99 protein-coding genes (2 of these 99 only partly in view) are annotated in these 115058 nt (G+C 67.9%); 43 read left to right on the plus strand and 56 right to left on the minus strand.

The features are described from left to right. From FBZ90_RS09880 to FBZ90_RS09900, 5 genes are all read right to left on the minus strand, one after another. A protein-coding gene (locus FBZ90_RS09880; protein ID WP_211101973.1) for a glycoside hydrolase family 5 protein crosses the window boundary here: on the minus strand, positions 1 to 634 show its 5' portion. 521 nt of this gene lie to the left of the window's left edge; only the first 634 of its 1155 coding nucleotides appear in the window; its start codon is at positions 632 to 634; the stop codon falls past the left edge of the window. 290 nt (positions 635 to 924) lie between these two features. Beyond that, on the minus strand, positions 925 to 1620 hold the full coding sequence (locus tag FBZ90_RS09885) for an ABC transporter substrate-binding protein (protein WP_145731571.1): 696 nt from the start codon (positions 1618 to 1620) through the stop codon (positions 925 to 927). Further along, positions 1617 to 3527, minus strand: a complete 1911-nt coding sequence (gene dxs, locus FBZ90_RS09890; RefSeq protein ID WP_145731573.1) for a 1-deoxy-D-xylulose-5-phosphate synthase — start codon at positions 3525 to 3527, stop codon at positions 1617 to 1619. The genes FBZ90_RS09885 and dxs overlap by 4 nt, the downstream gene beginning before the upstream one ends. A 78-nt stretch (positions 3528 to 3605) precedes the next feature. After that, positions 3606 to 4547, minus strand: coding sequence for a polyprenyl synthetase family protein (locus tag FBZ90_RS09895; RefSeq protein WP_211101974.1), 942 nt, complete (start codon positions 4545 to 4547; stop codon positions 3606 to 3608). Between the two features lie 156 nt (positions 4548 to 4703). After that, positions 4704 to 4976: a hypothetical protein gene (locus FBZ90_RS09900; RefSeq protein ID WP_145731575.1), complete on the minus strand. Its 273-nt coding sequence runs from the start codon at positions 4974 to 4976 to the stop codon at positions 4704 to 4706. 343 nt (positions 4977 to 5319) lie between these two features. On the opposite strand from FBZ90_RS09900, the gene FBZ90_RS09905 reads away from it, so the two are divergent. Beyond that, positions 5320 to 6066 (plus strand): response regulator transcription factor, encoded by a 747-nt coding sequence (locus FBZ90_RS09905; protein WP_145731577.1) that lies wholly within the window; start codon positions 5320 to 5322, stop codon positions 6064 to 6066. Positions 6067 to 6193: 127 nt separating this feature from the next. Next, positions 6194 to 8263: a sensor histidine kinase gene (locus tag FBZ90_RS09910; protein WP_186455706.1), complete on the plus strand. Its 2070-nt coding sequence runs from the start codon at positions 6194 to 6196 to the stop codon at positions 8261 to 8263. 29 nt (positions 8264 to 8292) lie between these two features. Here the strand turns inward: FBZ90_RS09910 and FBZ90_RS09915 are convergent, their stop codons facing one another. The 3 genes from FBZ90_RS09915 to FBZ90_RS09925 all read right to left on the minus strand — a co-directional run bounded on the left by FBZ90_RS09915 (position 8293) and on the right by FBZ90_RS09925 (position 12842). Next, a complete protein-coding gene (locus FBZ90_RS09915; protein WP_145731580.1) occupies positions 8293 to 8625 on the minus strand; it encodes an EthD family reductase in 333 nt (110 codons plus the stop codon). A 126-nt stretch (positions 8626 to 8751) separates the two neighbouring features. Continuing rightward, positions 8752 to 10932, minus strand: a complete 2181-nt coding sequence (locus FBZ90_RS09920) for a putative bifunctional diguanylate cyclase/phosphodiesterase (RefSeq protein WP_145731582.1) — start codon at positions 10930 to 10932, stop codon at positions 8752 to 8754. A gap of 80 nt (positions 10933 to 11012) precedes the next feature. Beyond that, a complete protein-coding gene (locus FBZ90_RS09925; RefSeq protein WP_246130256.1) occupies positions 11013 to 12842 on the minus strand; it encodes a GGDEF domain-containing protein in 1830 nt (609 codons plus the stop codon). A 339-nt stretch (positions 12843 to 13181) separates the two neighbouring features. Between FBZ90_RS09925 and FBZ90_RS09930 the strand changes: the two genes are divergently transcribed. After that, complete coding sequence (locus FBZ90_RS09930) at positions 13182 to 13964, plus strand: 3-hydroxybutyrate dehydrogenase (protein WP_145731584.1); 783 nt, start codon at positions 13182 to 13184, stop codon at positions 13962 to 13964. Between the two features lie 204 nt (positions 13965 to 14168). Here the strand turns inward: FBZ90_RS09930 and FBZ90_RS09935 are convergent, their stop codons facing one another. From FBZ90_RS09935 to FBZ90_RS09960, 6 genes are all read right to left on the minus strand, one after another. Then, on the minus strand, positions 14169 to 15821 hold the full coding sequence (locus FBZ90_RS09935) for an OFA family MFS transporter (protein WP_145731585.1): 1653 nt from the start codon (positions 15819 to 15821) through the stop codon (positions 14169 to 14171). A gap of 97 nt (positions 15822 to 15918) precedes the next feature. After that, a complete protein-coding gene (locus FBZ90_RS09940; RefSeq protein ID WP_145731587.1) occupies positions 15919 to 16134 on the minus strand; it encodes a formate dehydrogenase subunit delta in 216 nt (71 codons plus the stop codon). Then, positions 16124 to 17020: a formate dehydrogenase accessory sulfurtransferase FdhD gene (gene fdhD, locus FBZ90_RS09945; protein WP_145731589.1), complete on the minus strand. Its 897-nt coding sequence runs from the start codon at positions 17018 to 17020 to the stop codon at positions 16124 to 16126. Before fdhD ends, FBZ90_RS09940 begins: the two co-directional genes overlap by 11 nt. Then, on the minus strand, positions 17017 to 19878 hold the full coding sequence (gene fdhF / locus FBZ90_RS09950; protein WP_145731591.1) for a formate dehydrogenase subunit alpha: 2862 nt from the start codon (positions 19876 to 19878) through the stop codon (positions 17017 to 17019). The genes fdhD and fdhF overlap by 4 nt, the downstream gene beginning before the upstream one ends. Positions 19879 to 19892: 14 nt before the next feature. Next, positions 19893 to 21488 carry a formate dehydrogenase beta subunit gene (locus tag FBZ90_RS09955; RefSeq protein WP_145731593.1) on the minus strand — a complete coding sequence of 532 codons (1596 nt, stop codon included), beginning with the start codon at positions 21486 to 21488 and terminating at the stop codon, positions 19893 to 19895. Further along, the gene (locus tag FBZ90_RS09960; RefSeq protein ID WP_145731956.1) at positions 21485 to 21979 is read right to left on the minus strand and encodes a formate dehydrogenase subunit gamma; all 495 of its coding nucleotides are present in this window, start codon (positions 21977 to 21979) and stop codon (positions 21485 to 21487) included. The genes FBZ90_RS09955 and FBZ90_RS09960 overlap by 4 nt, the downstream gene beginning before the upstream one ends. Positions 21980 to 22177: 198 nt before the next feature. Here FBZ90_RS09960 and FBZ90_RS09965 point away from each other — a divergent pair, with 198 nt between their 5' ends. After that, positions 22178 to 22906 carry a tetratricopeptide repeat protein gene (locus FBZ90_RS09965; RefSeq protein ID WP_145731595.1) on the plus strand — a complete coding sequence of 243 codons (729 nt, stop codon included), beginning with the start codon at positions 22178 to 22180 and terminating at the stop codon, positions 22904 to 22906. Positions 22907 to 22967: 61 nt separating this feature from the next. On the opposite strand, the gene FBZ90_RS09970 is transcribed toward FBZ90_RS09965, so the two are convergent. Beyond that, on the minus strand, positions 22968 to 23873 hold the full coding sequence (locus FBZ90_RS09970) for a LysR family transcriptional regulator (RefSeq protein WP_145731597.1): 906 nt from the start codon (positions 23871 to 23873) through the stop codon (positions 22968 to 22970). Positions 23874 to 24089: 216 nt separating this feature from the next. Between FBZ90_RS09970 and FBZ90_RS28360 the strand changes: the two genes are divergently transcribed. From FBZ90_RS28360 to FBZ90_RS09995, 5 genes are all read left to right on the plus strand, one after another. Further along, positions 24090 to 26180, plus strand: a complete 2091-nt coding sequence (locus FBZ90_RS28360; RefSeq protein ID WP_186455707.1) for a methyl-accepting chemotaxis protein — start codon at positions 24090 to 24092, stop codon at positions 26178 to 26180. A 120-nt stretch (positions 26181 to 26300) separates the two neighbouring features. Further along, the gene (locus FBZ90_RS09980; RefSeq protein ID WP_186455708.1) at positions 26301 to 27806 is read left to right on the plus strand and encodes an alpha/beta hydrolase family protein; all 1506 of its coding nucleotides are present in this window, start codon (positions 26301 to 26303) and stop codon (positions 27804 to 27806) included. Further along, complete coding sequence (locus FBZ90_RS09985; protein WP_145731603.1) at positions 27803 to 28330, plus strand: GNAT family N-acetyltransferase; 528 nt, start codon at positions 27803 to 27805, stop codon at positions 28328 to 28330. The genes FBZ90_RS09980 and FBZ90_RS09985 overlap by 4 nt, the downstream gene beginning before the upstream one ends. Positions 28331 to 28347: 17 nt before the next feature. Beyond that, a complete protein-coding gene (locus FBZ90_RS09990) occupies positions 28348 to 29397 on the plus strand; it encodes a DUF3298 domain-containing protein (protein ID WP_186455709.1) in 1050 nt (349 codons plus the stop codon). A gap of 118 nt (positions 29398 to 29515) precedes the next feature. Beyond that, positions 29516 to 30103 (plus strand): hypothetical protein, encoded by a 588-nt coding sequence (locus FBZ90_RS09995; protein WP_145731608.1) that lies wholly within the window; start codon positions 29516 to 29518, stop codon positions 30101 to 30103. 170 nt (positions 30104 to 30273) lie between these two features. On the opposite strand, the gene FBZ90_RS10000 is transcribed toward FBZ90_RS09995, so the two are convergent. From FBZ90_RS10000 to uraH, 19 genes are all read right to left on the minus strand, one after another. Continuing rightward, the gene (locus tag FBZ90_RS10000) at positions 30274 to 30861 is read right to left on the minus strand and encodes a HupE/UreJ family protein (protein WP_246130257.1); all 588 of its coding nucleotides are present in this window, start codon (positions 30859 to 30861) and stop codon (positions 30274 to 30276) included. Positions 30862 to 30920: 59 nt separating this feature from the next. Next, positions 30921 to 31550, minus strand: coding sequence for an urease accessory protein UreG (gene ureG, locus FBZ90_RS10005; protein WP_145731610.1), 630 nt, complete (start codon positions 31548 to 31550; stop codon positions 30921 to 30923). After that, entirely contained in the window at positions 31547 to 32314 is a 768-nt protein-coding gene (locus FBZ90_RS10010; protein WP_246130258.1) for an urease accessory protein UreF, read from the minus strand. Before FBZ90_RS10010 ends, ureG begins: the two co-directional genes overlap by 4 nt. Continuing rightward, positions 32232 to 32810: an urease accessory protein UreE gene (locus FBZ90_RS10015; RefSeq protein WP_186455710.1), complete on the minus strand. Its 579-nt coding sequence runs from the start codon at positions 32808 to 32810 to the stop codon at positions 32232 to 32234. Before FBZ90_RS10015 ends, FBZ90_RS10010 begins: the two co-directional genes overlap by 83 nt. Before the next feature lie 12 nt (positions 32811 to 32822). Continuing rightward, positions 32823 to 34547: an urease subunit alpha gene (gene ureC, locus FBZ90_RS10020; protein ID WP_145731613.1), complete on the minus strand. Its 1725-nt coding sequence runs from the start codon at positions 34545 to 34547 to the stop codon at positions 32823 to 32825. After that, on the minus strand, positions 34547 to 34864 hold the full coding sequence (locus FBZ90_RS10025) for an urease subunit beta (RefSeq protein ID WP_145731964.1): 318 nt from the start codon (positions 34862 to 34864) through the stop codon (positions 34547 to 34549). Before FBZ90_RS10025 ends, ureC begins: the two co-directional genes overlap by 1 nt. 15 nt (positions 34865 to 34879) lie before the next feature. Further along, the gene (locus FBZ90_RS10030) at positions 34880 to 35182 is read right to left on the minus strand and encodes an urease subunit gamma (protein WP_145731615.1); all 303 of its coding nucleotides are present in this window, start codon (positions 35180 to 35182) and stop codon (positions 34880 to 34882) included. A 15-nt stretch (positions 35183 to 35197) separates the two neighbouring features. After that, positions 35198 to 36034 (minus strand): urease accessory protein UreD, encoded by an 837-nt coding sequence (locus FBZ90_RS10035; RefSeq protein WP_145731617.1) that lies wholly within the window; start codon positions 36032 to 36034, stop codon positions 35198 to 35200. Positions 36035 to 36265: 231 nt separating this feature from the next. Then, the gene (locus FBZ90_RS10040; RefSeq protein ID WP_145731619.1) at positions 36266 to 37213 is read right to left on the minus strand and encodes a LysR family transcriptional regulator; all 948 of its coding nucleotides are present in this window, start codon (positions 37211 to 37213) and stop codon (positions 36266 to 36268) included. 95 nt (positions 37214 to 37308) lie between these two features. Beyond that, positions 37309 to 37623 carry a type II toxin-antitoxin system RelE/ParE family toxin gene (locus tag FBZ90_RS10045; protein WP_145731621.1) on the minus strand — a complete coding sequence of 105 codons (315 nt, stop codon included), beginning with the start codon at positions 37621 to 37623 and terminating at the stop codon, positions 37309 to 37311. Then, positions 37620 to 37880 (minus strand): CopG family ribbon-helix-helix protein, encoded by a 261-nt coding sequence (locus tag FBZ90_RS10050; protein WP_145731623.1) that lies wholly within the window; start codon positions 37878 to 37880, stop codon positions 37620 to 37622. Before FBZ90_RS10050 ends, FBZ90_RS10045 begins: the two co-directional genes overlap by 4 nt. A gap of 72 nt (positions 37881 to 37952) precedes the next feature. Beyond that, positions 37953 to 39275: a guanine deaminase gene (gene guaD / locus FBZ90_RS10055; protein WP_145731625.1), complete on the minus strand. Its 1323-nt coding sequence runs from the start codon at positions 39273 to 39275 to the stop codon at positions 37953 to 37955. Between the two features lie 14 nt (positions 39276 to 39289). Further along, on the minus strand, positions 39290 to 40516 hold the full coding sequence (locus tag FBZ90_RS10060; RefSeq protein ID WP_145731627.1) for a urate hydroxylase PuuD: 1227 nt from the start codon (positions 40514 to 40516) through the stop codon (positions 39290 to 39292). Positions 40517 to 40644: 128 nt separating this feature from the next. After that, positions 40645 to 41619, minus strand: coding sequence for a squalene cyclase (locus tag FBZ90_RS10065; RefSeq protein ID WP_145731629.1), 975 nt, complete (start codon positions 41617 to 41619; stop codon positions 40645 to 40647). Between the two features lie 29 nt (positions 41620 to 41648). Next, positions 41649 to 42785 carry a cysteine desulfurase family protein gene (locus FBZ90_RS10070; protein ID WP_246130259.1) on the minus strand — a complete coding sequence of 379 codons (1137 nt, stop codon included), beginning with the start codon at positions 42783 to 42785 and terminating at the stop codon, positions 41649 to 41651. Further along, on the minus strand, positions 42785 to 43678 hold the full coding sequence (xdhC, locus tag FBZ90_RS10075; RefSeq protein WP_145731631.1) for a xanthine dehydrogenase accessory protein XdhC: 894 nt from the start codon (positions 43676 to 43678) through the stop codon (positions 42785 to 42787). Before xdhC ends, FBZ90_RS10070 begins: the two co-directional genes overlap by 1 nt. Next, positions 43675 to 46038 carry a xanthine dehydrogenase molybdopterin binding subunit gene (gene xdhB / locus FBZ90_RS10080; RefSeq protein ID WP_145731633.1) on the minus strand — a complete coding sequence of 788 codons (2364 nt, stop codon included), beginning with the start codon at positions 46036 to 46038 and terminating at the stop codon, positions 43675 to 43677. The genes xdhC and xdhB overlap by 4 nt, the downstream gene beginning before the upstream one ends. Further along, a complete protein-coding gene (gene xdhA, locus FBZ90_RS10085) occupies positions 46031 to 47557 on the minus strand; it encodes a xanthine dehydrogenase small subunit (RefSeq protein WP_145731635.1) in 1527 nt (508 codons plus the stop codon). Before xdhA ends, xdhB begins: the two co-directional genes overlap by 8 nt. Before the next feature lies 1 nt (position 47558). After that, positions 47559 to 47933, minus strand: a complete 375-nt coding sequence (uraH, locus tag FBZ90_RS10090; protein ID WP_145731638.1) for a hydroxyisourate hydrolase — start codon at positions 47931 to 47933, stop codon at positions 47559 to 47561. Between the two features lie 248 nt (positions 47934 to 48181). Between uraH and puuE the strand changes: the two genes are divergently transcribed. From puuE to FBZ90_RS10110, 4 genes are read left to right on the plus strand one after another with little or no spacing between them, the layout of a single operon-like run. Further along, a complete protein-coding gene (puuE, locus tag FBZ90_RS10095; protein ID WP_420872591.1) occupies positions 48182 to 49105 on the plus strand; it encodes an allantoinase PuuE in 924 nt (307 codons plus the stop codon). Continuing rightward, complete coding sequence (uraD, locus tag FBZ90_RS10100; RefSeq protein WP_145731640.1) at positions 49102 to 49605, plus strand: 2-oxo-4-hydroxy-4-carboxy-5-ureidoimidazoline decarboxylase; 504 nt, start codon at positions 49102 to 49104, stop codon at positions 49603 to 49605. The genes puuE and uraD overlap by 4 nt, the downstream gene beginning before the upstream one ends. Continuing rightward, complete coding sequence (locus FBZ90_RS10105; protein ID WP_246130260.1) at positions 49602 to 50849, plus strand: allantoate amidohydrolase; 1248 nt, start codon at positions 49602 to 49604, stop codon at positions 50847 to 50849. The genes uraD and FBZ90_RS10105 overlap by 4 nt, the downstream gene beginning before the upstream one ends. Then, positions 50846 to 52102: a M20/M25/M40 family metallo-hydrolase gene (locus FBZ90_RS10110; protein ID WP_145731644.1), complete on the plus strand. Its 1257-nt coding sequence runs from the start codon at positions 50846 to 50848 to the stop codon at positions 52100 to 52102. Before FBZ90_RS10105 ends, FBZ90_RS10110 begins: the two co-directional genes overlap by 4 nt. Positions 52103 to 52118: 16 nt before the next feature. On the opposite strand, the gene FBZ90_RS10115 is transcribed toward FBZ90_RS10110, so the two are convergent. Beyond that, positions 52119 to 52403: a hypothetical protein gene (locus FBZ90_RS10115; RefSeq protein WP_145731646.1), complete on the minus strand. Its 285-nt coding sequence runs from the start codon at positions 52401 to 52403 to the stop codon at positions 52119 to 52121. Positions 52404 to 52535: 132 nt separating this feature from the next. Between FBZ90_RS10115 and FBZ90_RS10120 the strand changes: the two genes are divergently transcribed. Both FBZ90_RS10120 and FBZ90_RS10125 read left to right on the plus strand, forming a co-directional pair. After that, entirely contained in the window at positions 52536 to 52847 is a 312-nt protein-coding gene (locus FBZ90_RS10120) for an ArsR/SmtB family transcription factor (RefSeq protein ID WP_145731648.1), read from the plus strand. Between the two features lie 16 nt (positions 52848 to 52863). After that, positions 52864 to 53349 carry an SRPBCC family protein gene (locus tag FBZ90_RS10125; RefSeq protein ID WP_145731650.1) on the plus strand — a complete coding sequence of 162 codons (486 nt, stop codon included), beginning with the start codon at positions 52864 to 52866 and terminating at the stop codon, positions 53347 to 53349. Between the two features lie 4 nt (positions 53350 to 53353). Here FBZ90_RS10125 and FBZ90_RS10130 read toward each other — a convergent pair whose 3' ends face one another. Continuing rightward, a complete protein-coding gene (locus FBZ90_RS10130; protein ID WP_211101975.1) occupies positions 53354 to 54043 on the minus strand; it encodes an EAL domain-containing protein in 690 nt (229 codons plus the stop codon). 162 nt (positions 54044 to 54205) lie between these two features. Further along, positions 54206 to 55633 (minus strand): FAD/NAD(P)-binding protein, encoded by a 1428-nt coding sequence (locus tag FBZ90_RS10135; RefSeq protein ID WP_145731653.1) that lies wholly within the window; start codon positions 55631 to 55633, stop codon positions 54206 to 54208. A gap of 421 nt (positions 55634 to 56054) precedes the next feature. On the opposite strand from FBZ90_RS10135, the gene FBZ90_RS10140 reads away from it, so the two are divergent. Next, positions 56055 to 58562, plus strand: a complete 2508-nt coding sequence (locus tag FBZ90_RS10140) for a TonB-dependent receptor plug domain-containing protein (RefSeq protein ID WP_186455711.1) — start codon at positions 56055 to 56057, stop codon at positions 58560 to 58562. A gap of 58 nt (positions 58563 to 58620) precedes the next feature. On the opposite strand, the gene FBZ90_RS10145 is transcribed toward FBZ90_RS10140, so the two are convergent. Next, positions 58621 to 58908 (minus strand): hypothetical protein, encoded by a 288-nt coding sequence (locus FBZ90_RS10145; RefSeq protein WP_145731655.1) that lies wholly within the window; start codon positions 58906 to 58908, stop codon positions 58621 to 58623. A gap of 327 nt (positions 58909 to 59235) precedes the next feature. Here FBZ90_RS10145 and FBZ90_RS10150 point away from each other — a divergent pair, with 327 nt between their 5' ends. Together FBZ90_RS10150 and FBZ90_RS10155 are read left to right on the plus strand one after the other, a co-directional pair. Further along, positions 59236 to 60933: an adenosine deaminase family protein gene (locus FBZ90_RS10150; RefSeq protein ID WP_246130262.1), complete on the plus strand. Its 1698-nt coding sequence runs from the start codon at positions 59236 to 59238 to the stop codon at positions 60931 to 60933. A 23-nt stretch (positions 60934 to 60956) separates the two neighbouring features. Continuing rightward, positions 60957 to 61916: a nucleoside hydrolase gene (locus FBZ90_RS10155; RefSeq protein ID WP_145731657.1), complete on the plus strand. Its 960-nt coding sequence runs from the start codon at positions 60957 to 60959 to the stop codon at positions 61914 to 61916. 18 nt (positions 61917 to 61934) lie between these two features. Here the strand turns inward: FBZ90_RS10155 and FBZ90_RS10160 are convergent, their stop codons facing one another. Further along, complete coding sequence (locus FBZ90_RS10160) at positions 61935 to 62795, minus strand: protein-methionine-sulfoxide reductase heme-binding subunit MsrQ (RefSeq protein WP_145731659.1); 861 nt, start codon at positions 62793 to 62795, stop codon at positions 61935 to 61937. A gap of 246 nt (positions 62796 to 63041) precedes the next feature. Here FBZ90_RS10160 and FBZ90_RS10165 point away from each other — a divergent pair, with 246 nt between their 5' ends. The 3 genes from FBZ90_RS10165 (at position 63042) to FBZ90_RS10175 (ending at position 66192) form a co-directional block, all read left to right on the plus strand. Continuing rightward, on the plus strand, positions 63042 to 63500 hold the full coding sequence (locus FBZ90_RS10165) for a spore coat protein U domain-containing protein (RefSeq protein WP_145731662.1): 459 nt from the start codon (positions 63042 to 63044) through the stop codon (positions 63498 to 63500). Between the two features lie 383 nt (positions 63501 to 63883). Beyond that, positions 63884 to 64597, plus strand: a complete 714-nt coding sequence (locus FBZ90_RS10170; RefSeq protein WP_211101976.1) for a response regulator transcription factor — start codon at positions 63884 to 63886, stop codon at positions 64595 to 64597. Beyond that, positions 64594 to 66192: a sensor histidine kinase gene (locus FBZ90_RS10175; RefSeq protein WP_211101977.1), complete on the plus strand. Its 1599-nt coding sequence runs from the start codon at positions 64594 to 64596 to the stop codon at positions 66190 to 66192. Before FBZ90_RS10170 ends, FBZ90_RS10175 begins: the two co-directional genes overlap by 4 nt. Positions 66193 to 66196: 4 nt before the next feature. On the opposite strand, the gene FBZ90_RS10180 is transcribed toward FBZ90_RS10175, so the two are convergent. The 3 genes from FBZ90_RS10180 to FBZ90_RS10190 form a co-directional block, all read right to left on the minus strand. Beyond that, positions 66197 to 66916, minus strand: a complete 720-nt coding sequence (locus tag FBZ90_RS10180) for a glutathione binding-like protein (RefSeq protein ID WP_145731665.1) — start codon at positions 66914 to 66916, stop codon at positions 66197 to 66199. 89 nt (positions 66917 to 67005) lie between these two features. After that, positions 67006 to 68913, minus strand: a complete 1908-nt coding sequence (locus FBZ90_RS10185) for a DUF3857 domain-containing transglutaminase family protein (protein ID WP_186455712.1) — start codon at positions 68911 to 68913, stop codon at positions 67006 to 67008. Positions 68914 to 69479: 566 nt separating this feature from the next. Further along, positions 69480 to 70052, minus strand: coding sequence for a cysteine peptidase family C39 domain-containing protein (locus FBZ90_RS10190; RefSeq protein WP_145731669.1), 573 nt, complete (start codon positions 70050 to 70052; stop codon positions 69480 to 69482). A 636-nt stretch (positions 70053 to 70688) separates the two neighbouring features. On the opposite strand from FBZ90_RS10190, the gene FBZ90_RS10195 reads away from it, so the two are divergent. Continuing rightward, positions 70689 to 72413, plus strand: a complete 1725-nt coding sequence (locus FBZ90_RS10195) for a saccharopine dehydrogenase family protein (RefSeq protein ID WP_145731671.1) — start codon at positions 70689 to 70691, stop codon at positions 72411 to 72413. On the opposite strand, the gene FBZ90_RS10200 is transcribed toward FBZ90_RS10195, so the two are convergent. Further along, positions 72414 to 73265 (minus strand): LysR family transcriptional regulator, encoded by an 852-nt coding sequence (locus tag FBZ90_RS10200; RefSeq protein ID WP_145731673.1) that lies wholly within the window; start codon positions 73263 to 73265, stop codon positions 72414 to 72416. It abuts the gene before it with no gap. 154 nt (positions 73266 to 73419) lie between these two features. On the opposite strand from FBZ90_RS10200, the gene FBZ90_RS10205 reads away from it, so the two are divergent. Beyond that, on the plus strand, positions 73420 to 74475 hold the full coding sequence (locus FBZ90_RS10205; protein ID WP_420872592.1) for a bile acid:sodium symporter family protein: 1056 nt from the start codon (positions 73420 to 73422) through the stop codon (positions 74473 to 74475). A 25-nt stretch (positions 74476 to 74500) separates the two neighbouring features. On the opposite strand, the gene FBZ90_RS10210 is transcribed toward FBZ90_RS10205, so the two are convergent. The 4 genes from FBZ90_RS10210 to FBZ90_RS10225 all read right to left on the minus strand — a co-directional run bounded on the left by FBZ90_RS10210 (position 74501) and on the right by FBZ90_RS10225 (position 82175). Next, the gene (locus FBZ90_RS10210) at positions 74501 to 75049 is read right to left on the minus strand and encodes a hypothetical protein (protein WP_145731675.1); all 549 of its coding nucleotides are present in this window, start codon (positions 75047 to 75049) and stop codon (positions 74501 to 74503) included. A gap of 114 nt (positions 75050 to 75163) precedes the next feature. Next, on the minus strand, positions 75164 to 76543 hold the full coding sequence (locus FBZ90_RS10215) for an L-serine ammonia-lyase (protein ID WP_145731677.1): 1380 nt from the start codon (positions 76541 to 76543) through the stop codon (positions 75164 to 75166). Positions 76544 to 76858: 315 nt separating this feature from the next. Continuing rightward, positions 76859 to 79021, minus strand: coding sequence for a TonB-dependent receptor (locus tag FBZ90_RS10220; RefSeq protein WP_246130268.1), 2163 nt, complete (start codon positions 79019 to 79021; stop codon positions 76859 to 76861). A gap of 268 nt (positions 79022 to 79289) precedes the next feature. Continuing rightward, positions 79290 to 82175 (minus strand): hybrid sensor histidine kinase/response regulator, encoded by a 2886-nt coding sequence (locus FBZ90_RS10225; protein ID WP_186455713.1) that lies wholly within the window; start codon positions 82173 to 82175, stop codon positions 79290 to 79292. 240 nt (positions 82176 to 82415) lie between these two features. Between FBZ90_RS10225 and FBZ90_RS10230 the strand changes: the two genes are divergently transcribed. The 4 genes from FBZ90_RS10230 (at position 82416) to FBZ90_RS10245 (ending at position 85785) form a co-directional block, all read left to right on the plus strand. Beyond that, a complete protein-coding gene (locus FBZ90_RS10230; protein ID WP_145731681.1) occupies positions 82416 to 83387 on the plus strand; it encodes a phosphoribosylaminoimidazolesuccinocarboxamide synthase in 972 nt (323 codons plus the stop codon). An 18-nt stretch (positions 83388 to 83405) separates the two neighbouring features. Beyond that, a complete protein-coding gene (gene purT, locus FBZ90_RS10235; protein WP_145731683.1) occupies positions 83406 to 84581 on the plus strand; it encodes a formate-dependent phosphoribosylglycinamide formyltransferase in 1176 nt (391 codons plus the stop codon). Between the two features lie 83 nt (positions 84582 to 84664). Continuing rightward, positions 84665 to 85078, plus strand: coding sequence for an MbcA/ParS/Xre antitoxin family protein (locus FBZ90_RS10240; protein ID WP_145731685.1), 414 nt, complete (start codon positions 84665 to 84667; stop codon positions 85076 to 85078). Then, positions 85072 to 85785: an RES family NAD+ phosphorylase gene (locus tag FBZ90_RS10245; protein WP_145731688.1), complete on the plus strand. Its 714-nt coding sequence runs from the start codon at positions 85072 to 85074 to the stop codon at positions 85783 to 85785. The genes FBZ90_RS10240 and FBZ90_RS10245 overlap by 7 nt, the downstream gene beginning before the upstream one ends. Positions 85786 to 85848: 63 nt before the next feature. Here the strand turns inward: FBZ90_RS10245 and FBZ90_RS10250 are convergent, their stop codons facing one another. Further along, positions 85849 to 86622: a ferredoxin--NADP reductase gene (locus tag FBZ90_RS10250; RefSeq protein ID WP_145731689.1), complete on the minus strand. Its 774-nt coding sequence runs from the start codon at positions 86620 to 86622 to the stop codon at positions 85849 to 85851. A gap of 319 nt (positions 86623 to 86941) precedes the next feature. Here FBZ90_RS10250 and FBZ90_RS10255 point away from each other — a divergent pair, with 319 nt between their 5' ends. From FBZ90_RS10255 to FBZ90_RS10280, 6 genes are all read left to right on the plus strand, one after another. After that, positions 86942 to 88354, plus strand: a complete 1413-nt coding sequence (locus tag FBZ90_RS10255; RefSeq protein WP_145731691.1) for a methyl-accepting chemotaxis protein — start codon at positions 86942 to 86944, stop codon at positions 88352 to 88354. 189 nt (positions 88355 to 88543) lie between these two features. After that, complete coding sequence (locus tag FBZ90_RS10260) at positions 88544 to 89056, plus strand: arsenate reductase ArsC (RefSeq protein WP_145731693.1); 513 nt, start codon at positions 88544 to 88546, stop codon at positions 89054 to 89056. A 55-nt stretch (positions 89057 to 89111) separates the two neighbouring features. Beyond that, positions 89112 to 89657, plus strand: coding sequence for an arsenate-mycothiol transferase ArsC (locus FBZ90_RS10265; protein WP_186455714.1), 546 nt, complete (start codon positions 89112 to 89114; stop codon positions 89655 to 89657). 476 nt (positions 89658 to 90133) lie between these two features. Continuing rightward, positions 90134 to 91390 (plus strand): efflux RND transporter periplasmic adaptor subunit, encoded by a 1257-nt coding sequence (locus tag FBZ90_RS10270; protein ID WP_145731697.1) that lies wholly within the window; start codon positions 90134 to 90136, stop codon positions 91388 to 91390. 92 nt (positions 91391 to 91482) lie between these two features. Beyond that, on the plus strand, positions 91483 to 94557 hold the full coding sequence (locus tag FBZ90_RS10275; protein ID WP_145731699.1) for a multidrug efflux RND transporter permease subunit: 3075 nt from the start codon (positions 91483 to 91485) through the stop codon (positions 94555 to 94557). A gap of 256 nt (positions 94558 to 94813) precedes the next feature. Next, positions 94814 to 95263 carry a toll/interleukin-1 receptor domain-containing protein gene (locus FBZ90_RS10280; RefSeq protein WP_186455715.1) on the plus strand — a complete coding sequence of 150 codons (450 nt, stop codon included), beginning with the start codon at positions 94814 to 94816 and terminating at the stop codon, positions 95261 to 95263. Between the two features lie 16 nt (positions 95264 to 95279). On the opposite strand, the gene FBZ90_RS10285 is transcribed toward FBZ90_RS10280, so the two are convergent. Beyond that, positions 95280 to 95504 (minus strand): hypothetical protein, encoded by a 225-nt coding sequence (locus FBZ90_RS10285; RefSeq protein ID WP_145731703.1) that lies wholly within the window; start codon positions 95502 to 95504, stop codon positions 95280 to 95282. A gap of 183 nt (positions 95505 to 95687) precedes the next feature. Between FBZ90_RS10285 and FBZ90_RS10290 the strand changes: the two genes are divergently transcribed. Next, on the plus strand, positions 95688 to 96713 hold the full coding sequence (locus FBZ90_RS10290; RefSeq protein ID WP_145731705.1) for an NAD-dependent epimerase: 1026 nt from the start codon (positions 95688 to 95690) through the stop codon (positions 96711 to 96713). Positions 96714 to 96720: 7 nt separating this feature from the next. Here the strand turns inward: FBZ90_RS10290 and FBZ90_RS10295 are convergent, their stop codons facing one another. After that, a complete protein-coding gene (locus tag FBZ90_RS10295; protein ID WP_145731707.1) occupies positions 96721 to 97017 on the minus strand; it encodes a putative quinol monooxygenase in 297 nt (98 codons plus the stop codon). Positions 97018 to 97060: 43 nt separating this feature from the next. Continuing rightward, positions 97061 to 98971, minus strand: a complete 1911-nt coding sequence (asnB, locus tag FBZ90_RS10300) for an asparagine synthase (glutamine-hydrolyzing) (RefSeq protein ID WP_145731709.1) — start codon at positions 98969 to 98971, stop codon at positions 97061 to 97063. Between the two features lie 243 nt (positions 98972 to 99214). On the opposite strand from asnB, the gene FBZ90_RS10305 reads away from it, so the two are divergent. From FBZ90_RS10305 to FBZ90_RS10315, 3 genes are all read left to right on the plus strand, one after another. Then, positions 99215 to 100222 carry an alpha/beta hydrolase gene (locus tag FBZ90_RS10305; protein WP_145731711.1) on the plus strand — a complete coding sequence of 336 codons (1008 nt, stop codon included), beginning with the start codon at positions 99215 to 99217 and terminating at the stop codon, positions 100220 to 100222. Positions 100223 to 100256: 34 nt separating this feature from the next. Further along, positions 100257 to 100757 (plus strand): Cys-tRNA(Pro) deacylase, encoded by a 501-nt coding sequence (gene ybaK / locus FBZ90_RS10310; RefSeq protein ID WP_145731713.1) that lies wholly within the window; start codon positions 100257 to 100259, stop codon positions 100755 to 100757. 124 nt (positions 100758 to 100881) lie between these two features. Beyond that, positions 100882 to 101814: a substrate-binding periplasmic protein gene (locus FBZ90_RS10315; protein ID WP_145731715.1), complete on the plus strand. Its 933-nt coding sequence runs from the start codon at positions 100882 to 100884 to the stop codon at positions 101812 to 101814. Here FBZ90_RS10315 and cobD read toward each other — a convergent pair. Continuing rightward, positions 101787 to 102851: a threonine-phosphate decarboxylase CobD gene (gene cobD / locus FBZ90_RS10320; protein ID WP_145731717.1), complete on the minus strand. Its 1065-nt coding sequence runs from the start codon at positions 102849 to 102851 to the stop codon at positions 101787 to 101789. The genes FBZ90_RS10315 and cobD overlap by 28 nt on opposite strands. Before the next feature lie 16 nt (positions 102852 to 102867). On the opposite strand from cobD, the gene cbiB reads away from it, so the two are divergent. Beyond that, the gene (gene cbiB / locus FBZ90_RS10325) at positions 102868 to 103851 is read left to right on the plus strand and encodes an adenosylcobinamide-phosphate synthase CbiB (RefSeq protein ID WP_145731719.1); all 984 of its coding nucleotides are present in this window, start codon (positions 102868 to 102870) and stop codon (positions 103849 to 103851) included. A 5-nt stretch (positions 103852 to 103856) separates the two neighbouring features. Here the strand turns inward: cbiB and bluB are convergent, their stop codons facing one another. From bluB to cobU, 4 genes are read right to left on the minus strand one after another with little or no spacing between them, the layout of a single operon-like run. After that, on the minus strand, positions 103857 to 104510 hold the full coding sequence (bluB, locus tag FBZ90_RS10330) for a 5,6-dimethylbenzimidazole synthase (protein WP_145731721.1): 654 nt from the start codon (positions 104508 to 104510) through the stop codon (positions 103857 to 103859). Then, positions 104507 to 105997, minus strand: coding sequence for a cobyric acid synthase (locus tag FBZ90_RS10335; RefSeq protein WP_145731723.1), 1491 nt, complete (start codon positions 105995 to 105997; stop codon positions 104507 to 104509). Before FBZ90_RS10335 ends, bluB begins: the two co-directional genes overlap by 4 nt. Further along, a complete protein-coding gene (gene cobO, locus FBZ90_RS10340; RefSeq protein WP_145731725.1) occupies positions 105997 to 106626 on the minus strand; it encodes a cob(I)yrinic acid a,c-diamide adenosyltransferase in 630 nt (209 codons plus the stop codon). Before cobO ends, FBZ90_RS10335 begins: the two co-directional genes overlap by 1 nt. Positions 106627 to 106646: 20 nt before the next feature. Beyond that, a complete protein-coding gene (cobU, locus tag FBZ90_RS10345) occupies positions 106647 to 107165 on the minus strand; it encodes a bifunctional adenosylcobinamide kinase/adenosylcobinamide-phosphate guanylyltransferase (protein ID WP_211101978.1) in 519 nt (172 codons plus the stop codon). Between the two features lie 346 nt (positions 107166 to 107511). On the opposite strand from cobU, the gene FBZ90_RS10350 reads away from it, so the two are divergent. The 5 genes from FBZ90_RS10350 to FBZ90_RS10370 all read left to right on the plus strand — a co-directional run. After that, positions 107512 to 108696: a glycosyltransferase 87 family protein gene (locus FBZ90_RS10350; protein ID WP_145731727.1), complete on the plus strand. Its 1185-nt coding sequence runs from the start codon at positions 107512 to 107514 to the stop codon at positions 108694 to 108696. 229 nt (positions 108697 to 108925) lie between these two features. After that, positions 108926 to 112141 (plus strand): efflux RND transporter permease subunit, encoded by a 3216-nt coding sequence (locus FBZ90_RS10355; RefSeq protein WP_145731729.1) that lies wholly within the window; start codon positions 108926 to 108928, stop codon positions 112139 to 112141. Between the two features lie 13 nt (positions 112142 to 112154). Next, positions 112155 to 113321, plus strand: a complete 1167-nt coding sequence (locus FBZ90_RS10360; protein WP_186455716.1) for an efflux RND transporter periplasmic adaptor subunit — start codon at positions 112155 to 112157, stop codon at positions 113319 to 113321. 517 nt (positions 113322 to 113838) lie between these two features. After that, positions 113839 to 114606 carry a substrate-binding periplasmic protein gene (locus FBZ90_RS10365; protein ID WP_145731733.1) on the plus strand — a complete coding sequence of 256 codons (768 nt, stop codon included), beginning with the start codon at positions 113839 to 113841 and terminating at the stop codon, positions 114604 to 114606. A gap of 89 nt (positions 114607 to 114695) precedes the next feature. Next, positions 114696 to 115058, plus strand: the beginning of a protein-coding gene (locus tag FBZ90_RS10370; protein ID WP_145731736.1) for a helicase-related protein. It continues 1866 nt past the right edge of the window; the window shows 363 of its 2229 coding nt (coding positions 1-363); it begins with the start codon at positions 114696 to 114698; its stop codon lies off the right edge, out of view.

Raw genomic sequence — 115058 nt, forward strand, 5'->3', positions numbered from 1 at the left:
GGTCGCGGTCGGCGGCGCGGATGGCGGCAACAGCCCCCGATACGGCCCGCACGTAAGACTCGCCACTGACGTTCGGCGGCTCATTGATCAGGTTGAAGGACAGGATGCGGGAATCGATGTCGCGGTATCGTTCGGCCAGCATGCCCCATTGCCGCGCGAACCGCAGCCGGACCACGTCATTCTCCGGCCCCGGCGCCCACAGGTCGCCACCCTCCGCCGGCGGATTGACGCAGTAGCCAGGCGCCCGGTGCAGGCAGAGGGTCACATGGATATTGCGGTGCCGGGCCCAGTTGATGGCCTCGTCTATATGGCGCAAGGGCCGCTCGCGGAAGGTGCCGTCGGGTCGCGTCCAGATGCGATAGTCCAGCGGCAGGCGCACGAAGTTGAATCCCCATTCCGCGATCAGGTCGAAGTCCGCCTGCCGGAAGGGCTGATCGTGGGCCTGGGTATATTTTTCCAACAGGTTGAAGCCACGCCAGCGGGGTAGACGATCCGGCGTGGCCGGAAGCCAGTGCCCCTGCGAACAGGCGGTGAAGGCCGATATGGCGGCCAGCCCCCCGACGCCCAGGGCGACATCGCCCAGCCGTGCCAGCAGGCGCCGGCGCTCCGGATCTTCGACATAGTCGATCAGCACGCCCCCTCCCCCCTTGTCACGGTCACAGGCATGGCTTCCGTGCCTTGGGCCCAGCACGCGGATCACCGAACGCATATCACTGAATAAGTGGAAACCCCCGTCACCACCGCAGGTCCGTGGCCGCCCCCTTGCCCGCTTTGTTCATCTTGAGTGCCTTAGGGAGGGCGTCATCGTCAACATCAGATATTACAAATGTAGGCGCTGGATCGTAAGAAAAAGGCCCGCCCCCGGAACGGGGACGGGCCTTGATTTTGGTGCCTGGTTTTGGCGGAAACAGAGACCGACGAAACTCAGGCGCCGGCCAGCAGCTTGTCCGCCTGCTGCTGCAATCCCTGGATCAGCGCGTCGGCGCCCCCCTGCTGCACGGCGGCGGAAAACTCCGACCGCCGCGTCGCCAGCTGACTGATGGTGCCATTGAGGTAAACGTCGACGATACGGGCCTGATCGCCCTGGCCACGCATCAGATAGTTCAGCGCCACCGGCGGCTGGCCGGCGGGCGTCAGCTTCGTTTCGACGATCTTGTCGGCGCCCCGCGCCTTGGACGTGGGATCGACGTCGAAGACCTCGCCATTGAAGCCGTCGAACTGGTTGGCATAGGTCGCCACGGTCACCTTGGTGAAGGCGTCGATGGCACCCTGCTGCTGCTCGGGCGTGAACTTCTCCCACGCCGGGCCGACGGCGAGGCGGGTCATGGTCGCCAGGTCGAAGGTGGACTTGATCACTGGGTCCAGCTTCTCGGCCCGGCCTTTGACGCCCAATTGCTTGGCCTGCTTCATGCCGCTCAGCAGGGCATCGTAGAAGCCCTTGACCTTGGCTACCGCCGGGTCGGCGGCTTCCGCGGTAGCAGCCGGCTGCTGCGCGACCGCCGGCACGGCGCCACCCGCCAGGGCGACGGCCAGGAAAGCGGCCGCCACGGCCTTGCCCCCGAAGGCGCGTGCCCTGAAGGCGTGACTGGTGAAAGCGTTACCGGTGATCTTGGTCGTCATGCCGTCCTCACCTGCGCGTTGGCCCCCAGCGCCTTGATGACGGTATCGACGATGCCGTTGGCGTTGAGGCCGGCCTCGTCATACTGCTTGGCCGGGTTGTCGTGTTCCTGATAGTGGTCGGGCAGCACCATGGGGCGGAACTTCAGGCCGGTGTCGAACAGCCCCTCCTCCGCCAGGAACTGCATGACCTGGGCGCCGAAGCCGCCCACCGAGCCTTCTTCGATGGTCACCAGCACATCGTGCTCAACCGCCAGGCGACGCACCAGTTCCTTGTCGATCGGCTTGGCGAAGCGCGCGTCCGCCACCGTCGTCGACAGGCCCCGCACCGCCAGGTCCTCGGCGGCCTTCAAGGCCTCGCCCAGGCGGGTGCCCAGGCTGAGGATAGCCACCGTGTTGCCCTCACGCACGATGCGGCCCTTGCCGATGGGCAGAATCTCGCCCTTCTCCGGCATCTCCACGCCCACGCCCTCGCCGCGCGGATAGCGCAGCGCGATGGGGCCGGCGTCGTAGGCCACGCTGGTCGCCACCATGTGCACCAGCTCCGCCTCATCCGCCGCCGCCATCACCACCATGTTGGGCAGGCAGCACAGATAGGCCAGGTCGAACGCGCCGGCGTGCGTGGCGCCGTCCGCCCCCACCAGGCCCGCCCGGTCCATGGCGAAGCGCACGGGCAGGTTCTGGATCGACACGTCGTGCACCAGCTGGTCATAGCCGCGCTGCAGGAAGGTCGAGTAGATGGCCACGAAGGGCTTGTAGCCCTCCGTCGCCATGCCGGCGGCGAAGGTCACCGCGTGCTGCTCGGCGATGCCCACGTCGAAGGTGCGCGTGGGGAAGGCCTGGCCGAACAGGTCCAGGCCCGTGCCCGACGGCATGGCCGCCGTGATCGCCACCACCTTGTCGTCGGCCTTGGCCTCCTTCATCAGGGCTTCGGCGAAGACACGGGTGTAGGTCGGCGCGTTCGCCTTGGCCTTGGCCTGGGCGCCCGTCACCACGTCGAACCGCCCCACCGCGTGCAGCTTGTCCGCCGACGCCTCGGCCGGCGCGTAGCCCTTGCCCTTCTGCGTCACCGCGTGGATCAGCACCGGGCGGCCGTTCGGCTCATCCCGGATGTTCTCCAGGATGGGCACCAGCTGGTCCAGGTCATGACCGTCGATGGGCCCGACGTAATAGAAGCCCAGCTCCTCGAACAGCGTCCCGCCCATGACCATGCCCCGGGCGTATTCCTCCACCCGGCGCGCCGCGTTCTGCAGCGGACGGGGCAGGTGTTCCGCCACCTGGCGGCCGATGTTGCGCAGGTGGCGGTACTGGCTGCTGCTGACCAGCTTGGCTAGGTAGCCCGACACGGCCCCCACCGGCGGCGCGATCGACATGTCGTTGTCGTTCAGGATCACCACCAGGCGCGAGCCCAGGGCGCCGGCGTTGTTCATCGCCTCATAGGCCATGCCGGCGGAGATCGACCCGTCGCCGATCACGGCGATGACGTGATTGTTCCCCCCCGCCAGGTCGCGCGCCACCGCCATGCCCAGGCCGGCGGAGATGGAGGTGGAGCTGTGCGCCGCCCCGAACGGGTCGTACTCGCTCTCCGACCGACGGGTGAAGCCAGACAGCCCCCCGCCCTGCCGCAGCGTGCGGATGCGGTCGCGCCGGCCCGTCAGGATCTTGTGCGGATAGGCCTGGTGACCCACGTCCCAGATGATGCGGTCCGCCGGCGTGTCGAACACATAGTGCAGCGCCACCGTCAGTTCCACCACACCCAGGCCGGCGCCCAGGTGACCACCCGTCACCGACACCGCGTCGATGGTCTCGGAGCGCAGTTCGTCCGCAACCTGGCGCAGCTGCTCTGGACGCAGCGCGCGCAAACGGTCAGGCGTCGGACACTGGTCCAACAACGGGGTCTTCGTCGCCATTCATCGGCTCCCAAATAATTCTTACCGGCCTCTGACGGGCCGGTGCCAGAAAAACACTTTTGCACACATCGTGATAAATCACGACTCCCGGTCGATAAGCATGAAGGGCAGGCCGCGCAACGAATCTGCCGCCGGACCGAAACCATCCAGCCGGGCGGCCGCCTGCTCCGCCAGCTCCACCACCTTGGCGCGGGCGGCGTCCAAACCCAGCAGGGAAATCAGGGTCGCCTTGCCCTGGGCCTCATCCTTGCCGACGGTCTTGCCCGCCTTGCCGCTATCACCGATGGCGTCAATAAGATCGTCAGAAATCTGGAACACAAGGCCGAAATCCGCGGCGTAGTCGCGCAGCAGGGCCCGCTCGGCCTCGCTGGCGCCCCCCAGGATCGGGCCGGCCTCGCAGCAGAACTCGAACAGGGCGCCGGTCTTGAGCTTCTGCAGCGTCAGGATTTCGTCGTACCCGAAATCGGAATTGGGCGCTTCCATGTCCATCATCTGCCCGCCGATCATGCCCAGCGTGCCGCCAGCCTGGGCCAGCTTGGCGATCAGGGCGCAGCGGACGGCCGGATCGGCATGGGCCGCCGGCTGGGCCAACACCTCGAACGCCAGGGTCAGCAACGCGTCGCCGGCCAGCAGGGCCGTCGCCTCATCGAACTGGACATGGGTGGTGGGCTTGCCCCGACGCAGCGTGTCGTCATCCATGCAGGGCAGGTCGTCGTGCACCAAGCTGTAGGTGTGCACCATTTCCACCGCCGCGGCGGCCTGCAGCCAATTGTCCTCGGACACGCCGAACAGTGCCGAGGACGACTTCACCAGGAAGGGGCGCAAGCGCTTGCCGCCGGCGAACACCGCGTAACGGGCGGCCTCCTGCACGCGGCCGATGTACTGGGCGGGGACGGGCAACAGCGCCTCCATGCGCTGTTCGGTCTGGCGCGACGCCAGGCCCATGGCCTCCAGCAATTCACGACCCGAGGGGTAACGGCCCGAGGAAGAGGGTGCGGCGGAAGAAACAAGGCCGGTCACTTGAAGAAACCTCGAAGATGATGACGCGTCGTTTAAGCTGGGCACACTCTGCCAGCCATCGCCCAGTGTCAATTACTGGCGACCGCAGGGCGCCGTTGCGCCGCACGTATCAAGAGGTTCGGCAGAAATGGGCACGCGAAGGGCGATTCCGGGAAATTAATCGATCCGACCTGCGTTCGCGGTGTCCGCCGACACAGACGAAACCGCCGGAGACTCGACCACCGCGTCGGGAAGCGGATCGGGGGCGGCGGCTTGGCCCGGCCAGCGCTCAGGCCAAGGGCCGGGCAGCAATGCCGCCACGCTGTCGGCCTCCAGCATGCCGCCCCGCCGAATCCAAAGATCACGCTCAGGCCCGGATGGAATGCTGACGGCGACGCGATAGCATTGTTCCGCAGCGCGCAGCAGCGTCCATTGCTTCCTCTGGCCCATCAATGACACCCCGGCGGCCCAGCCTTCCCCGCAGCGTGTGCTGGGGGGCCGGGCTGGCTTTCATCCTATGGCGGTCCCGCGGACCAACCATGCTTTCGATAAGCGGCTGAGGGTAAACAACCATGCCGGCGGTGGCAATGGGCTTAATCCACCTGGGGATGAAATCACCGGCATGGGGCTGGGAACCGTAAAAATCGGAACCCCACGCACCGTATTGCTATAAAATTAACAGAAATTTAGAGTGCGGACTCACAAACATGCCGATGCCGCGCCCATAAGAGGGACGATCAAAGAACTTTGACACAGAACCATCGCTAAAACCTTTCAATAGAAAAGATTTTCTATGGCAGACCTGGATGCATACCCTGACACCACGGCCCCGCGCGTGGTTCTGGTGGAGGATGATGTCGACCTTCGGGAATTACTCGCCCACTGCTTGAGCAGCCAAGGCCTGACGGTGGCGACGGCGGGTTCCGGCCTGGAGCTGTACCAGCAGATCGCCAAGGAGCCGGCGGACATCGTGATCCTGGACATCGGCCTGCCCGACCAGGACGGTTACACCATCGCCAGCTTCCTGCGCGCCAACACCAACATGGGGCTGATCATCCTGACGGCCCGATCACGGGTCGATGACCGGCTGAAGGGCTTTACCAGCGGCGCCGACCTTTATTTCGTGAAGCCCGTGGACTGCCGGGAACTGGCTATCGCCACCATCAACCTGGCGCGCCGCCTCGCCACCAGCCCCGAGGCCGGAGAGGCGCAGACCCTGCAGCCAACTTCCTCCAGCGAACCCTGGATTTTGGACAGTTCACGCTGGTCCATTCACTCCCCCCGCGGCCTGCCCGTCCGCCTGACCGCCAAGGAGTTCGACCTGGTGGTGGCCCTGACGCAGGAACCGGGGCGGGCGGTCGACCGCACCGAGCTGTTGGAAAAGCTGGACTACGCCAACACGGTGCAGGGCAGTCGCGGCTTGGATGCACTGGTCAGCCGCCTGCGCCGAAAAATCGAGGCCGCGGTGGGTGAGGCCTTCCCTATCCAGACCGTCCATGCGAAGGGTTACCTGTTTTCGGCCCCCATCAAGCAGCTTTAGCCCCCCAATCATGACGGCCACCGCCCAGCCCCCGGTATTCTCAGCCCGGGCATGGCCAGCCTGGGCAGCCCCCCCCTGGCGGTGGCTCTGCGGTCGGCGCGCCCAGGTCGCCGTATATCAGGTCGCCGTGCTTCTGCTCCGACTGGCGCTGTTGGGAGTTCTGCCCTGGACGCCGTTCTCGCCGGCCCTGGCCCAGCCGGCGACGGCGGGGGGATGGACGCAGCCGCCCATGCACTTGCATCCGGACACGCGGGCGGTGCCCATCGGCGGCCATCTTGAATACCTCGTGGATCCTGATGGAACGCTGACCCTGGCCGACGTGGTGTCCGGGGAGGCCAGCCATCGGTTCCAGCCGCTGCGCGGCAATCTCAACCGTGGCTTCACCCTGACCGACACCTGGGTCCGCATGCGGGTCACGCGGCAGGAAGGCGCGGACGACACATGGTACCTGGAGCTGCAACCCAGCTTCCTGGACAAGGTCGAGAGCTATGTCGCCCTGACGCCCGCCGACGCCGGGCCGCCGCCGGTGGCGGCCTATGACAGGACGGTGCAGGGCGACAGCGAGCCCACGGCCAACCGCATGGTGCGGTTCCGCAGCTTCACCCAGCCCCTGGCGTTCGACGGCGCCGGCCAGGCCTGGATTTACGTCCATATCCACACCACCAGCGCCACCATCCTGAGCGGTCAGGTCTATCGCCTGATCCCGCTGATGAATCACATCAGCCTGCAGTCCATCTGGCTGGGCTTCGTGCTGGGCATGGCGCTTGCGGTGCTGATCTCCAACCTCATCCACAGCTACTGGCTGCTGGAGCGCATCTATTTCATCTATGCGCTCTATGTGGTCACGCTGATCGGCTTGGGGCTGGGGTCCATGGGGGCGCTGGCCCAACTGCTGCCGGGCCCGGCGCCGGAACTGGCCAACCTGATCACCGGCACCAGCGTCTGCGGCGGCATCCTGATCGGCGCCATCCTGACGGAAGAGTTCCTGAACCTGCGGCGCACACTGCCGCTGGTCAGCCTGCTGAACCGCATCCCCATCGTCCTGGGCGGCCTGGGCGTCATCGCCACCCTCGCCGGCCATTACACCATCGCCGGCGCCACGTTGGCGACGGTGACCTCCGCCTACATGCTGATCTATATCGGCAGCGGTATCCTGCTGGCCCGCCGCGGGCACCCGGGGGCGCTGATGTACAGCCTCGCCTTCGGCTCCGCCTGCATGGCCGCGCTGATGGGCTTCCTGCGCACCCTGGGCGTGATCCCCGAAATCAGCGTGACCGAGGCGGTGGCGCAAAGCGCCTCGCTGGTTCACATGATCCTGATGAACGTCGCCATCGCATCCCGCGTGCGCCTGTCCGAAAAGGAACGAAAGGAAGCCCAGGCCGCCGCCCTGTCCGCCTCCGTTCATGCCGAACAGCGGGCACTGGACATGGTGGCGCTGCGCACCCGCGAGCTGTCGGCGGCCAAGGAAAGCCTGGAACAGGCCTTGGCCGCGGAACGCCAGGCCGTGCGGGAGCAAATCCAGTTCATCGACATGGTGTCGCACGAATACCGGACGCCGGTGTCTATCATCCGCACCGGCATCGACATCCTGCAGATCAAGGGTGCCGACGGCCTGGCGGATGGGCCGAAGGGCCATGACCTGTTGAAACGCATGGCTCGCGCCGTGGACCGGCTGGTGGAAATCATCGAGGTGGGCCTGCGGCGCGAAACCGACCGTTCCCCCGGCCTGGATCTGGAAACCCGCCCCCTGCGCCTGGATGGGGTGGTGGCGGAGGCCATCAGGTCCCTGCGCGCCTCGCACCCCGACCAGGAGGTGCGGGTGGAGGGACGCGTCCCCGACAGGGTCTTGGGCGACCCGGCCTTGCTGAAGACCTCGATCCTGAACCTGCTGGAAAACGCCGCCAAGTACGGGCCGCCCGACCAGCCCATCCGCGTAGCGATGGAACAGACGGCGACACGCAGCACGGTACGCGTCATCGACGCCGGTGCCGGCGTGGTCCCGGCGGATCGGGAGCGTATTTTCGGCAAGTTCGTGCGGCTTTCCTCAGCGGAACGCATCCCCGGCATCGGCGTCGGCCTCTACCTGGTCCGCCGCATCGCGGAACTGCATGACGGCCGGGCCTACTACGACGACACCTGCACGGATGGATGCTGCCTGGTGCTGGAAATCGCCAATGCGCCGGGGGGCGGCCGCTGAGGATGGCGCGGGGAGGATGGCCGGGCGGGTCAGCCCCGGCCGGGCCCGGCCCCCACCACCACCTCGCTGACCTGGATGGTCGGCGACAGGGTGGTGTAATTGGCGATGTCAGCCACGATCTCCTCCGCCACCGGCCCGAACGCGGCCCAGAAGCTGTCGGCGGACTCGGCGAAGATGTGGCACATGGCGACATAGGCCGGCGGCTCGGTGGGCGGGGCGCCCGACAGCCCCTTGTCCACCGTGTAAAACAGGCAGGCGGCGCCCAGCTTTTCCTGGACCAGCGGCATGTGCCGGTCGCGGTAGTAATCGTGGTCGAAGCGGGCGCCGGGCTCGTTGGCGTACAGCACGCTGACTTTGATCATGGCGTCGTCCTGTTCAGGCTGTGAGGAACTGGTGCCGGCGAGCCCCAAGGACGGCCGGCGGCAGTCTTGTTGTACCCCCGGGCCGGCGCCTCCGCGTATTGTCCTATGGTTGTAGGGGATGCGGCGTCATCCCTTCAGGAAGTCGCGCTCCAGCAGGTCGACGGGCATGGGACGGGCGAAGAGGAAGCCCTGGACCTCGTCACAGCCCTGCTGGCCCAGCCAATGCCATTGCTCTTCCGTCTCAACACCTTCCGCCACGGTCTTGAGACCAAAGCTGCGCGACAGGTTCAGAACCGCCGTGGCGATGGCGGTTTCGGCGGGAATGTCGTTGACGAAGGATCGGTCCAGCTTCAGCGCGGTCACCGGCAGGCGCCGCAAATAGGCGAGGGAGGAATAGCCGGTGCCGAAATCGTCGACGCTGATCCCCACGCCCAGGCAGCGCAGCCGTTCCAGCAGCGCCTCGCTGTGGTCCAGGTCGCGCATCATGCTGGTCTCGGTGATCTCGATGTTCAGCAGTTCCGGCGGCAGGTTGGATTGGGCCAGGCAATCGGCCACCAGATCCACCAGGCCCGCCTCCTGCAGCTGACGGGCGGAGACGTTGACCGATACGGGAACGGAATGACCCATGGCCAGCCAGCGCGCCGCCTGCGCGCACGCGGTGCGCAGCACCCAGGCGCCGATGGGCACGATCAGCCCGGTTTCTTCCGCGAGCGGAATGAAATCCCCCGGCATGACCAGGCGGTCGGCCTTCTGCCAGCGCAGCAGCGCCTCCACCCCGCTGAGCTTGCGGGTCAGCGTCTCCAGCTTGGGCTGGTAATAGAGGACGAACTGGCTTTCCTCGATGGCACGGCGCAACGCGGTTTCGTTGTGCAGGCGGGCCACCGCCCTATCCATCATCTCGCGGGCGAAAAAGCGGTACCGCCCGCCCCCCGCCGCCTTCGCGGTGCACATGGCGACATCGGCGCCGCGCAGCAGCGGCTCCGGGTCGCGGCCATCGCCAGGGTAGAGCGCCACGCCGACGCTGGCGGTCAGCGATACGGAATGGCCATCGATGGCATAGGGGACCGCCAGGGTTTCCAGGATGCGCTCCGCCAGACGGGCCGCCATCTCCGGCTGGGCGATATCCTCGGCGACCACGGCGAACTCATCGGCGCCCAGGCGGGCCACGCTGTCGCCGGCGCGCAGAACGCTGGTCAGCCGGTCGCCGACCTCGCGCAGGACGCGGTCCCCCACGTCCAGGCCGTAGCTTTCGTTGACGGTCTTGAAGCGGTCCAGATCCAGGTGGAAGACGGCGACGTTATAGCCTGCGCGTTCCGCCTTGGGCAGGGAGCGGCCCAGTTCCTCGGTCAGCAGCACCCGGTTGGGCAGGCCGGTCAGCAAGTCGCGCGTGGCCATGCGCCGCTGCGCCTCCTGGCTGGAGGCCAAGCGGGCCAGCAACTCATTGGTGCGGGCGGCGATGTAGCCCAGCTCATCCCGCTCATGGCCCGACGGCAGGGGCATCGCCGTTTCCAGGGGCCGGTCGGGATCGATGCGGGCGATGGAGCGGCCCAGGCTGAACAGCGGTCGGGTAACATAGCGATGCAGCACGGCCACCAGCGCCAGGCCCAGCAACAGGTTGCGCAGCACGCCGCTGAGCAGGCCGGTGCCGGCCAGGATCAGCAGGTCACGGGCCAGCACCACCGGGTCCAGGTCCAGCCGCAGCTCGCCAATGATCTCGCCGTTGGGGCTGTTGGGCTGGCGCAGGGGCCGGCGGATGGTGGAGAGGTCGCCGAACACCAGGCGTGACAGCGGCCCCGTCAGCCAGCCGTCCTGCGCCGGCTTGCGCCGCACGCCGGCCAGGCGCTCATTGTCCTTGAGCAGGATCTCCACGCCCGACACGGCATGGAGCTTCAGGTTGTCCATGATGACCTGGTTGGCCAACTGGGAATCCAGGTTCCAGGCGGCGATGGCGGCGCTGCCCTCCACCTGGGCGGCGATGTCATCGACGATGGTGAGGACCTTCTCACGCTCCCGGCTGGCGGCCCAGCCGATCTCTACCGCCGAAAAGGCGAAACCGATCAGCAAGGCGGCGATTGCTCCGCGCACCCCCTCCTTGAAGGACAAGGAGGACCAGAACGACCAATGGAAGCGGGAGCCTGCGACGCGGGGGCCGCCGTCGATTCCCGGCATCCCGTCGGACGGCGAATCGTCATGGGCTTCGGTGCCGCTCGCCGCCGCACCGCCCATGCCCGCGCTGGACGCGCCGGAACCGGACGTGATCGGGCCGGCTGGATCACCAGCCGCCTGGTGGAAAGAGAACCTGGCCAAGGAGAATAGCGCCCCAAATCTCTTATGTTCAGGCCGACGCCCCCCGACCTTCCGGGACCGTCGACGGACGACGGCATCCGTCATCCCGCCACCAGGAACAGGTTGTCAGGCGCCGCCTTAGCCGCAGTCTTATGGACGGCGATCAGTTCCACAAGTGTTTCCAGCCCCGGCCGGGCCGCGCCGGCCAATAGCGGCACCATCACCGCGCTGACCCGCAACAGGGGATAGCGGCGCAGCCGCCCCTCGCGGTCCTTGGCTTCGAACCAGCCGCGTTCCCGCGTCTCGACGTCGTAAAGGCTTTCGGCGTCGGAACGGAAGCGGTTCAGGAAGGCCACCAGCCTTTCGCGCACCCGATCCGGGGTCAGACCGCTGCACGACAGGAAGAAGTCGTCCCCGCCGATATGGCCGGCAAAGCCGCCCAGGGCGGCGGCCTGGACCTTCAGCTGCTCACTGAACATCAGGATGGCCCGGTCCCCCTGGCGGAAGCCGAAATAATCGTTGAATGGCTTGAAGTTGTCGAAATCCAGATAGATCAGCACGTGGTCGCGCTCAGCATCCGCGACCAGCGTCTCCACCTGGGCGGTGATGGCGTTGTTGCCGGGCAGCCGGGTCAAAGGGTTCTGGTCCACCGCCGTGGCCAGGCGGTGCTCATGCAGCAGACGCACCAGCGACTGGCTGCTGAGGAAACCGACATATTCCCCGCCCTCCACGATAATGACGCCGTCGCTGTCCGCCGCCTCGGCGAACAGCTCGATCACGCGCTCCAAGGGGGTGCCGATGTCGCACACCGGACAGGGGATGACGAAGTCCTTCAGCGTGTTGCCGAAAGACCGGTTGCGCAGGATCTCGGTCCCATACCGGGAATAGACGAAGGGCTTGAGGTGGCGTTCGCGGATGAGGCCGCGCGGCACGCCGGCCCGGTCCACCACCGGCACCACCGGCGGCGCGGCCAGGTTGCCGAAATACTCCAGCAGCTTGGCCTTGGGCGCCTCAAGCGGCAGGGGGGCGATGCGCTCGATCAGCTCGAACAGGCGTTGCCGCGCCGGTGCCGGACGGCGCCGATCGTTGCGGCTCAGGGACTCGGCGATCTCGCTGGCTTCGGCCAGGGGGCCGGCGGCCGGCCGGCCCAGCAGGAAGCCCTGCACATGGTCACACCCCAGGTCGCGGCAGACGTAAAACTCACGCGAGGTTTCAACGCCCACGGCGATGGTGGCCAGGCCCAGGGCATGGGCACTGCCCACCAGTTGGCCCAGCAGCGCGCGCTTGGCCTGGTCACCATCCACGCCGCTGATGAAGGCGCGGTCTATCTTCACGTAGCTGGGGGGGCTGGCCAGCAGGCGCTGAAAGTCGGCCACACCCACGCCGAAACGGTCGAAGGCGATGTCGACCCGCCCCCGCCGGTCACCACCATCACGGCCGGCGCGGGTGGTGATCAGGCCGGCGCCCGTCGCCTCATACACCAGATGCAGCTGGTCGGCCTGCGGCGGCGGGGGAACCTGGCCCTGGGCCTGGGGATGGATGTTGAGGAACAGGCGGACGTCGGCCGTCCCGCCGGCGCCCAGGAACGCGGCCACGGCCAAGGCCTGGACATGCGCTTCCAACAGCGGCAGCACGCCGTCATCCACCGCCGCCTGGAACAGAGCCGCCACGCCGGAAAATCCCGCCGCCTCCACCCCGCGCAGCAGGGCCTCATGCCCATGGACGCGGCCCGTTCGCACCTGGACGATGGGCTGGAAAGCGAATCCCAGGTGCGCCACAACGTCGCGCCAGCGGGGGGGCAGCGTAGGGCTGCCTGCCGCCGGGCCCCCTGCTGGCGCGGGTGGGGTGACGGCAGGGGCCGCCACAGGCGCCGACGCCGGCTGTCCCTGTTTGCCCTGCCGGGGAATGCCGGCCTGACTCTCTTCAGGCATCAAGATCAAGGAGGGATCGGACCTTCAGGCCGCAATAAAGAGTGTGTCCATCAGTAATATCCGTAGACGGTGACAGTTATGTGATGACCGGGCAATCGTTCGTGCGCGTCAGCCCCCGGCTGGGCCCGGCGGCACGAGGTACCCGGCCGCCGCGGTTTGTCGATTCAGACGGCAATCGGCCTATGACAACGGTTTAGGCCATGGGCGGGGCTTTCGGCGGCGCACACATGGCCTTATATCAAAGGCGCCATCAGGGGTATGGGGCGGCCATCGCCACCGGCCGCGTGATGCCAACGGTAACGAGATTCACACGCACATCCTCAACATATAGGGGTAGTCATGCTGAAGGGTAAATCCGCCGTCGTCACCGGTTCCACCAGTGGGATCGGCCTGGGCATCGCCCGCGTCCTGGCCTCGAAAGGCGCCAACATCATGCTGAACGGCTTCGGCGACGCGGCGGAGATCGAAAAGATCCGCAGCGGCCTGGAAAGCGAGTTCGGCATCCGCGCCCTTTACAACGCGGCCGACATCTCCAAGCCGTCCGCCATCAAGGAAATGATCGACACCACGGTGGACTCCTTCGGGTCCATCGACATCCTGGTGAGCAACGCCGGCATCCAGTACACGGCGGCCATTGAGGATTTCCCCGAGGAAAAGTGGAACGCGATCATCGCCATCAATCTGTCGGGCGTGTTCTGGGGCATGCACTATGCCCTGCCCCACATGAAGAAGCAGGGCTGGGGCCGGCTGATCAACATCGCTTCCGCCCATGGCCTGGTGGCCAGCCCGTTCAAGTCGGCCTATGTCGCGGCCAAGCACGGCGTGGTCGGCCTGACCAAGGTGGCCGCCTTGGAAACGGCGGAGATCAACATCACCGCCAACGCCATCTGCCCCGGCTGGGTGCTGACCCCGCTGGTGGAAAAGCAGATCAAGGACATGGCGGCCAAAGACGGCATCAGCGAAAAGGACGCCGAGCTGAAGCTGCTGTCGGAAAAGCAGCCGTCCAAGAAGTTCACCACGCCGGAAGAGCTGGGCGAACTGGCCGCCTTCCTCTGCACCGACGCCGCCGCCCAGATGACGGGCGTGCCCCTGCCCATGGATGGCGGCTGGACGGCGCAGTAGTTTTCAGGATGCCCTGCGGGCGGAAGTTTGCTTTGCCCTTGCGGGCGGGCCCATCCGGGCCCTTGCCGTCCTCGCTTTCCAGTCCGCTACCGCTCCCCGGAAAGCTCCAGCGGACGCCGACGCGTCCTAGGAAAAGGGAAGAAGTTTAAAAACGACTTGGGGCGCGCCTGAATGTCAGGGGCGCCCCTTGTCGTTAGACCGCGTTCAATTGAACAGCGGCGCCGCCTTCTGCAGAGTGGTCCACACGCCCCACAGGATGGGCAGGCCCACCGCCAGCCAGGCCAGGATGGCCGGGCCGTCCACGCCCCCCCGGCCGATGCCGAAGGAACCGCCGACCGCCTTGGCACTGGCGGTCTTCGCCTGCAAGGCGGCGACGTCGGCGTCGCTCATGAACCACTTTACCGCCAGTTGCTTGATGGCCAGGTTGCACAGCAGCCCCAGCACCAGGAACACGGCCAGGACATAGAAGGTGACGTCGTAGACGTGATCCTTCGGCACCTTCAACGCCAGTTCCGCCTCGCGGATGTAACCGACGACGGTGGGGCCGGCGATGCCCGCCACCGACCAGGCGGTCAGCAGCCGGCCATGGATGGCGCCCACGAACTGGGTGCCGAAAATATCCGCCAGATAGGCCGGCACCGTGGCGAAGCCGCCGCCGTACATAGACAGGATGACGCCGACGGCCAGCACGAACAGGGCGACGCTGCCGGCGCGGGCCAAGCTGGGGGCCGCCGCGTACAGCAGCAGGCCCAGGACGAAGAAGACACAGTAGGTCATCTTGCGCCCCATCCTGTCCGACAGGGAGGCCCAGAAGAAGCGGCCGCCGATGTTGAACAGGGAGATCAGGCCGGCGAAGGCGGCGCCGATGGTGGCGATGGTCGTTTTTTGGCTGGGGTCCAATTGGTCGAAGCCCAGTTCGGGATGGCCTAAGAGGGTACCCGCGAAGATTTCCTGCAACATGGGCGAGGCCATGCCGATGACACCAATGCCGGCACTGACGTTCAGGCACAACACCGCCCAGATCAGCCAGAACTGCGGCGTCTTGTGCGCGTCGCCCAGGTGGACGTGGCGGTGGGTGATCATGGCCCGCCGCGCCGCCGCGGGCGGTGTCCAGCCGTCAGGCAGCCAACCCGCCGGCGGAATACGGTAGCCGAAGGAGCCGGCCAGCATGAAGACGAAGTAGATCGCGGCCATGACCAGGAAGGTCTGCCACACGCCCGGCCCCTGCGGGCCCTTGAAGTGATTGATCAGGATGTTGGCCAGGGGCGAGCCGATCATGGCACCGCCGCCGAAACCCATGATGGCCATGCCCGTGGCCATGCCGCGCCGATCGGGAAACCATTTGATGAGGGTGGAAACAGGCGAAATATAGCCCAAGCCCAGACCCACGCCCCCAACGATACCGCCCAGCCACACCAGCCAGAGCTGGTGGATCATAATGCCCACCGCCGAGACCACCATGCCGCCGCACCAGCAGAAGGTGGCGACGACGCCCGCGCGCCGCGGGCCGGCCCGTTCCAGCCAGCCGCCCCACAGCGCGGCCGCCGAGCCCAGGACGACGAAGAACAGGGTGTACATGATCTGGATATCGGCCACCCGCCAGTTGCAGGTGGTGGTGGTCAAGGCCGCCAGCAGGGAAATATCCTTGCACGCCGCCTCATCCGTGCCCGTCAACGCCTTGGACAACGGCAGCCAGAACACGCTGAAGCCATAGGCCATGCCGATACACAAATGCACGGCGAGCGCCGCCGGCGGCACCAGCCACCGATTGAATCCCGCCTTCGCGACGATCCGGTCGCGATCCAGAATCGAGCCGGATGGGCCCCCCGTCGGGGGGGCCGAGGTCACCGTATCCATTGGGCGTCACCCGCTTTGTTCAGCCGACAAAAAAAGACGGCCGCCCTTGCGGAGCGCCAACCGCCACCTGCCGTGGCGGGTATTACACGATTTCCGGTTAATTTACCTTAGGTAAACTTTCCACCGCCTTCAGCACATCGGGGTCCAGTCCGGCGCCACCTTGGGCGACATGGGTCTGGATCGCCTGACGCATGCGCGGCTCCCAGAACTTGGTGATGTGGTTGGCGATGCCGGCGGCGGCCTGGTCGCCCGGCTGGCTGGTGAAGAACTTGCCGATTTGGTTGGCCATGTAGACCAGCTTGTCAGGCGACATGCCGTGCTTTCCCTTGCTGAACGCTGTCATCATTCCTGGCCGGCACGATCCGGCCGGGATGGGTGAACACCTCGAACCCGTCGCGCCGCGCCACCGCCACCAGGGTGATACCCGCGGCCTCGGCCGTGCGGATGGCGAGGGCGGAGGGGGCGGAGACGGCCACCAGCACGGGCACGCCCATGGCCGCGGCCTTCTGCACCAGTTCCACGGACACCCGGCTGCTCATCACCACCATGCCGGCGGTGGCGTCCACCCCGCCCCGGATCAGGGCTCCGGCCAGCTTATCCAGCGCGTTGTGGCGGCCCACATCCTCACGCACCGCCACCATGCGGCCCGACTGTCCGTCATGCTCCGCCAGCCAGAACCCGGCGGCGTGAACGGCGCGGGTTTCCTCAAACAGCGGCTGATGGCTGGCCAGGTCATCGCGCGCGGCGGCGACCTGGTCGGCATCGACGGTGAAGCCAGGCGGCACCACCGGCAGGGAGCGCGTCGCCTCCGCCAGGCTTTCCAGGCCGCACAGGCCGCAGCCCATGGGTCCGGCCAAGCGGCGGCGGCGGCGTTCCAGCGCGGCCCCCGGCGTCTTGGCCAGCCACAGGCGGACGTTCACCCCCTCCGGCACCACCACCAGTTCCAGGTCCGCGATGTCATCGCGGCTGGCGATGATGCCCTCGGTCACGCTGAACCCCAGGGCGAAGTCCTCCAGGTCGCGCGGGGTCGCCATCAGCACGGCGTAAGCGGCGCTGTCATAGCTGATGGCGACCGCCGTTTCCTCCGCCACCACACGCATCCCTTCCACCGGGATGCCATCCCGCCAGGCGACACGGGTCGCCGGGCGGCTGGCGTCAGGCGGGGGGGATTGAGGAAGCGGCGTCACGCGGTCCGTCATTCGGCGGCATCCGTGCCGACGATGCGGCGGCTGAGGTCGCTGTGGGTCTTGTACCTCTCCTGCCAGTCGGACGGGCCGTTGCTGGGGCTGACCTGCACCGCCGTCACCTTGTATTCGGGGCAGTTGGTGGCCCAGTCGGAATAGTCGGTGGTGATCACGTTGGCCTGGGTCATGGGGTGGTGGAAGGTGGTGTAGACCACACCGGGCGACACCCGGTCGGTGATCAGGGCGCGCAGGGTGGTCTCCCCCGCCCGGCTTTGCAGCTTTACCCAGTCGCCGTCGCGCACGCCACGGTTCTCGGCGTCATGCGGATGGATCTCCAGCCTGTCCTCCTTATGCCATTCGCTGTTGGCGGTCCGCCGGGTCTGGGCGCCGACATTGTACTGGCTAAGGATGCGGCCGGTGGTCAGCAGTAGGGGGAAGCGGGCGCCCGTGCGTTCATCCGTGGGGATGTATTCCGTCAGCACGAACTTGCCCTTGCCGCGGGCGAAGCCGTTGATGTGCATGATGGGGGTACCGTCCGGCGCCTCGTCATTGCAGGGCCACTGGACGGAGCCGCGTTCGTCCAGCATCTGGTACGTCACGTTGCGGAAGCCCGGCGTGGTGGCCGCGATCTCCGCCATGATCTCCGCCGGGTGGCCGTAGGTCATGGGATAGCCCAGGGCGTTGGACAGCAACTGGGTGATCTCCCAGTCGGCGTAGCCGTTGCGCGGCGGCATGACCCGGCGCACGCGGTTGATGCGCCGTTCCGCGTTGGTGAAGGTGCCATCCTTTTCCAGGAAGGTGGAGCCCGGCAGGAAGACGTGGGCGTAGTTCGCCGTCTCGTTCAGGAACAGGTCCTGCACCACCACGCATTCCATGGATTCAAGGCCATGGGTGACATGGTGGGTGTCGGGGTCGGACTGCACGATGTCCTCGCCCTGGACGTACAGGCCCTTGAAGGTGCCCTCGACCGCCGCGTCCAGCATGTTGGGGATGCGCAGGCCCGGCTCCCTCTCCAGGGTCACGCCCCACATGTCCTCGAATATGGCGCGGGTGGCGTCGTCATGGACATGGCGGTAGCCCGGCAGCTCGTGGGGGAAGGACCCCATGTCGCAGCTGCCCTGGACGTTGTTCTGGCCGCGCAGCGGATTCACGCCCACGCCCCGCCGGCCCAGATTGCCGGTGGCCATGGCCAGGTTGGCGATGGCCATGACGGTGGTGGAGCCCTGGCTGTGTTCCGTCACGCCCAGGCCGTAGTAGATGGCGGCGTTGCCGCCGGTGGCATAGAGGCGGGCGGCCGCCCGCAGCTCCGCCGCCGGGACGCCGGTATACTCGGCGATGGCCTCGGGGCTATGCCGCTCCTCGGCGACGAAGGCCGCCCAGTCCTGGAACTCGTCCCAATCGCAGCGCTCACGCACGAAGGCCTCGTTCACCAGGCCCTCGGTGACGATGACGTGGGCCATGGCCGTGACCACGGCGACGTTGGTGCCGGGCAGCAGCGGCAGGTGGTGGGCCGCCTCGACATGCGCCGTCTTGACGATGTCGATGCGGCGCGGGTCCACGACGATGAGCTTGGCGCCCTGGCGCAGCCGCTTCTTCAGGCGGGAGCCGAACACCGGGTGGCCGTCGGTGGGGTTGGCGCCGATGACCATGACGACGTCGGTATCCTCGACACTGTCAAAGTCCTGGGTCCCAGCGGAGGTGCCGTAGGCCGTGCCCAGGCCATAGCCCGTGGGGGAGTGGCAGACGCGGGCGCAGGTGTCGACGTTGTTGTTGCCGAAGCCGGCGCGCACCAGCTTCTGCACCAGGTAGGTTTCCTCGTTGGTGCAGCGCGAGGAGGTGATGCCGCCGACGGAGCCGCGGCCGTACTTGGCCTGGATGCGCTTAAATTCGCTGGCGGTATGGCTGATCGCCTCCTCCCACGACACCTCGCGCCACGGGTCGGTGATCTTGGCCCGGATCATGGGCTTCAGGATGCGTTCGCGGTGGGTGGCGTAGCCCCAGGCGAAGCGGCCCTTCACGCAGGAATGGCCCCGGTTGGCGGCACCATCCTTATAGGGAACCATGCGCACCAGCTCGGTCCCGCGCATCTCCGCCTTGAAGGTGCAGCCCACGCCGCAATAGGCGCAGGTGGTGACGACGGAATGCTCCGGCTGGCCGATCTCGATGACCGATTTTTCCATCAGGGTGGCGGTGGGACAGGCCTGGACGCAGGCGCCGCAGCTGACGCACTCGCTGTCCATGAAGTCCTCATCCATGCCGGCCGAAACCTTGCTGGCGAAGCCCCGGTCCTGGATGGTCAGCGCGAAGGTGCCCTGCACCTCCTGGCAAGCCCGCACGCAGCGGGAACAAACGATGCACTTCGACGGGTCGAAGGTGAAATAGGGGTTGGACGTGTCCTTGGCCTGGACCAGGTGGTTGGCCCCCTCCATGCCATAGCGGACCTCGCGCAGGCCCACGGCGCCGGCCATGTCCTGCAGCTCACAGTCGCCATTGGCGGCGCAGGTCAGGCAGTCCAGCGGATGGTCGGAGATGTAAAGCTCCATCACCCCCTTGCGCAGGCGCTTCAGCCGTTCGGTCTGGGTCGACACCACCATGCCCGGGGCCACCGGCGTGGTGCAGGAGGCTGGCGTGCCGGGCCGGCCCTGGATTTCCACCAGGCACAGCCGGCAGGAGCCGAAGGCATCCAGCATGTCGGTGGCGCACAGCTTGGGGATGGTGACGCCGCTGTCCATGGCGGCGCGCATGATGGAGGTGCCCTCCGCCACCGTCACCGTCTCGCCATCAATGGTCAGGGTGACCATCTTGGCGTCGGTGTCGCCCTTGAGGCCCCGGGGATGCGGGGTGCCGTAGTCGATCTCAGGAACCAAGCCCATGGCCGGACCCTCCTTCATTCAGCCGCGGCGGGCAGGCGCCCGCGGTGGAAATCTTCGGGGAAGTGGCGGATGGCGCTCAGCACCGGATAGGGGGTGAAGCCCCCCAGAGCGCACAGCGACCCGAACTTCATGGTATTGCAGAGGTCTTCCAGGAGCTCGATGTTGGCCGCCACGTCCCGGCCCGCCAGGATGCGGTCCACCACCTCCGCCCCGCGCGTGGAACCGATGCGGCAGGGCGTGCATTTGCCGCAGGATTCCTCGGCGCAGAACTCCATGGCGAAGCGGGCCATGTGGGCCATGTCCACCGTGTCGTCGAACACCACCAGGCCGCCATGGCCGATCAGGGCGTCGCGCGCGGCGAAGGCCTCATAGTCATAGGGCGTGTCGAACTGGCTGGGCGGCAGATAGGCGCCCAGGGGCCCGCCCGCCTGCACCGCCCGCACCGGCCGGCGGCTGGCGGTGCCGCCGCCCACCTCCATCACGATCTCACCCAGGGTCATGCCGAAGGCCGTCTCGAACAGGCCGCCATGCAGGACGTTGCCAGCCAGTTGGATGGGCATGGTGCCGCGCGAGCGGCCCATGCCGAAGTCGGCGTAATACTGCGCGCCCAGATCCAGGATGACGGGGATGGTCGCCAGCGACAGCAGGTTGTTGACCACGGTGGGACGGCCGAACAGGCCCTTCAGCGCCGGCAGGGGCGGCTTGGCCCGCACCACGCCGCGCTTGCCCTCCAAGCTTTCCAGCAGCGCCGTCTCCTCCCCACAGACATAGGCGCCAGCACCCACCCGCAGTTCCAGGTGGAACTCCAGGTCGGAGCCCAGGATATTACGGCCCAGCAGCCCGGCCGCCCGCGCGATGTCCAGCGCGGCCCGCATGGTGGCGTTGGCGTGCGGGTATTCGGAACGGGAATAGATGTATCCCCGCGTGGCGCCCACCGCCAAGCCGGCGATGGTCATGCCCTCGATCAGGCAGAAGGGGTCGCCCTCCAGGATCATGCGGTCGGCGAAGGTGCCGCTGTCGCCCTCGTCCGCGTTGCAGACGATGTACTTCTGGTCAGAGACGGCATCGCGCACCGTCTTCCACTTGATGCCGGTGGGGAAGCCGGCGCCGCCGCGACCGCGCAGGCCGGACTTGGTCACCGCCTCCACCGTCGCCGCGCCGCCGATCTCGATGGCCTTGGCCAGGCCGCGATAGCCGCCGGCGGCCTTGTAGTCGTCCACCGACAGCGGGTCGACGATGCCGCAGCGGGCGAAGGTCAGGCGCGTCTGGCGCACCAGGAAGGGATGGTCCTCGGGCCGGCCGATGCGCAGCGGGTGGCTTCCCCCGGTCAACCAGCCGGCGGCGAACAGGGCGGGCACATCGCGAGCCTGCACCGGGCCATAGGCGACACGGCCCTCGGCCGTTTCCACCTCGACCATCGGTTCCAGCCAGAACAGGCCGCGCGATCCGGTGCGCACGATGGTGATGGCGGCGCCAAGGGCGGCGGCCTGAGCCGTGATGGCGCCGGCGACCTCATCGGCGCCGACCGCCAGGGCCGCGACGTCACGGGGGACGAAGATGCGGATGCCAGAGGGAGTGGAAGCGGCGGATATGGGGGGGACGGCGTTCATGGGCGTGACCAATCGTTGCGGGCCTCGTTCACGGCGGCGTCCAGCCGCTCCTGGTCCAGACGGCCCAGGGGGCGGCCGTCGATCAGCGCCGCCGGGGCGCAGGCGCACAGGCCCAGGCAATAGACGGGCTCAATGGTTAATTGGCCGTCACCGGTCGTGCCGCCCCAATCCAGACCCAGCCGGTGAAGCAGCCTTTCCGCCAATGCATGGCCACCCATGGACTGGCACGCCTCCGCCCGGCAGAGCTTCATGACATGCCGGCCGGCCGGCGCATCCCGGAAATCATGATAAAAGCTCACGATTCCATGGACATCCGCGCGGGAGAGGTTCAGCGCCTCCGCCAACAGGGGTACCGCTTGCTGTGGTACATGACCGAAGGTTTCCTGCAAGGCATGCAGTATTGGCAAAGCAGGCCCTTCTAGATCTTGGTGTGCGGCAATGACTTCCGCAGCTTTCTCAGGGTCCCAAGGGGTGGTTGTTGTGGCAGACATCACAGCCGTGGCCTCACTTATCCGGCATTCTCCCTGTCGTAAGAAGTTGGCTATTGCCGGAACGTAATCAAGGAAGCCGTTCCATGTTGCGATAGAAAACTTCTATCGTGCCGCCCGGCTGTCACCGACAGCTCCGCGGCCCCCTTGTAACCCTTTAGGACGCCCGAGTTAGGACGCCCGTCTTTTGGGACGTGGATCATGCGTGCGCGTATTTTCATTGCGACTTCGACAGTGCTGAGCCTGATGTTGACCGCGCCGATCGCGGTGCGGGCCGCCTCGGTCGACAGCCCGGCGGCGGTGACGGCGGCGGCATCGGCCAGCCTTCCCGCCAACCCGGCCGTGGCGCAGGACGTGACGCAGCTGCTGCGCGACTGGTCGGTCATCAAGTACCAGATGCAGGACGACAAGGCGCAGGCGCAGAAGATGCGGGACCTGCTGGTCCGCGCCACCGACCTGCAGACCCGGTATCCCGGCCGGGCGGAGCCGATGATCGCCACCGGCCTGATCCTGGGGAGCATCGCCGGCTATGAGCAGAACGCCGGCTCGCTGGAGTTGGTGCGCAAGGCGCGCGACCTGTTCGAACAGGCCGACAAGACCGACCCCACCGCCCTGGACGGCGCCGCGGCCGTGAACCTGGGCTCGCTTTACTATCTGATGCCGGGCTTCCCCATCGGCTTCGGCAGCGACAGCAAGGCGCGCAAGTACCTGGAGCGCGGCATCGCCATCAGCCCCAACGGCCTGGAATCCAATTACTTCTATGGTGAGTTCCTGTCGCAGCAGGGCGAATACGAGCGGTCGGCCAAGGTGCTGGCCCACGCCCTTGAGGCGCCGGTGTCGGTGACCCAGCCGGTATGGGACGCCGGCCGCCGGGCCGAGGCCCGCGCCCTGCTGGCCGACGTGCGGCAGAAGCTGGTGGCGTCGAACTGAGCCCGCCTCATCCTATGGGATGAGAACACCCCCGGTGGCCCCCGCTACCGGGGGTGTTCGCTTATGGCGCCATCGGTTCGCCAAAGGTGCGCGACACCTTCTTCGCCTCCGCCACCAGGGCAGCGGTCAGGGGGGTCATGGGGTCGCGGTAGGGCACCACCAGGCCGATGTCATGCACGGCGGCCGGCTCGACGATGGGAATGGCGCGGATTTCCTCCGGAAAGCTGAACGCGGTCGTCAGCACCTCCGGCATCACGCTGGCCCATTTGCCGGTGCGCACGTGCGAAAACAGCACGATCATGGAATTGGATTCCAGGGTGGGGGCCGAGGTCACGCCGGCGATGGCCAACAGCCGGTCGATGATGCGCCGGTTCTGCATGTCCGGCGTCAGCAGGCACAGGGGTATCTCCCCCACTTCCGCCCAGCTGACCTGGGCGCGATCGCCCAGCGGACCATCGCGGGAGATCAGCAGGCGGTACTGCTCCCGGTACAACGGCACGGTGCGCACGCGGCCCAGCGGCTCGTTATCCAGATAGGTCAGGCCGGCGTCGATCTCCAGCCCTTCCAGCAGGTGCAGAATCTCCACCGAGGTGCGCGACAGTACGGTGAAACGCACGCCCGGATGCCGCTCGCGGTAGGGCGTGGTCAGGATGGGCACCATGGCCAAGGCGGTGGGAATGACGGCGATGCGCAGATGGCCGCTGAGGCCATGGCGCAAGGTCCGCACCTCCTGCCGCATGGCGCGGGCGTCGCCCACGATGCGGCGGGCCCAGTCCAGCACCCGCTCCCCCTCCTGCGTCAGGCCCAGATAGCGGGCGCCACGGTTGACCAGCAGCACGCCCAATTGATCTTCCAGTTGCTTCAGGCCCGCCGACAGGGTCGGCTGCGTGACGCCGCAGGCCTCCGCCGCGCGGCCGAAATGCTGTTCCCGGGCCAGCGCGATGAAGAATTCCAACTTGTCGATCATGGGCCTGCCTGTCGCCTTTCCGCCAGCGGCCGATGGTAGGGGGCGACGCCGGCCAGCGCCACCGCTGATTCCACAGGCGCGGGCCCGCAACACCAGAACACTATACTGAGGGTCAGGCCAAACAATTCATTAAGCACAATGTCGTCATGGTGGCCGGAACCCAAGTCCAATACTTGGCTTCCCCGTCATCACCAGACGACTTCAGGAGCGTTCATTATGCCTTGGCTTCCGTTCATCACCGATCCCGTGCTGAAGGCCCTGGACCAGTCGCAGGCCATGATCGAGTTTGGGTTGGATGGAAAAATCCTGAAGGCCAATCAAAATTTCCTGCGGGCCACCGGCTACAGCCTGGCTGAAATCCGCGGCCGGCATCACAGCCTGTTCGTGGACGCGCAGGAGCGGGATGGCGCCGCCTACCGGACGTTCTGGCGCGACCTGGCACAAGGGATGTTCAAGCAGGCCGAGTTCAAGCGGATGGGCAAGGACGGCCGCGAGGTCTGGTTCCAGGCGACCTACAACCCCATCCGCGGCCTGGGCGGCCGGGTGGTCAAGGTCCTGAAGATCGCCGCCGACATCACCGATGAGAAGCGGAAGGCCATCGACCTCGCCGGGCAGGTAGCGGCCATCCACAAATCCCAGGCGGTCATCGAGTTCGCCCTGGACGGCACCATCCTGGACGCCAACGCCAATTTCCTGACGGTCATGGGCTATACCCTGGCCGACATCCAGGGACGGCATCACAGCCTGTTCGTCGATGCCGCTTACCGCGACAGCCCCGCGTACAAGAGCTTCTGGGAAGAGCTGGCGAGAGGCCGCTATCAGGCTGGGCAGTTCAAGCGCCTGGGGAAAGACGGGCGCGAGGTTTGGATCGAAGCCAGCTACAACCCCATCCTGGATCCCAGCGGCAAGCCGTTGAAGGTGGTCAAGTATGCGGCCGACGTGACGGAGCGCACGCTGCGCGCCGCCGACAGCGAGGGCCAGGTGCGGGCCATCGGCAAGGCCATGGCGGTCATCGAGTTCGCGCTGGATGGCACCATCCTGGACGCCAACGACAATTTCCTGACGGTGATGGGCTATAGCCTAGCGGACATCAAAGGAAAGCGGCACGAGCTGTTTGTCGAGCCGGAGTACAGGAAAAGCGTCGAGTACAAGGACTTCTGGGCCAGCCTCGCGCGGGGCGAATACCAGGCCGGCCGGTTCAAGCGCATCGGCAAGGGGGACCGCGAAGTTTGGATCGAGGCCAGCTACAACCCCATCCTGGATCTCAGCGGCAAACCGCTGAAGGTGGTGAAATACGCGACCGACATCACTCAAGAGATCCGTAGGCAGGAACAGTTCAACATCCTGTCGCTGGTCGCCGACGGCACCGACAACAGCGTGCTGATCACCGGCGCCGACGGGCTGATCGAGTACGTCAATCCCGGCTTCACCCGCATGAGCGGCTATACCCTGGACGAGGTGAAGGGCAAAAAGCCGGGCCATATTCTGCAAGGCCCGCACACCGACCCGGCGACGGTGGCCCGCATCCGGGAGAAGCTGACCCGCCGCGAACCGTTCTATGAGGAGATCCTGAACTATACCAAGGCGGGAGAGCCACATTGGATCTCCCTATCCATCAATCCCATCCTGTCCAAGACCGGCATGCTGGAGCGCTTCGTCTCCGTTCAGGCCAACATCAACGCCACCAAGCTACAGGCGCTGGAGTCCAGCAGCCGGATCGATGCTATCGAGCAATCGACCGTCGTCATCGAATGGGACGGGGACAAGCGCCTGGCGCACCTCAATGCCCGGGCGCTGGCGCTGCTGGGCGTCGCCGACATGGGGCAGGCGGCCGACTATCTGCGCTACGACACTATTTTTTCCAGCGACGAACGCCAGCGCCTACAGGCCGGCGCGGCGGTGAGTCCGGATATAACCCTCACGGGCGGGAGCGGCGACATCCACCTCACCACCACGGTGCAGCCCCTGCGCGACGTGGCCGGCCAACTGCGGCGCACCGTCATGTACGCCACGGACGTCACCTCCCGCCGCCGGGCGGCCCAGGAAACCGAGGCCATGATGGAAAATGTCCTGACGCAGATCAGCCAGATCGCGCGGTCCATCTCCGGCGTGTCGGGCCAAACCAACCTGCTGGCGCTGAACGCGACCATTGAGGCCGCACGGGCGGGCGATGCCGGCAAGGGCTTCGCCGTCGTGGCCGGCGAGGTCAAGTCGCTGGCCCAGCGCTCCGCCTCACTGTCGACGGGCATCGCCACCCTGGTCGGCGACACCCAGACGCGGATCGAGCAGTTTCGGCTCCAGGCCTGACGCCGGCCACCTTGGGAAGGGAGGCGCCTTGACCTCTTGCCCCCTGGACAGATGCCGCCGCCGACGCCACGCTTGGACACCGGGTGGATGAAGGAGCTGGCAAGGTTAAGGGGAGGGGCGGTGCGGCGACGGAAGGTGCGGCGGCGGGCGGTGTTCCGGATGATGGCGCTGTGGGTGGCCGGGGGCATTGCCGCCCTCTGGGTCGGGACCCCGCAGGCCCACCCGGACGCCCCCACCCTGACCCAACCCGGCAGGCCGGTGCCCCCGGCGCTTCTCACCGGGGATTGGCAGGGCACGCTGGATACCGGGGCGACCCGGTTGCGCCTGATGTTCCATGTGGCTGCCGCCGGCCAGGGCGTGGGCCAGGGCTCCACATCCCTGTCGGCGACGCTGGACAGCGTCGACCAGCAGGTCATGGGCGTTCCCATCCCCAGCGTGACCAGCGACGGCGACCAGGTGAGTTTCACCATTCCCAGCATTCTGGGCGGCTACACCGGCGCCCTGACGGCGGACGGGCAGAGCCTGCGTGGCACCTGGACCCAGGCGGGCCAGGCGCGGCCCCTGACCCTGGCGCGGGTGACCACGGCGCAGTTATGGGCGGAGCAGGCGCGGCCACAGACCCCCCGCCCGCCCTTCCCCTATCGCGCGGTCGACGTCGCCTATGACAATCCCCGGGCCCCGGGCGTGCGGCTGGCCGGCACGCTGACCCTGCCCCTGGGCAAGGGGCCGTTTCCGGCGGCCCTGCTGATCACCGGGTCGGGACCGCAGGACCGGGACGAGACCATCGACGGGCACAAGCCCTTCCTCGTGCTGGCCGACGCGCTGGCCCGGCGCGGCATCGCCGTGCTGCGGGTGGACGACCGGGGCGTGGGCCGCTCCACCGGCGATTTCGATGCCGCCACCACGCCCGACTTCGCCACCGACGCCGCGGCCGGCGTCGCCTATCTCCGCACCCGCGCCGACATCGACCCGGCGCGCATCGGCCTGATCGGCCACAGCGAGGGCGGCCTGATCGCCCCCATGGTGGCCGACCGCGACCCGGCCATCGCCTGGCTGGTCCTGATGGCGGGGCCGGGCGTGGATGGGGAACACATCCTGCTGTCCCAGAAGCGCCTGATCGCCGGCGCCACCGGCGTCGGCCCCAGCGGGGCGGAGCGCCTGGTGGATATGGATCGCCGCGAATACGCCATCGTGAAGGAGGAAACGGACGCGGAGCGCGCCCGCGCCCGCCTGCGCATCCTGCTGCAGGGCGGTATCATCGGCGGCGACAACCACGTCGCCACCTCCGAAGCGTTGATCGAGGCGATCACCAAGCCGTGGTACCGCTGGTTCCTGACCCACGATCCCGCCCCCACCCTCCGCACTCTGCGCCTACCCGTTCTGGCCCTGGTCGGGTCCAAGGATCTGCAGGTGTCGGCGGCGGAGAACCTGCCCGCCCTGCGCGCCGCCCTGGCCGGCGATCCCCAGGCCGAAGTCCGTGAGGTGCCCGGCCTGAACCACATGTTCCAGGCCGCCGACACCGGCGCCCCCACCGAATACGCCCGCATCCCCCAGACCATCGCCCCCATGGCCCTGGACCTGATCACCGACTGGGTGGCGGCGCACAGCGGGCCGCCTAAGCCGTGAGCGTGACGCTGCGACGGGCGCTGCCGGAGGAAGGAGCAACCCTGCGAACGCTGGAAAAGGCGGCGCGCGGCCGCTACCGCGACTGGCCTCCGCTGGCCTTCATCGCCGACCGTCCGCCCATCGCGCTGGAACGGCTGGCATCCGGTACCGTTTGGGTGGCGGATGGCGCCGGACGCCCCACCGGCTTCATCCTGCTGCAGCCGCAAGATGATCAGCTTTACATCGCCAATATTTCGGTGGCGCCTGAAGCCGCCGGCCAGGGCATCGGGGCCGCCCTGCTGGGGCAGGCCCTGGCCGACGCCCGGACCTTGGGGTTGGAGGCGCTGACCCTGACGACCTTCATGGCCCCACCTTGGAACGGCCCCTGGTTCCGCCGCCACGGCTACACGCCGATGCCGGCTGAGCGCATTGGACCAATCTTGCGCGCGACACCGGAGCGGCAGGCCATCACCGTGGATCCGGCGACACGAGAGGTGTTGTGGCGAAGGGTTGGCGACTTATTTCACTTGCCGACCGACCCTTAAGCGAAGGACGTTTTCCAGTGCGCTTTTCCCGTGCCCTTGTTTGCGCCGCCGGCCTGCTTCTTCTCAGGGACCAAGCCAACGCCGCCAGTTTCGACTGCGCCAAAGCGGAAACGGCGGTGGAAAAGGCGATCTGCGCCGACCCGTCCCTGTCGGCGGCGGATGAAAAGCTGGCCGCCGTCTATCGCCAGACCTTGGCGGCGGCCCCGGCCGACATCAGGCCAGAACTGGTACAGAACCAGCGCAACTGGCTGGTTTACGTCCACCGATATTGCAAACCAGTGAAAGGCGCGCCCCCGGGCGGCGTTTCGAGCTGCCTGGGTGACAAGTACAAAGAGCGACTGGGCAGCCTGCCCCAGTCGCTACGCACTGTGGGCACCGCGACCGTCTATCAGGTGCAGCGCTTCGACGTCGCCACCGAGGCCGGAACCGACGGGGCCGACGATACCGGCACGATGGAATTCACCATGGACCAGGTGGCAGGCACGCGGCCGCAGGACAAACAGGTGAACGCCTATATCCGCATCCTGGCCAAATTCCCCACCATCGAAACGCAAGCGGCCAAGCCGGGCCGCCTGGCGGAACCGAGTGAGGAGATCGTCAACACCTACCGCCTGATCGCTTACACCGACCATGTGGCCGAAATCCAGGTCGACACCTGGGATTACGGCCACGGCGCCGCCCATGGCATGAGCGACAACGCCAATCGCTTTTTCCTGGCCCAGGAGGGCAAGGAGTTGACGGCGGATCGCGTCTTCGCCGCCGCCAAGCCATGGCGGGCCTTTCTGGCCAAGCGCTGCTACGACGGGCTGGTGGAACAGGGGATCATTGGCCCAGACAATAAAGTGTTCACCGGCACCGCGGCGGATCTGGAGCCAATGGTGGCCCAGCCTACCCATTGGGAGTTCGACAGCGACGGCCTGAGCGTGGCCTTCGCAACCTATGAGGTGGCACCCTATTCCGCAGGCGAGCCGGCAGTGACCATCCCGTGGAATGACCTGCGCCCCTATTTGATCAAGGACACGCCCATCCTGGAACTGGCGCGGGTCCCGCCGCAGACCCCGCCCTGACGTCCGCCTGCACAAGTTCTGCACGATAAGTGCCCGGTCCTGCTGGGCAAATGCGGACCCGGTGGTAAGGCGTCACGGCTAGGGTAAGGCAACCTCATCGCCCTACCCGAGCTGCCTCATGGCCATCGCGGCCCTCATCCCCGACCGTCCCGCTATTTGGCCCGTCCCGGCCGCCGCCGTCCTCTTCGCCGGCCTGGTGCTGGTCGACACGGCGCTGGAATGGGAACCGCCGTTCGACGCCCTGGCGCTGCTGGCGCTCCTCGCCCTTTGGTGTGGTGTGGCGATGGTGGCGGCAAGCCGGGCGGTGCGGGCCCGCCGTGACGGACGGCCTCGGCGCGCCCTATCCCTGGCGCTGCTGCCCCTGGCCTTCCTGGTGACGGTGGTGCAACCCGGCCTGGTCATGGGCGGCGCGCAGTCCCTGGGGGACCGTCTGCACTTCGCCAAGGGACGCGCCTCCTACCTGGCCCAGGTCGGCGCCCTGCCGAATACCGGCGAGCCCAAGCTGTTGGTCTGGGGCTGGGGTGGATTCATCGTCGCCTCGACCAGCCTGGTCTATGACGAGAGCGATGAGGTCACCCTGCCGCCCGAGCGGCAATCCGCCTCCTGGAAGGCCCGCGCCGAGCACACCGACCTCGCCTGCCCCTATGGCTATCGCGTGCGCACGGCGCTGGGCGGGCATTTCTATGCCGTGGGCGTGGGGTGTTGACATGGACGCCGGAACTATAGAGTAACCAGTCCCATCGCCGGAACGCTGCTGATCTTGCTATTCGGAAAAGCACTGCTGGTGACGGAATCGGAATGGTTGATCCTGATCCGGTTGGCGCGGTTCGCCGTATGGTCGGTTGTCAGCTTGTTAACTATCTCTCCTGCTGACCCTCACACCGCCAGCAACAGCGGCGCCATGGCGGCCAGGCCCAGGCCGGCCAGACGGGGGGCCAAGGCCAAGCCGGCGCGCTCCGCCAGGCGGGACAGGGCGACGCCGGCCAGGTGCAAGGTGGCGGAGGCGGTGACGAAGCCAAGGCCATAGGCCAGGCCATCGGCATCCGCCGGCATCTCCGCCCCATGGGCGGCGCCGTGGCAGAGGGCGAAGGCGCCGATCAGGGCAGCGCCCGCGGCCAGGGGCAAGCGGGCGCCGAAGGCGGTCAGCCAGCCCAGGGCGGCCACCGACAGGACGATGCCCCATTCCACCCCGGGCAGGGCCAAACCGTTGGCCCCGGCGATGGCGCCGGCCACCAGCAGCGCCAGGAAGGCCAGGGGCCACAGCCAGACGGCCCGGCCGCCTTGCTGCCCCGCCCAAAGGCCCACGGCGGTCATGGCGGCCAGGTGGTCCAGCCCGCCGAAGGGGTGGGCGAAGCCATCGGTAAAGCCATGGGTGTGGCCGGGCATGCCGGGGTGGGCCATCGCCACGGCGGGGGCGAAAGCGGCGGCGGCGCTCAGGGCGATCAACAGGCGGCGGTGCATCATGGTCGGGTTTCCCTGTTCGATGTCTATGAAGCTCAGGCGGCCAGGCCGCCCCTTATCCATTAGGCGGCCAAGCCGCCGGCGCGTTCGATGAAGCGGGTGACGACGTCCAGGCCCTGCGCCGTCTTCAGGTTGGTGAAGACGTAGGGGCGGTCGCCCCGCATGCGCTTGGTGTCGCTGTCCATCACCTCCAGGCTGGCGCCCACCAGGGGGGCCAGGTCGATCTTGTTGATGACCAGCAGGTCGGACCGGGTGATGCCGGGGCCGCCCTTGCGCGGGATCTTCTCCCCCGCCGCCACGTCGATGACGTAGATGGTGATGTCGGCCAGTTCCGGGCTGAAGGTGGCGGCCAGGTTGTCGCCGCCGGATTCGATCAGGATGATGTCCAGGCCCGGGAACTTGGCGTTCATCTGGTCCACGGCCGCCAGGTTGATGGACGCGTCCTCACGGATGGCGGTGTGGGGGCAGCCGCCCGTCTCCACCCCCAGGATGCGGTCGGGCTCCAGGGCGCCGACGCGCGTCAGGATCAGGGCGTCTTCCTTGGTATAGATGTCGTTGGTGATGGCGACGATGTTGTAGATGTCGCGGAACCGCTTGCACAGCGCCTCCATCAACGCGGTCTTGCCGGAGCCGACGGGGCCGCCGATGCCCACCCGCAGGGGCCCATGGGGTGAAGACGTGGACGTGCTCATGAGCGGAACAACCTCGTGTATTGCGTCTCGTGGTTCATGGAGGCGATGTCGGCCACCCAGGCCGCCCCGCCCAGATCATCCAGGGTGCTGAGGGCCGCACGGGCCGCGGTGGCCAGCACCCGCGGTTCCAGCCGCGCCAGCGCCCGCTGGCCATCCGTCTGGCCCAAGGGCACCAGGCGCAGGGCCGCCGACACCAGGTTGCCGACGAAGCCGTGCAGATAGCCCAGCAGGGTGGCGGGCAGGCTGAGGCCATGGCCGGCCGCCACCGCACCCACCGCCACGGGGTAGGCCAGGTCGCCGCCGATCGCCTTCAGCCGGTCCACGGCCTCACACGGCCAGGCCGAGGCGATGGCGGCGGCGAAGGCGCGGCCCTGGGACAGGCTTTCCAGCCGCCGCTCCGCCGTGGGCGTCAGGGCGGCCGCCAGTTCAGCCACCTCGGCCAGGCCCGTCCAATCGCCCGCCGCCGAGGCGCGCCAGGCCGCCGCCGCCAGCACAGCGTCGTTCCAGCCGGAGCCCAGGGCCAACAGGTCGTCCACCCATGCCACCAGCGCATCCACGGTGCGGATGGTGCCGTCCTCCACCCCCCATTCCAGGCCATGGCTGTAGGAAAAGGCGCCCACGGGAAAGGACGCCGTCAGCCAAGTCATGAGGCGGTAGACGCCGGCGGCGTCGGCGACGGCTTCAGCCATGGCCGTGCCCATGCCCATGGTGGTGGTGGTGGTGGTGATGGCCGTGATCGTGATCATGATGGTGGTCGTGGTCATGGGAACGGCCATGACCGTGCCCACCACCGGCCGGGCTGTCACCATAGGCGCCGCCCTCGGGATCGAAGGGGGCGGAGACGGGCGTGACGATGGCGCCCAGGCCGGTCAGCATGTCGGCGAGCACATGGTCGGCGCGGATGCGCAGGCGGTCACCGCGCAGTTCGGCCGGGATGTGGCGGTTGCCGATGTGCCAGGCCATGCGCAGCAGGTCGGCGATGGCCTCGCACCGCACCTCCATCAGATCCTCCGGCGCCGCCTTGACGGCGACGATGCCACCGCCGGTCAGCACCAGGCCGTCGCCGTCGCGGATGTGGCGGGGGCTGGGCAGGTCCAGCAGGAGGGCGCCGCCCCCCTTCCCATCTGGCCCGCCGTCCCGCTCCAGCCTTAGGCGACGGCGGCAGCGGTGGTCGAAATCCAGCGTCACGGTGCCCACCGCCTTGGCGGCATCCCAATAGCCGGCGGGCAAGACGGTGTGCGCTTTGGGTAAATCAGTCACGGGATGACACCCTCAGAACAGGAAATAGCGTTGCGCCATCGGCAGCACGTCGGCGGGCTCGCAGGTGACGATCTGGCCATCCACCCGCACCTCATAGGTTTCCGGATCGACCTCGACATGGGGCGTGGCGTTGTTGTGGACCATGGCGGCCTTGCCGATGCCGCCCCGGGTGTTGCTGACGGCCAGCAGGGTCTTTTCCAGGCCCAGGCGCTGGCCCAAGCCGTCGTCCAGCGCCGCCTGCGAGACGAAGGTGACGGCCGACCGCCGCACCGCCCGGCCATAGGCGCCGAACATGGGGCGGTAGTGCACGGGCTGCGGCGTGGGGATACTGGCGTTAGGGTCGCCCATGGGGGCGGCCACGATGGTGCCCATCTTCAGCACCAGGTCCGGCTTCACCCCGAAGAAGGCGGGCGACCACAGCACCAAATCGGCCAGCTTGCCCGCGGCGATGGAGCCGACATGCGCGCTCATGCCGTGGGCGATGGCGGGGTTGATGGTGATCTTGGCGATATAGCGCTTCACCCGCGCGTTGTCGTTCTCCCCCGTCTCCTCCGCCAGGCGGCCGCGCTGCACCTTCATCTTATGCGCCGTCTGCCAGGTGCGGATCAGCACCTCGCCCACCCTGCCCATGGCCTGGCTGTCGGAGGAGATGATGGACAGGGCGCCCAAATCGTGCAGCACATCCTCCGCCGCGATGGTCTCGCGCCGGATGCGGCTTTCGGCGAAGGCCACGTCCTCGGGAATGTTGGGGTCGAGGTGATGGCAGACCATGAGCATGTCCAGATGCTCATCCACCGTGTTGCGGGTGTAGGGCCGCGTCGGGTTGGTCGAGGACGGGATGACGTTGGAAAGACCACAGACCTTGATGATGTCCGGCGCGTGGCCGCCCCCCGCGCCTTCGGTATGGTAGGCGTGGATGGTGCGGCCCTTGAAGGCGGCGATCGTGTCCTCGACGAAGCCGGACTCGTTCAGCGTGTCGGAGTGGATCATCACCTGCACGTCGAAACGGTCGCCCACATCCAGGCAGGTGTCGATGGCGGCCGGGGTGGTGCCCCAGTCCTCATGCAGCTTAAGGGCCGCCGCCCCGGCGCGCACCTGTTCCTCCAGCGCCGCCGGCAACGCCGCGTTGCCCTTGCCGGCGAAGGCCAGGTTCATGGGGAAGGCCTCCGCCGCCTCCAGCATGCGCGCCAGGTGCCAGGGGCCGGGCGTGCAGGTGGTGGCGTTGGTGCCTGTGGCGGGGCCGGTGCCACCGCCCAGCATGGTGGTGACGCCGGACATCAGCGCCTCTTCGATCTGCTGCGGGCAGATGAAGTGGATGTGGGTGTCGATGCCGCCGGCGGTCAGGATCTTGCCCTCGCCCGCGATGACCTCCGTCCCCGGCCCGACGATGATGTCCACCCCCGGCTGCACGTCGGGATTGCCAGCCTTGCCGATATGGTGGATACGGCCGTCGCGCAGACCGACGTCGGCCTTGACGATGCCCCAGTGGTCGACGATCAGGGCGTTGGTGATGACGGTGTCGACGGCGCCCCCCATTGGCCCCTGGGCGCGCGTCGCCTGCGACTGGCCCATGCCGTCGCGGATGACCTTGCCGCCGCCGAACTTCACCTCCTCCCCATAAATCGTCAGGTCCTTCTCCACCTCCACGATCAGGTCGGTGTCGGCCAGGCGCACCCTGTCGCCCACGGTGGGGCCGAACATGTCCGCGTACGCGGCGCGGCTGATCTTGATGGCCATCAGTTGCCCCCCTTAAGTGCACCTGAGACCTGGGCGTTGAAGCCGTACACCGTCCGGGCACCGCGATAGGGCACCAGGGTGACGGTGCGGGTCTGCCCCGGCTCGAACCGCACTGCCGTGCCGGCGGGGATGTCCAGCCGATGGCCGTAGGCCTGGCCACGGTCGAAGCTCAGGCCGGCGTTGGTTTCGAAGAAATGGAAATGGCTGCCCACCTGGATGGGCCGGTCGCCGGTGTTGGCCACGTCCAGCGTCACCGTGGGCAGGCCGGCGTTCAGCTCGATCTCCCCCTCGGCGGTGAAGACTTGTCCCGGGATCATCGTCATCACGGCACCTCAGCGGATGGGGTTATGGACGGTGACCAGCTTCACCCCATCGGGGAATGTCGCCTCCACCTGCACATCGGGGATCATCTCGGCGATGCCTTCCATCACCTGGTGGCGGCCCACCACATGGGCGCCCTGGTCCATCAGCTCCGCCACCGGGCGGCCGTCGCGGGCGCCCTCGACCACGAAGTCGGTGATGAGGGCGATGGCCTCGGGATGGTTCAGCTTCACGCCCCGCTCCAGGCGGCGGCGCGCCACGATGGCGGCCATGGCGATCAGCAGCTTGTCCTTCTCACGCGGGGTCAGGTTCACGGGCTTGATACTCCCTCAGCAGCGCCAGACGCGCGGAACCGGCATCCCGCGCAGGAATTCGATCAGGGGCGCCAGCGCCCGCAGCAGGGTTTGACCATCGGGTGCCACCAGGCGCAGGGCCAGCAGGCCGTTCCAGGCGCTGGCCCCGGCCTTGACGCCCCCGGCGCACAGCAGGTCCCGCGCCGCCTCCACCCGGGCCTCGGCATCCGCCGCCATATAAAGGCAGGACGCCACCGCCCGGCCGCCGCCAGCCACCGTCGCGCAGGCCAGCTGGGCGTCAATGTCGCCCTCAAGGCGCACGGCATCAGCATAGACCAGGCGCCCGCCCCGGCGGATGCGCCAGTCATCGCGGAACAGGCCGTGCGTCACCCGCTCGCCCCGGGCGGTGCGGCCGAACACCGTGGCCTCCACCGCCAGCAGGGTGGCGTCCGGCGCCATCTCCACCTCCAGCCGGCGGCACAGCCGGGCGCCATCGAACAGGATGGTTTCCTGCGGCAGCCAGTCCAGCCGGCCGGCCACAGCCAGGCGGTTCAGCACCAGCGCCTCACCCGCGCTGGCGCGGTAGACCTTCTCGGCCGCTTGCGTGGTGACGGTGGCGCGGGCGCCGGCAGCCACGACCACCTCCGTCTCCATCAGGTCACCCCCGGTCAGGCCGCCGCCGGTGTTGATCAGCACACCCTCCAGCCCAGGCCCCTTGGGCAGACGCAGGCGGGCGGAGCCGGATTGGTAGAGACGGTCCAGGCGCGTGACCCCATCGGCGTCCGCCTTCACACCCAGGACGACACGGCCTTCCAGGCGCTGCAGACGGCTGGCCGGCGGCAGGACCGCGAGATGGGACGCGGCGTCAGGCATGACAGCCCCCGTTCCCCGCCGGCGCCTTCCCATCCCGCGTCATTCCCAGGCCATCCCACTGTTTCCCCGCCGGCGGTTCGCAACGGCTGTGCCAGCAGGTGACCATAGGGTCAACCTGGCACGACCGCCCCTGCGGATCATGATCATCGCCCATAAATTGGGCGCCTGTCGATGTGCGCTTAAAAGATGGGCAGGCCCCATACGTCATTTGACGTACCGGCCAGCTCCCCCTCACAACACGGCGTCCGGGTGGCTGGCGGCCAGCAGGCCACGCACGCGGGGCACCAGGAAATCGGACAGGGACTGCACCTTGGCCGGCAGCAGGGCGCGATGCGGATAGACGATGGCCAGTTGCACCGGCTCGGGCGGATGGTCGGGCATGACGATTTCCAGCGCGCCGGATTTCACCTCCTCCGCCACCTCCCACAGGGGTTTCAGGGCGATGCCGTGGCCATCCACGGCCCAGCGGGTCAGCACGTCGCCGTCATCGGCGTCCATGGGGCCGGCGATGGACAGCTTGGTGGACTTGGCCTCGCCCTTGGCCCCATCCCCCTTGGCCGGAGTGGTCAAGGTCCAGCGATATTGCTGCGTGCCGGGAAAGCGCAGCAGCAGGCAGTCATGCTCCAGCAGATCGGACGGCGCCTGCGGCCGGCCACGGGCCGCCAGATACTCCGGCGCCGCCACCAGCACCCGGCGCAGGTCGGCGATCTTGCGCACGACGAAGCTGCTGTCCTTCAGCGTGGCCATGCGGATGGCCATGTCCACGGACTCGCGCAGCAGGTCCAGCAGATGGTCCGATAGGCGCAGGCGCACATCCACCATGGGGTTGGCGGCGCGAAATTCCGGCACCAGGGGCCCCAGCACGCGCCGGCCGAAGCCCAGGGGCGCCGTCACCCGCACGCTGCCGGACGGCGCGCCGCCCTCAGCAGCAATGCTGCTGTGCGCCCGCTCCACCGCCTCCAGCACCTCCAGGCAATGCTGGTAGAAGATCTGGCCGGTTTCGGTGGCCTGCAGCTGTCGCGTGGTGCGGTTCAGCAGGCGGGCGCCCAGATGCGCCTCGAGCTGCTGGATGCGATGGCTGACCAGGGCCGGCGACATGCGCAGGTTCCGGCCGGCCGCCGACAGGCTTCCCAGGTCCACCACGCGCACGAAGACCTGCATGTTCTCCAGCAGGGCCATCACCCCATCCCCCAAATGCCATGCTCATGCCAGGAACGGCCCGGATTCCGTTGCCCGGACTTTGTCGCAAAGCCTGGGCCTAATCTAAGACGCTCTCAGTTCGACGGCCACGTCTCCGGTGACCAGTCGCGGGCCATATGCACGATCCGCAAGATCACCAGGGCTTCGCCCCCCGTTGGCCGGGTAATGAACGTGTAGGCAATAATGTACGGAAGGTCCGCCACCACCTTCTCGTAGGTGCCGGAGACCCGCCCTTTCCGTCCTAGGGCACGCTGGCCCAAGGCGGCCCCCGTCGCGCGAATGACCGCAGCCACTTTGCGGGCCGCATCGGGATTGTCCTTGGCGATATGCCGCGCGATACCGATCAACTCATCCAACGCATCGCGCGACCAGATGACGGAGCGCTTCACACCCGGCCCCGCGCCACATCCTCAATGGCGGCATCCAGTTCATTCATCGCCTCATCATGCGGCACCAGACGGCCCGCCTCGATATCGGCAAGGCCGCGCTGGATACCTTCCACCAAAGCGATTTCCCGCTCGACGTAGCCGGCAATGGCCTCCGCCGCCAAATAGGATCGCGTCCGGTTGGTCTGGGCCGACAACAGGGCCAGTTGATCCTTGACCTCTGGTTTCAGCCTGACAGTCAACGTCGTGCTGTTGGACATGGCCTTTTCCTTAAAACAGCGGCTTGTATTCAGATGTACACATCCTCGCACAGTTGGATGCCCGGCACCACGCTAATCCCGCACATGCACCCGCTGGCCCTGGATATAGGTCGCGCGCACGGCGCGGTCGTCGCCCAGGGTCATCAGCAGGAACAGCTCCTCTTCCAGGTCGCCCTGGATGGCCTCGCGCCGGTAGGCCATGGCGGGGGTTGATGAGGGGTCCAGCACCACCAGGTCGGCATAGCGGCCGGGGGCGATCTGGCCGATCTCCCCGGTCAGGCCCAATGCGGCAGCGTTGCCCCGGGTCATGAGGTCGAAGGCGGCCAGGGCCGGCCAGCTTTGCCCGCGCAACTGCAACACCTTGTACCCCTCCCCCGCCGTGCGCAGCAGGGAATAGCTGGTGCCGCCGCCCACGTCGGTGGCCAGGCCCAGGCGCACCGGCCGGGCCGGGTTCTCCAGGGCGGCGCGGTCGAACAGGCCGCTGCCGATGAACAGGTTGCTAGTGGGGCAGAAGACGGCGATGGACGCCGTCTCATGCATCCGCGCCATTTCCCGCTCGCTCAGATGGATGCAGTGGCCGAAGAGGGAGCGGTCGCCCAGCAGGCCGAAACGGTCGTAGACGTCCAGGTAGTCCGTGGCCTCCGGATACAAGCCCGCCACCTGGCGGATTTCCTCATGGTTCTCCGACAAGTGGGTCTGCAGGTAGACGCCGGGATGCTCACGCAGCAGGGCGCCCGCCGCCTCCAGCTGTGCCGGCGTGGAGGTGATGGCGAAGCGCGGGGTGACGGCGTAGCGCTGGCGGCCCACGCCATGCCAGGCGCCGATCAGCGCCTTGGAATGCTCATAGCTGGTCTGGGCGGTGTCGGTCAGGGCGGTGGGGGCGTGGCGGTCCATCATGACCTTGCCCGCCACCAGGCCCACGCCGCGCGCCTCCGCCTCGGTGAACAGGGCCTTGACCGAGCCGGGGTGGACGCTGCCGTAGACCACGGCCGAGGTCGTGCCGTTGCGCGCCAGCTCATCCAGGAAAAAGCGGGCGTTGCGGCTGGCGTGCGCGTGGTCGGCGTACCGCTGTTCCTCGATGAAGGTGTACTTCTCCAGCCACTCCATCAACTGCGCCCCGTAGGAGGCGATGACCTGGGTCTGGGGAAAGTGGATGTGGGTGTCGATGAAGCCCGGCAGGATCAGGCCGTCGGGGTAATGGTCCACCCCCATTCCGGCCGGCAGGGTGGGCAGCAAGTCCGCCGCCGCCCCCACTGCGGCGATGCGGCCATCCTTCACCAGCACCAGCCCGTCGGCGATGTATTGATAGCTGTCGCGGTCGCCCGGCCCCTGGGGCGCGCGCAGGAAGGTCAGAAGCCGGCCGCGCAGGGCGGTGGTGCCGGGGGTGAACGCCATGACGAATATCCAGGTTACGGGACGCTTGCGGATGCCATGTGAGGCGATGCCGCACCGGCGGACCAGGCAGCCAGGATGGCCCGTTCCTCCGGCGTGATCAGGGTGACATTGCCGGGCGGCATGGCGCTGCTGAGCGCGGCCTGGCGCCGGATGTCGTCGGCATGGCGCAGGATATCGCCCGGATTGTCAAGGATGACGCCATGCGGCGGGGCGCTGATGCCGTCCCAGGCCGGGGCCGCCGTGTGGCACATGCTGCACCGGTTCATCACCACCTCCTGCGCCTGGGCGAAGGTGACGGGCGTGGCGGAGGCCGCCCCCACCGCCGGGCCGCCATCGGCGGAGCCCTGGGCGCTGAGCCACGCGGCCGCGACGATGCCGGCGGCGGCCACGCCCCAGGCCCACCACGGCGCCGGCTTGCCCGTGTGCTTGATGTTGAAGAAGTGGCGGACGCTGGCGCCCACCACCAGGATCAGGGCGAAGATCACCCAGTTGTAGCGGGTGGCGTAGGTCAGCGGATAATGGTTGCCGATCATGAGGAAGACGACCGGCAGGGTCAGGTAGTTGTTGTGCATGGACCGCTGCTTCGCGGCCTTGCCCAGGGACGGGTCCGGCGTGCCGCCGGCCAGCAAGGTGGCGACCACCTTGCGCTGGTTGGGGATGATCAGCAGGAAGACATTGGCCACCATCATGGTGCCGATCAGCGCCCCCATCTGCAGCAGGGCGCCGCGCGGGCTGAAAACGTGCGTTGTGCCCCAGCAAGCCGCCACCAGGAAGACGAAGCCCACCGCCGCCAGCGCGCCGTTGTGCTTGCCCAAGGGCGACCGGCACAGCAGGTCATAGACGATCCAGCCGGCGGCCAGCAGGGCGACGCTGAGGCCTATGGCCTGCCCTTGCGTCAGGGCCATGACTGACTGGTCGATCAGCAGCAGGTCGGCGCCCCGGTAATAAAGGACGCACAGCAGGAAAAAGCCGCTGAGCCAGGTGGTGTACGCCTCCCACTTGAACCAGGTCAGCTCGGCCGGCATCTGGCCGGGCGCCACCAGGTACTTCACCATGTTGTAGAAGCCGCCGCCGTGGACCTGCCAAGCCTCTCCCTGCACGCCCTCGGGCAGGTGGGCCCGCTTGCGCAGGCTGGCGTCCAAGGCCATGAAGTAGAAGGAGGATCCGATCCAGGCCACCGCCGCCACGACGTGCAGCCAGCGCGCCATCCCGTTGATCCATTCCCAGAAAATGAACGCCATCGCCCCGCCGCCCGCTTTTTGTCTCGCAACCGCACAACGCTACGGGTGCCGGCGGCGGCGCGCCAGGGTCCGCGTATCGGCAACAGCTTCAAAAATCATGGGAAAGCCAAACGGGGCGTCGCGCCCGGTCAGGCGGAATTGCCGCCCCACCATTTCAGCACCCGCAGCGCCCGCAGGGTAATCCAGGGCGATGGCTGGCCGGGCCCGTCATTGACCTTGAACCACACCCGTCCGCGCAAGTCCCAGTCCAGCCGCCAGGTGCCGTCCGGCTGGCGGCGGGACCGCAGGTGGGCGATGGCCTCAGCCAGGCGCCGGTCGGGCCGGGCGCCGGTGAGTTGGCCGGCGGCGCGGAAATAGTCCAGGGCGCGCAGGATGTCATAGCGCCAGCGGTTGGGGTGCAGCAGGTCCAGGAACTGCGGGTCGGCCGGTTCCCCCGTCGTCAGGCGGCGGAACAGGTGGCGGGTCAGCAGGTAGTCCTCCCCCGTCCGTCGCGCGTCGCGGGAGCGGTCGGTGCCGCCGGTGGCGCGCTCATACTCCAGCAGGCCTTCCAGCACATTGAGGGTGCTGGCGAAAGAGGAACAGGGGGAGCCGGCGGCGCGCTCACAGTTCCAGCCGCCGTCCGGCTGGCGGTCGTCCACCAGGCGGTCGACCAGGGCGGCGACATCAGCGCCGAAATAGGCGCCGTTGGCCACGGTGCGGCCATTGATGCACTCCTCCACCTCCCCCTGCCAGTAGGGCTGGCCGCCCTCGTCCCAACGGGAATGGGCACCGACCAAGGCCACGGTGCGCCGGGCCCGGTCGGACCTGGGGTCCAGGCCGAACTCGCGCAACTGGTCTAGGGCGAAGGCGGTGGCAGTCCACGGCTGGCCGCTGCGGTGCCATTCGTCGGGGGTGAAGTCGGCGGGGAAGAAGGCGCCGCCGGCCCACTGCCCATCCGGGTCCTGGCAGGCCAGCAAGCGGGCGCCCCAGCCGTCGGTTTCCACCCTGGCCCGCTCCCGCCCCCAATCCGCCTCCGGCAGATCCAGCAGGTCGCGCATCACCTGCCAGCGGATGGCCGGGTCCACGCCCAGAAGCCAGGTGATGACGGCATCGTGTTCAGTCATGGACGCCTCCCGTTCCGCGCCCGTCGATCTTAGCGCGTCCGCAGTGCCGCGGCGATACGGGCCACCGCCTGGTCGACATCCGCCCCGGTGGTCCCCCGGCCCAAGCCAAAGCGCAGGCTGCCGAAGGCGGCGGTCGCGTCCAGGCCCAGGGCGGTCAAGACGTGCGAGGGCTGGCCGCTGGCTGACCGGCAGGCGGAGCCGGTGGACAGCGCCAGGTCGGGCAGGTCCAGCAGCAGGTCGGCGGCGTCCACGCCTGGCAGGGTAACGTTGAGGCAGCCGGGCAGGCCATCGGCGGGCCCATTGCGCCGAATACCGGGGAGGACGGCGCTCAACCCCGCCCACAGCCGCGCCGTCAGCGCCGACAGATGGGCGCGGTCATCATCGCGCCGGCGCAGGGCCAGCCGCGCCGCCTCGGCAAAGCCCACGATCAAGGCGGTGGGCGGCGTGCCCCAGGGCCAGGGCCGGGCCGGCGCCAGGCCCGCCCGCGCCACCAGGGCGCCCACGCCCTGGGGCCCATAGAGCTTGTGCGCCGACAGGGTGATCATATCGGGTCCGGAACGATCCCTGCCGCCCAATGGCAAGGGGCCGGTCGCCACCCGCTGCACCCCGTCGCAGTGCCACAGGGCGCCATGGCGACGGCACAGGTCCCCCACCGCCGCCAGGGGCTGCAGGCTGCCGACCTCATTGTTGGCGGCCATGAGCGACAGCAGGGCCGGGCGGCCCGCCCCGATCAAGGCGGCCTCCAGCGCGTCCAGGCGAAGGACGCCCTGACCATCCACCGGCAGCAGGGTGACCGTGTGCCCGGCGGCCCGCAGCCCCTCCACCCGCCGCAGCACGCTGTCATGCTCGATGGCCGAGATCAGTACCGGCATGCCGGCCGGCGCCAGGCCCTGGAGGGCCAACCGGTTGGCCTCGCTGGCGCTGGGGGTGAAGGTCACGGTGGCATCGGCGGGAGCGTCCACCAGCGCGGCCACGGCGCGGGCGGACTGGGTGATGGCGCGGGCGGCGGCCCGGCCCGGGGCATGGTGGGCGGACTGGGCGTTGCCGGCGTGGTCGGGCTGGAACCAGGGCAACATGGCGGCCAGCACGTCCGCATCCAGGGGCGTGCTGGCCAGGTGGTCCAGGTAGAGCGGGCCACCGCCGGCGGCCGTGGGAAGGCCCGCCACTAGATGGCCCCGTAGATATCGCCCATCATCACCGTGGTCTGCGGCGGCCGGCGCAGCAGGGTGGTCAGCACCTCCGCCACGGTGAGGGCCGCGATGACCTCCGGCCGCTTGTCCCCCGACAGGCCGGCACCGATGGGGCAGATCAGGCGGCGCAGGTGGACCGGATCATAGCCCTGCGCCTGATACCAGCGGGAGAAGCGCTGCCGCTTGGTATGCGAGCCGATCAGGCCGACATAGGCGGCGTCGGTGCGCTGTATCGCCTCCGCCGTGATGGCGAAGTCCAGGTCATGATTATGGGTCATGATCAGATAGCCCGCACCAGGCGGCGCCAGCGCCACCTGGCTGGGCAGTTCCGTCGCCACGCGGATATCGGCATCAACCGGCGGATCGGGCGGGAATTCCGACGCCCGGCTGTCCACCCACACCAGGCGCAGCGGCAGGGGCGCCATGGCGCGGGCCACCGCCTTGCCGACATGGCCGGCGCCGAACAGCATCAGCCAGGGCTGGCCGGCCAGGGCCGTGGCCTCCGCCGCGCGCAGACGGTACAGCACCGTCTCATCGACCCGCTCCACCGTCAGCACAACATGGCCGCCGCAGCACTGGCCCACCGCCGGGCCCAGGGGCACGTCCAGGCGCACGGGCTCCCCATCCTCGACCAACATGCGCCGGGCGGTTTCCAGGCCCAGCTGTTCCAGCCGGCCACCGCCCACGGTGCCAATCTGCCAGTCCGCCCCCATCGCCATGCAGGCGCCAGCCTCGCGCGGGGTGGAGCCGCGCGCCTCCGCCACGGTGATCAGGACCACCGCCTCGCCCCGGGCCAACGGACCGGCCAGGATGGCGGACAGGGGGCCGGGGGCCGACAGCGGAATGCGGGGCGACGGAACCGTGCTCATGCCATCCCCTCACCCGTCGCCGCCTGGGCGCGCAGACGCTCTATGGTGGTCAGCACCCGTTCCGGGGTGGCCGGCGCGTCCAGCCGGGGGCAGATCCTGTGGTCGGCCACGCTGGCCACCGCGTCGGACAGGGCGTGCAGGACGCTGATGCCCAGCATCAAGGGCGGCTCCCCCACCGCCTTGGAGCGGTGGATGGTGTCCTCCACATTCGGACTGTTCTGCACCAGCCGGACATTGAAGCGGCGCGGGCGGTCGCCGCAGGCCGGGATCTTGTAGGTGCTGGGCGCGTGGGTGCGCAGGCGGCCCTGGGCGTCCCACCACAGCTCCTCCGTCGTCAGCCAGCCCATGCCCTGGATGAAGCCGCCCTCCACCTGCCCCTTGTCCAGGGCCGGGTTCAGGCTGTCGCCACAGTCATGCAGGATGTCCACCTGGTCAACCACATACTCGCCCGTCAAGGTATCCACCGTCACCTCCGCCACCGCCGCGCCATAAGCGTAGTAGAGGAAGGGGCGGCCCTGGCCCTTGGCCCGGTCCCAATGAATCTTGGGTGTCTTGTAATAGCCGGTGGCCGACAGGGAAATGCGGCCCATGTACGCGGCCTTCACCACCTCCTTGAAGGTCAGCACCTGCTCACCCACCCGTACGCCCTCGGCGGTGAAAGCCACGGCGTCCTCGGGAACGTTCCAGTGGCCGGCGGCGAACTCCACCAGCCGGGCCTTCAGCGTGCGGGCGGCGTTCTGCGCCGCCTTGCCGTTGATGTCGGAGCCGGAGGACGCGGCGGTGGCGGAGGTATTGGGCACCTTGCCCGTGGTGGTGGCGGTGATGCGGATGCGGCCGATATCCACCTGGAACTCATCGGCCACCACCTGGGCGACCTTCGTGTTCAGGCCCTGCCCCATCTCCGTCCCGCCATGGTTCAGGTGGATGGAACCATCGGTGTAGATGTGGATCAGCGCCCCGCCCTGGTTATAGGGCGTGAAGGTGAAGGAGATGCCGAACTTCACCGGCGTCAGGGCCAGTCCCTTCTTCAGGTAGGGGTTGGCGGCGTTGAAGGCGCGGATGGCCTGGCGCCGCGCGCGATAGTCCGACCATTCCTCCAGCTCATCGACCAGGGGGCCGATGATGTTGTCCTCAACGGTCTGGTGATAGGGCGTCACGTTGCGGTCGGTGGTGCCGTAGAAGTTCACCTTCCGCACATCCAGCGGGTCCAGGCCGGTGGCGAACGCCACCTCCTCCACCACCCGTTCGGCGGCCACCATGCCCTGCGGCCCGCCGAAGCCCCGGAAGGCGGTGTTGGACACGGTGTTGGTCTTCAGCGGCAGCGACGCCATGCGGGCATTGCCATAGAAATAGCAATTGTCGGCATGGAACAGGGCGCGGTCGGTCACCGGGCCCGACAGGTCCGCCGCGAAGCCGCAGCGCGCGGCGAACAGCATGTCGGCGGCCAGGATGCGGCCCTGGTCGTCAAAGCCGACCTGATAGTCCACCTCGAAATCATGGCGCTTGCCGGTGATGCGGATGTCGTCATCACGGTCGGGGCGCAGCTTGGCGGCGCGGCCGGTCTTCTTGGCCACCAGGGCGACGCAGGCGGCGAACAGGTTGGCCTGGGTCTCCTTGCCACCGAAGCCGCCACCCATGCGCCGCACCTCCACCGTCACCGCCCCATCGGGGATGTCCAGGACATGGGCGACGATGTGCTGCACCTCGCTGGGGTGCTGGGTGGAGACGTGGACCAGCACGTCCTCATCCTCCCCCGGGATGGCCATGGCGATCTGGCTTTCCAGGTAGAAATGCTCCTGCCCGCCGATCTTGATGCGACCGGACAGCGTGCGCGGGGCCGCCTTCAGCGCCGCCTCCGCATCGCCCAGGCGCAGGGTCATGGGCGCGGTGACCAGGGTGCCGGTGACGCGTGCCGCCGCGATGTCCAGCACCGCCGGCAGGTCCTCATAGTCCACCTTGGCCAGTTGCGCCGCGCGGCGGGCCTGGTCGCGCGTCTCCGCCGCCACGGCGAACAGGGGGTGGCCGTGGTACTGCACCACATCCTCGGCGAACAGCGGTTCGTCATGGCGCAGGCCGGCGCCGATGTCGTTGTCACCCGGGATGTCAGCGGCGGTGACCACCGCCACCACGCCGGGGGCCCGGCGCACGGCCTCCAGGTCCATCGACCGGATGCGGGCGTGGGCGCGGCTGGCCAGGCCCAACTGCACATGCAGCAGGCCGGCAGGTTCCGCGATGTCGTCGACGTACAGCGCCTCCCCGCTCACATGCTTGTGCGCGCTTTCGTGGCGGCGGCTGTCATGCACGGCGCCGTCGATACGGCGGCTGGCGGCGGGGATGTCGATGGGGGTCTTGTCAGGCATTGCACACCCCCCGGCTTGCGATATCGCAACCCGCCTTAAACGCCTGGGCCCGCTGGACCAGCACGCGGGTGGCGGGGGCGCCGGGCGCGCTTTCCGCCTGGAACTTCAGCAACAGGTTCCCCGCCACGGCCAGGCGATAGGCGGCGCTGGCCCGCCAATCGCTGAGGGGGGTGAAATCCTGGGCCAGGGCCGCCTTCGCGTCCCGCGCCGCCGTCGCGTCCCAGGGCCGGCCCAGCAGCGCCGCCTCCGCCGCCGCCGCCCGCTTGGGCGTGCCCGCCATGCCGCCATAGGCCAGGCGGGCGCGGGTGATCAGGCCGTCGTCGCCCAGCGTCACCAGGAAACAGGCGCAGAGGGCGGAGATGTCCTGGTCGAAGCGCTTGGAGATCTTGTAGGCGGCGAACAAATCACCCTGGCCCAGCTTGGGCACCGTCACGCTTTCCACGAACTCGCCCGATTGGCGGTCCTGCTTCCCGTAAGCCAGGAAATAATCCTGCAGCGGCAGCGTCCGCCGCTGCGTCCCCCGGCGCAAGGTCAGGCTGGCGCCCAGGGCGATCAGGGCGGGCGGCGTGTCCCCGATGGGGGAGCCGTTGGCGATGTTGCCGCCGATGGTGCCGGCGTTGCGCACCTGCTCCGCCCCCACGCGGCGCAGCAGTTCATCCAGGTCGGGGTGCAGCCCGCCCAAGGCCGCCTTGGCGGCGGTGAAGGTGACGCCGGCCCCCAGTTCCAGGGCGTCGCCCCGGTTCGTGATACGCGCCAGGCCGGCCACCCGGCCGGTGTAGATCACGGTGGGCAGCACCTTCTGGTGCTTGGTCACCCACAGGCCCACGTCGGTGGCGCCGGAAACGATGGTGGCCTCGGGGTTGGCCAGTACCAGATCGGCCAATTGGTCCACCGTGGCCGGCGCCAGGAAGCGGCGACCATCGCGGCCCGTCTCCACCACCGCGTCGTCGGCCAGGGCGGCCAGCGCCCGGGTCACGGTGGGCAGAGCCTCATCGATATGGTCCGTCGTCCGGTCGCGCAGTTGTTGGGCCGCCGCCACAATAGGGGCGTAGCCGGTGCAGCGGCACAGGTTGCCGGCCAGGGCATCGTCGATGCGCTGCTCATCCGGCACGCCCCCCGGGGAGGCAACCTCCGCCCGGTACAGGGCGTACAGCGACATGACGAAGCCGGGGGTGCAGAAGCCGCATTGCGAGCCGTGGCAATCCACCATGGCCTGCTGCACCGGGTGCAGGGTGCCGTCCGGCCGCTTCAGGTGTTCCACCGTCAGCAGTTGGCAGCCGTCCAGGGTGGCCAGGAAGCGGATGCAGGCGTTGATGGCCTCATACCTGACCACCCCATCGACCAGCCGCCCCACAACCACGGTGCAAGCGCCGCAGTCCCCCTCGGCGCAGCCCTCCTTGGTGCCCAGGCGGCGCTCCGCCCCTCGCAGCCAATCCAGCACCGTGAGCGTCGGGTCCAGATCGGTCAGCTCACGCAGTTCATTGCCCAGCAGGAAGCGGATGGTTCGGCGGTGCTGCATCTCAACTGCCCCGATACGTGGAATAGGCGTAGGGGCTGATCAGCAGCGGCACATGGTAGTGCTGGCCGGCATCCGCGATGGCGAAGCGGATGGGCACCTCATCCAGGAAGGGCGGATCGGTCAGGGCAACGCCACACGCCTTGAAATAGGCGCCGACCGCGAAGGTCAGCTCATAGCGGCCGACCGTCAAGTCGGCACCCGCCAAAAGGGGCGCGTCGCAGCGGCCATCGGCGTTGGTGCGGGCCTGTGCCACGCGGGTGCGGGCGCCGTCGTCGCCCAGACGGTCCAGTGCCAGGGATATGCCCGCCCCGGGCTTGCCCGCCATCGTGTCCAGCACGTGGGTTGTCAGGCGTCCCTCGCCCCGGCCCGCGCTCATATGGCCTGCACTCATCTTCGCCGCCCGTCTGTCGCCCTGTTCTCGCTTGTGCACAAAAGGTACATGGGGTGGCATCGCCCCGTCAGCCAGCCACCCCAGGAAAGTCTTTCAAAACAATCAGGAAGGCGCCCGTGCCCGGGCGCACGATATGCTGGCGTCGCCATGCTGGACCTTTCGGGGTCGCGGCGGCAACCCTATCGGGCGATAATGCGCCTTAAGGGCTGGGAAAACAGGGGGCGAGCAGCGGCATGATGACGGTGGATTACCCGCGCGACCTGATCGGCTATGGCGCCCATCCGCCCCAGGCGGACTGGCCGAACGCCGCCCGCATCGCGGTTCAGCTGGTGCTGAACTATGAGGAGGGCGGGGAGAACTGCGTGCTGCACGGCGACGCCGCGTCGGAAGCCTTCCTGTCGGAGATGGTGGCGGCCCAGGCCCTGCCCGGCGTGCGCCACATGTCCATGGAATCGCTGTACGAATACGGATCGCGCGTCGGCGTCTGGCGCCTGCTGAAGCTGTTCGAAAAAAAGAAAATACCGCTCACGATCTTCGCCGTGGCCATGGCCGCCGAGCGTCATCCGGACGTCATCCGCGCCATGGTCGACCAGGGTCATGAGATCGCCAGCCACGGCTATCGCTGGATCAATTACCAGTACATGGACCCGGCGGAGGAAGCCGCGCACATGGCCAAGGCCATGACCATCCTGGAACAGGTCAGCGGCACCCGACCCGTGGGCTGGTACACCGGGCGCACCAGCCCCAACACCCGCCGCCTGGTAGCCGAGCATGGTGGCTTCCTTTACGACGCCGACGCCTATGATGACGACCTGCCTTACTGGCAATTGGTAGGCGGCACGCCGCAGCTGATCGTGCCCTATACCCTGGACTGCAACGACATGCGGTTCGTCCAGGTCCAGGGCTTCCATTCCGGCGACCAGTTCTTCACCTACCTCAAGGACAGCTTCGACGCCCTGTATGCCGAGGGGGCGGAGACGCCGCGCATGATGTCGGTCGGCCTGCACTGTCGCCTGGTGGGCAAGCCCGGCCGCATCCAGGCGCTGGAACGCTTCCTGGATTATGCCGCGGCCCACGAAGGCGTGTGGTTCGCCCGCCGGGCCGACATCGCCCGCCACTGGCACACCCGCCACCCCTACAAGGGGGCCGGCGTATGACCGGCTTCTTTGAGACGCGCGACGCCTTCATCGCCCGCTTCGGCGGCGTGTTCGAGCATTCGCCCTGGATCGCGGAGGCGGCCTGGGACGCCGGCCTGCCCACCAACGCGGGCACGGCCGATGGCCTGCACGCCGCGCTGGTGACGCAGTTCCGGGCAGCCAGCCGGGAGAAGCGCCTGGGCGTGCTGCTGGCGCATCCCGACTTGGCCGGTCGCCTGGCCGTGGGGGGGGAACTGACGGCGGATTCCACCGCCGAGCAGGCGTCCGCCGGCCTGGACAAGTGCACGCCCCAGGAATACGCGCGCTTCCAGGAATTGAACGACGCCTACAAGGCGCGGTTCGGCTTCCCCTTCATCCTGGCGGTGCGCGGCCTGACCCGCGCCGCCATATTGGCGAATTTCGAGGCCCGGGTGGGCAATGACACGGAGACGGAGTTCACCACCGCGACGGCGCAGGTGGAGCGCATCGCCCTGCTGCGCCTGAAGGAAATGCTGCCGTGACCGTCGGCCCCGCCCTGATGGCGCGCCTGGACGACTTCGCCCGGCACAGTGCCGACTGGCCGGCCCTGACCCGCCTGTACCTGACGCGGGAGCATCGCGCCGCCGCCGACCAGTTGCTGGCCTGGATGCGCGAGGCGGGCATGGCGGCGCACCTGGATGCCGCCGGCACCGTCGTCGGCCGGTATGAGGGGACGACGCCGGGCCTGCCCGCCCTGCTGCTGGGCTCGCACATCGACACGGTGCGCAACGCCGGCAAGTACGACGGCAACCTAGGTGTGCTGGCCGCCGTCGCCGCCGTCGCCGAGCTGAACCGCCGGGGGGAGCGCCTGCCCTATGCCATCGAAGTGTTGGGCTTCGGCGATGAGGAGGGCGTGCGCTTTCCCGTCACCCTGACGGGTAGCCGCGCCGTGGCCGGCACCATCGCCCCCGACGCCGTGGCCGCGCGCGACCGCGACGGCATCGCCCTTGGCGACGCGCTGGCGGAATTCGGCGGCGACCCCGACGGCCTCGGCACCGTGGCCCGCGACCCGGCGGCGGTTCTGGGCTTCGTCGAGGTGCATATCGAACAGGGCCCGGTGCTGGAATCCCGGCGCCTGCCTCTGGGCATCGTCACCGCCATCAACGGCGCCAGCCGCTACGCCGTCACCGTCACCGGCCAGGCAGGCCACGCCGGCACCGTGCCCATGGCCCTGCGCCACGACCCCCTGGCGGCGGCGGCGGAAATGGTGCTGGCGGTGGAGACGGCCGGCGGGGCGGAACCCGACCTGGTCGCCACCGTGGGCCGTATCGAGGCCAAGCCGGGCGCCGTCAACGTCGTTCCCGGCCAGGCCACCTTCACCATCGACCTGCGCAGCCCGCGTGACGACAGCCGCAAAGCGGCCGCCGCCGGCCTGCTGGACACCCTGGCCGCCATCGCGGCGCGCCGGGGCGTGGCGCTGGACATACAGCCCACGCACGACGCCCCCGCCGCCCACTGCCACCCCGGCCTGATGCGGCAGCTGGGCCAGGCGGTGGCGCGGGCCGGCATCATCCCCCACCATTTGCCCAGCGGCGCCGGCCACGACGCCATGGCCTTGGCGGCATTGTGCCCCATGGCCATGCTGTTCGTGCGCTGCGCCGGCGGCGTCAGCCACAACCCGGCCGAAAGCATCACGGTGGAGGATGCCGACCTGGCCGTCACCGTGCTGCTGGACTTCCTGCGCCACTTCGAACCCGTTCCCCTTGCCGAAGGACCCCGCCCATGACCACCGACAGCGCCACTGCCATCCAGGGGGCCGTCCACACCTTCCTGGCGGCCAAGCGGGAGGAGCAGGTGCGCTTCCTGGCGGAGCTGATCAAGGTGCCCTCTGACAACCCGCCGGGCGATTGCGCGCCCCATGCCACCCGCGCCGCCGAGCTGCTGGAGGGACTTGGCTACGCCGTGGAGCGCCATGTCGTGCCCGACGCGTTGGTCAAGGCCAACGGCATGATCAGCGCCACCAACCTGATCGTGCGTCGCAGCTTCGGCACCGGCGGGCCCACCGTCGCTCTGAACGCCCATGGCGACGTGGTGGCGCCGGGCGAGGGCTGGACCGTCGATCCCTATGCCGCCAGCGTCAAGGACGGCTGGATGTACGGGCGCGGCGTCGCCGTCTCCAAATCCGACTTCGCCTCCTACACCTACGCCCTGATGGCGCTGGATGAACTGGCGCGCCAGGGCGTGGCGCTGAACGGCACGGTGGAACTGCACCTGACTTATGATGAGGAGGCGGGCGGGGAGATCGGCCCGCGCTGGCTGTTGGACCAGGGGCTGACCAAGCCCGACTATGCCGTGTCCGCCGGCTTCAGCTACGGCATCGTCACCGCCCACAACGGCTGCCTGCATCTGGAGGTGGAGGTGCGCGGCAAGTCCGCCCACGCCGCCTTGCCCGCCACCGGCATCGATGCGCTGGAGGCCGCGACCGTCATCCTCAGCTGGCTGTACCAGCACCGCGCCGGCTACGCCGCCACCGTTTCCGCCGTGCCCGGCATCGGCAGCCCGCAGTTGACCGTCGGCCTGATTTCCGGCGGCATCAACACCAATGTCGTGCCCGACCGCATCACCTTCCGCCTGGACCGGCGGATGATCCCGGAGGAACAGGGGGCCACGGTGGAGGCCACCCTGTGCCAGGTCATCGCCGCGGCGGCGGCCGAACGGCCGGAGGCGACAGTGACCGTGCGCCGCATCCTGCTGGCCGAACCGCTGAAGCCCATCGCCGGCACCGACCGCCTGACCGACGCGATCAGCCGCCACGCCACCCGCATCCTGGGGGAACCGGTCGCCGCCAAGGGCGTGCCCATCTACACCGATGCCCGCCACTACGCCGCCGCCGGGATCCCCACCGTGCTCTACGGCGCCGGCCCCCATACCATTGAGGAAGCCAACGCCCACCGCGCGGATGAGCGCCTGCCGCTGAGCGACCTCTACAAGGCGACCGAGGTCATGGCCCTGACGCTGGTGGATTTTCTGACCGCCTGACGCGCCAGCCCCTGCCTCACCGCCCGGGCCGGCGGGGGTTCCACGGCCTGCCGCTGACGATCTGCGCCAGGACCAGGGCGCCGTTGATCAGGCCCATCACGCCCAGGATCACGGCGCCGAAGCGCGCGCCGTGCACCAAGCCGACAGCCACCACATTATCCGCCACCAGCACACCGATGGCCACCAGGGTCACGGCGGTCATGAGCAGGAAGCCCATGCGCTTCCGGGGCGTGCGCATGCCGTGGACGCAGATGGCAAGGATGGCCAGCAGGCCCAGGGCGGCGATGATGTCGAGGATCATAGGGACGGATCACGCTCAAAACAGGACTAGGGTTGTCTTACGGGATGGCCGGCGGCCTTGGCTATGGTTTTGCGGATGAATACCGCGCCATGGCCCCTTGACTCATCCGTTCGCCATGACTTACCGTAAGTCATGTCTTACGAACAAGCGCTGACCGCCCTGGCCGATCCCACCCGGCGGGCGGTGTTTGAGCGGTTGCGGGCGGGGCCGCAGCCGGTGGGGGAGTTGGCGCGGCATCTGCCCATCAGCCGGCCGGCGGTGTCGCAGCACCTGAAGGTGCTGAAGGACGCCGGGCTGGTGATCGACCGGGCGGAGGGGACGCGCCGCATCTATCACATCGATCCGCACGGCCTGGGCGCCCTGCGCCGCTGGCTGGACCAGTTCTGGGAGACCGCGCTCGACGCCTTTGTCGCCGAAGCGGAGAGGACCACCGATCAACCATAAGAGGGAGGCCACCGCCATGACGCTTGCCGAACGCACCATCGCCATCGCCCCCGTGGTGAAGACCGTGACGGTGAAGGCCAGCCAGGCGCACGCCTTCCAAATCTTCACCACCCGCTTCGCCACCTGGTGGCCGGCCACCCATCACATCGGCAAGGCGCCCCTGGCCAACGCCGTCATCGAGCCCAAGGTTGACGGCCGCTGGTACGAGGTGGGTGATGATGGGTCGGAGTGCGACTGGGGCCGCGTGCTGGCGTGGGAGCCACCGGCCCGCCTGGTGCTGAGCTGGCATCTGGACGGCGATTTCCAGGTCCGCGCCGATACCTTTTCCGAGGTGGAGGTGACCTTTACCCCACTGGGCGACCGACTGACCCGGGTGACGCTGGAACATCGCGGGCTGGAGCGCTTCGGTGCCAAGAATGGCGAGCGCCTGCGCGGCAAAGTGGGCAGCGAGGGCGGCTGGGGCGGCATCCTGGACCTGTACGCCCGCGCCGCCAGCGACTGAGGCGTTACAGCCCCACAGGCTTGTCCAACGCCTGGAAAGCCGGGCGGCCGAAAAGGTAGCCCTGGAACAGGGTGATGCCCATGGCGCGCAGGGTGGCCAGTTCATCCTCCGTCTCCACCCCTTCCGCCACCACGGTGACGCCCAGAGTCTGACAGACCTGGACGATGGCGGCGACGATGGTGCGGCTGACGGGACGGTTGGCCACGTCGCGTGTCAGTTCCATGTCGATCTTCAAGATGTCCGGCTGAAACTTGGCCAACAAGGTGAGGCCGGCATAGCCGGCGCCGAAATCGTCGATGGCGGCGAGGAAGCCCCGGCGGCGGTATTCGTGGAATATGCCCAACAGGTGGGCCGGGTCGTTGACGGGTTCGTTCTCCGTCACCTCGAACATCAGGCGATCCAAAGGCATGCCCACGGCGTTGCTGGTCTGCACAGTGGTGCGCAGGCAATTTTCCGGGCGGTAGACCGCCGCCGGCATGAAGTTGATGGACAGGCGGGCCCCCGTGGCCGGCAGGCCCAACGCGGCCGCCAGCTCAATAGCCTTGACCCGGCAGGCCTGGTCGAACGCATAGCGGTTGTCCGCGTCCACGGCGGCCAGCACCGTGCCCGCCCCCTCGCCATTCACGCCGCGCACCAGGGCCTCATAGGCGAAGACGGTGCGGGCGGCGATATCGACGATGGGCTGAAAGGCCATCGTGAAATCAAAGGGAAGCTCCGCACCCTCGCGGCAGGCCTGGCAACCCATGGATGGACTCTTTCATGACGGAAGGGCGGGCGGGGTCCGTCAGAACTCCCAACCATTGCATCATATAATTATATCTTTTCCGCGTTCGACAAGGGCCCGTCGCAATCTCCGTCACGCCTCCACGGCAACCCGGGCGCCGCGACCGATGTAGGCGCCGATGTGCTGGGCCAGGGTGGCGGCCTGCATGCGGATATCGGGCACGGCCGTCATTTCCCAGAAGGTGCCCCGCGTCACGGGGCCGATGGCGTAGAGGCCGGCCACCGGACGGCCGCCGGCGTCGAGCACCCGCGCCTCACCATCCACATCCAGGCCCAGATGCAGGGGATCGGGGCGGATGGTGCCTTGGGCCAGCAGGTCGCGCACCAGCGGGTCGGTCACCCGCAGGATGTCGCAGGCCGGACCGGAACAGTTGATGACCTGGTCCACCGGGAAGGTGATGTCGTTGTTCTCGTTCCGCGGCCGATAGGTCACCCGCACCCGGCCCTGCACCGCCTCCGGCACCTCCTCTATGGTTTGGAGGCGCCCGGCGGTGACGATCAGCGCGCCCGTGGCCTGCAGCGCGGTCAACTGCGTCGCCACGGCGGGCGCCAAGCGATGGCGATGCACATCCCACCAGGGCCGCAGGTGGCGCAGGAAGCGCTTCCGCTCCGCCAGCGGCAGGGCCTGCCAATAGGCCACGGTGCGGGGCCGCAGGCTGTCAATCACCGGCTGCCAGGCGCGGCCGGCCGCCTGTTCCTGCCGTACCAGGCGGCGCACATGCGCCAGGGCGCGGGACAGCGAGGTCGGCAGGTCGGGCGGCGGCGGCATGACGTGGGGCACCGCGTCGGTATGCCGCCGGGGCAGCAGGCCGCGCCGCGACAGCGCCACGATCTGGCCCTGGTGCCCGCGCGCGCGCAGCGACAGCACCGTGTCGACCATGGTGAGGCCCGTGCCCACCACCAGCACGCTGTCGCGCACGCCGATGTCCCGCGCCACGCTGGGCGCCCAGGGATCGGGATGGAAGCGGGGGGAGCGGAAGAAGCTGGTGTCGAACAGATGGGGCGGCTGCGGCGGGAAGTTGCCGATGGCCAGCACGGCGGCATCCAGCTTGTACTCCCGGCCCACGTCCAGGCGCACCACCATCTTGTCGCCCTCATGCCGCAGGGCGACGGCCGTATCAGGCACCAGGATGAGTCGGCCGGCGGACCGCGACTGCTTGGCCGCGTCCGACACCAGTTTCTGCAAATAATGGCCGTAGGTCTGGCGCGCCACGAAACTGGCCGGGCCCGCCCCGGCCGCCCCCGGGACCGTGTCGCCCTGGGCGCGCAGCCACGCCAGGAAGTGTTCCGGCTGGTCGGGAAAGGCGCTCATGTTCCCGGCACGGACATTCAGCAGGTGCGCCGGATTGCCCGTGGCGTACGCCAAGCCCCGGCCGAAGTCCGATGCGCGTTCGATCAGCAGGATGCGGGGACAATCGGCCCCGCGGGAGAGAAGGTGCAGGGCCAGCAAAGAACCGCTGAAGCCCGCGCCGATGATGGCGATGGTCGGCCGTGTGGTCATGAATGTTCCTGCCCGGCGCCCGCTGGCTACGCTCAAAGGGTTCCGCCCAATGGTGTCCGCCCGCTTGGGCCCGCACGTTGATCCCCATGCTCAAATGCGGCCACCCCCGCTGTCAAGCGACGTTTGGCTTACATACCACATTAGTCACTTCGTGAAATGGCGCGGCGTATGAATTCGGAGAACTGCTCGCGATCCATACGTTCCTGGCATGGCACCCCCGCCCACCACCCCACATAGCGGATACTTGCAGGATTGCGGCGGCCTGGTCCATGCTCATACCGTGTGTTGAATCAAATTATGCACATAAAAAAAGTGTTGTTGCTTCAGGCATTCCTCACGGAGTTGCCGGACGGTGACGGCACCCCGCCCGGAACACCCACCAGGGGACACCGGACGGCGATAACCCGTGGGAGCTTCATCCATGTCCATTACCCTGACGTCCCTCTTCCCGGCGGGCGACTTACCGAGCCGCCGCCGCCAGGCGGCCACCGCCCTGGCGCTGATCCTGGGCGCGTCCTTCCCCATCGCGGCCGCCCGTGCCGCCGACCCGGCCCCTCAGCAAGCGAACGCCACCAGCGCCAACGGCACCTTGAGCGACCTGGACGAGGTTGTGGTGACCGGCACGCGGCGCAGTGACCGCACCGTCGCCTCCTCCCCCGTGCCCATCGACGTGCTGCCGGTGGAGGAGTTGGAGAAGACGGGCCTGGTGCAGACGACGCAGATGCTGCGGGCCCTGGTGCCCAGCTTCAACTTCCCGCAGCCGGCCAACACCGACGGCACCGACCATGTCCGCCCCGCCACCCTGCGCGGCCTGAGCCCCGACCAGACGCTGGTGCTGGTCAACGGCAAGCGCCGGCACGTCAGCGCGGTGCTGAACCTGAACGGCAGCGTGGGCCGCGGGTCCGACGCCGTGGACCTGAACACCATCCCGTCCATCGCCATCGAAAAGATCGAGGTGCTGCGCGACGGCGCCGCCGCCCAGTATGGCTCCGACGCCATCGCCGGCGTCATCAACATCCGCCTGAAGGGCCAGGACAGCGGCGGCAGCGCGGCCGTGGAATATGGCGAGTACGGCGCCGGCGACGGCCAGACCGGCCGGGTGGAGGCCAATGTCGGCCTGCCCCTGCCGCGCAACGGCTATGTCACCCTGTCGGCGGAGGCGCACCGGTCCCGCCCCACCGATCGGTCGGGCGACGACCCGCGCCAGCAATACCTGACGGCCGGCGACCCGCGCGAAGCCACCTTCAACCGCCACGACAGCCGCTTCGGCGACCCGCTGGACAAGGAATACAACCTGTTCCTGAACGCCAGCCTGCCGGTGAACGACAAGGCGGAGATCTACGCCTTCGCCAGCCTGGGCCAGCGCGACGGCCAGAGCGCCGGCTTCTTCCGCCGCCCGCTGGACGCGCGCACGGTGCGCGCCCTGACGCCCGACGGCTACCTGCCCTATATCACGTCCAAGCAGCTGGACCTGTCCACCACCGTGGGCGCGCGCGGCGACCTGCCCGACGACTGGAGCTATGACCTGAGCGTCAATTACGGCCGCAACCGGTTCGATTATGGCGTGGAAAACTCCGTCAACGTGTCGCTGGGCACGGCCAGCCCGCGCAATTTCTACGCCGGCGAACTGGTTTCGGACGAGCTGGTGGGCAATCTGGACGTCCGCAAACTGGCCCATGTCGGCTTCCTGCCCGACACGCTGTCCATCGCCGTGGGCACCGAGGTGCGGCGCGAGGACTACACCATCAAGGCCGGCGAGCCCGCCAGCTACATCAACGGCGGCGTGCCGGTGCTGGACGGCCCGTCCAAGGGCACAGTGGCCGCCCCCGGCGCCCAGGTCTTCCCGGGATTCCAACCGGCGGACGCCGGCACCAACAGCCGGGGCAGCGTCGGGACCTATGCCGAGCTGGAAACCAAACTGACGCCCGATTTCCTGGTGAACCTGGCCGGCCGCTATGAACACTACAGCGACTTCGGCGACACCACGAACGGGGAGCTGTCGGCCAAGTACGACCTGATCTCCGCCCTGTCGGTGCGCGGGGCCATCAGCACCGGCTTCCGCGCGCCGTCCCTGGCGCAGTCGCACTATTCCGCCACCAGCACAGTGTTCATCAACAGCGTGCCCTACGACGTCCGCACCTTCCCGGTGACCGATCCGGCGGCCAAAGCGCTGGGGGCGGAGCCGCTGAAGCCGGAGAAGTCCACCAATTACAGCGCCGGCCTGGTGTTCCGTCCGGCGGACAACTTCTACGCCACTGTGGATTTCTACCAAATTGATATCAACGACCGCATCGTTCTGTCGGAGAACCTGACCGGAGCGGCGGTGGTGCGGCTACTGGCGGCCAATGGCGTGACCGGCGTCGGCGGCGGCCGTTTCTTCACCAACGCCGTCGACACCCGCACTCGCGGTGTGGATATCGTCGGCCGCTACGCCATCGACCTGGGCGCGGTGGGCAGCCTGTCACTGACCGCCGGCCTGAACCTGAACGACACGGAAGTGACGCGGGTGGAGGGCAATCCGTCGCAGCTGGCCAGCCTGGGAAGCACCGTCTTCCGCTTCGGCCGGTCGGAAAAGGGCCGCATCGAGAAGGGCCAACCCAAGAACAAGCTGAACCTGGCGGCCACCTACGACTGGGACAAGCTGTCGACCACGGTGCGCACCACCCGGTACGGCAGCACCACGTCGCTGGACAGCAGCAACCCGGCGCTGGACCAGACCTATGGCGCCAAGTGGATCACCGATATCGCCATCAGCTATCAGGTGACCGATGCCATCGGCGTCACCGTCGGGGCGGACAACGTGTTCGACGTCTATCCCGACAAGGTCATCGCCGCCAACAGCACCAGCGGCATCTATCCCTACAGCAACTACTCGCCCTTCGGTTTCAACGGGGCGTTCTACTACGGCCGCGTCAGCTACAAGTTCTGAGGCGGGCGCCGTGAAAGCGGCCGCCCTGGGAAGTCCCCGGGGCGGCCGTCTCATTTGATCAGCCCTTGGGCGCCGGCTTGGGTTTGTGCGCGTCCAGGAAGGCGCGGAACTGCTCCTGGTCCAGGAAGTACAGTTCCAGGCACTTTTCATAGTCGGCCTTGTCCTTGATGACGCGGCAGAGGCTCTCCGCGTCCTCATTCTCCTTCTGCTGCTGGATCACCGCCTTCTTATCGGTATCGGAGGGCGGAGCGCCGGATTGGGGCGCACCCTGGGCCGCCGCCGGCAAGGGCAGCAGCGCGGCGAAGGCCACGGGAAGGACGAGGGCGAGAGGGGAGAGGGCGCGCACCGGAAGATCTCCTGACGGCTGAAGGGCGGACCGGATGGGGCATCCGGGACAGCCAGAAGTTTAGCGGCCAATGGTGACGGTTCAATATTGCGTTTCCATAGCCGGCGGCTATGGCGGAACACCCATGCCCCGCTTGAAAGTCTTCCCGGATTTGGCCTGTGGCACCGCTGGCCGTCCCCCGCCATAATGCCCTGGACTGGCAACGGCATACCCAACCCGTGGCCCCTGCCCCTGGATTATGTGTCGACGGCCTGACCCTGACCCATCCGGCGGACAGGTGCCCTGTGCCGTAAGCCCGGGAATGACGAGGGGCAAGGGGAATTGAGCATGGGGGCATTGCGCACCCGGGTGGCGAACACCCGCACGATGCTGGCGGCGGGCGGCCTGTTGCTGTTGGCCGCCTGCGCCACGATCGGTGACCACCCGGCATCGGCGCCGGCGACAGTCCCGGCCGTAACCACTCCCGCCACCCCCAAGGCCACACCCGAGGCCCCCCCCGAGGCCAAGGCCGCCGACCTTTTCCGGCATCTGCGCACCGACCCGGTCCGCCTGGCCATGTTCCTGCGCCGCATGCCCAAGGGCGCGGACCTGCACAACCACCTGACCGGCGGCATCTATGCCGAGAACATGGTGGACTGGGCGGCCGCCAAGGGCGCCTGCGTCGATCCCAAGGCCCTGGTGCTGAAGCCCGCACCCTGCGCCAAGGATCTGATCCCAGCGGCGGATGCGCGGCGCGATGTCGGCCTGTACAACCGCCTGATCAACGCGCTGTCCATGCGCGGCTTCGTGGCCGGCCCGGAAACCGGGCACGACCACTTCTTCGACAGTTTCGCCAAGTTCGAGCCGGCGGTGAACGCCCAGGTGCCGGAGATGCTGGCGGAGGCGGCGAACCGCGCCGCCGCCAGCCACGTGCTGTACCTGGAACTGATGTGGTCCAACGGCATGTCCAAAGCGGCCGCGCTGGCCAAGCCGCTGGGCAATCCCCCGCCCGGCGGCATACCCGGCGACACGGCCACGTTCGACGCCTGGCGCACCGCCATCGAGCCGGGCCTGCCGGCCGTCATCGCCGCCGCCAAGGCCGACACCGACACGGCGGAGGCCCGCATGCGCCAGATCCTGCGCTGCGGCACGGCGGAGGCGCAGCCGGGCTGCGGCGTCCAGGTCCGCTACCTGGCCCAGGTCATCCGCGTGCTGCCCGGCCCGCAGGTGTTCGCGCAGAGCCTCTATGGCTATGCCCTGACCGCCGCCGACCCGCGCTTCGTCGGCGTCAATCTGGTGGCGCCGGAGGACAACCCGGTGACGCTGAAGGACTATGGCCTGCAGATGCGCCTGCTGGGCTATCTGGGCCGCCGCATGCCGGCGGCCAACCTGTCGCTGCACGCCGGCGAACTGGCCCTGGGCCTGGTACCGCCGGAGGATCTGCGCGACCACATCCGCCTGGCGGTGGAGGTGGCGGGCGCCAAGCGCATCGGCCACGGCGTGGACATCGGGCAGGAGACGGACGCCCAGCAGGTGCTGAAGACCATGGCCGACCGGGGTGTGCTGGTGGAGATCAACCTGACCAGCAACGACGTCATCCTGGGCGTGACCGGCCGCGACCATCCCATCACCACCTATCGCGCCTTCGGCGTGCCGCTGGCCCTGTCCACCGATGACGAGGGCGTGTCGCGCATCGACCTGACGCATGAATATGTGCGGGCGGCGGAAACCTATGGCCTGGATTACGCCACGCTGAAGACCTTCTCCCGCAATGGGCTGGAGCATGCCTTCCTGCCCGGCGCCAGCTTGTGGGCGGCGCCGGGCCAAGTGGCGGCCGCCTGCGCCGCCGACCATCCGGGCACGGCCCCGTCCGCCGGGTGCCAGGCCTTGCTGGACCAGAGCCCCAAGGCCGCCCTGCAATGGCGGCTGGAGGCGGACTTCCATGATTTCGAGGCGGCCGTCGCCGCCGAGGCTGAAAGCGGCTTGTGGGGTCAGGGCCAGGGCCCTAAAACCACCGCCGCATCCCTTGGCCTATCCCCCACCTGAGCAGCGAAGCGAGACCGCGCCCCATGCGCCTTCTGATCGACACCGACACCGCCGGCGATGACGCCTTTTCCCTGCTGCTGGCCCTGCGCAATCCCAAGGTCACGCTGGACGCCATCACCATCTGCCACGGCAACGTGACCTTCGACCAGTGCGTGGAGAACGCGCTCTATACCGTCGAGGCCGCCGGCCGCGGCGGTGAGGTGCCGGTCTACCCGGGCGCCCGCCTGCCCATGATGCGCAAGCCGCTGGACGCGGCCTACGTCTTCGGCAAGGACGGCATGAGCGACGCCAACTTCCCGCCGGCCAAGCAGCGGCCGGAAGCCAAGCACGCCGTCGACGCCATCATCGACACCGTCCTGGCCCACCCGGGCGAGGTCACCATCATCGCCCAGGCGCCCCTGACCAATCTGGCGCTGGCGGTGATGACGGAACCGGCCATCGTTCAGGCCACCAAGCATTTGTGGATCATGGGCGGCACGGACAACGCGGTGGGCAATGTCACCAGTGCGGCCGAGTTCAACTTCTACGTCGATCCCGAGGCCGCCAAGATCGTGGTCAACGCCGGCTTCAAGGCCAGCCTGCTGACCTGGACACGGTCCATGGTCGAGGGCGTCATCACCAGCGCCGAGCTGGATGCCATCGCGGCGTTGGACACGCCCGTCTCGCGCTTCTTCACCCGCGTGAACCGCGACAGCCTGGCCTTCTCGCGTGAGCGGCAGCGCATCGACGGCAGCATCCATCCCGATGCCCTGACCTGCGCCTGCGCCCTGAATGAGGTCCTGGTGCTGGAAGCGGAGGACTGTGTGGTGGACGTGGAGACAGCCGGCACGCTCACGCGCGGCTATTCCAGCGTCTCCTCCGCCATCCTGCCGGACGCGGCGGACGCCGACCCCGACCTGGTGCCCCAAGCGCCTAATATGCGCGTCATCAAGCGCGCCGACCGCGACGGCTTCGTCCGCATGATGACGGACGCCGTACGCTGATCCGCTCCATCGGGCGGGTCAGGCTCGCGCCAGCCGCCGGGCCCGCTGCCGGACATCGCCGGCGACCGATGCCACGGCCAAGATAAGGCCCCCCGCCAGCACATACCAGGCGGGCCGGATGCCGACGTCGAGGTCGAAACTGAGGTTCGCCTCCAGGATCAGATCGGGCGGCAAATGGCGCACGGCCCAGAAGCCCAGCGCCTCCGCCCCCGCCGTGGCCAGCGCCACCAGCAGGCTGAAGCCCAGGAGCACGGGCAGGGCGCGTGCCTGCCCGTCGGGCAGCACGCGGTTCAACAGGCGGTAGCCCAACAGCCACGTGAGCCAGCCGGCCATCAGCGTCGGCTCGGTCACATCGGCCTTTTCCTGCATGAAGTAATGGACCACCGCCAGGATGGCGATGGGATAGGCCAGGGCGTGCAGGCGGCGCCAGCGCGGACCGCCCAGCCGCTTGATCATGCCGTCGGTGGAGGTGACGCCCAGCGCCACCAGGCCCAGCAGCGCCACGAAGCCGATGGTGAGGTAGACACGGCGCGCGATCTCGGACGCGATGTGCACCAGGTCCAGCGACTGGTCCGCCGCGTAGCCGCCGAGATGCACCACTGCATAGAGGCAGGCGGCGACACCGATGCGGCGGCGTACCGTCATCAGCGCCGGCCACCGGGCGATGCGCGCCAGCGGCGTCACCAACAGCGACAGCAGCAGGAAGCGGAATGCCCACAGGCCCACCTGGTGGATGAAGGCGCTGTAGGGCCGTGGCCCCAATTGGCCCATGACGGCATCGGCGGCCGTCAGCGCCAAAGGCAGGCACAAGCCCACCAGCACCGTGGTCAGCAACCAGGAAAAGCGCCCCGCGCGGTCCTGCCAAAGGCGCCAGTTCATACCCGACCCCCGGCGGCAATGTGGCGATATGCAATACTGTTTGCAAATCTGCGGGCAAAAGTTTGGCCCACAGCCGTTGCACAACGCATTCTTAATGCCTTTCCACGGGAGGGAGAGCGGAACGCCATTTTTAATTAATTCCTTATTTACCTTACCGAACGCGACCATCCGCCGCACCTGGCCCGGTCCTTGCTTAACCCATCGGCAAAAGGGCTTTAAGCCCCCTGAACCGAAGGACGCCTGACCATGACCCGCCTGTTGACGGCCCTGATTCTGGGCTGCCTGGCGCTGACCGCCGCAGCGCCAGCCCGCGCCGCCACCGCCAACCGCACCATCGCCCTGAAGGCGACCGTCGCGACCGCCTGCACCGTGGACGTCACCGACCTGGGCGTGGCCCTGGATGTGGTGACCGGCGAAACCAAACGCCAGGTGGGCAGCGTGGTTGAGAACTGCAATGACGGCAAGGGCTACACCATCAGCGTCAACTCGACCAACAACGGCAAGCTGAAGTCCGGCACCAACACCGTCGCCTTCACCCCCTTCTACGACGGCACCACCGGCAATGGCAGCGGCAGCGTCTCCGTCACCCGGTCCAAGGCCACCTTCGCCAAGACCGCCAGCCTGGCCGTGACCATCCCCGCCAACGCCAAGACCATCGCCGGCAGTTACAGCGACACCCTGACCATCACCATCAAGGCGAAGTGAGATCGGCGCCTTGACGCCTCGGACTATCCCCGCCTGCACAAAATCTGCACGAATTCTCTGCGACATCTGCTGACCCGCGCCCCCAGGGCTGCACGGTCGCATCGCATAACGGCGCCATGACACCCGCCGGAACCCCACCCCTGAGCCCATCCGCCAGCACTGTGCCGCCCTGCGTCCTGCGCGACGGCTGGTGGCTGGTGACGCGCCCGCCTGGCAAAGGCCCGACGGCTGTCATCCTGCCCTTCAAGCCCAGGAAGATCCCGGCGCCATGACCGACACCACCCCGTCACGTCGGCCGACCCACCGCGCGACCAGCGCCTGAAGGACTATCTGGCGGCCCATCCGGATGGTATCGATCAGACGGGCCAACCATGATGGGCATCATGCACCGCATCCTTGTCGTCGATGACGACCCTCATATCCGTGACGTCCTGTGCTTCGCCCTGGAAAAGGCGGGCATGGTGGCGGAATGGGCCGGCAACGGCGTGGATGCACTGGACCTGGCCACCCGCAACCCGCCCAGCCTGGTGGTGCTGGACGTGGGCATGCCGGAGATGGACGGTCTGGAAGTCTGCCGCCGGCTGCGCCGCGCCTCCGACGTGCCCATCCTGTTCCTGTCCGCCCGGGATGAGGAGATCGACCGGGTGCTGGGGCTGGAGATGGGCGGCGACGATTACGTCACCAAGCCGTTCAGCCCGCGGGAGCTGGTGGCCCGCGTCAACGTCATTCTGCGCCGCGCCCGCGGCCCCGCGCCGGCACCAACCGCGCAGGAGGGGGAGCCACCGCTGACCCGGGGCGCCCTGGTGCTGGACAGCGCCGGTCATCGCGCCACGGTGGCCGGACGGGAACTGGGCCTGACGGCGCGGGAGTTCATGATGGTGAAGACCCTGGCCACGCGGCCTGCCGTGGTGTTCACCCGCAACCAGTTGATGGACGCCGCCTATCCCGACAACATCCATGTGTCCGACCGCACCATCGACAGCCATGTGCGCAACATCCGCGCCAAATTCCAGGCGGCGGGCTGCGAGGACGCGGTGGAGACGGTGCACGGCGTCGGCTTCCGCCTGGGCGGGTGCACGGTGGGCACCGCGTCGTGACGTCCCCGCGCGTCCGCGCCAAATGGCGGCCGTCGCTGGGCATGATCGTGGTCGCGGTGCTGCTGGCGGTCGCGGCCCTGCCGCTGGCCGGCCTGTTCTTCTTCCGCCTTTATGAGAACCAGCTGGTCCGGCAGACGGAGGCGGAACTGATCGCCCAGGCCAGCGTGCTGGCAGCCAGCTACGCCGACGCGGTGGAGCGGCTGGATCCGCCGCTCCCCTTGTCGCCGGCGGCAATGACGCCGCAGCCGGTGGACGATCGCTTCCACCCTATTGAGCCGGCCCTGGATCTCACGGGCGACGATGTGCTCGGGCCCCGTCCGCCGGCCGTGCCCCCGACCACGGCGGTGGACCCCGCCCTTCAGGCCATCGGCGCCCAGGTCTACGCCATCGCCCGGCGGGCCCAGGACCAGATGCTGGCGGGCGTGCGGGTGCTGGACTTCAACGGCGTCATCCTGGCCGGCGCCGAGGAGGTCGGCCAATCGCTGGCGGACGTGCCAGAGGTGGCGGACGCGCTGGCCGGCCATTACCACGCCAGCCTGCGCATCCGCCGGTCCCAGCATGAACCGCCGCCGCTGTATTCCATCAGCCGGGGGACGGGCGTGCGGGTGTTCGTGGCCCTGCCCATCATCGCCCACACCCAGGGCGGGGACAGGGTGGCCGGCGTCATCTATGCCTCCCGCACGCCCAACAACATCTTCCGCCACCTGTATGGCGAGCGGCGCAAGGTGGCCCTGGCCGGCGGCTGCATCCTGGCGGTCATCCTGGTCATCGCCTTCGTCTTTTCCCGCACCATCACCCGCCCCATCCACCAGCTGGTGCGCCAGACGCGGGAGCTGGGCACCCGGACGCTGGACCAGGGGCCGGCCGACGCACCCCACTATGGCACGCGGGAAATCGCCCTGTTGTCACAGAGCTTCCACGACATGGCGCAACGCCTGTCCGACCGGTCGCGCTACATCACCACCTTCGCCGCCCATGTCAGCCACGAGCTGAAATCCCCCCTGACCGGCATCCAGGGCGCGGCGGAGCTGCTGCACGACGACCTGGAAGGCGACCAGGCCATGGCCCCCGAACAGCGCCGCCGCTTCCTGGGCAACATCCTGGCCGACACCCGCCGCCTGACCGCCCTGGTGCAGCGGCTGCGCGACCTGGCCCAGGCCGACAACCCGGTGCGGGGCGGGCGGGCGGACCTGGCCGCCCTGTGGCCCGATCTGGCGGCGCAGTTCCCCGGCCTGGCCCTGAGCGCGCACGGCGACAACGCCGCCGTCGCTATGTCGGCGGAGAACGCCCTGATCCTGTTCAGCCACCTGGCGGACAACGCCGGCCGCCACGGCGCCACCACGCTGACCTTGGATGTGGCGGTGCGGGATTGGGCGGTGGTCGTGACCGTGGCCGACAACGGCCACGGCATCTCCCCCGCCAACCGCGACCGGGTGTTCGACGCCTTCTTCACCACGCGGCGGGACAGCGGCGGCACCGGCATGGGGCTGCACATCGTGCAGTCCCTGCTGCGCGCCCACGGCGGCGACATCCGTCTGGCGGAAACGTCACCAGAGGGCGGCGCGGTGTTCGAGGTGACGCTGCCCCGCGCCTGAACGGTCAGGACGCCGGCTTGGCCGCGGCGTCCAGGCTGGCGGCGGTCTGGCCGAACAGGATCTTCTTGCCCGCCTCCGTCACCGTGGGGCGGGTGCGCAGCGGCTCCCCCTTGGCATAGGCGCGGATGGTGGCGGGCCGGGCGGCCACCGCCTCGAACCAGCGCTTGAGGTCGGGGAAGTCATCCAGAGTCTGCTGCTGGCGCTGCCAGGGCACGATCCAGGGATAGATCGCCATGTCGGCGATGGAATAGTCATCACCGGCCACGAAGGCGCGGCCCGCCAGGCGGCGATTCAACACGCCGTACAGGCGGTTGGTCTCATTGACATAGCGGGTCATGGCATAGGGGATGCGCTCCGGCGCGTACTGCACGAAGTGATGGTTCTGCCCGGCCATGGGACCCAGGCCGCCCATCTGCCAAAACAGCCATTCCGTCACCGTCTTGCGGCCCCGCACGTCGGCGGGGATGAAACGGCCGGTCTTTTCCGCCAGGTACAGCAGGATGGCGCCGCTTTCGAACACCGTGATGGCTTCGCCCCCATCAGACGGCGCGGTATCGATGATGGCCGGCATGCGGTTGTTGGGGGAGAAGGCCAGGAACTCCGGCTTGAACTGGTCGCCGGCGCTGATGTCCACCGGGTGGAGGGTGTAGTCCAGCCCCGCCTCTTCCAGGAACAGGGTGATCTTGTGGCCATTGGGGGTGGGCCAGTAGTAAAGCTCGATCATGGGCAGCCTCGCATCGGGAACGTCACACGGGATGGGGGCCGATCCTACCATCGGCCCCGCCCACCGCCCGCCCCTAGTGTGCGCGCCTCTTAATGCGTCGATGCCGCATCGGCCGCCAAGGTCAGCGTGGCGCGATGGTCCGCCGCGATGGCCAGCAAGGCTTTGGCCGCCGCCTTGCGGACGTCACCGGTGCACAGGGCCTGGTCGATGTGGGCATCGAAATCCCGACGCAGGCGCACCACCTGGCCCTCCTGCGCCCAATGGGCGGTGTATTTCAGGGTGTCGGTGGTGATGGTCGCGTCCTTGGGCAGGGCCGTCAGGTGATAGCCGGCGGGCAGTTCCAGCGACAGGTCCTCCGCCGTGTGCCCGGTATAGCAGGGTGTGGGTTCCGTATCCTTCATGCGTGGCAGGGCCAGGATACCCATCAGGAAATTGCCGACGGGATTGAACAGCCGCAGCCCACCGGGCATGGCGAAGCCGGCGCCGGTCAGCCGCTCCGGCATGGGATCGGCGGCGAAGCTGCCGCTTACGCTGTAGCTGGGGGCGAGGTCCGTGGGCGCGGTGGCCAGCGTGAACTTGCCCGTGCCCGGCGTTCCCAGGGACTGCAGCTGCGCCGAGGCCGCCTGTTCCGGTCCCTGGGCCTGGATACCCTGGGCCATCTGGCGGAGGATGACGGCGAACGGCCCCGTGGCCGTGGTCACCGTTTGCCCGGTCAGCGCGCCGTCGGCACCCAATTTCGCGGTGGCGGAAACCTGGGTGCCGCTGCCGGCGGCCAGCACCGGCACCTGCCGCAGGGCATGGCCGGCGGTGGTTGCATGCACCACCGGCTTGCCATATTCCGGAAAGGGCAGGACGCCGAACGGCGCCACGCCGGCGGTGGTGTCGGCGTACAGCTTGAACTCCGGCAGCCAAGTGATGGCGTGGTTGAGCGGCAGCAGCGACGGATGCTTGGGCAGGGTGTAGCCGTTGCTGCCGTTGATCAGCACCACCTCGCTGGCGATGCCCTTGGCCTTCAGCAGCGCGCCGAACAGGACGGCGTGGTCCTTGCAATCGCCGTAGCCGTTGGCCAGCACGGCGTCGGCGGCATGGGGAATGACGCTGCCCTGGCCCAGCTCCAGGCCGACATACCGGATATGGCTGGACACCCAGGCATAAATCCGTTCCGCCTGCTGGCGCCGGTCGGTGACGCCGGCGGTGATGCTGTCCGCCTGTTCCTGGATTTTGGGCGTCACCTGCTCCGCCGGGGCGGACAGCTTGGCGTAGGCGGCGGCGAAGCTGTCGTAATCCTTGAAGGTGGTGGCGAAGTAGCGAGGGTTGCGGTCCGTCGGCGCCAGCAGGGCGATGTCCTCGGTCAGGGGCGTCAGGTTGGCATAGCGCCACCGGTACAGGACGCGGTCGCCCTGCTCCTCCTGGCTGAGGGTCATGCCCTCGGTATCCATGTACAAGGGCATGCCCTTGGGCAGCGACAGGCTGCCATGGGCGTCCCGGATGGTCACCGTAGTGCTGAAGAAGGATCCGTGCAGGACCTCCCCCGGAAAGAAGGGCTTCTTCAACTGACGGCGCACCGTGGCGACGATGGTGTCGCCAGCCGCCAGGTCGGGGAAAATCAGGACCTTCTGCCGCTGGTCGTTGTACATGGGGATGTTAGGCGACCCGTGGGGCAGTTGCGCCTGGATGGCCGTCACGTCGATGGGCAGCTTACGGCCGTCCGGCTTCAGAGTGTACGCCTCGTCAATGTCCAGGCCCTCCATCGCCTCGCTGAACGACAGCGGGAACTGGCCGATGGCATGGGCGGCGGCGTCCGTCTTGGCCAGGATTTCGAAATGATCGGTGGCGACCGAGGTGCCATCCTTCTGCACCACGATGTCCTCGGTGGATAGCACCGTCTCGATGGGCAGGTCCGCCGCCCTGGCCGCCGACCAGCAGGGCGCGAGGACCGTGGCGGCCAGAAGGGCGCGCGAAAAAGAAAAGGCGCGACGGGCTTTGAAAGCGGTCAAGAATAGTCCGCCATCGAGCAACCGAGGACCGCAAGTCATAGGGCAAATTTCCTTTCTGAAGCCTCGTCGGAGGCTGTCCCCCACAGCAAGATCGGGTTAAATGAAATACCTGGAATAGCGTGAAATTCCGTTGATATAATTGTATGACTCACAACCATAGGAAATTTCCCGAGCGATATCAAAGCACTCCACAGTAGACTTCTGATCCCGAATCCACGCAAGAGGCGCAAATCTTGACACAATAGAAAAACCAAGATCAACGACGCAAAAACGATAAATTCATGAATTATTTAAAATTGAGCGCATATGTTATTTATTAATAAATAACATATAAATAATACCGGATAAGGTTAGAGATGCTAATAAAACTTTCCATTTAATGCTTTTTAATACAAAGATAAAACGGCCACCATAAGAAAAAATATTACATATATTATATAAGTATATTTCATTTTTACACAACTAAAAGAGAGTTTCCACCAAACAATATATTATTAGTTTGATGGAAGCTAAAATTTTTTTCTTGCGTCAATGCTTTATTTTATTCGAATCTCAGGACAAACAACCTAAGATGTGGGTGAATTAGACGGGCAAAAAAATCCGCCTATAAATCCCCCGGCAATTAACCCCACCGACGCCCCGGCATAAGCCCCAGCAGGGCCGCCAAAAGCACCAAAAGCGCCCCCAATAATACCACCGCCCAAAGCGCTCAGACCAACACACCGAGTCGGAGTCATAGTTAGCACGCCGGTGAAATGCTTGGACACCTCGGCATGGGTCAGGCGGCGCAGGCCGCTGGCGGGGTCGTGCACCTCCACCCAGCGCGGCGTCACCCGGCTCAGCACCACGTAATGCGCCAGGTCCCAATGCAGCACGCAGGGGCGCTTCAGTTTGGGCAGGTCGTCCAGCTCCAGCCGCAAGGGCCGGCTGGTGAAACCCAGGGCGTCGGCGATGGCGATCAGCGTCTTGAGCGTCGTGCCCTTCAGCGACACCGCATGCCGCCGCCGCAGCTCCGACAACGTCACCCGGTGCCCGTGGTACCCCGCCACCATGGCCAGGCAGGCCAAGCCGCATTCCGCCGCCTCTGACTGCAGCACAGGCTCGACCCGGGAACGGCGATGGAAGAGAAGCGTGGGCACGGTTGACCGCCAGTTGACAGGACCACAGCGCCATCAGCGGCAACAATGTTTCTCATTTGCCGCAATGGATGAACTATTTGGAGAAATATGACGCAAATCTGTCAACGATGTTTTGCAATTAACGCGTTTATATTTAGCGGGTCCGTACATACGGAATAGCGCTATCATCGAGCCAATTTCCTAGTGATTTCAACATTTTGCGGCGGCACATCACCCACCGCGAATGCCATCACCATACATACTCAAGACCAGGCGGCATTCTGTCGCATTCCATCAAAACAAAAGAAACAGACAAAGCCCCACCGATACGGAAGTAGTCAGGCAACGAGAGATGATGGAGACACATTCAGTCGAATCGGATTACTTTATAGTGGTATATGGGCCAACACACCCCTCGCGCTCATGACCCGGCATTGGGATTCCCCCCATCTCAACCCCCACAATTACTGTACACTTGTACCGGGCCGATGACCGCCAGCCCCTCGGAGTTGGTCACGGTCACCGACAAACACTACGCCAAGCCTGGGCAAGGCGCGGCTCCGCCCTCAAGACGCGCTCCGGTCCCTTTGTCTTGGGCGGCGAACTATGCCTACATGGCGCCGGCGCGCCACTGGGCCGCGTGGAGAGGGTGCACGGATGTCCAAGAGTGGCCTGCGGGTCCTGATCATCGGCGGGTACGGCACCTTTGGTGGCCGGATCGCGCGGCTGCTGGCTAATGAGCCGGGGCTAACCCTGGTCATCGCCGGGCGCTCGGCGGCCAAGGCGGCGGCCTTCTGCGCCGCGCTGGCGCAGCGGGGTGGAGCCACGGTCCTGTCGCCGCTGGCATTCGACCGCGATGGCGACCTGACGGCCCAGCTGACAGCCCTGGTGGCGACCGCGCGCCCCAACGTGGTGATCGACGCCACCGGCCCCTTCCAGGTCTATGGCGACGCCCCCTATCGCGTGGTTCAGGCCTGCCTGGAGTTGAGGCTGCCCTATCTGGACCTGGCGGACGGCGCCGATTTCGTCACCGGCATCGCCGCGTTCGATGCCGCCGCCCGCGCCCGGGGCGTTGCGCTGCTGTCGGGGGCCAGCACCTTCCCCGCCCTGACGGCCGCGGCGGTGCGGCACCTGACGCAGGGTTGGACGGCGGTGACGGGCGTCAGCATCGGCGTGGCGCCCACCCCGCGCGCCGTGGTGGGCGCCAACGTATTGCGCGCCATCGCCAGCTATGCCGGCAAGCCGGTGACGCTGCGGCGTGACGGCGCCTGGACGCGGGCCCACGCCCTGACGGAGACGCGGCGCCGCACCATCGCCCCGCCCGGCGCCCTGCCCCTGCGCAACACCCGCTTCGCCCTGGTCGAGGTGCCCGACCTGCAGGTCATGCCCCGGCTGTGGCCGGACCTGCGCGATATCTGGGTGGGGGCGGGCACGCGGCCGGAAAGCATCCACCGCATCATGACCGCGCTGGCCTGGCTGGTGCGCCTGCGGCTGGTGCCCAGCCTGCTGCCCCTGGCGCCCCTGTTCCATTGGGGCGCCGGAGTTTTCCGCTGGGGCGAGCATCGCGGCGGCCTGGTGGTGGAGGTCACGGGCCGCGACCCCGATGACCAGCCGGCCACCCGGTCATGGCACCTGGTGGCGGAGGGGGACGACGGCCCCGAAATCCCCGCCCTACCGGCCGCCGCCCTGGTGCGCCGCTGGCTGGCAGGCCATCCCCCTGCCCCGGGCGCCCGCGCGGCCACGGACCTGGAGCTGGCGGATTTCGACGCCCTGTTCGCCGGCCGCGCCATCCGCGCCGGGGTGCGGGACGCCGCCGAGGCGGCGGGGCCGGTGTTCCGCCAGGTCATCGGCGCCGAGGCATGGTCACGCCAGCCCGCCGTCTGGCGCGCGCTGCATGGGGTCGAGGCCGGGACGCCGGCGGTTTGGCGCGGCCGCGCCACGGTGACCCGGGGCCGCAGCCTGCTGGCCCGCCTGGCGGCGCTGCTGGTGGGTTTCCCCGCCACGGGCGCGGACGTGCCCGTCAGCGTCACGCTGACCCGCGCGCCCGAGGGCGGCGAGCGCTGGATGCGGGATTTCGGCGGCCGCCGCTTCGCCAGCCGCCTGGACGCCGGCCAGGGGCGGAACGCCCATATGGTGTTGGAACGCTTCGGCCCCGCCGCCTATGCGCAGGCCCTGGTGAGCGAGGACGGGGCGGTGCGCCTGGTCCTGCGCCGATGGACGCTGCTGGGCCTGCCCCTGCCCCTGTGGCTGGCGCCCCGCAGCGACGCCACCGAGACGGCGGAGCCCACACCAGACGGCGCGCGCTTCCGCTTCGACGTCCGCATCAGCCATCCGCTGGGGGGACTGATCGTGCATTACCGGGGATGGCTGGCGCCCTGCTGATCACGCCGCCCCCTGCAACCTCACCGCGCTGTCCATGATGGCCTGGGCCAGGGCCGCCGCCGGACCACGGCCGGTGGCGCCGGGGCCGGCCAAGACGAACTCCACATCCACCAGGGGCGGCAGGTGGGGCACCTCCGCCATGCCGCTGGGCAGCATGGCGCGGGGCTGGACGGTGACGCCCAGCCCGGCCAGGGCGGCGGCACGCAGTCCGCTGAGGCTGCCGCTGACGCAGGCGATGCGCCAAGCGCGGCCATGGCGCTCCAGCGCCTCCAGCGCCACCGACCGGCTGATGCTGGGCGGGGTGTAGAGCACCAGGGGCACGGGCTTGGCAGGGTCCAGCGCCTCCCCCTCCCGCCCTGCCCAGACGAAGCGGTCGCGCCACAGCGGGCGGCCAAGCGTGTCGCCCGGCCGCCGCTTGGCCAGCACCAGATCCAGGTCGCCAGCGTCCAGCTTCTGGTACAGGAAGCCGCTGAGCCCCACCGTCAGCTCCAGATCCACCGCCGGATGACGGCGTACGAAGGCGGCCAGCACGTCCGACAGGTGGGAGATGACGAAATCCTCCCCCGCGCCGAACCGCACCCGGCCGCGCAGGTCGGCGCCGGCGAAGTGCTGGCGCGCCCGTTCCTCCAGCTCCAGCATGGCGCGGGCGTATTCCACCAGGGCCTCGCCGTCCGCGGTCAGGCGCACGGTATGGGTGTCGCGCACGAACAGGCGGCGGCCCACCGCCTCCTCCAACCGGCCGATCTGCTGGCTGACGGTGGATTGGCGCAGGCCCAGCCGCCGCCCCGCCTCGGTAAACCCTTGGGCGCGCGCCACCTCCATGAACGTGCGCAGCAGTGTCGTGTCCAGCATACCCCATCCCCAACCACGATACGGTCATTCACAAACGTGATTTCAGTAACAATTGTAAGCAGTCTTCACGATGAGCCGTCCAGCACTTTATGATGGTGCGTCATCTTGTTCCGCCCCTTGCCCTCATCCCACCATCCGTCCAAGGTTGGCCGCCATGTCCGTTCCCGCCACAACCGCCCCCGCCCCGTCCATGCCGCCGTCCCACAAGTCCTCCACGGTCCTGCTGTGGCTGGCGCGCCTGAAGCCTGACACCTTCACCCTGCTGCTGGTGGGAACCGTGGCCTTGGCCTCCGTCCTGCCGGCCAAGGGCGGCATGATCGGCGTGGCCAACGGGGCGACGGACGTCGCCGTCTTCCTGCTGTTCTTCCTTTATGGCGCCCGGCTGTCGCGGGAGGCGGTGATCGGCGGGCTGACGCAGTGGCGGCTGCACCTGCTGGTGACCCTGTGCACCTTCGTGCTGTTCCCCCTGGTGGGGCTGGCGCTGAAGCCGCTGGTGAACCTGTATATCCTGACGCCGGATCTGTACCTGGGCGTGCTGTTCCTCTGCACCCTGCCCTCCACGGTGCAGTCGTCCATCGCCTTCACCTCCATCGCCGGCGGCAACGTGGCGGCGGCCATCTGCAGCGCCTCGGCCAGCAACCTGCTGGGCATGGTGGTGACGCCGGTGCTGGTGGGCCTGCTGCTCAGCAAAGCCGGGGCGGGCTTCTCGGCTGACGCCCTGACCTCCGTCTTCGTGCAGTTGCTCTTGCCCTTCGTGCTGGGCCAGTTGCTGCGCGGCCGCATCGGCGGCTGGGTGGCGCGCAACAAGAAGGTGCTGGGCCCCGTCGACCGCGCCAGCATCCTGCTGGTTGTCTACGGCGCCTTCAGCCACGCGGTGAACGAGGGCATCTGGCACCAGCTGGACGCGGCCAGCCTGCTGAAGGTGGTGCTGGTCGACGGCGCCCTGCTGGCCCTGATCCTGGTCATCACCACCCTGGTCAGCCGCCGCCTGCACCTGTCGCGCCCCGATGAGATCGCCGTGGTGTTCTGCGGATCGAAGAAGAGCCTGGTCAGCGGCATCCCCATGGCCAACGTGCTGTTCGCCGGCCACGCCGTGGGCATGATCGTCCTGCCCCTGATGCTGTTCCACCAGATCCAGCTGATGGTCTGCGCCGTCCTGGCCCGGCGCTACGCCGCCAGCCATCCTCCGGGGTATGTGGCGGCGGAGTAAATCCGGAAGACCACACTAGATATAATTAAGTATTGAAAACTATATAATCTGAAATAGCCAGCCTTAATGAATTGAGAGCCTGTTCAAAACCCGTCGTCACGATGTAATTCATTTCCCTCTGCCTTCTATAATACTCATCACCTCCGCCATTGAATAAATCTCTTTCTATGCTTTTAAAGCCTATAACTTTATCAGCCATACCTTTTATGTCGGTCAATATTTCATAAATGCCAGATTTTTTAGGGAATAAGAAAAATGCCTCCTGATGAGCCCGAAGAAATTTAGCACGAACAAGGTGTTGGTCGGGAGAATTTGACCAGCCTATAACTATTTCGTACAGATCGAATATAGATACAAATATAGAGAATCGCCTTTCATATAAATCTAGCCTCAATTTCTCCGACGATATTGTGACATCCCGCTCTGCATTCAATGCAGAGCGTCTGTTGAATGAAACATTCACAACAATGGCCACAAACGCCGTCAGAAATGTTATTGCTGTTGGAGCAAAGTCTTTCAAGAACTGATACCAGGTCGGGACTCTCTCTATTATAGTAGGCACATCACTTTGCATGATCACCTCTCAATATTTTCATATAAACGCAGGGAGCTTAATCAGCTCAGCTCTTAATAACATAAAGCGACTATCGGTTTAGGCAGGAAATCCACTGCCTAGAATTTTCCGTTTTCAACACTCCGGCAGGTTCACCGCCAGGCCACCCAGGGACGTTTCCTTGTACAGGTCCTTCATGTCGGCGCCGGTGCGCCGCATGGTTTCGATCACGCGGTCCAGGCTGACCTTGTGGGTGCCGTCGCCCATCAGGGCCAGGCGGGCGGCGTCGATGGCCTTGATGGCGCCCATGGCGTTGCGCTCGATGCAGGGGATCTGCACCAGGCCTTTGATGGGATCGCAAGTCAGGCCGAGGTTGTGCTCCATGCCGATCTCGGCCGCGTTCTCGATCTGGGCGTTGGTGCCGCCCATGGCGGCGGTCAAGCCGGCGGCGGCCATGGAGCAGGCCACGCCCACCTCGCCCTGGCAGCCGACCTCGGCCGCGGAGATGCTGGCGTTGCGCTTGTACAGGCCACCGATGGCGGCGGCGGTCAGCAGGAAGATGTGCAGGCGGCGGCGGTCGGGATCGTGGAAGCGCTCGTAATAGCGCAGCACCGCCGGGATGATGCCGGCCGCCCCGTTGGTGGGGGAGGTCACGACCTTGCCGCCGGCCGCGTTCTCCTCATTCACCGCCAGGGCCCACAGGTTCACCCAGTCCATGACCGACAGCGGGTCGCGCAGCATGCGTTCCTGCCGCTGCAGCAGTTGGGCGTGAATCTTGGCGGCGCGGCGCGGCACGTCCAGCCCGCCGGGCAGGATGCCGGTTTCGCGCATGCCGCGGTCGATACAGGCGTCCATGGTGGCCAAGATGCGGTCCAGACCCTGGTCGATCTCCGCATCCGTGCGGCCGGCGCGCTCATTCTCGCGCATCAGTTCGGCGATGGTCAGGCCACCCTTGGCCGCCATGTCCAGCAACTGGTCGGCGTTGGCGAAGTCGTAGGGCACGGCGGGGCCGGGATTGGCCGGGGCGTTGGCCCGGGCCTCATCCTCATCCAGCACGAAGCCGCCGCCGACGGAGTAATAGGTGCCGCGCGCCAGCTCGGCGCCGGTGGCGTCGAACACCACGAAGGTGATGGCATTGGGGTGGAAGGGCAGCTGGCTGCCGCCTTCCCAGCGGATGTCACGCTCGGCATCGAAGTCGATCTCGTGGCCTGCCCCGTTCAGCGGCAGGCGGCGACTGGTCAGCACGCGGGCGACCAGCGCGGCGCAGGCGTCGGGATCGGCGTCGGCCGGCATCTGGCCGGTCAGGCCGATGATGGCGGCGGTATCGGTGGCATGGCCCCGGCCAGTCAGGGCCAGGGAGCCATAAAGCTGCACCTCGACCCGCGCCACGGCGTCCAAGCGCCCGCCTTCGGCCAGCCGCCGCACGAAGCGGCAGGCGGCCGTCATCGGCCCCATGGTGTGCGAGCTGGAGGGGCCGACGCCCACCTTGAACAGTTCGAAGACGCTGATGCTCATGCCCGTTGCCCTATTCCCACGCGGCCGCGTCCCGCCGCGGCGGCGCACCGTTCAGGCGGCGAACCTCGCGGGCGGCCAACCGCCAGGCGCCTTGATACAGCGTTCCAGGGGCGCCCGCCACTGGCATCCGGGCGTCGAATATTTTGATGGTGTTTAAAATGAAGCGGGCCCGGGAGAACCATGCCCCCCGGGCCCACCATCAGGGATCAGGCAACACTTCGTCAAACCAGGAGTCCCAAGGCAGTGAGGGGGCCTTGGGAAACCGATCCAGGGGCCAGCGCCAGGGTCGGGGACGACCCCGGCGGCGGCCTTGGATCAGAACATCTTGGTCAGGCCGAAGTAGAAGCCGCGGCGCGGGCCATATTGCGGGGCGCCCACGCCGACCCCCGTTCCGTCGCGGATCTCGTACTTCTCATCGAACAGGTTGATGACGTCGAACCGCACGTCCATCAGCCCGACGGTGGGCAGGTTCAGGGTCTGCACCACGCCCAGGTTGACCTGGACATAGCCCGCCAGGGCGGCGCCGTTGGGCGTGGCCCCATCGGCGCGCAGGCCGGAACCGTAGATCAGGTCGGTGGTCAGCAGCGTCTTGTCGATGCGGTAGCTGGCGCCGGCCGAGGCGGTGAAGCGCTGGTCGTGATCCACCGGGATGAAGTGGTTGGAGATGTAATCCAGGTCATCCTGGCTGAAGCTGAACTGGCTGGAGACGATCTTCTTGCCCTCCGCCTTCGACACCGCGAAGTTGGCGTAGGACTGGAAGTTGTCGACGGCGTAGGTCAGCGACAGCTCGACACCCTTCTGGGTGCCTTCGTCATAGTTGAAGGGCGTCAGGATGATGGGGGCGCCGAACTGGCCCTCATCCAGCATGTTCTTGGACTTCTTGTAATAGCCGTCCAATCCCACGGTCAGCGCGTCGGTCAGCTTCTGTTCGATACCGACGTCGAAGTAATGGGCGCGCTCCGCCTTGGGCGCGTCGTTGACGCTGCTGGCGGCGGCGGCACTGGTGCCGGCGTACTTGGAGACGGCGGTGTTGGACACCAACTCGAACGGCGGCGGCGTGAAGTACCGGGAATAGCCCGCGTGCAGCGTGGTCTTCTGCGTCGGCTGCCACACCAGATTCACGCGCGGGCTGAACTGGCTTTCGCTGTCGAACTGCTGGAAGCTGTCGAACCGGCCACCGACATTCAGCGTCCAGTTGGGGGCGAACTTCCATTCGTCCTGGATGTAGACGCTTTCGCTGTAGCCGGTCTTGCCGAAATCATCGCGCACGGTGGTGGGCGTGCTGCCGATCTGGGCGCCGCTGTCATCCACCGGGAACACCTGCGACGTGGTCTTGCCGGAGGACCGTTCGACCTGCAGCAGCAGGCCGGCGCGCAGGGTGTGCTGATCGTTCACCACCCAGCTGCCGTCCGTCTGCCAGCCGCCCGCGATGGAGCGGCGGTAGGCTTCCTGCGAGATACCGTTGTACAGCAGGTCCGGCACCGGGTCGGGCTTGAACCACAGGCTGGAATAGCGGCCGTAAATCGAGGACTGCACCGTCACCGCGTCCAGCGCCTTCAGATAGGTGGCGGCGGCGTAATGGGTGATTTCCCGCTGGTCCTCGTCGATCTTCTCGCTGGGATAGTCGGTCTGGCCGTTGAAGCTGTAGCCCAGGCTGGGCGACTGGCCGGACCGGGTGGGAATCTGGAACTGCCCGCGTTCCGTCCCCGCCATCAGGCTGACCTGGGTGTCGGGGTCCAGGATGTCCTGGACGAAAACGAAACCGCGGCCGTTCTCGGTGCGGTCATGGTTGGGCTTGCCGCTGCCGTCGGGGGATTCGATGCCCACGCCGCTGGTCTTGAAATCGCCCGACGCGAAATAGTTCAGCGTGCCGGAAGAGCCCGAGATGTCGAAGCTGGTCTGCAGCGTGTTGTAGCTGCCGCCATAGACGCTGATGTCGCCGCCATTGTCGAAGGCGCCCGACTTGGTCTGGATGTCGATGATGCCGGCGGTGCGCAGGCCGTACTGCGCCGGCAGCGCGCCGGTCACCAGGCTGACGCTGTGCGCGAAGCGGGGGCTGAGCGTCTGGCCAAAGCCGCTGATGCCTTCCGGCAGGATGACGCCGTTGATGCGGTACTGAAGGTTGGCGTGCTCGCCCCGGATGTGCAGCTGGCCGAAGCTGTCCTGCGCCACGCCCGGCGCCTGCAGCATCACCTGGTTCAGGCCGTTGTTCAGGCCGCCCGGCTGCGCCTCCAGCGCGGCCTCGTCCAGCTTGTAGGAGGACGCGCCCAATTCGGGCTGAATGCTGTTGCGGGCATCCAGCAGGCGCTTGGCGGTGATGACGATTTCCGGAATGGGACCGCTGGCGGAATTGTTGCCGAGCTGGCCGCTGGCGCCCGCCGGCTCCGCCGCCGGATCATCGGCGGCAAGCGCCACCGTGCTGACCGAACCCAACAGAATGACGCCCAGGATCCCGGCGCGCCCCACCTTGAAAGCCATACCTTCCCACCTTTCCTGCAAGCCGCCCACTTTTAAGGACGACCCTTTTCCCTTCAAGCCGCCTCCGTTGACCCCAAGCCAGCCGTCACCACGGTCCGGACACGGGCGGCACGGACGTCGGCGACGGCTGGATAGGGTGGAGACAGGCCCCAACTGCTGGTTTTCGTTATGTTATAGTATAACGTAACATGTTTTTAACGCGGCGCAACATGGGCGTCAACGGGAAAGCGCGATGCGGCAAAAGACAGAAAGTCGCAGCGGCGGCGGATCAAAGCGCCGGGGTTTCCGGCCCGTCCGCCCGCCCCTGGGCCGGGAGCAAATCATCCAGGCGCCGCCAGTCGTCGGTCCCCACGGCGGCGATGGTGCCGGCGACCCGGCGGGCGCGGTCGACATCGCCAGCGGCGCAGGCACTGTCCAGGGTCCGGGCCAGCGCCTGCAGGCGGCCCAGCCCCGCGCTGCCGGCGGTGGAGATCAGGTTGTGCGCCTCGCGCTTCAGCGCCGCCACATCCCCAGCGCCCGCCTGGGCGGCGATGCGGTCCACGCGGGCCAGGCCGTTGGTCACCATCTCGCGGATCACGGTGCGGAAATGGTCCGGCGGCACCAGGGCCGACAGCCGGCCCAGCACAGCCGGATCGAAGATGGGGGCATCCCCTTGTGCGTCCTTGGGCGGTGGCTCCCCGGCCTTGACCTCCATCCCGTCACCCCGGGCACGGCCCAGCCAGAAGGCGACACGATCCAGCAACCGGTCATGGTCGAACGGCTTCACCAGATGGTCGTCCATGCCGGCGGCCAAATGGTCGTCGACGCGGTCCGACAGGCTGTGGGCGGTCAGCGCGATGACCGGAACATGGCGCCCCGTCCCGGCCTCCATCGCCCGCAGCCGGCGCGTGGCCTCCAGGCCGGTCAGTACGGGCATCTGCATATCCATCAACACGAGGTCGAACGTCTCGGCGGCGAGGATATCCAGCGCCTGCTGGCCATCCTCGGCCAGGTGCACGGTATAGCCGGCGCGGCGCAACAGCAGCAGGGCGACATGCTGGTTCACCGCGTCATCCTCCACCAGCAGGATACGGCCGCCCACCACGGATGCGGCGGGTGGCGGCACCGGAACCTCCGTGGTAGTTTGGGCCAGCGGCGCGACATCCTCCGCGGCCGCGGGTACCAGGGGTAGGGTGAACCAGAAGCGGCTGCCGGCCCCCTCGCGGCTGTCGACGCCGATCGTCCCCCCCATCAGATCCACCAAGTCCCGGCAGATGGCCAGGCCCAGTCCCGTACCACCATACCGGCGGGCGATGGTCTCGTCCGCCTGGGCATAGCGTTCGAACAGGCGGGCCGCCTGGGTGGGCGACAGACCCACGCCCGTATCAGTGACGGAGAACAGGAGGGGGGCGGCGCCGGCGACGGCGTCATCAGCACCGCCGCCCGCCACCGCGACGGCAATGGTGACACCGCCGCTGTCGGTGAAGCGCACGGCGTTGCTGACCAGGTTCAGCAGGATCTGGCGCAGGCGCGCCGGGTCGCCCCGGTAGGCCGGGGTCAGCGCCGGGTCCAGCGCCATGGTCAACGACAGGCCCTTTTGCTGGGCGCTGGGCAGCATCAAGCAGCGCACCCCGTCGACCAGTTCCTCCAGGCTGAAGGCCAAATCCTCCAGCACCAGCTTGCCCGCCTCGATCTTGGAGACGTCCAGGAGATCGTTGACGATGGTCAGCAACGACTGGCCGCTCTGCTGCAGGGTCCGCACCTGCGGGCGCACCTCCGCCGGCAGGGGGCCGGCCAGCAGCAGCTGGGCGATACCCAGGATGCCGTTCAGGGGCGTGCGCACCTCATGGCTCATGGCCGCCAGGAAATTCGACTTGGCCTCATCGGCGGCCTGGGCCGCGGCGCGGGCGCGGTCCCGCTCCGCCGCCAGCGCGGCCAGGGCGGCGGCCTGTCCCTCCAACCGGATCTGGTCGTCCATCAGCCGGATGTTGGCGGCGGCCAGGGCGGCCGTGCGCTCCTCCACCCGCCTTTCCAAGCGGACGTTGGTCTGCGCCAGTTCGCCCGCCTGCGCGCGGATGGTGGCGAAGGCCATGCGCAAGCTGCCGGCCAGGGACACGATTTCACGGTCCCCTGCCACGGCCGGCAAGGCATCCAGAGGGTCCTCCGACCCCTCCGCCTGGGGCAGCGGGTGCAGACGCAGCCGTTCCGCGGCAACCGTCAGGCGCTCGATGGGGGCCGCCAGGCGGCCGGCGGCGAACCAGCCGATCAGCAGGGCCAGCAGGGTGATGCCGCCGCCGGCGACGGCCACCAGGCGTTGCAACTGCTGCACCGGGGCCAGCGCCACGGCCGCCGGCTGGCGGGCGATAATCCACCAGCCCAGGCCCGGATAGTCGCGATAGCCCTGGCTCTGGCTGATGCCGATCAGGAAGTCGTCCGGCCCGCCATCGGGCCACTGGATCATGGGGCGGTCGCCCGCGTCACGGGCCACGGCCAGGTCGTGCCCCACGAAGGGTTCAGGCCCCAGCAGCACGGTTCCGCTCTGCGACAGCACCAGCACCTGGACGCCCGAGCGTTCGGCCGCCGCCCCCAGGACCGACTGCGTCACCTCGGTCGCCCAGCTCCAGCTGAGATGGGCGCCCAGCACGCCCTGCACGCCGCCATTCTCGTCATGCACGGCGGCGGCGACATCGACAAAGCGCAGGGGCTCCCCGTCCGGCGACCCCATCACCTTCTGCAACAGCTTGGCCTCATGCACATCGCCGGCGAAGGAGCCATGGTCGCGGGCGGCGGTGAACCAGGGGCGCTGCGACACATCCGCCCCCTGCAGCAGGCCGTCGGCGGAAACCATGACTCGGCCGTAGGGGTCGGCAAAGCCGATCCAGGCGTAAGAGGGGAAGGTCTGCTTCAGCCGGTCCAGCCACCGGCGCTGCCGGTCCTCGTCGGCCCCCACCTTGAACACGCTGGTCAGTGACGCCGCGACCTGCACATCGCGCCAGCGTTCGAACATGCCGCGGTCCAGCTTGTCCCCTGTCTGGAAGGCGATGTCCGCCATCTGGCGGGCGATGTCGGTGCGCACCCGGCGGGCCGCCAGGCCGCCGATGACCAGCGTCGCCGCCAGCGTGGCCACGGCCACCAGGATACCGAAGGTCAGGGCGAGGCGGAGACGGAGCGGCATCAACCGGGCATTGGCTGGTCCAGGGGCCGTCACCATAACCCGGCGAGCCCTCCGGATATAGAGATCCGGGGGGAGGTGTCGGGCCACGGGGCACAACGTCCTGACCAGGCGGCGATGGGTAGGCCCCCCGCCCTCCGCGCAGTGGTCAAACGGACGCGACCGCACTAGGATCGCGCGCGATTCCAACCCCGCGCCCCGATCCGACAATGACGGGGCGCGCCGCAACCCCTCAGGTGCCCGGTGGACCTCACCCCTTCCGATCTCGCCCCCGCCAACGTCCTCGACGACGCCACCATCCCGGAACTGCCCAGGCATTACCGGGGCAAGGTGCGCGACAACTATGATCTGGCCGACGGGCGGCGCATCATCATCGCGTCCGATCGCCTCAGCGCCTTCGACCGCATCCTGACGGCGGTGCCGCACAAGGGGGCCGTGCTGACCCAGACGGCGCGCTATTGGTTCGAGGCCACCCGCGACCTGTGCCCCAACCACGTCATCGACTATCCCGATCCCAACGTGGTGGTGGCCAAGCGCCTGGACATCCTGCCGGTCGAGGTGGTGGTGCGCGACTACCTGGCCGGCACCACCAGCACCTCCATCCTGTCCATGTACAAGAAGGGGGAGCGCACGATGTACGGCGTGACCCTGCCGGACGGGCTGCGCCCCAATCAGAAACTGCCCCAGACCATCATCACCCCCACGACCAAGGCCTTCGACGGCGGCCATGACGAGCCCCTGTCGCCGGCCGAGATCGTGGAGCGCAAGCTGCTGACCGCCGCCCAGTGGGACGAGCTGTCGGCCAAGGCGCTGGCCCTGTTCGCCCGCGGCCGCGAACTGGCGGCCCGGCGCGGCCTGATCCTCGTGGACACGAAGTATGAGTTCGGCCTGGACGAAGCCGGCAACATCATCCTGGCCGACGAGATCCACACGCCGGACAGCAGCCGCTACTGGTTCGCCGAAACCTACCCCGCCAAGTTCGAGGCGGGGGAGCGGCCGGAGAGCTTCGACAAGGATTTCGTGCGCAGCTGGGTGGTGGCGCGCTGCGACCCCTATACCGACGATGTGCCGGAGATCCCGGGCGACGTGGTGCTGCAGGCGGCGGCCATCTACATCCAGGCCTATGAGATGATCACGGGCGAGACCTATGTGCCCGCCCGCGACCCGGACGGGGTTCTGGCCCGCATCCGCCGCAACCTTTCCCAATATTTCTAAGCCGGGACCGCCATCATCATGACCGCGACCGCCAAAATCCTGCTGCTGGGCTCGGGCGAACTGGGCCGGGAATTCGTCATCTCCGCCAAGCGCTACGGCGCCCATGTCGTGGCCTGCGACGCCTATGCCGGCGCGCCGGCCATGCAGGTGGCCGACGAGTTCGAAGTGTTCTCCATGCTGGACGGGGAGGCGCTGAAGGCAGCCATCCTGCGCCACAAGCCGGACTATATCGTGCCGGAGGTGGAGGCCATCCGCACCGAGGTGCTGCAGGAGATGGAGGCCGCCGGCCACACCGTGGTCCCCAGCGCCCGCGCCACCTACATGACCATGAACCGCGACCGCATCCGTGAGGTCGCGGCCACGGAGCTGGGCCTGCGCACCTCGCGCTACCGCTACGCCGAAAGCCTGGAAGAGGTGCAGGCGGCGGCGGCGCATACCGGCCTGCCCTGCGTGATCAAGCCGGTGATGTCCTCCTCCGGCAAGGGGCAGAGCACGGTGCGCACGGCGGAGGAACTGGAAGCCGCCTGGACCTACGCCGTGGCCAACATGCGCGGCGACCGCCGCAAGGTGATCGTCGAGGAGTTCATCGCCTTCGACTATGAGATCACGCTGCTGACCGTGCGCACGCGCGACGGCGTGGTGTTCTGCGAGCCCATCGGCCACCGGCAGGAGCGCGGCGACTACCAGGAATCCTGGCAGCCCGTGCCCATGGACGCCCAAGCGCTGGAAACCGCCCGCGACATGGCGCGCAAGGTGGTGGACAATCTGGGCGGCTATGGCCTGTTCGGGGTGGAGTTCTTCGTGGCCGGCGACGACGTCGTGTTCAGCGAGCTGTCGCCCCGCCCGCACGACACCGGCATGGTGACGCTGATGTCGCAGAACCTGTCGGAGTTCGACCTGCACGCCCGCGCCATCCTGGGCCTGCCCATCCCGCGCATCACCCTGCGCGGGCCCACGGCCAGCGCCGTCATCCTGGCCAGCCAGGACTCCAGCCATTTCGGCGTGGAAGGCCTGGCCGACGCCCTGGCGCTGGGCACGGCCGAGCATGACGTGGAGGTGCGCATCTTCAACAAGCCCACCACCCGGCCCTATCGCCGCATGGGCGTGGCCCTGGCCGAAGGCGCCACCGCCGACGAGGCGCGGGCGCTGGCTAAGCGGGCGGCCGACACGGTGTGGCTGAGCTACCGCGACTGAAGAAACGGGCTCGAGGGACTGGCGCTTGTGCCAATTGGCAGTCAGGACTATATTGACTGCCAATTGGCATGAAGGAGATCGCCATGGCCCAGGCCCTGCCGGCCAGTGCGCCCGATACCGCAATCCCCGGCGCCGTCACCCAGGCGGAGGGGGCAGCCATGCTGCGGGCCGTCTTCAACCTGTTCCGCCTGTGGGGGGTGGATGACGGCCAGGCCCGCGTGCTGTTGGGCCAGCCCAGCCCCTCCACCTTCTATCGCTGGAAACGGGGTGACATCGGCAGCCTGCCGCCCGACCTGCTGTGGCGCCTGGGCGACCTGATGGGCATCCATAAGGCCCTGCGCTATCTGTTCATGGAGCCGGAGCGCGCCTATGCCTGGGTGGCCAAGCCCAACGCCGCCTTCAACGGCCAATCGGCGCTGCAGCGCATGCTGGCCGGCGCGCCGGCGGACCTGACCGCCGTTCGCAATTATCTGGACGCGGAGCGCGGCGGGTGGTGACGGCGGCCCTGCCCCCCACCACCGCCCTGGATTGGCGTCCAGCCTACCGCATCGTCCGCACCATCTACCCGCCCGTCTGGCTGTTCGAGGACATCGCCGACCCGGCGGACTGGGACCTGATCGCCAGCGCGGAGGCCAAGACCAATCCGCGCGTCCGGGATGAGGTGGGCGACCTGTCGCTGGTGCCCCGGGACCGCCGCCTGTCGGGCCCTGGCGCCAGCCTGGCCATGGGCGCCTTCACCCACACCTCCACCGACCGGCCCAGCCGCTTTTCCGACGGCGCCTTTGGCGTATGGTATTGTGGGGACCGGTTCGAGGTGGCGCTGATGGAAACCGTCCATCACTACGGCCGCTTCATGCGCATGACGAACGAGCCGGCCGCCGATGCCCAGTTCCGCGAGCTGACGGGCCGGGTGGCCGGCACCTTCCATGATGTGCGCGGCGAGGCCTTCCGGGACTGCCTGGCGCCGGACGACTGGTCGGCGGGCCAGGCGCTGGGCAAGCGGCTGAAGGCCCAAGGCAGCGACGGCGTGCTGTACCCCAGCGTGCGCTGGCCCCAGGGCCTGGCCGCGGCCCTTTATTACCCCGACCTGATCACCCCGCCCATCCTGCAGGCCCGCACCTTGCGCTATCACTGGGATGGCCGGGCCGTGACCCGCTACATCGTCATCGGCGAGGATGAGTGGCGGGCGATGCCGGAGCCCTGAAAAGCAACGACCGCGCCCCGGGTGGGAGCGCGGCCGTGAAGCATACCGACGGGGATCGCTGGATCAGCGCTCCACGAAGGCCTTTTCGATGACGTAGTGGCCAGGCTCGTTGGAGCTGCCTTCGCGCATGCCGGCTTCCTCGCACAGGTCCTGCAGGTCCTTCAGCACGCCGGGGCCACCGCAGATCATGACGCGGTCCTGGGCCGGATCGAACGGCTTCTCGCCGATGTCGGCGAAGAACTTGCCGTTTTTGATCAGGTCGGTCAGGCGGCCTTCGGTGCGGAAGGGTTCCCGCGTCACCGTGGGGTAGTAGACCAGCTTGTCGCGCAGCATCTCGCCAATGAACTCGTCATTCGGCAGGTGCTTGGTGATGTCGTCGTAATAGGCCAGCTCGGCCACGCGGCGCACGGTGTGGGTGACCACCACCTTCTCGAAGCGCTCGTAGACGTCTGGGTCCTTCATCAGGCTCATGAACGGGGCGAGGCCCGTGCCGGAGCCCAGCATGTACAGGGTGCGGCCGGGCAGCAGATTGTCCAGCAGCAGGGTGCCGGTGGCCTTGCGGCCGTACAGCACCTCATCCCCCTCCTGGATGTGTTGCAGGCGGGAGGTCAGCGGACCGTTCGGCACCTTGATGCTGAAGAATTCCAGATGCTCTTCATAGTTGGTGCTGGCCATGGAATAGGCGCGCATCAGCGGACGGCCGTCCACCTGCAGGCCCACCATGGTGAATTCGCCGTTGCGAAAGCGGAAGGACGGGTCGCGGGTCAGCCGGAAGCTGAACAGGTTGTCCGTCCAATGATGGACATGCGTGACCTTGCCGGACAGAAACGCGCTCATCCTCGCTATACCCTCTTCCTGACTCAACGGAAACATCGCTTCAAGCCGGGGAGAATGGCGGTTCTCCGCCCTTCCGCAAATGCGAAAATACACTGCCCTGGATCGCTGCGACTGCATATCTGGTCGAATGGCGCGGTATTACAAGGCGATTCTGGAAAAATATCTCTTTCCCCACCACATTGTGTGATCAACCAAAGGATGAGAGTAATTTCCGTTAAATTGCCTATCCTTTCGGGCCACCTCCTTCGTTTGGGGGCTGTTTGCTTTTTGTTTACGGACTGGTGCGCAGAATGACCGCCTTGATCCGTGGGGAGAGGACATGGCCGTGGATACCCTTCACTTCACCCAGGCGCGCGTGGACGCGGGCCCGCTGATCGCCGATATCGCGACGGAAGTCGGCCGGTTGAGTGTGGACATCGCCGACGTTGTCGGCAGCATCCATCAGGTGGAAAAGGCGATTGATAGCCAAACCAACGAGTTGGCGGGCATTCAGGCGGCATCACGCGACATCGTCAGCAGCAACCGTAGCATCGCCGGCATGGCGCAGGCGACGCAGGGGGTCGCCGCCGGCGCACGGCGGGATGTCGACGCCTCGACGGAGGAAATCCGCCAATCGCTGGCCGCCATCGGCGACCTGGTCACGGCGGTGAACGCCAGCGCCGATGAGTTGAGCGGCCTGGAAAAGGCCATGAGCCGGGTGGCCCGCGTCTCCAGCGACATCAACCGCATCGCCGCGCAGACCAACCTGCTGGCCCTGAACGCCACCATCGAGGCCGCCCGCGCGGGCGAGGCCGGTCGCGGCTTCTCCGTCGTCGCCACCGAGGTGAAGGCGCTGGCCCGCCAGACGGCGGACGCCACGGCGGAGATCGACGCCACCCTGAAGGCCCTGACCGACCAGGTGCGGCGCCTGACCGCCCGCATGGCGACAGGCTCGGAACAGGCGGAGCGTGTGGGCCGCAGTACCGCCACCATCGGCCGCGCGGTGGAAACGGTGGGCGCCGCCGTCGCCCAGGTGGAGGAGAACGCCACCGCCATCGCCGGTGCCACCGGCGACATCGCCGAGCGCGCCGGCGGCTTCCAGGAGACAGTGGACGCCCTGCACCGCGACGCGGAACTGTCCAGCAAGGCGCTGAAGGAGGGAACCACCCACCTGGACCGCACCCTGAGCCGGGCGGAAGCCATCATGATGCTGACCGCCACCTCCGGCTACGCGACCGAGGATACGCCCTTCATCGACAAGGCACGCGAGGTCGCGACGAAGATTTCCGAGCGCATGGAGCAGGCCCTGGCAAACGGCGAACTGACCCTGGACGACCTGTTCGACAAAGACCTGAAGCCCATCGCGGGGACCAACCCGCAGCAGTACATGACCCGTTACATCCCCTTCCTGGACAAGGCGGTGACGCCGCTGCACGATCCCGTCATGTCCATGGACCCACGCATGATCTTCTGCGCGCCCACGGACCATAACCGCCTGATCCCCTGCCACAATCCGGAATTCAGCAAGCCCCATGGCCCCGATCCGGTATGGAACGCCACCTATGGGCGCAACCGCCGTATCTACCCCGACAAGAGCGCCGCGGCGGCCAGCAGCAACACGGCCCCCTTCCTGCTGCAGACCTATCGCCGCGACATGGGTGGCGGTGTCTATGCCCTGATGAAGGACGCCTCCGCCCCCATCTGGGTGCGCGGCCGCCTGTGGGGGGGACTGCGGGTCTGTTACCGCGCTTGATTGAGGCGATCTCGTCCCTTTTCGTCGGGCTGCAACACCAGCGTCACAAGACTGGCATACGCTGGGGTTAGCATCCGGTTAAATGTGCCGCCCCAGGGGGCGGGCGGCACAGGGCCGCGGTTCCTGACCCTGGGGCGATGGGGGCCCCCGGCGCGGGAAAGCCGTTGGCCAGAGGGGGAATGAAGCGACATGGCGACAGTCTATCGGGTTCTGTTTTTGTGCCAGTTCAACTCCGCCCGCAGCATCATGGCCGAGGCGCTCATGCGTCATTGGGGCGGTGATCGGTTCGTGGTGTTCAGCGCCGGCTCGGACCCGCTGCCGGAATGCAATCCCATCGCCCTGGACCTGTTGACCAAGGCCCGCATTTCCACCGACGGCCTGCACCCCAAGTCCTGGAACCAGTTCGCCGGCCCGGATGTGGCGCCCATGGACTTCATCTTCCACACCTGTGACGCCAGCGCCGGCGCCACGGCACCCGCCTGGCCGGGCCATCCGATGATCGCCCACTGGGGGTTCCCGGACCCGCAGGGCTTCAAGGGGTCGGAGGTTGAACAGCGCGCCCTGTTCAACCTGCTGTTCGGCATGATCGAGCGGCGGGTGCGCATCTTCTGTTCCCTGCCGGAACAGCGCCTGGCCCGGCTGACGGCCGAGACGCTGGCCGCGATGCATAATAGTGAGGAAGGCTGGGCCGCGGCGGGCTGATTCCCGCCCGGCCAAGCCGCAACCCCTGGATCCGATGATGCCGCCTGACAGCCCGATGCGGGATGAACCCGCGCCCGAGCCAAGCCGCGCCGGCACGGAACGCCGCCTGAGCGTCCTGTTCGTAGGCCGGGTGAACGCCGGCCGCAGCCTGATGGCGGAGGCGCTGCTGCGCCATCATGCCGGCCACCGTTTCGACGCCCACAGCGCCGGCCTGACCCCCGTCGACCGTATGAACCCCTTCGTCCTGGACCGCCTGCGGGCGGAGGGCGTGGCCACCGACGACCTAAGCCCCAAGCCGCTGGACATATATATGGCGCCCGAGGCGCCGCCGGTGGACATCGTCATCACCGTCAGCGAACTGGCGGCCACCGGCATGGCCGGCGCTTGGCCGGGCCAGCCGGTGACCGCCCATTGGGCCCTGCCGGATCCCGATCCCAGCCTGGACCCCGGCGTCGCCGCCGATCCCGAGGCGGTGGTGGACGCGGTTTTCCAAGACCTGCGTCGGCGTATCGACCTGCTGGCCATCCTGCCGTCCCATTGCCTGCTGGCGCTCAGCCACTGGAACGAGGAATCCGACGAAAGCCTGCGGAGCGCGGGCTGACGGTTGTTCAGCGCGGGCTGGATAATTGGATCGCGGCGGGACAAAAGCCCACGGCAGGCCGGATCATTCGGCCAGCCGGAGCAATCCTTGCATTTTTTCCGGATTCCATAAAAAGCACCCGGCCGGTTGTGACACCGCTCACTGGCAGTATCCACAGCGCTGCCCATAGTCCGCGCAATAATGAGGGCCCATGGGATCGGAAGGATCGGGTGCGGGGGCATCGGATCGCCGGGGACAGGCCATCGTTTACGAAAGCGCACCGCTGCCGGCTGTCGCCGCCCGCCCCTGGGTTTACGGGGTTTGGTGGTCTGGAAGGACCTTAAAGGAATGGTCCTTCGCATCCGGCGGCCGACCATCGCCCGGGCCACCCGCGGCGACGTGTTGACGCGTGCGGCTTCGACACCGACACCAACGCCCAGCCGGCGGCAGCATGCCCGCCGGCGACGGGAATATTTGCGCCGAGCGAGACCGAGACCATGGAATCCCAATCGACCGTGACCACCGTGCCGAAACCGGACGCGCCGCTGACCGGCCTGTCCCGCCCGGAATACCGGGGCCAGGGCGGGCAGCAGCGGCCGCCGCGCATCGCCCTGTTCATGATCCTGACGGTGATTGTCCTGGCCATCATCGGCGGCCTGTTCGTGTACTTTGACCGCAGCGTCAAGCCCGCGATGATCGGCCAAATCCTGAAAAAGATGACGCCGCCGCCGCCGCCGGTCGCCACCGCCTTGGCCAAGGCGGAGGATGTGCCGCAGTTGCTGCCCGCCGTTGGCACGCTGCAAGCCGTCCACCAGGTCACCGTGACGCCCGAGGTGGGTGGGTCGGTGACCAAGATCCTGTTCCAGTCGGGCGCCACGGTGGCCGCCGGCACGCCCCTGCTGCAGCTGAACGACAAGCCGCAGCAGGGCGACCTGGCCAACTACAAGGCCCAGGCCAAGGTGGCGGAGCTGGACCTCGCCCGCTATCGTGCCCTGGTGGCCAAGCAGGCGACCTCGCAGCAGACGGTGGACCAGCAGGTGGCCGTGCTGGACCAGGCCAACGCCAACATCGCCAAGACCAACGCCCTGATCGCCCAGTTGCTGGTGCGGGCGCCGTTCGACGGCGTGCTGGGCGTGCGTCAAGTGGACGTGGGCCAGTACGTCAAGGCCGGCGACGCCGTCGTCACCTTGACCGACCTGGATGAGCTGTACGCCAACTTCACCCTGGCGGAGGGCGAGCGCGGCCGCGTGGCGGTGGGCCAGACGGTGCGCGTCACCGTGGACGCCTACCCCGGCCGCGTGTTCCAGGGCACCCTCACCGCCATCGACCCGCAGATCAGCAGCGACACGCGCACCGTGAAGCTGCAGGCCACCATCCCCAACAAGGACCACGCCCTGCAGCCCGGCATGTTCGGCAACGTCACCGTCGTGTTGCCGGTCACGCCCAACCAGGTCACCCTGCCGGAAACGGCGGTGGACTATTCACTGTACGGCAACAGCGTCTATGTGGTCCGCCCCACGGTGGACAAGGACGGCAAGCCGGTGAACGGCGAGGATGGCAAGCCAGCCCTGCACGTCGACCGCGTCTTCGTGAAGACCGGCGACCGCGCCGACGGCAAGGTCGTGGTGCTGAGCGGTGTCAAGCCGGGCGACCGCGTCGTGGCCGTGGGCCAGAACAAGCTGCAGAACGGCGCCCCGGTGACCCTGTCGGACCAGGGGGCCCCGCCGGCCCCGGCCGAGACGCCGCGCCCCTGATACCCCGCCCCTGACACACCGCCGTTGACCTGTAAATCGGGACCGGCCGCGCCCCAACTGACGCGCGGCCGGTTCCAGGGGACACCCCGACCATGAAATTCACCGATCTTTTCATCAAACGGCCGGTGCTGGCCCTGGTGGTCAGCCTGCTGATCCTGCTGGTGGGTCTGCGGTCGATGTCGACCCTGCCCATCCGGCAGTATCCCAAGCTGTCGTCCACCACCATCGCCATCACCACCGTCTATCCAGGCGCCACGGCCGACCTGATGCAGGGGTTCATCACCACCCCCATCGAGCAGGCGGTGGCCAGCGCCGACGGCATCGACTACATGACCAGCAGTTCCGTGCAGGGACAGAGCACGGTCACGGTCTACGTCAAGCTGAACTACGACCCCAGCCAGGCCATGACCGACGTCATCGCCAAGGTGCAGCAGGTCAAGTACCTGATCCCGAAAGAGGCGAACGACCCGGTCATCACCAAGTCCACGGGCGACACCACGGCGGTGATGTACCTGAGCTTCGCGTCCAAGGAACTGCAGGGCTCCGCCATCTCCGACTACCTCACCCGCGTGGTGCAGCCACTGATCGCCACGGTCGATGGCGTCGCGTCGGCCGACATCCTGGGCGGCCAGACCTTCGCCATGCGCCTGTGGCTGGACCCCAACCGCATGGCGGCGCGCGGCGTTTCCGCCGACGACGTGGCCAACGCCCTGCGCAACAACAACGTGCAGTCGGCGCCGGGCCAGGTGAAGGGCCTGTTCACCGTGTCCAACGTCACCGCCGACACCGACCTGACCAGCGTGGAGGATTTCCGCCGCATGGTGGTGAAGGCCTCGGGCGGGGCCGTGGTGCGGCTGGAGGACGTGGCCTCCATCTCGCTGGGCGCGCAGAACACCAACAGCGCCGTCATGTTCAGCGGCCTGAACGCCGTATTCATCGGCGTGCAGGTGACGCCGACGGGCAACCCGCTGCAGATGGTGCAGAACGTGCGCGAGAAGATCCTGCCGGAGATTCAGCGCAACCTGCCGCCCGCCATCGAGATGAAAGTGGCCTATGACGCCACCAACTTCATCAACGCCTCGATCAGCGAGGTGGAACACACGCTGATCGAGGCCATCGGCATCGTCATCGTCATCATCTTCCTGTTCTTAGGCTCGTTGCGGTCGGTGCTGATCCCCGTGGTCACCATCCCGCTGTCGCTGATCGGCGCCTTCAGCCTGATGCTGGCGGCGGGGTTCAGCCTGAACCTGCTGACCCTGCTGGCCATGGTGCTGGCCATCGGCCTGGTGGTGGACGACGCCATCGTGGTGGTGGAGAACGTTTACCGCCACCTCGAGGAGGGCAAGACACCGGTGCAGGCGGCCCTGGTCGGCGCCCGCGAGATCGCGGGTCCCGTCATCGCCATGACCATCACCCTGGCGGCGGTCTATGCCCCCATCGGCCTGCTGGGCGGCGTCACCGGCGCCCTGTTCCGCGAATTCGCCTTCACCCTGGCGGGGGCCGTGATCATTTCCGGCGTGGTGGCGCTGACCCTGTCGCCCATGATGGCGTCGGTGCTGCTGCCCAAGGGCGGCGACCACACCGCCTTCTCACGCTTCGTCGACCGCGCCTTCAACGGGCTGGCCAACTTCTACGAACGCCGCCTGACCCGGGCGCTGGACTATCGCCCCGTCATCCTGCTGTTCGCCGTGGTCGTGCTGGCCAGCATCCCCTACCTCTACCTGCACGGCCGGTCGGAACTGGCCCCGGAAGAGGACCAGGGCATCCTGTTCAGCATGTTCAAGGGCCCGCAATACGCCAACATCGACTATACCCAGCACTACGCCCAGCAGCTGGACGCCGCCGGCGGCACCCTGCCCGAGGGGCGGGAACGCTTCCTGATCAGCGGCACCTCCGGCACCAGCCAGGGCATCGCCGGCGTGCTGCTGAAACCGTGGGGGGAGCGTGACCGGCCCATCCAGGAATCGCTGGCGGCGCTGCAAGCGGCCTTCAACCAGGTGCCGGGCGAAAAGGCCCTGGTGTTCAACCTGCCGCCCCTGCCCGGCACCACCGGCGGCCTGCCGGTGCAGATGGTGCTGAACGGCACCCAGGGCTTCCCCGCCATCTATGAGGCGATGGAGAAGATCAAGGCCGCCGCCGTCGCCAGCCACAAGTTCCTGGTGGTGGACAGCGACCTTGACTACAACACGCCGGTGGTGCGCATCCACATCGACCGGGCCAAGGCCAACGAGATGGGCGTCACCATGGCCAGCATCGGCGACACCCTGGCCCTGATGGTGGGTGAGAACTACGTCAACCGCTTCAACCTGCAGGGCCGGTCGTACGAAGTCATCCCCCAGGTGCCGCGCATCGACCGCCTGACGCCGGACAAGCTGACGCGCTTCTACGTCACCTCCGTCACCGGCGACCAGGTGCCGCTGTCCACCTTCCTGCGCCTGGAAGAGGGCACGGACCCCAACGCCCTGACCCACTACAACCAGATGAACTCCGCCACCTTCCAGGCCGTGCCCATGCCGGGCGTGTCCATGGGCGAGGCGGTCGCCTTCCTGGAAGACCAGGTGAAGCAGCTGCCGGCGGGCTTCAGCCACAGCTACCTCAGCCAAACCCGCCAGTTCGTGGAGGAAGGCAACCAGCTGGCCATGACCTTCGGCTTCGCGCTGATCGTCATCTTCCTCGTGCTGGCCGCGCAGTTCGAAAGCCTGCGCGACCCGCTGGTCATCCTGGTCAGCGTGCCCATGTCCATCTGCGGCGCCCTGATCCCGCTGTTCATCGGCATCACCTCGATCAACATCTATACCCAGGTGGGTCTGGTGACGCTGATCGGCCTGATCTCCAAGCACGGCATCCTGCTGGTGGAATTCGCCAACGAGATGCAGGTGAAGGAAGGACTGGCCCGGCGGGAGGCCATCCTGCACGCCGCCCGCGTGCGCCTGCGTCCCATCCTGATGACCACCGCCGCCATGGTGGTGGGCCTGCTGCCCCTGCTGATCGCGTCCGGCGCCGGAGCGGCCAGCCGCTTCTCCATCGGCCTGGTGGTGGTGACCGGCATGTCCATCGGCACGCTGTTCACCCTGTTCGTCCTGCCGGCGGTCTACACCCTGCTGGCCAAGGACCACAAGGCGGCCGCCAGCTCACGGCGCCTGCAGGAGATCGCCGAGGTCGCCTGACAGGGCGTCAGCGGTACGGCGTGAGGAAACGGCCGGGGCTTTCCCCGGCCGTTTTCTTTTGGCGCCGCCCCACCTCCTGGCCAAACGGCCAACCCCTTTCGCGCCGGGGCCATCGCGTTGACACGAGAACAAAAGAGGAACAATATCGGCCATGGGGGACCGGCGCGCCGTGCTGGCCGGCGGCCCCGTCGCGGGAGCCACCCGCACGCGCCAGCACTCGGAAAATCCTTAAGTGTGGTATCGGCGGAGGGCTGCCGTGGTGCGCGTGTTCATATCCTATTCCCATGTCGACGAGGCATTGCGCGACCGGCTGGAGGTGCATCTGGCGCCGCTGAAGCGCCAGGGCGTGGCGGTCTGGCATGACCGGCGCCTGCTGGCCGGCGACGCGCTGGAGGACGGCATCGGCGCCGCGCTGGCCGAGGCCGACGTGGTGCTGCTGCTGGTCAGTCCGGACTTCCTGGCATCCCCCGCCTGCCATGACGGGGAGATGCAGCACGCGGTCGACCGCCACCGGGCGGGACGGGCGCGCGTGATCCCCGTCATCCTGCGGGCCTGCGACTGGCTGTCCACGCCCTTGCGTCACCTGCTGGCGGTGCCGCGCGACGGGCGGCCCGTCACGCTGTGGCCGGACCAGGACCAGGCCCTGCACGAGGTCGCGCTGGCCATCCGCCGGGCCGTGCTGGAACGCACCCCCCTGGCCAGTTGAGACGGTGACGGCACGCTCAGTCGCGACCGGCGGCCCCCCCCATCACCACCACCGGCGTCCAGCCCCGCGGGCGGTCGCCGGCCAGGCGCATGGAGGGCACACCGTCGCCGGCGCGATCCAAATCGACAATTTCTCGCAATCTGCGAGCCAAAATGGGATCGCCCGCGGCGTCCAGCTCATCGGCCGCGCGCTCCAGTTTGCGGCGGATTTCCTCGGCATCATAGTGGATGATGTTTTCCATGGCGGCACCTGCGACAATCATACACATGCCATTAACGCAAGGCGCATGCCATCCCGGCCACGTCACAAATGCGACATCAAGCGACTGTCGCGCCGCGCGGGCCGACGTGGTAGGCAAAGGCCTTCACGCGTCATCACGGCCCAAGTCTTTCAAGGGCCAGTTCTTTCAGGAAAATCCGCAACGATGTCCCCTGTCCTGGTTACCGGCAGCGCCGGTTTCATCGGCAACCATGTGGCATTGGCCCTGCTGCGGCTGGGCGTGCCGGTGGTGGGGCTGGACAACCTGACCCCCTACTATGACGTGGCCCTGAAAGAGGCGCGGCTGGATCGCCTGCGGCCCTTTCCCGGTTTTACCGAGGCGCGCATCGACCTGGCGGACCGCGCCGCGGTGGCGGCCCTGTTCCACACCCACCGCTTCGCCCGGGTGGTACACTTGGCGGCCCAGGCGGGTGTGCGCTACAGCCTGGATCATCCGGCGGCCTATGTGGACAGCAATCTGGTGGGCTTCGCCAACATCCTGGAAGGCTGCCGTGCCGGAGCCGTGGGCCATCTGGTCTACGCATCCACCAGTTCAGCCTACGGGGCCAGCACCGCCATGCCCTTCAGCCCGCATGGCGGGGCCGACCATCCCATGACGCTCTATGCCGCCACCAAGCGCGCCAATGAGTTGATGGCCCATTCCTACAGCCACCTGTTCCACATCCCCGTGACCGGCCTCAGGCTTTTCACGGTCTACGGTCCCTGGGGCCGGCCCGACATGGCGCTGTATAAATTCGCCCAGGCCATCGTGGAGGGTCGGCCCATCGAGGTGTATGGCGAGGGGCGCATGCGGCGCGACTTCACCTACATCGACGATGTGGTGTCCGCCATCCTGGCCCTGCTGGACCGCACGCCCACGGTCGACACCGCCTGGGACGCCGCCAAGCCCGACCCGGCCAGCAGCGGCGTGGCGCCCTATCGCCTCTATAATGTCGGCAGCGACCGGCCGGTGGACCTGATGCGCTATGTCCGCCTGCTGGAGGAGAAGCTGGGCATGACGGCGGACATCCGCCTGCTACCCATCCAGCCGGGCGACGTGCCCGCCACCTGGGCCGACATCGACGACCTGGCGCGCGATATCGGCTACGCCCCCGCCACATCGGTCGAGGAGGGCGTGGGCCGGTTCGTGGAGTGGTTCCGCGCCTATCACGCGGCCCAACAGCCAGTGTGACGGGCCGTCAGGCGACCTCGACCGGGTCCAGCACCATGGCCGTGCGCTCGGCCACGTCGTTGATCTTGGACAGGTAATTCTGGAAGTGGGTCGTGGCGCGGTGCGCGGCGATGGCGGCGTTGTCCACGTACAGTTCGTCCAGCACGAAACGGTTGGGGTCGGCCTGATCCTGCCAGATGTCCCAGCGCAGGTTGCCGGGCTCGCCCCGCGAGGGCGCCACCATGCCGGCCAGCAGGGCCTTCAGCTCATCCAGCTTCCCCGGTCGGGCGATGAGGACGGCCGTTATCTTCACGGGATGGGTCATGGACTCTTTCCTTTCCAGAGGTGCGGGGGATGGGGGGGGATGTTCAGTCGACATGGGCCACCGTCGCCTTCCACGACAGATAGGACAGGATGGTCCATAGCCGCCCCGCGTGATCATGCCGGCCGGACAGATGCTGCCGCCAGAGGGCCGAGGCCACCGGGCCCTGGATCAGGCCGTCGCCGGCAGCGCCCTCGATCAGCCCGGCCGCCCAGTCGCGCAAGGGGCCGCGCAGCCAGGTGCCCAGCGGGGCGCCGAAGCCGGTCTTGGGCGCGGCGACGACGCCCTGGGGTAAACGATCCGCCAGCAGGCGGCGCAGCATCCATTTGCCCCGCCCATCGCGCAGGCGCTGGTTCAGCGGCAGGCGCAGGCCCCACTCCACCACCCGCGGGTCCAGCAGGGGGGCCCGCGCCTCCAATCCCGCGGCCATGCTGGCGCGGTCCACCTTGACCAGCACGCCATCGGGAAGGTAGCGAGCCAGGTCGCGCAATTGCAGGCGCAGGGCAGGGTCGCCCCCGTCAGGCAGGACCAAGGTTGGGTTGGAAGATGCGACGCCTGGGCGCAACAGGATTTCGGCCTTCATGCCCAACATGGCGATATAGGCCGCCTCCTCGTCCACCGCCGCCACGGCGGCCAGGAACTTGCCCACCTTGTCGGCCGGCTGGCGCAAGTGCGGCCTCAGCAGATGGGCGGCGCCGTCGATCCAGGCGTCGGGCAACGCCGCATCCAGGCGCGCCAGCCCCTGGCGCAGCCAGCGCGGCCGCTGGCGCCAGCGGGCGACGGCCCCCGCCCACAAATGCCGGGAATAGCCGCCAAAAGCCTCGTCCCCACCGTCACCCGACAGCGCCACCGTCACCTGCCGGCGCGCCAGGCGGCACAGCAGGGCGGTGGGAATGGCGGAGATGTCGGCGAACGGCTCGTCATACATGCCGGCCAGGTGGGGCACCAGGTCCACCGCGTCGGCGGCGGTCACGCGCAGGGTGGTGTGATCGGTGCCCAGGGCCCGGGCCGTGGCCTCGGCGGCGGCGGACTCGTCGAAAGCCGCCTCCTCGAACCCGATGGTGAAGCTGCGGATGGGCGTGGCGCTCTGTTCCTGCATCAGGGCCGCTACCAGGGCGCTGTCGATACCACCGGACAGGAAGACACCCAGCGGCACGTCCGAGACCATGCGCCGGCGCACGGCGTCGGCCAGAAGGTCGCCCGTCCGGCGCAGGGCTTCGGAATCCGGCAGCGCCAACGGCTCGGCCAAGGCCTGACGGCCAGCCTCCGCCACGGACCAATAGGCGCGCGTCTCGGACGCGCCCTCCGCCGACAGGGTCATGCAGGTGCCGGGGGGCAGTTGCCGGATGCCAGTGAAGGCGGTTCGCGGCGCGGGAATGAAGCCATGGCGGAAATAACCAGCCAGCGCCGCCTCGTCCGGCACGGCGCGATAGCCCAGTTCGGCGCGGATGGCCTTGAGTTCGGAGGCGAACAGCAACACGCCGTTGGCCAGCGACCAGTATAGCGGCTTTTCCCCCAGGCGGTCGCGCACCAGCATCAGCCGGCGCTCCGCCGCCAGCCAGATGGCCAGGCCGAACATGCCATTGCAGGCGGCCAGTGCCCGGTCGGCGCCCCAGCGGGCGATCGCCTCCACCAGCACCTCGGTGTCGGAATGGCCGCGGAAGAGCACGCCCTCGCCCAGCAATTGCCGGCGCAAATCCTGGTAGTTATAGATTTCGCCGTTGAAGGCGATGGTGACGCGCCCATCGGCGGAGGTCATGGGCTGGTGGCCCTGCGGGGACAGGTCGATGATGGCCAGGCGGCGGTTGGCCAGCGCCACACCGGCGGCGTCATCCTGCCACACCCCCCGGTCGTCGGGCCCGCGATGGGCCAGGCGGTCGATCATCGCCCCGGCCTGGCGCGCCAGCCGGTCGCCAGCCGCGCCGCCGAATACCCAAAGCCCCGCAATGCCGCACATCGTCCCGCCCCGTGGTTCCGGTTCCCCCGCCCGGGGGATGTTCAGGAATACAGGGCCTTACCGGTGACCCGCCAGCGAATTGCGCCGATGGCGGGCCTTAAGGCGTTATCCAGGCGCCTGGATCGAAGGCGGTGTCACTCCATGAATAGAACATTTTATAGATGTGATATTATCAATATCACATGTTGACTGGGTGTTTATGAGATAACATACTGCTCCATGTCGTGATTTTGTGAGGGTGCCATGGCCGCCAGTTCCGCCCCGACGCCGACTGAGGATGACGCCGCCTTTTTCGTGCCGAACGATGTGCCGCCGGCGCTGGCCGAGTTGTTGCGCGACATGGGACCGCCCCGCTTTCGCGACGTGCCCTTGGACGCCTTGCGTACCGGCTATGTCGAAAGCCGCCGTCCGCTGGCGCCGGAGCCGCCGGCCCTGGCCTCGGTCATGGACCAGATCATCGGCGGGCCGGGCGGCCCGCTGCGGGTGCGGGTGTACCGCGCCAGCTTCGGATGGCGGCCGGTGCCGGCGCTGCTGTTCCTGCACGGCGGCGGCTGGACCATCGGCAACCTGGAAAGCCACGACATCCTGTGCCGCCAATTGGCGGCCGCCTCCGGCCATACCGTGGTGGCGGTGGATTATCGCCTGGCGCCGGAACACCCTTATCCTGCGGCGCTGGATGACGCCTGGGCCGCCCTGACCTGGCTGGCTGCCAGTGCCGAGCGGCTGGCCATAGACCCGCTGGCCATCGGCGTGGCCGGCGACAGCGCGGGCGGCAACCTGGCGGCTGTGCTGGCCCTGAAGGCCCGGGACGAGGGCGGGCCGCACCTGAAGACCCAGGTCCTGATCTACCCCTGCACCGACCTCACCGCCGACCGCCCGTCGCACCACCGCCGCGCCACCGGCTATCTCATGAGCCGGGAGCAGTACCTGTGGTACGTGGACAATTACACCGCCGGCGCTGACCGCCGTGACTGGCGCCTGTCCCCCCTGCTGGCCGACAGCCTGGCCGGGCTGCCCCCCGCCGTCATCCTCACCGCCGGCCTGGACGTGCTGCAGGATGAGGGGCGGGAGTATGCCGCCCGCCTGGCCGGCAGCGGCGTGCCGGTGCTGCACACCGTTTATCCCGACATGGTGCATGGCTTCATCACCCTGGGCGGCCGCCTGCCCCAGGCGCACAAGGCCGTGACCGACATCGCCAAGGGACTGGCATCCTTCGACATTTACAATTTCATCGACGGCGCCGGCATCTGATACGCTGCCCCTGGAGAAAGGGGCACGAGGTATCATGGCAACCAAGGGAACACCGGCGGTGCGCGCGGTGGAGGCGGCGGGTGTCGCCTATCGTCTGTTGGAATATGACTACGACCCCAACGCCGCCGCCATCGGACTGGCGGCGGCGGAAGCGTTGGGCCTGGACCCCGCCCTGGTCTACAAGACGCTGGTCTGCCAGTTGGAGGGCGGCCCGGCCCCGGGCTTGGCCTGCGCCATCATTCCGGCGGCCGCCCGGCTGGACCTGAAGGCTCTGGCCGCCGCCGCCAAGGCCAAGAAGTCCGACCTGGCGCCCCAGGCGGTGGCGGAACGCAGCAGCGGCTACGTCGTGGGGGGCATCAGCCCCTTGGGCCAGCGCCGCAAGCTGCCCACCTTCCTCGATCGCTCGGCGGAAGCGCTGGCTGAAATTATCGTGAACGGCGGCCGGCGGGGCCTGCAACTGGCGCTGGCCCCGGCCGACCTGATCAAGGCCGCCGACGCCCAGTGGGCCGATATCACGGTGCGTCAGGGGCCATAGTCATTCGGCGCCGCTAGTAAACCCACCCGCAAGAACTTTTCATGCCCCGTTGCCAAAGGCGGCGACCGGATTGAACATGAGGCCATCCTGACGGTGCGGGTCAACGCCGTCGGAGGGAGAGTCCATGCGCGAAACCAGCCGCCTCGCCCCGGTGCTGCGTGCGGTCGGGATGATCTGCATCCTGGTTCTGGCCGCCCTGTTCACTGCCGGGCGCGCCCAGGCCGTTGACGCGCCGGCCGGTGCGGAAGCGCCCCTGGTCATCGTCTACCCCCGCTACAGCGACGATGGGGAGGACACACGCAGCCTCTATCCCCTGGGACTGCTGCGGCTGGCCCTGGACAAGGTGGGCGTGCGCTATGAACTGCGCCCCAGCGAACGGGTAATGGGCCATTCCCGCGCCATCGCCGCGCTGCGCGCCGGCGCGGAAATCAACCTGATCTGGACGGGCACCACGGCGGAAATGGAGCGGGATCTGAACCCCATCCGCATGCCGTTGACGCGGGGCCTGCTGGGCCATCGGCTGTTCATCATCCGCAAGGCGGACCAGGACCGGTTCTCCGCCGTCCACACGCTGGAGGATTTGCGCCGGCTGACCGCCGTCCAGGGGATGGGCTGGCCGGACGTGGACATCATGCGCGCCGCCGGCCTGCCGGTGGAGGCGTTGCGGTACGACCTGCTGTATTCGGTTTTGCAGCATGGGCGCGTGGATTACCTGCCGCGTAGCGCTTTCGAAATCTATGAGGAGCTGGCGTCACGCCAGGCGGCCTTCCCCGACCTGGCGGTGGAGAAATCCCTGGTCCTGGTCTATCCCTTCGACATGTATTTCTTCACCCGCAAGGAAGACACAGCCCTGGCACAGATTGTGGAGCGGGGGTTGTTGCAAGCCTATCAGGACGGTTCCTTCCTGAAATACTTCAACAATGCCCCCTTTGTCCGCCAGTTGATGGTCAACGCGGACTTGGAAGGGCGGCGACGCATCGTCATTCCCAACCCCTTGCAGTCGCCGGAAACGGCGGCCCTGCCCAGCAACTATTGGCTGGGAGGCCAGCCGCCCTGACACTTGGCAAAGGACGCCAGCGCCCTGGCGAGACGGTCCACCGCATCCCGGTCCGGCGGCAGGCCCAGCCGCAGCCAGCCTTCACGGCCCCGATGCTCCGGGAATGACCGGGTCCATAGGCCGGACTGGGCCAGATGCCGCCAAAGATGCCGGGCGTCGCCCGCGTCCAGCAGCCGATAAAGGGCCGTGCCGCCCACCACCGGCAAGCCCACCCCGCGCACCATGCCATCCAGGGCATCGGCCGCCGCGGCCAGCCGGCGCCGGGTCTCCGCCTGCCAGTCCAGGTCCGCCAGCGCCACGGCACCCACAGCCAAGGCCGGGCCGCTGACCGCCCAGGCGCCGAGTTCCGCCCGCACGGCGTCCAGCAGCGGCGCCGGCGCCAGCATGAAGCCCAGGCGCAAGCCGCCCAGGCCGAAGAACTTACCGAAGGACCGCAGAAGGATGAGCCCCGGCCGGCCGGCATGGCCGCACAGGCTACGGCCGGGATCGAGATCGGCGTAAGCCTCGTCCACCACCAGCCAGCCGCCCCGCGCGGCGAGATCGGCCGCCCTGTCGAGCAGCTCCGCCGGGCCCCATGTCCGGCCATCGGGATTGTTGGGGTTGCACACCACCAGGACGTCGGCGGTGTCCGGCGCCCCTTCCGGCGCGGGCACCAGCCGCACCCGGTGGCCACCGGCGGACCAGGCGCGGGTATGGTCGCCATAGGTAGGACCGACGATGGCGACTTCCCCCCGGGGCCGCAGCCGCGGCAGGGTCTGGATCAGCAGTTCCGAACCGGGCGCCGCGATCAGGCTGTCCGGCCCTGGCGCGCCATATGCCCCGGCCGCCGCCGCCAGCAGGGCATCCATGGCGCCCCGGGTGGGCAGGGCGGCCCAGGCCGATGGCGGCAAGGTCGGCAGGGGATAGGGCCAGGGGTTGATGCCGGTGCTGAGGTCGATCCAGGGCGCCGGCGCGTCCGGGAACAGGCGGGCGGCCTGGGTCAGGTCACCGCCATGCCGGATGCCGTCACGCCCCTGCGGCGCGGCGGCGTCGTTCATGCTAAACCCCTGGTCCATGACGCTCTTTCCCGCCCTGTATCCCGCACTGCCCTGGCTGACCCTGGCCGCCCTGGCGCTGGAGGCCCTGCTGGGCTATCCCGACGCGCTGTACGCCCGCATCCGCCATCCGGTGGTATGGCTGGGCGCCCTGATCGGCCGGCTGGATCGCGCCTGGAACCGGACCAGCCGGTCGGCGACGGCGCGCAAGGCGGCCGGCGTGGTGGCCGAGCTGGTGCTGGTGGCGGTGGCGCTGGCCGTCGGCGTCGCGGCGCAGGCCCTGCTGTCCCGGCTGGGTGGATTTTGGGGCACCTTGGCCACCGGCCTGGCCGCCAGCAGCCTGCTGGCGCAGCGCAGCCTGCACCGCTTCGTCGCCGCCGTGCCGAACGCCCTGCGCCAGCGCGGGCTGGAGGGTGGGCGGGAGGCGGTGTCCCATATCGTGGGCCGCAACCCCGCCAGCCTGGACGAGGCCGGCGTGGCCCGCGCCGCGATCGAAAGCCTGGCGGAGAACTTCTCCGACGGGGTGGTGGCGCCGGTCTTCTGGCTGGCGGTGGGGGGGCTGCCGGGCCTGCTGGCCTACAAGGCCATCAACACCGCCGACAGCATGGTGGGCCACCGCACGCCGAGGCACGAGGCCTATGGCTGGGCCGCCGCCCGGCTGGACGACCTGGTGAACCTGCCCGCCTCCCGCCTGACCGCCCTGCTGCTGATCCTGGCGGCCTGGACGCGGGGTGGAGCCGGCGCAAAGGCGGCCCTGGCCGCCGTGCGGCGGGACGCGGGGCGGCACCGTAGCCCCAACGCCGGCTGGCCGGAAGCGGCCATGGCCGGCGCCCTGGGCCTGCGGCTGGCGGGGCCGCGCACCTATGGCGACGTGCGGGTGGAGGATCATTGGATGGGCGACGGCCGGGCCGACGCCACCGCCGCGGACATCGACGCCGGGCTCAGCCTCTACCGCCGCAGCCTGGCCCTGCTGTGGGGCCTGGCGCTGGTGTTGGCGCTCTAAAACCCTCATCTTTGGAACAGCACTTCGGATAGCGGGTGCCGGTGTTCCCAGTGGGCGCGTTCCAGTTCAGGCACATCGTCGGGCTCGGCGGGATAGCCGATGCAGAGGTAGCCCACCAGCCGCCATCCCTCCGGCACCTCCAGCAGACCGTTCATCACCTCTGGCCGCAGGATCGAGACCCACCCCAGGCCCACCCCCTCCGTCCGTGCCGCCAGCCACAGGGTCTGGATGGCCGCGACGGCGGAATAGGCCAGGGTCTCCGGCATGGTGCGGCGCCCGAGGCCCGCGCCCTGTCCCGGGTCCGGGTCGACGAACACCGCCAGGTGGCACGGCGCCTCGCGCAGGCCGGCCAGCTTGAGGCTGGCGTACAGGTGGGCGCGGTCCTGCGACTGGGCGGCCAGCGCCTCGGCGTTGCAGCGCTCGAACTCTGCCCGCACGGCGTCACGGCGGGCGGGGTCATCCACCCGGACGAAGCGCCAGGGTTGGCTGAGCCCCACGGACGGGGCCAGACAGGCCAGGTCCAGCAGGCGTTCCAGCAAGCCATCGGGCAGCGGATCGGTGCGGAAGCGCCGCACGTCGCGCCGCCAAACCAGCAGGTCGCGGAAATGCCCCCGGAAATCGGCATCGAAGTCGGGGCAAGGCTTGTCGGGTGCGTTCATCGGCTGATGGCCCATAGCGCGTCGAGATCCAGGTGGCGTTCCGCGGCCTCGGCCAGCTCATCCAACGCCGCCTCCACCGTACCATCATAACTGTCCAGGCCGGGGGCCGCGTTCCGTCGCCGCAGCCAGGCGGCCCGCTGGTCGTCATGCCCGAACAGGCCGTGGACATAGGTGCCGGCGATGCGCCCGTTCAGGCTGACCGCCCCCTCCGCCACCCGATCACCCCCATCAGCATCCAGGTGCAACAGCGGCCGCGCCCGGTCCGGGCCCTCGGTCACGCCCAGGTGCATTTCATAGCCGGTCAGCGCCGCGCCGGTGGCGACGTCCCGCCCCGTCACGGCGCGCAACGTCTTGGCCGGCGCCAGCACCGTTTCCACCTCCAGGTAGCCCAGGCCGGGGGCGGTGCCCGGCGGCCCCTCGATGCCATCGGGGTCGGCCACAATACGGCCCAGCATCTGATAGCCGCCGCACAGGCCCAGCACCCAGCCGCCGCGCCGCACATGGCCGGCCAGGTCGATATCCCACCCCTGGGCGCGGAAAAAGGCCAGGTCGGCCAGCGTGGCCTTGGAGCCGGGCAGGATGACGCCGTGGGCGTCGCCCGGCAAGGGCCGGCCGGGCGGCACCATCTCCACCGTCACCCCCGGTTCCAGCCGCAGGGGGTCGAGGTCGTCGAAGTTGGCGATGCGCGACAGCATGGGAACGGCGATGCGCAACGCCCCGCCGGACAGCCGCCGGGCCCAGCGCGCAAGGTCCATGCCGTCCTCGGCCGGCAGGCGGGCCGCCGCCGGCTGGTGCGGCATGACGCCGAAGCAGGGCCAGTGGGTGCGCGCCTCGATCTCCGTCACGCCCTTGTCGAACAGGCGCACGTCCCCCCGGAACTTGTTGATCAGGAAGCCCCGGATCTGGGCACGGTCGTCGGCATCCAGGACACGATGGGTGCCCACCAGGCTGGCGATGACGCCGCCGCGATCGATGTCGCCGGCCAGCACCACCGGCACGCCGGCGGCACGGGCGAAGCCCATGTTGGCGATGTCGCCGGCGCGCAGGTTGGTTTCAGCGGGGCTGCCCGCCCCCTCCACCACCACCAGGTCGCACTGGCCGCGCAGGCGCTGGAAACTCTCCAGGACGGCGGGGAGCAGCTCCCCCTTGCGGCGCTGATAGCTGGCGGCGCCGGCAGTGCCGATCACCCGGCCCCGCAGCACCAGTTGCGCGCCCACGTCCGTCTGGGGCTTCAGCAGCACCGGGTTCATGTCGACCGACGGCGGCACGCCGCAGGCGCGGGCCTGCAGCGCCTGTGCCCGCCCGATCTCCCCCCCGTCCGGAGTGACGGCGGCGTTGTTGGACATGTTCTGCGGCTTGAAGGGTCGCACGCGCAGGCCGCGCCGGGTGTACGCCCGGGCCAGCGCCGCCACCAGCAGCGACTTGCCGACGTCCGAGCCGGTTCCCTGGATCATCAGCGCGCGGGCGCCCGATGCTGCGTCCCCCATCAGAAGTCGATCCCGCGCTGTGCCTTGATGCCGGCCTGGAAGGGGTGCTTCACGGCCTGGAACTCCGTCACCAGGTCGGCGGCCTCGATGATTTCCGGCTTGGCGTTGCGGCCGGTGAGCAGGACGTGGGTGTCGGGCAGACGGGCGTTCAACCCCGCGAGAACCTCGGCCACGTCCAGATAGCCATAGCGCAGGACGATGTTGATCTCATCCAGCACCACCAGATGGTACTGGGGATCGGCCAGCATGCGCCGGCCCAGGTCCCAGGCGCGGGACGCGGCGGCGATGTCGCGCGCCTTGTCCTGGGTGTCCCAGGTGAAGCCCTCCCCCATCACATGGTGGTCGATCAGGTCGGCGAAGCGCGCCAGCGCCGCCTGCTCCCCCGTCGCCCAATTGCCCTTCACGAACTGGATGAAGCCAACGCGCAAGCCATACCCGGCGGTGCGGAGCATCATGCCCAGCGCCGCCGTGGTCTTGCCCTTGCCGGGGCCGGTATGGACCATCAGCAGGCCCTTTTCCTGCGTCGCCTGGGCCACGCGCGCATCCTGCACCGCCTTGCGCTTGACCATCTTCTCGCGATGGCGCGCGGCGTCCTCATCGGATAGGGGCTGTTCAGGCGTCTCGGTCATGCTGTCCTCCCTCTGCGAACTTATTTCACTTTCAGTGGCAGCCCCGCCACCGTCAGAAAGACCTGCGATGCCAGGACCGCCAATCGCTGATGCAGGCGGCCGGCATGGTCGCGGAAGGCCCGAGCCAGGGCGTTGTCGGGCACGATGCCCAGGCCCACCTCGTTGCCCACCAGCACGATGGGCCCGGTGCAGGCGGCCAGCGCGTCCTCCAGCGCCGCGAACGCCGCCGGCACATCGCGGTCGGCCAGCATGACGTTGGTCAGCCATAGGGTCAGGCAATCCACCAGCAGCGGTCCGTGGCCATGGCGCGACAGGGCGTCAGCCAGGTCCAGCGGCGCCTCCACCGTCGTCCAACCGGGCGCGCGGTCGGCCCGGTGCTGGCGGATGCGGTCCCGCATCTCATCATCCCAGGCCTGGGCGGTGGCGATATAGATCCAGGGACCGGGCAGGCGGGTGACCAGCCCCTCGGCAAAGCGGCTTTTGCCGGAGCGGGCGCCCCCCAGAACCAGGGTCACGCCCGGTATGGCCTCGTACTCCACGTTTCCACCTCTTCCCGCCAAGCGGCACCCACGACCGTCGAGACGGGCAAAAGAGCGCGAACGCGCGCGTCTGTCGAGTGTTGAAGGAAGACCGGGGCGTTGGCCTGGAGTCGCGGGTCGCGAAACGCCCGGCGCGGACGTTCCCCTCCCCCGGATCGCGATATGGGCCCGTCAAGGCGCCGATCACCGCAACCTTACGGCGACCCGCCGCCACCCAGCATGGCGAGGAATTGCGACATTTTATCACAAATATGTAAGCGGCCGGGTTTGGCCTTGAACTTGGGCGCTAAGGTGGTACCTGTTAGGCCATACTGCCTATTACCTATGAAATAGGTCTAGCCTGACCATGTCCCGCCCGCCCGCTTCCCCCCTTGCCCGCCCGCTGGCGATTGGCCTCGCCTTGTGGGCCATCGCCCTGGTGGCGATCGAAGCGCAGGTCATAAGCGGACGCTTCGTTTCGGAATTCCACATCTATGCCGAGGCCACCTGGGCCTGGTGGCGCGGGGCGGAAATTTACGAGGACGGCATCAACGGCTTCCTCTACCTGCCGTCCAGCGCCGTCCTGTTCACGCCCTGGGCCTACCTGCCGCCACTGCTGGGCGACGCGCTGTGGCGGCTGAGCCTGCTGGCCGCCTGTTGGTGGGGCGTCGCGCGGCTGTGTCGCCTGCTGGCGCCGGCGGATTGGCAGCGGGTGTTCGGTGTCGCGCTGCTGGCCGCGCTGCCCATCGGGGTGGTCGACCTGCGCGGCGCCCAGACGGAATTCCTGATGTTGGGCCTGATGCTGGGGGGGCTGGCCGATATCGCTGAAGGCCGTTGGCGCCGCGCCGCCTTCCTGCTGGTGCTGGCCGGCGCCTTCAAGCCCCAGGCCCTGGCGTTGGTCCTGCTGGCCTTCGCCCTGTGGCCGGCGCTGCGCCTTCATCTGGCGCTATGGCTGGCGGCGGCGCTGGTTCTGTCGCTGGTGCACTGGAACCCCGGGTACGCCCTGGGCGAATATGGCCAACTGGTGCGCAAGACCATGAGCAGCGCCAACCCCGGCGGCGGCGTCTGGCATGATTTCGCCAACGGCCTGGCCACCCTGGGCCTGCCGCTGGACCTGACCGTGCAGACCGCCATCCGCGCCCTGGCCGGTGTGGCCGTCCTGGTGCTGGCGCGCGGTACGGTCAGCCGCCTGCCCGCGCCGCGCGCCGGTGCCACGGTGGCGGCCCTGATCGTGACGTATCTGCTGCTGTTCAATCCCCGCACCGTGCTGGGCCATTTCGGCGACATGGCGCTGGTCGCCGGGGCCTTCGCCGGTTGGGAATTCCATATCCGGCGCAACCGCGCCCTGGGCTGGATGCTGGTACTGCTGTGCTTCGCCCTGACCACCCATGTGTGGACGCGGGACCTGCACCTGGCCACGACCACCTGGTTCAAGCCGCTGCTGGCCTGCGGATTTGGTTTGTATGTGGTTGTCCGCTGGGTGCCGTCGCTGACCGACCTGACGCCCACCGACAGCGATACCGCTGGGGAGACACTGGCGCCCCAAAGCTGACCCGCCGTACACCCTCTTCCGAAAAATTGCAGTGACGCCGGCCACAGTGGGCATGGGAGAGTGGCAATTTTTATAGGCATGCCTAAATTCGAACCGCTGCGTATCGAAGTAGGTTCCCCTGATCCTTTAAGCGCGTTAATTATTCCGGGCTGTGCCGGGCGGGGGGCGACCCCGGCCCCTGGGCGTGGCGTTGCACTTTTTCGCATCGCGTTGCCGGAGCCCCCTCCCCATGTGGATTGTCGCCTACGCCCTGAGGCGCCCCTACAGTTTCGCCGTGCTGGCCGGCCTGATCACGCTGCTGGGCGTGCTGAGCCTGTTCAAGATGCCCACGGACATCTTCCCGGAGGTGGAAATCCCCACGGTCACCGTGGTGTGGAGCTATTCGGGCCTGGACGCGCAGGAGATGACCGGCAAGATCACCGCCTTTGGTGAACTGGCCATCATCAACACCGCCGACAACGTGGCGGAGGTGGAATCCGAAACCTCCAACGGCGTGGGCATCATCCGCACCACGTTCCAGCCGGGCGTGAACATCGACCTGGCCATCTCCCAGATCTCGGCCATCTCGCAGACCATCCTGAAGCGCATGCCGACCGGCACGCAGCCGCCGCTGATCGTGCAGTACAGCCGCTCTTCCGTGCCCATCCTGCAGCTGGCGCTGTCCTCCGACACCATGTCGGAGGCGCAGTTGTACGATTATGGCCGCATCACCATCCGGTCGCAGATCAGCGACATCCCCGGCCTGCGCCTGCCGCTGCCCTATGGCGGCAACGCGCGCCAGATCATGGTCGACATCAACCCGGACAAGCTGCGCAGCTATGGTCTGACACCCAACGACGTCAACAAGGCCATCTCCGCCCAGAACCTGAACCTGCCCTCCGGCACCGCCAAGATCGGGGACACCGAGTACCAGGTGGGCCTGAACAGCTCGCCCATCGCCGTCGACACCTTCAACGACATCCCCCTGCGTGACGTGAACGGCCGCACGGTGTTCATGCGCGACGTGGCCAACGTGCGCGACGGCGCCGCCGTACAGACCAACGTGGTGCACGCCGACGGCCAGCCCGCCGTGCTGCTGACCATCATGAAGCTGGGCGGCGCCAGCACCCTGGCCGTGGTGGACGAGGTCATGCGCCGCCTGCCGGACATCCGCAAGGCGGCCCCGGCCGGCATGCGCATCGAACCCCTGTTCGACCAGACCACCTTCATCAAGCACGCCATGGAGGGCATCCAGCACGAGGGCCTGATCGTGGGCGCGCTGGTGGCCATCCTGATCCTGCTGTTCCTGGGTGGCTGGCGCAGCACGGCCATCGTTCTGACATCCATCCCGCTATCCATCCTGACGGCGGTGACCGTGCTGTCGATGGCGGGCCACACCCTGAACGTCATGACCCTGGGCGGCCTGGCGCTGGCCATCGGCATCCTGGTGGACGACGGCACCGTGGCCATCGAGAACATCCACCGCCACATCAGCATGGGCAAGCCCCTGCGCCAGGCCATCCTGGAAGGCTCGGACGAGGTGGCCTTCCCGGCGCTGGTGTCCACGCTGTGCATCTGCATCGTGTTCGTGCCCATCTTCTTCCTGCACGGCATCGCCAAGTACCTGTTCTCGCCACTGGCGTTGGCGGTCATCTCCTCGATGCTGATGAGCTACGTGCTGTCGCGGACCCTGGTGCCCGCCATGGCCGCCTGGATGCTGCCGGCGGAACTGCGCGGCCACGGCCATGGCGAGGAGGATCATCAGGGCCCCGCGCGGCCCGCCACGGGCGTCGCGGGCGCCTGGTCCCGCTTCCATGCCGGGTTCGAGCGCGGCTTCGAACATTTGCGCCAGCGCTATCTGCGGGTGCTGGGCGGCGGCCTGTCGCGGCCCTGGGCGGTAACCGGTTTCGCCGTGGTCCTGCTGGCCTGCGCCGGCGCCACCATCCCCTTCGTCGGCATGAACTTCTTCCCCGAGGTCGACGCGGGGCAGTTCCGCCTGCACGTCCGCACCCCCGCCGGCACCCGGCTGGAGGAGGCGTCACGCCAGTTCGGCGCCATCGAGCGGGAGATCCGCAAGATCATCCCGCCCGAGGAGCTGGGCCTGATTATCGACAACATCGGCCTGCCCGACCCCGTGAACCTGGGCCTGACCGACAGCGTCACCGTCAGTTCCGCCGACGGCGAAATCCTGGGCGCCCTGACCGACAAGCGGTCGCGTCCCACCCATGAGTATGTCGAGCAGATCCGCGCCATGGTGGCCAAGGATTTCCCCGGCGTGGAGATCTTCCAGAAGCCGGGTGACATCACCAGCCAGATCCTGAACGGCGCCGTCCCCACCCCCATCGACATCCGCATCATCGGCACGGCGCGCGCACCCAACGCCCTGATCGCGGACGATTTGCGCCAACGCCTCAAGAACATCCCCGGCCTGGTGGATGTGACCCTGCGGCAGGTTACCGCCACCCCCGGCTATCGCATCGAGGTGGACCGCGCCCGGGCCGCCGAACTGGGCCTGACCCAGAACGACGTGGCGCAGGAGGTGCTGGTGTCGCTGGCGTCCTCGGGCGTGGTCAATCCCAGCTATTGGATGGACGTCAATTCGCTGGTGATCTACCCGGTGGTGGTGCAGTCGCCCCAGCGCCTGATCAGCTCGCCGGAAGACCTGCTGAACACCCCCATCCACTCCACCCGCCTGTCGACCCCGGTTCTGCTGCGCAACGTGGCCAAGCTGGTGCCGACCAAGGTGGCCGCGGACATTAGCCGCACCTCCTTCTCGCCGCGCTATGACGTCATCGCCAACGTCTCGGGCCGGGACCTGGGGTCCGTCGGCCGCGACATCACGGCCGCCATTGACGCCGTGCGTCCCCAGTTGAAGCCCGGCAACCGCATCGAGATGGGCGGCCAGATCAAGACCATGCAGCAGGCCTACGGCGACATCGCCACCGGCATGGCCCTGGCCGTGGTGTTCGTCTACATGCTGATGGTGGTGAACTTCCAGTCCTGGCTGGACCCGCTGATCGTGCTGGGGGCCACCCCGGCCGCCATCCTGGGCGGCGCCGTCATGCTGCTGCTGACCGGCACCACCTTCAGCGAGCCCGCGCTGATGGGCATGATCATGGTCATCGGCGTCGCCACCGCCAACAGCGTGCTGATGGTGTCCTTCGCCAATCAGCGGCGTGAGCAGGGACTGACACCCGTCGACGCCATGGCGGAGGCCGGCGGCGCCCGCCTGCGCCCCGTCATGATGACGGCGCTGGCCATGGTGCTGGGCATGATCCCCATGGCCCTGGCGCTGAGCGAAGGTGGGGAGCAGAACGCCCCCCTGGCCCGCGCGGTGATGGGCGGCCTGCTGTTCTCCACGCCCATGACGCTGCTGGCGGTTCCAGCATTGTATGTCCTGCTGCACCGCCGTCGCCACGCCGTGGTCGCCGCCCACCCCGTTCCCGCCGGCTCGGCCGCCGAGTGATTTTAGGAGTCTGATGATGATGAACACCGCCCCTAAGACCACCGCCCGCCGCCGGAGCTGGATGCTGGGCACCGCCGTCGTGGCCCTGGCGGCCATCGGCATGGTGTCGGCCCCGCACTTGGCCAGCGGCACCAAGGCGCCGCCGGAAACGCGACCCCAGGCACCGTTGCAGGTGAAGATCACCACGCCCAAGCCGGTGAAGTCATCCGATGGCCTGCTGTTGCCGGCCCAGACCCAGGCCCTGACCGAGTATACCGTGTACGCCCGAGTCTCCGGTTATATCGGCAAGCGCCTGGTGGACATCGGCGACATGGTCAAGGCGGGCCAGACCCTGGCCGTGATCGAGGCGCCCGACCAGGACCAGCAGTTGATGCAGGCGCGCGCGGCGCAGCATCAGGCTGAAGCCAACCTGGCGCTGGCCAAGTCCAACTACGGCCGGTCGAAGTCCCTGCTGGGCGATGGCTGGGTGACGCGTGAGACCTATGACACCCGCGAATCCGCCCTGAACGCCGCCCAGGCCGACCTGGAGTCCGCCATCGCCAACGTCAAGCGGCTGGAACAGCTGACCGCCTACAAGACGGTGACGACGGCCATCGACGGCATCATCACCCAGCGCCTGGTGGAGCAGGGCGATCTGGTGGTGGCCGACGCCAGCAGCGGCAAGGCGCTGTACCAGGTGTCGCGCCAGGATCACCTGCGCCTGGTCATCGACGTGCCCCAGGGCCAGGTGCCCGCCGTGGCGGTGGGCACCCCGGTGGACGCCAGCTTCGTGGAGTTCCCGGGCCGTACCTTCCCCGCCAAGGTGGTGCGCATCTCCCACGCGGTGGACAGCACCAGCGGCACCATGCGGGTGGAGGCTGACCTGCCCAACACCGACCTGACCATCCCGGCCGGCATGCGCGGCAACGCCCGTTTCCCGCAGGCCGGCGCCCAGGTCCTGGCCCTGCCGGTGAACACCATCGTGACCCGGCCGGACGGCAAGCGCGTCGCCGTGGTCGATGGCGAGGGCAAGGTGCGCTTCCACGCCGTGACCCTGGGCCGCGAATTCAACACCACCGTCGAGGTGGTGGGCGGGGTCAGCGACAAGGACCGCGTGGTGCTGAACCCCAACACCATGCTGAACGACGGAGACGCCGTGACGGTGGCGGAAGACGCGCCTAAGGACGCGGGCGCCAAATAGACCCCGCCCCGGCATCAGATAAGCAAACGGCCGCCCTGGGGGCGGCCGTTTTTCTTTGGCGCTGGGTGGTGCCCGCGCCAGGCATGACAGTGAAGCGGACGTTTACCAGGGCTCGCAGCCGTTGCACTCGATCGGCGCTACGGACGCCACCTTACGCTCAGCAGTCACATGGTTGCTAGCATAAATGCCGATACCAGCGAGGATCAGGCAAGCCGCAGCGATCTTCTTGAAAGACATCACTTTTCCCCCATCATAGCGCCGTCCGGAACCATCCCGGCGGCAGGCGGGAAACTTGGTGAGCAAGCACTGTGCCAACTTCGCGGCCATCTACCATCAGGACAGTTTCCAGGTCCAAAAACGGCAAGCCATTGTTAATCCGTTAAGATTTGGGCTATTAGGGAAATGGCGCCACAGTCTTAGGCAATATTATTGTTGCCTACCGGTAATAACGTCTCTTGGCGAGTAGGCAGAAATGACCCATCCTATCGTCCATTTCCATCACCTGGGGGCCTGAGCCGTGGGCGCCACCGCGAGTTTAATTGGCAGCTTGCTCTTAAGCGTTATCGCGAGTGGCACGGCCTTATCCGGGGTGACGGATCAGCCCAGCGGAAAACCGGTCATCCAGTTCCTCTACCCGGACGTAGGTCCCTTCCTGCAGGGCACGTCAGATGGCGAGGCAGTAAAAGGTCCAATCGCCCGCAGGGTTGAAACCCTGGCCTCATTGGCCGGATATGAAATCAGCTGGCTTGGGCCCATTCCCCGTAACCGCATTTTGGCGGACTTGCAGGACGGTCGCGCAGCCTGTACGCCGAACGTGATCAAAACACCGGATCGGGAAGCTCGGTTCAAGTTCACCAGTCCACTATTCCCCGGCGCCGATTGGCTTGTGATTACCCGCAAGGGCGAGGACTGGATCCGATCCTATCCCACGTTCCAAAGCCTTATCAGGGACCCTTCCCGGGTTTATGGCAACATGTTGGGCGCGTCAAAGGGACCTGAACTTGATCGCCTGGCTTCCGAGGAAGCGAACCATGTACGCCCCATCCGCGGCACCCCCGCTGACTTGGTCAAGATGGTTGCGGCCGGCCACATCGACTACACCATCGTTTCAGGTCCGGATGATGCCCAGAAGGCGGCGGTATCAGCTGGTGTAAACCCCAACGATCTCGTCATTACCCACTTCCCCGAACTGTCCGCCGTTGGCGCAGGCCGCATCATGTGCGCGGCGACGGTGAGCGATGAGGTGATCGCCGCGTTCGACAAGGCGCTGGCGAGCATGCCCTGAACCGGCCTTTGGCCAAGACGGGTGGACGGCGGCGGCGGGGCGGCCCATAAAGACGGAACCTCTTGCCCTGCCCGGTCTTTCCCGCTGCGATGACGCCCGACACATCCCCCGCCACCGATTCCGAAGCCCATACCTGGGACCCCGACCTGCTGCTGGCTATCGCCACGACGGAGGAAGGCTGCGCCACGCTGGCCCAGCTGGGACTGGTGCGCCCCAAGCAGGCGGCGGCCATGGGCCTGGTGCCCCTGCCCCTGGTGCTGCCCGACAAGGAACAGGTGTGGGTGGAGGCGGACCGGCAGGAGGAGCTGCTGGCCACCATCCAGCGGCGCGCGGCGGAGGCCGTGGCCCGGCCCGCCCTGCTGACCGCCGCCCGCCCGCCACTGCGCGAGGCGGGATTTGAGATTACCCCGGCCATCGTGCCTGACCGCGTGCGCGTCACCCAGCGGCTGGAG

Origin of the sequence: Nitrospirillum pindoramense (assembly GCF_007827955.1) — a bacterium.
Lineage (GTDB): Bacteria > Pseudomonadota > Alphaproteobacteria > Azospirillales > Azospirillaceae > Nitrospirillum > Nitrospirillum amazonense_B.

What these genes read in the sequence shown, in the direction of transcription:
- FBZ90_RS10295 (WP_145731707.1), bottom strand. Translation starts at nt 97,017, where the DNA reads ATGACCCATCCCGTGAAGATAACGGCCGTCCTCATCGCCCGACCGGGG.
- ureG (WP_145731610.1), bottom strand. Translation starts at nt 31,550, where the DNA reads ATGAGCACGTCCACGTCTTCACCCCATGGGCCCCTGCGGGTGGGCATC.
- FBZ90_RS10115 (WP_145731646.1), bottom strand. Translation starts at nt 52,403, where the DNA reads ATGATCCTCGACATCATCGCCGCCCTGGGCCTGCTGGCCATCCTTGCC.
- FBZ90_RS09955 (WP_145731593.1), bottom strand. Translation starts at nt 21,488, where the DNA reads ATGAACGCCGTCCCCCCCATATCCGCCGCTTCCACTCCCTCTGGCATC.
- FBZ90_RS10060 (WP_145731627.1), bottom strand. Translation starts at nt 40,516, where the DNA reads ATGGCGTTCATTTTCTGGGAATGGATCAACGGGATGGCGCGCTGGCTG.
- FBZ90_RS10260 (WP_145731693.1), top strand. Translation starts at nt 88,544, where the DNA reads ATGGCGACAGTCTATCGGGTTCTGTTTTTGTGCCAGTTCAACTCCGCC.
- FBZ90_RS10035 (WP_145731617.1), bottom strand. Translation starts at nt 36,034, where the DNA reads ATGCCTGACGCCGCGTCCCATCTCGCGGTCCTGCCGCCGGCCAGCCGT.
- FBZ90_RS10050 (WP_145731623.1), bottom strand. Translation starts at nt 37,880, where the DNA reads ATGTCCAACAGCACGACGTTGACTGTCAGGCTGAAACCAGAGGTCAAG.
- FBZ90_RS10250 (WP_145731689.1), bottom strand. Translation starts at nt 86,622, where the DNA reads ATGAGCGCGTTTCTGTCCGGCAAGGTCACGCATGTCCATCATTGGACG.
- FBZ90_RS10225 (WP_186455713.1), bottom strand. Translation starts at nt 82,175, where the DNA reads ATGCCGCTCCGTCTCCGCCTCGCCCTGACCTTCGGTATCCTGGTGGCC.
- FBZ90_RS10240 (WP_145731685.1), top strand. Translation starts at nt 84,665, where the DNA reads ATGGCCCAGGCCCTGCCGGCCAGTGCGCCCGATACCGCAATCCCCGGC.
- FBZ90_RS09900 (WP_145731575.1), bottom strand. Translation starts at nt 4,976, where the DNA reads ATGGGCCAGAGGAAGCAATGGACGCTGCTGCGCGCTGCGGAACAATGC.
- FBZ90_RS10285 (WP_145731703.1), bottom strand. Translation starts at nt 95,504, where the DNA reads ATGGAAAACATCATCCACTATGATGCCGAGGAAATCCGCCGCAAACTG.
- bluB (WP_145731721.1), bottom strand. Translation starts at nt 104,510, where the DNA reads ATGAACGCACCCGACAAGCCTTGCCCCGACTTCGATGCCGATTTCCGG.
- FBZ90_RS10215 (WP_145731677.1), bottom strand. Translation starts at nt 76,543, where the DNA reads ATGAGCATCAGCGTCTTCGAACTGTTCAAGGTGGGCGTCGGCCCCTCC.
- fdhF (WP_145731591.1), bottom strand. Translation starts at nt 19,878, where the DNA reads ATGGGCTTGGTTCCTGAGATCGACTACGGCACCCCGCATCCCCGGGGC.
- FBZ90_RS10180 (WP_145731665.1), bottom strand. Translation starts at nt 66,916, where the DNA reads ATGATCGAGCTTTACTACTGGCCCACCCCCAATGGCCACAAGATCACC.
- uraH (WP_145731638.1), bottom strand. Translation starts at nt 47,933, where the DNA reads ATGAGCGCGGGCCGGGGCGAGGGACGCCTGACAACCCACGTGCTGGAC.
- guaD (WP_145731625.1), bottom strand. Translation starts at nt 39,275, where the DNA reads ATGGCGTTCACCCCCGGCACCACCGCCCTGCGCGGCCGGCTTCTGACC.
- FBZ90_RS10110 (WP_145731644.1), top strand. Translation starts at nt 50,846, where the DNA reads ATGACCACCGACAGCGCCACTGCCATCCAGGGGGCCGTCCACACCTTC.
- FBZ90_RS10275 (WP_145731699.1), top strand. Translation starts at nt 91,483, where the DNA reads ATGAAATTCACCGATCTTTTCATCAAACGGCCGGTGCTGGCCCTGGTG.
- cobO (WP_145731725.1), bottom strand. Translation starts at nt 106,626, where the DNA reads ATGACCGAGACGCCTGAACAGCCCCTATCCGATGAGGACGCCGCGCGC.
- FBZ90_RS10010 (WP_246130258.1), bottom strand. Translation starts at nt 32,314, where the DNA reads ATGACCACGACCACCATCATGATCACGATCACGGCCATCACCACCACC.
- purT (WP_145731683.1), top strand. Translation starts at nt 83,406, where the DNA reads ATGACCGCGACCGCCAAAATCCTGCTGCTGGGCTCGGGCGAACTGGGC.
- FBZ90_RS10150 (WP_246130262.1), top strand. Translation starts at nt 59,236, where the DNA reads ATGGGGGCATTGCGCACCCGGGTGGCGAACACCCGCACGATGCTGGCG.
- asnB (WP_145731709.1), bottom strand. Translation starts at nt 98,971, where the DNA reads ATGTGCGGCATTGCGGGGCTTTGGGTATTCGGCGGCGCGGCTGGCGAC.
- dxs (WP_145731573.1), bottom strand. Translation starts at nt 3,527, where the DNA reads ATGGCGACGAAGACCCCGTTGTTGGACCAGTGTCCGACGCCTGACCGT.
- FBZ90_RS10195 (WP_145731671.1), top strand. Translation starts at nt 70,689, where the DNA reads ATGTCCAAGAGTGGCCTGCGGGTCCTGATCATCGGCGGGTACGGCACC.
- FBZ90_RS10315 (WP_145731715.1), top strand. Translation starts at nt 100,882, where the DNA reads ATGCGCGAAACCAGCCGCCTCGCCCCGGTGCTGCGTGCGGTCGGGATG.
- FBZ90_RS10160 (WP_145731659.1), bottom strand. Translation starts at nt 62,795, where the DNA reads ATGAACTGGCGCCTTTGGCAGGACCGCGCGGGGCGCTTTTCCTGGTTG.
- fdhD (WP_145731589.1), bottom strand. Translation starts at nt 17,020, where the DNA reads ATGACGGACCGCGTGACGCCGCTTCCTCAATCCCCCCCGCCTGACGCC.
- xdhB (WP_145731633.1), bottom strand. Translation starts at nt 46,038, where the DNA reads ATGCCTGACAAGACCCCCATCGACATCCCCGCCGCCAGCCGCCGTATC.
- FBZ90_RS09925 (WP_246130256.1), bottom strand. Translation starts at nt 12,842, where the DNA reads ATGCCTGAAGAGAGTCAGGCCGGCATTCCCCGGCAGGGCAAACAGGGA.
- FBZ90_RS10265 (WP_186455714.1), top strand. Translation starts at nt 89,112, where the DNA reads ATGCGGGATGAACCCGCGCCCGAGCCAAGCCGCGCCGGCACGGAACGC.
- FBZ90_RS10040 (WP_145731619.1), bottom strand. Translation starts at nt 37,213, where the DNA reads ATGGCCCTGCTGGAGAACATGCAGGTCTTCGTGCGCGTGGTGGACCTG.
- FBZ90_RS09960 (WP_145731956.1), bottom strand. Translation starts at nt 21,979, where the DNA reads ATGTCTGCCACAACAACCACCCCTTGGGACCCTGAGAAAGCTGCGGAA.
- FBZ90_RS10255 (WP_145731691.1), top strand. Translation starts at nt 86,942, where the DNA reads ATGGCCGTGGATACCCTTCACTTCACCCAGGCGCGCGTGGACGCGGGC.
- FBZ90_RS09995 (WP_145731608.1), top strand. Translation starts at nt 29,516, where the DNA reads ATGGCCATCGCGGCCCTCATCCCCGACCGTCCCGCTATTTGGCCCGTC.
- FBZ90_RS10335 (WP_145731723.1), bottom strand. Translation starts at nt 105,997, where the DNA reads ATGGGGGACGCAGCATCGGGCGCCCGCGCGCTGATGATCCAGGGAACC.
- FBZ90_RS10270 (WP_145731697.1), top strand. Translation starts at nt 90,134, where the DNA reads ATGGAATCCCAATCGACCGTGACCACCGTGCCGAAACCGGACGCGCCG.
- FBZ90_RS10130 (WP_211101975.1), bottom strand. Translation starts at nt 54,043, where the DNA reads ATGGCCTTTCAGCCCATCGTCGATATCGCCGCCCGCACCGTCTTCGCC.
- FBZ90_RS10360 (WP_186455716.1), top strand. Translation starts at nt 112,155, where the DNA reads ATGATGATGAACACCGCCCCTAAGACCACCGCCCGCCGCCGGAGCTGG.
- puuE (WP_420872591.1), top strand. Translation starts at nt 48,182, where the DNA reads ATGATGACGGTGGATTACCCGCGCGACCTGATCGGCTATGGCGCCCAT.
- FBZ90_RS09935 (WP_145731585.1), bottom strand. Translation starts at nt 15,821, where the DNA reads ATGGATACGGTGACCTCGGCCCCCCCGACGGGGGGCCCATCCGGCTCG.
- xdhA (WP_145731635.1), bottom strand. Translation starts at nt 47,557, where the DNA reads ATGCAGCACCGCCGAACCATCCGCTTCCTGCTGGGCAATGAACTGCGT.
- FBZ90_RS10065 (WP_145731629.1), bottom strand. Translation starts at nt 41,619, where the DNA reads ATGACTGAACACGATGCCGTCATCACCTGGCTTCTGGGCGTGGACCCG.
- FBZ90_RS10155 (WP_145731657.1), top strand. Translation starts at nt 60,957, where the DNA reads ATGCGCCTTCTGATCGACACCGACACCGCCGGCGATGACGCCTTTTCC.
- FBZ90_RS09885 (WP_145731571.1), bottom strand. Translation starts at nt 1,620, where the DNA reads ATGACGACCAAGATCACCGGTAACGCTTTCACCAGTCACGCCTTCAGG.
- FBZ90_RS09970 (WP_145731597.1), bottom strand. Translation starts at nt 23,873, where the DNA reads ATGATCGACAAGTTGGAATTCTTCATCGCGCTGGCCCGGGAACAGCAT.
- ureC (WP_145731613.1), bottom strand. Translation starts at nt 34,547, where the DNA reads ATGGCCATCAAGATCAGCCGCGCCGCGTACGCGGACATGTTCGGCCCC.
- FBZ90_RS10220 (WP_246130268.1), bottom strand. Translation starts at nt 79,021, where the DNA reads ATGGCTTTCAAGGTGGGGCGCGCCGGGATCCTGGGCGTCATTCTGTTG.
- FBZ90_RS28360 (WP_186455707.1), top strand. Translation starts at nt 24,090, where the DNA reads ATGCCTTGGCTTCCGTTCATCACCGATCCCGTGCTGAAGGCCCTGGAC.
- xdhC (WP_145731631.1), bottom strand. Translation starts at nt 43,678, where the DNA reads ATGAGCACGGTTCCGTCGCCCCGCATTCCGCTGTCGGCCCCCGGCCCC.
- ybaK (WP_145731713.1), top strand. Translation starts at nt 100,257, where the DNA reads ATGGCAACCAAGGGAACACCGGCGGTGCGCGCGGTGGAGGCGGCGGGT.
- FBZ90_RS09930 (WP_145731584.1), top strand. Translation starts at nt 13,182, where the DNA reads ATGCTGAAGGGTAAATCCGCCGTCGTCACCGGTTCCACCAGTGGGATC.
- FBZ90_RS10025 (WP_145731964.1), bottom strand. Translation starts at nt 34,864, where the DNA reads ATGATCCCGGGACAAGTCTTCACCGCCGAGGGGGAGATCGAGCTGAAC.
- FBZ90_RS10290 (WP_145731705.1), top strand. Translation starts at nt 95,688, where the DNA reads ATGTCCCCTGTCCTGGTTACCGGCAGCGCCGGTTTCATCGGCAACCAT.
- FBZ90_RS10140 (WP_186455711.1), top strand. Translation starts at nt 56,055, where the DNA reads ATGTCCATTACCCTGACGTCCCTCTTCCCGGCGGGCGACTTACCGAGC.
- FBZ90_RS09965 (WP_145731595.1), top strand. Translation starts at nt 22,178, where the DNA reads ATGCGTGCGCGTATTTTCATTGCGACTTCGACAGTGCTGAGCCTGATG.
- FBZ90_RS10165 (WP_145731662.1), top strand. Translation starts at nt 63,042, where the DNA reads ATGACCCGCCTGTTGACGGCCCTGATTCTGGGCTGCCTGGCGCTGACC.
- FBZ90_RS10355 (WP_145731729.1), top strand. Translation starts at nt 108,926, where the DNA reads ATGTGGATTGTCGCCTACGCCCTGAGGCGCCCCTACAGTTTCGCCGTG.
- FBZ90_RS10350 (WP_145731727.1), top strand. Translation starts at nt 107,512, where the DNA reads ATGTCCCGCCCGCCCGCTTCCCCCCTTGCCCGCCCGCTGGCGATTGGC.
- FBZ90_RS10170 (WP_211101976.1), top strand. Translation starts at nt 63,884, where the DNA reads ATGCACCGCATCCTTGTCGTCGATGACGACCCTCATATCCGTGACGTC.
- FBZ90_RS10000 (WP_246130257.1), bottom strand. Translation starts at nt 30,861, where the DNA reads ATGATGCACCGCCGCCTGTTGATCGCCCTGAGCGCCGCCGCCGCTTTC.
- FBZ90_RS10135 (WP_145731653.1), bottom strand. Translation starts at nt 55,633, where the DNA reads ATGACCACACGGCCGACCATCGCCATCATCGGCGCGGGCTTCAGCGGT.
- FBZ90_RS10120 (WP_145731648.1), top strand. Translation starts at nt 52,536, where the DNA reads ATGTCTTACGAACAAGCGCTGACCGCCCTGGCCGATCCCACCCGGCGG.
- FBZ90_RS09940 (WP_145731587.1), bottom strand. Translation starts at nt 16,134, where the DNA reads ATGTCGCCTGACAAGCTGGTCTACATGGCCAACCAAATCGGCAAGTTC.
- cbiB (WP_145731719.1), top strand. Translation starts at nt 102,868, where the DNA reads ATGACGCTCTTTCCCGCCCTGTATCCCGCACTGCCCTGGCTGACCCTG.
- uraD (WP_145731640.1), top strand. Translation starts at nt 49,102, where the DNA reads ATGACCGGCTTCTTTGAGACGCGCGACGCCTTCATCGCCCGCTTCGGC.
- FBZ90_RS10200 (WP_145731673.1), bottom strand. Translation starts at nt 73,265, where the DNA reads ATGCTGGACACGACACTGCTGCGCACGTTCATGGAGGTGGCGCGCGCC.
- FBZ90_RS09905 (WP_145731577.1), top strand. Translation starts at nt 5,320, where the DNA reads ATGGCAGACCTGGATGCATACCCTGACACCACGGCCCCGCGCGTGGTT.
- FBZ90_RS10305 (WP_145731711.1), top strand. Translation starts at nt 99,215, where the DNA reads ATGGCCGCCAGTTCCGCCCCGACGCCGACTGAGGATGACGCCGCCTTT.
- FBZ90_RS10210 (WP_145731675.1), bottom strand. Translation starts at nt 75,049, where the DNA reads ATGCAAAGTGATGTGCCTACTATAATAGAGAGAGTCCCGACCTGGTAT.
- FBZ90_RS10125 (WP_145731650.1), top strand. Translation starts at nt 52,864, where the DNA reads ATGACGCTTGCCGAACGCACCATCGCCATCGCCCCCGTGGTGAAGACC.
- FBZ90_RS09915 (WP_145731580.1), bottom strand. Translation starts at nt 8,625, where the DNA reads ATGATCAAAGTCAGCGTGCTGTACGCCAACGAGCCCGGCGCCCGCTTC.
- FBZ90_RS10205 (WP_420872592.1), top strand. Translation starts at nt 73,420, where the DNA reads ATGTCCGTTCCCGCCACAACCGCCCCCGCCCCGTCCATGCCGCCGTCC.
- cobD (WP_145731717.1), bottom strand. Translation starts at nt 102,851, where the DNA reads ATGAACGACGCCGCCGCGCCGCAGGGGCGTGACGGCATCCGGCATGGC.